The sequence below is a fragment of the Sphingomonas sp. Leaf339 genome (genome assembly GCF_001426195.1).
GTDB lineage: Bacteria > Pseudomonadota > Alphaproteobacteria > Sphingomonadales > Sphingomonadaceae > Sphingomonas.
The window spans coordinates 804,198-916,061 of sequence record NZ_LMRS01000001.1 but is presented as its reverse complement, the minus strand read 5'-3'; the positions used below and the strand labels follow the sequence as shown (position 1 = coordinate 916,061).

The window sequence follows — 111,864 nt, the reverse complement described above, 5'->3', positions numbered from 1 at the left end:
GGACATGTTATGGACGTTCATCGCTGAACGGATATCCGGGCTTTGGCGACCGAGAGATGCTTCGTGCTCCCGCCCTTACGCGGGAAATAATGATGAGTGCTCCTCCGAATCCTCTGCAGTCGCTGATTCGGAATCTTTCGCTGCGCGCCCCACTAGATGCCGATGATTGCCGGTTGATGGCCGCGTTACCGGTCACGGTACGGACCCTGGAGGCATCAACCTATGTGATCCGGGAAGCCGAGCGGCCGGGATCATGTTTCGTGCTGATGGCCGGTTTCGCCTTTCGCCAGAAGCTGACCGGCGACGGGACGCAGCAGATCGTCGCGCTGCATATTCCCGGTGATCCGATCGATCTGCACTATCTGGCGCTCGACGTCGCAGATCACAGCGTCCAGATGTTGACGCGCGGCGATATCGCAGTGATCGCGCGGGCCGACCTGCAACATCTGGTCAAGACCCGGCCGGCGGTGGGACATGCGCTGTTCGCCAACATGCTGGCGGAGACAGCGATTTCCCGCGAATGGATCGTCAATGTCGGACGCCGGAATGCGCTTACACGTACGGCACATCTGCTCTGCGAGCTTGGCGCGCGATTGGAAGCGGCCGACCTGATTGACGAGTATGGCTACGTTCTGCCGATGACGCAGGAGCGGCTGGGCGACGCGCTGGGCCTCACATCAGTTCATGTGAACCGGATGCTGAAGGAGTTGGAAATCGGCGGTCTGATCTCACGCACGAAGCGGAAGATCAATTTTCCCGGATGGGAGCAATTGCGCAGCATCGGAGATTTCAATCAGCGCTATCTGCATCTCCAAGCAGACCTATTCAGCCACTCCGGTTAATCGGTCGAGGCCAACTCATTCTACGAATAGCGGTTCGATTACCAATCGTTCCGGTGACCACTCAGGCACCGCCTCCGGCCGCATCGGCACCATGAAACGCTTCCCGGTCGGCCGTTCAATCTCGATGACATCCCCTGCCCCGAAATTGTCGACGGCGATGACGGTGCCGAGCAGTTCGCCTTCTGGCGTCACAGCCATGAGGCCAAGCAGATCGGCGTGATAATATTCGCCCTCACCCAACGGCGGCAAGGCACCACGCGGGACGGTGAGAGTGGTGCCGCGCAGCGCCTCGGCCGCAGTGCGATCCTTCACCTGCGTAAAGCGAGCGATCGCACCGTTGCCGCCATGGCGTAACGACGTGAGGGTCAGAGCGCCGTCGTTAAAGCTGTGGTGCGCACCGAAGTCCTCCGCGAAGACCTTCAGGCGCACCTCACCTGCGATACCGTGCGCGCCGATGACGGCGGCTAGCGTGACAGGCTGCGTTGGATCAGCGTTGGTGGGGGGAGCCATCATTCTCCGGAGGCGTACCATCGCCGCCCTCGGCGGGCTGCTCGGCCGATCGACCCTTGTTCGTTGCGTCCTCCATGTCGTCGGGCGCAGTGCGGGGGTCGGGGGTGGGGTTCGTATCCATCGTCATCATGCGTGCTCCTGCTGGATAGCGGGATAACGCATGATGACGCGGATCGGCTGCTTACTCGGCGGTCGCTTCGGCAGGTGCCTCAGTCGTCTCGGCTTCCGGCTCAGCGGCCGGCGCGGCCTTGGCGGCGGCGGCGGCTTCCTCGGCTGCCTTCACCTTTTCGGCCCGCTCGTCGGCGCGCTCGGTGGCCTTTTCGCCGGGCTTGCCCTTGTTCGGGTTCTGGCGAGCGGCACGCTCACGCAGGCCGGCGGCATCGAGGAAACGGGCAACGCGGTCGGTGGGCTGTGCGCCGACCGACAGCCAATGCTTCGCACGGTCGGCATCGAGCACGACGCGGTTCTCGGCATCCTTGGCAAGCAGCGGGTTGTAGTTGCCGATCTTCTCGATGAACTTGCCATCGCGCGGGGCGCGCGCGTCGGCGACGACGATGCGGTAGTACGGGCGCTTCTTGGAGCCGCCGCGCGACAGACGAATGCTGATGGCCATGATATTATTCCTTCTTGATATCGTGGTCCCGGCACGCGCCGGGACATGTTGGTTGGATAAGCCCTCTCGCCGCCGCAGCGGGATCGGGCAGGTCGTTATTTCTTCTTGAGAAGTCCTTCGAAGCCGGGTGGCAGCTTGGGCATGCCATCGGCACCACCGCCGAGGCCGGGAAGCCCGCCCCCCGCCTTGCTCATCAGATCGCCCATCCCAGCGCCGCCGATGGCATTGCCGAGCCCGGCCATGCCGCCGCCCATGCCGCCCTTGCCCAGCATCGCCATCATGCCCTTCAGCCCGCCCATCTTCTTGATCTTCTTCATGGCGGTGGACATTTCGAGGTGCATCTTCAGGAGCTTGTTCACCTCCTGAACCGTGGTGCCCGAACCCTTGGCGATGCGGATCTTGCGCTTCGCGTTGATGAGTTCGGGCTTCGAGCGCTCCTTGGCGGTCATCGACCCGATCATCGCATCCATATGGATCAGCATCTTGTCGCTGCCCGGCTGGGCGGCGAGCGCGCCTTGCGCCTTCTTCATGCCGGGCATCATGCCGGCCAGCGCGCCAAGCCCGCCCATCCGACGCATCTGCGCCAGCTGACCGCGCAGATCCTCCATGTCGAACTGGCCCTTGGCCATCTTCATGGCCATCCGCTCGGCGTCTTCGACCTGAATCGATTCGGCGGCGCGCTCGACCAGCGACACGACGTCGCCCATGCCGAGGATACGGCCGGCGACGCGTTCCGGATGGAACGCCTCCAGCGCATCCAACTTTTCGCCGGTGCCGGCAAACTTGATCGGCTTGCCCGTGACGGCGCGCATCGACAGCGCGGCACCGCCACGCGCATCGCCGTCCATCCGGGTCAGCACGATGCCGGTCAGCGGCACCTGATCCGAGAAGTTCTGCGCAACGTTGACCGCGTCCTGACCGGTCAGCGAGTCGACGACGAGCAGGATTTCCTGCGGGCGCGCGATGTCGGCGACCGCCTTCATCTCGTCCATCAGCGCCTGATCGACGTGCAGACGCCCGGCGGTGTCGAGCATCAGGACGTCATAGCCCTGCAACTTGGCCGCCTGCATCGCGCGACGGGCGATCTCGACCGGCTGCTGGCCGGCGATGATCGGCAGCGTCGCGACATCGACTTGGCCGCCGAGCGTCGCCAGCTGTTCCTGCGCATTGGGGCGATTGACGTCGAGCGACGCCATCAGCACCTTCTTGCGCTCGCGACCCGTCAGGGAACCCTGGGTCAGGCGTTTCGCGATCTTGGCGGTCGTGGTCGTCTTGCCCGACCCCTGCAGGCCGACCATCATCACGACCGCGGGCGGCGTGACATCGAGCAGCAACGACGATTCGTCGGCGCCCAGCATCGCGATCAGCGCATCGTGGACGATCTTGACGACTTGCTGACCCGGCGTGACCGACCGCAGGACGTTCTGGCCGATCGCCTGTTCGGTCACCTTGTCGACGAAGTCGCGCGCGACAGGCAGCGCGACGTCGGCTTCGAGCAGCGCCACGCGCACCTCGCGCATCGCCGCGCGGACATCCGCCTCGGTCAGCGCGCCCCGGCCACGCAGGCGGTCGAAGACGCCGCCAAGCCGGTCGCTCAAGCTCTCGAACATGGTGTCACCAACCTCTAAACACGCCAAACGCAAAAGCGCCGGCGGGCGAAAACTCGCCGGCCAGCGTGCACGCCGCGCAAAGGGCGGTCGTGCTGATCTTCAGCGTTCGACAACGAACGTGGGCCGTCCGATAGGCGAACGCGACGGGATTGGCAAGGACGGCGGCTACCAGCCGCCGCCCGTCTCCTCCAGATATCGCCGCTCCGCGTCGCTGCTGTCCCGCCCCAGCGCGTCGTTGCGGCCGGGGAAGCGACCGAACCGCTGGATCACCGTGCGATGATCGCGCGCGAAGGCCAGATTGTTCTCGCGACCCAATGCGGCATATTTCTCGACGCACAAATCCTGCGTCGTCGCATCCTCGGCATGCATCAATGGCAGATAGAGGAAGACGCGCTCGTCATCGGTATAGTCGCCGTCCCACCCCCGCGCGATCGCGTCATGCGTCAGCGACAAAGCGAGCGGATCGGCCGCGAACGCCTCCGCCGTGCCGCGATGGATGTTGCGTGAAAACTGGTCGAGCAGGATGATCGCGGCCAGCAAGGTTTGTGGATCGTCACGCCACCCCGCCGCGCCCGATGCCAGCGCCGCGTCGCGCCATGCACCGAACCGGGTGGCGATGGTCACATCGAGCGCCTCGCTCTTCGCGAAATGCTCCTCCGGGGTCAGCGCGAACCAGAAGTCCCGTATCGCGCCGGCCTGTTCGCGTGGCTGGTCGTGGACTTGCGCGTCGTGCGCCCCTAAATCGCCGATCATGTCGCCTCCTCCTGCGGCCGAGGTGGTCAGCCTCGGATGTCGCCTCAACATAGCCGAAAGCGAAACGATCCGCGCCCTGATCGCGGGGCGGGACATGGTCGTCGTCAACAGTTGCGCCGTGACGAACGAGGCCGTGAAGCAGACCCGCGCCGCGATCCGCCGCGCCGCGCGCGACCGGCCGGGCGCAGCGATCGTCGTCACCGGATGCGCCGCGACGATCGATCCGGCGAGCTTCGCGGCGATGCCGGAGGTCGAGCGCGTGGTCGCCAACGACGCCAAGCTGCTGCCCGCCAGCTGGGGCCGCACCGATGCCCTGCCCGCCACCCTGTTCGACGGCCATGCCCGCGCCTTCGTCGAGGTGCAGAACGGCTGCGACCACGCTTGCACCTTCTGCATCATCCCGCAGGGGCGTGGGTCCAGCCGGTCGATCCCGGCCGGCGCGGTCGTGGATCACATCGCGGCGCTGGTCGATGCCGGCCACCGCGAGGTCGTGCTGACCGGTGTCGATCTGACGAGCTATGGTCACGACCTGCCGGGCGCGCCGTCGCTCGGATTGCTGGTCGAGCGCATTTTGCGCGGCGTGCCCGGCCTGATGCGGTTGCGGTTATCGTCGCTCGATTCGGTCGAGATCGACGACCGGCTGTTCGATCTGGTGACGGGCGAGACGCGGGTGATGCCGCATCTCCACCTGTCGCTACAGGCCGGCAACGACATGGTCCTGAAGCGGATGAAGCGCCGCCATTCCCGCGCCCAGTCGGTGGCGCTGGTGGAGCGGATCAAGGCGCGCCGGCCCGATGTGGCGATCGGTGCGGACCTGATCGCCGGCTTCCCGACCGAGGATGACGCGATGTTCGCCGATACGCTGGCACTGATCGCCGATTGCGACATCGTCCACGCGCATATCTTTCCCTATTCGCCGCGCACCGGCACCCCCGCCGCACGGATGCCGCAGGTCGATCCGGTCGTGCGGCGCGAGCGCGCGGGCCTGTTGCGGCAGGCAGCGGCGACGCGCCGTGCCGCATGGCTGGCGGCGCAGGTCGGCACCGTCCGCACCGTGCTGGTCGAGCGACCCGGCACGCGCGGCCATGCCGACGACTTCGCCGACATCCACCTGACCGCCCATGCCGAACCCGGCACCATCATCCGCGCCGCGATCACCGGCGCCACCGACACCCATCTCATCGGAACCACGGTATGAGCACCACTCCCTCCTGGCATGACAAGCTGCTCGGTGGCTTCCGGCGGACATCCGACCGGCTGGTCGGCAACCTCGCCGGCCTCGGCACCGCGCGGCTGGACGATAACACGCTGGAGGAGATCGAGGAGGCGCTGATCGCCTCCGATCTCGGCCCCGAGACGGCGGGCCATATCCGCACCCGGCTGGCCGAGGGCAGTTTCGAGCGGAACATGGAGGAACTCGGCATCCGCCTCGTCGTCGCGGAGGAGGTGGAGAAGGCGCTGGTCAAGGTCGCACGACCGCTGGAGATCGATGCCTTTCCCCGGCCGCAAGTGATCCTCGTGATCGGCGTCAACGGGTCCGGCAAGACGACGACGATCGCCAAGCTGGCACATCTGTTCATGGAGCAGGATTACGGCGTGATGCTGGCCGCGGGCGACACGTTCCGCGCCGCCGCGATCGGCCAGTTGCGCACCTGGGCCGACCGGGTCGGCGTACCGATCGTCACCGGCAAGGAGGGCGGCGACGCGGCCGGCATCGTGTACGAGGCAGTGAAGCAGGCGACCGCGACGGGCATCGACGTGCTGATCGTCGACACCGCCGGGCGGTTGCAGAACAAGCGCGAGCTGATGGACGAGCTGTCCAAGATCCGCCGCGTCCTCGGCCGCCTGAACCCCGCGGCACCGCATGACGTGGTACTGGTGCTGGACGCCACCACGGGCCAGAACGCGCTGAACCAGATCGAGGTATTCAAGGACGTCGCCGGCGTCACCGGTCTGGTCATGACCAAGCTGGACGGCACCGCGCGCGGCGGCGTGCTGGTCGCCGCGGCCGAACGCTTCGGCCTGCCGATCCATGCGATCGGCATCGGCGAGGGGATGACTGATCTTAGGCCGTTCGACGCGAACGAGGTCAGCCGGATCATCGCCGGTGTCGAGGGGGTGAAGAAGTGACAATCAGGTCGAATATAGTCGACGACGCAAAAAGCCGGACCGTCGAACTGCGTGAGGGCTCAGCCGGCATCCGGATGGCGGTCGATTACGCGCCGCTGGTCGTGTTCTTCCTCGTCAACTTTCTCGCCCCCGCCGAACCGATGATGCGGCTGGTGGCGCAGTTCAGCGGCTGGCTGAACGACATGGACCGCGTCGGCGCGCTGGTGATCGCGCGCGTGATCTGCGCCACCACCGCCTTCATCATCGCCACGGTCATCGCTATCGTCGTGTCGCGCGTGAAGCTGGGCAGCGTATCACCGATGCTGTGGATTTCGGGTGTGCTGGTCGTGATATTCGGCGGCCTGACCGTCTATTTCCACGATCCCCGCTTTATCCAGATGAAGCCGACCATCGTGTATGCCACCTTCGCCAGTGTGTTGGGCTTCGGCCTCGTCACCGGGCGACCGTTGCTGGAGGGGTTGCTGGGTTCCGCCTATCCAGGCCTGTCGGCGCTCGGCTGGCGCAAGCTGACGCGCAACTGGATGATATTCTTCGTTGCCATGGCGATCCTGAACGAGATCGTCTGGCGCAACGCCGGCTGGGATTTCTGGGTGGGGTTCAAGCTGTGGGGCGCGATCCCGCTGACGCTGGGTTTCGCGATCGCGAACCTGCCGATGCTGATGCGGCACGGGTTGCAGGCGGGTGAAGGCGCGGTGGCCAAGGAATTGCCGCCGGAGTAAGGGGCAGTCGTAAGACCACCCCTCTCCCACATTCTCATGCCAGCGAAGGTTGGCATCTCCCGGAAATCGGTAAGTACCTGACTACCGGGAGACGTCAGCCTTCGCTGGGGCGACGACAGATGTTTGTCGGTTCGTTTATGCCGCTACTGCGTAGTACCGCTCGCCGACCTTGTCCCAGTCGACCACGTCCCACCATGCCTTCAGATAACCCGGCCGGTCGTTCATGTACGTCAGGTAATAGGCATGCTCCCACACGTCGTTGCCCAGCAGCGGCGTGCCCGGCTCCTTGGCGTCGTCCATCAGGGGGTTGTCCTGATTGGGGGTCGACGTGACCTTCAGCTTTCCGCTCGCATCGGCGATCAGCCATGCCCAGCCGGAACCGAACTGGCCCGCGCCCTTTGTGTTGAATTCTTCCTTCAGCTTGTCGAGCCCGCCAAAATCGCGGTCGATCGCCTCGGCCAGCTTGCCCGATGGCGCGCCGCCACCCTTCTTCATGGTGTTCCAGAAGAAGTCGTGGTTCCAGAAGCCGCCGCCGTTGTTGCGGATACCGGCCGGCAGCGTCGAGATCATGCCAAGGATGTTCTCGATCGTCTTGCCTTCCAGCTTCGAATCGGCGGCAACGAACTCGTTCAGCTTGTTGGTATAGGCGGCGTGGTGCTTGTCGTGGTGGAACGTCATCGTCTCCTTCGAGATCGTCGGCTCCAGCGCGTCATAGTCATAAGGAAGGGGCGGCAGTTCGAACGCCATGGGGCTTCTCCTGATTGAGCCTGAATGAGACGGTGCGAGAAACGCACGCCACGCTCAATTGGTCCCCCGGCGTGCGTTACGCAACCGTTCCGATCAGATCGTGACGGCGCAGCGCATGGCGAAGCTGGTCGTAGGACAGGCCCAGCGCATCGGCGGTCTGGCGCTGGTTGAAGCGGTTTTCCGCCAGACTTCGCGTCAGCAGGTCGCGCTCGAACAGGGCCACGCGGGATTTGAAATCGGATGGCCCGACCTCGCACGCCGTCACCTCGTCGTCCTGCACCGGCTGGTCCGTCCCCGCCCCTGCCATGACGCTTGCCTCGGCGCGTGGCATCGCAGGGCCTCGCGATTGCGGGCGGTAGGGAGACGCGAACGGATCGATCTCGATCGAATCGATTGGCCCGCCATGTTCCCAGCGATACACCGCCCGCTCCACCACGTTGCGCAATTCGCGGACGTTGCCGGGCCAGCGATGCTTCAGCAACTGATCCACCGCGACCGGGCCAAATCCTGGCCAACGCTCCCGCCCAAGTTCCGCCGCCATCCGCCGCCCGAAGTGATCCGCCAGCACATGAATGTCGCCCGCACGGCTGCGCAACGGCGGCAATGTTACGACCTCGAACGATAGCCGGTCGAGCAGGTCGGCGCGAAACTCGTGATGGTCCACCTTGTCGGGCAAGTGTTCGTTGGTCGCGGCAACGATGCGGACATCGACCCGCATCGGGCGCGACGATCCGATCCGCGTGATCTCGCCATATTCCACCGCGCGCAGCAGGCGTTCCTGCGCCGCCATCGACAGCGTGCCTAGCTCGTCGAGGAACAGGGTGCCGCCGTCCGCCTCTTCGAAACGTCCGACTCGTGCCTTGGTGGCACCGGTGAAGGCCCCCGCCTCGTGCCCAAACAACTCCGCCTCGATCAGCGTCTCGGGCAGCGCCGCGCAGTTCATGATGACCAGCGGATGGTCCCAGCGCTGGCTGAGGCGATGGAGTCGCTCGGCGACCAGTTCCTTGCCCGTCCCGCGTTCGCCAATGACCAGCACGGGGCGATCGAGCGCGGCCGCGCGGCTCGCACGTTCGAGGGCATCGAGGAACGCCCCCGACTGACCGATGACCTGGCTAGCCCGTTCCATCGCCAATGTTTGGCGCAAAATACCAAGTTTGCGCAACCCGCCACATCAACCAACGCGCCAGAAATCGCGTTAGCCGCTGTTTTTCCACGTTTTTCAAAACTGGCACGGCCCCTGCAAAGCATCAGATATCCCGCCGACAGCGCGGCCAACCAGATACGGAGGCAATGATGTTCAACGACCTGACCCACAAGTTCGCCGCCCTCGCCCTCACCGTCGTCATGAGCGCCACCTGCGTGCTCGCCGCCGTCGGTCCGGCGGCGGCGAATGACGGCTCGATGAAATCGGGTGCGGCAGTCGCCACGGCGACCCGGTTCGTGGCATAAGGGCGTGAACGCCATTTCCGCCCCTCAGGAGTTCATGATGGGAATATTCAGCCGCACCCGCGACATCGTCGCCGCCAACTTCGCCGACCTGCTCGATAAGGCCGAAGATCCGGCGAAGATGATCCGGATGATCATCCTTGAGATGGAAGAGACGCTGGTCGAGGTCCGCGCCTCGGCCGCCCGCACCATCGCCGACCAGAAGGAAATGCGTCGGCACATCGCCAAGCTGGATCAGTTGCAGGCCAACTGGACCGAAAAGGCGGAACTGGCCCTGTCGAAGGACCGCGAGGACCTGGCCAAGGCCGCGCTGATGGAACGCCAGAAGGCGGCCGACATGGCCGAGCAGCTGAAGGCGGAGGTGCAGGTGCTGGACGACGGCCTGCGCGCATCGGAAGAGGACATCGCCAAACTGCAGGGTCGCCTGCGCGAGGCGCGCAACAAGCAGTCGACGATCCAGACCCGGCTGGAAAGCGCCAACAATCGCTATCGCCTGCGCGATGCCTATGCCGGCCCCAAGACGCAGGAGGCATTCAGCCGCTTCGGCGAACTGGAACGCCGCGCCGACGAGGCGGAGGGCCGCGCCGAGGCGATGGGCCTGGGTGTCAGCAAGAGCCTGGAAGACGAGATCGCCGAGCTTCGCCAGAGCGACCGCGTCGACGCCGATCTGGCCGCGCTGAAGGCGCGCCTGAACAAGTCGGAGGGCTGACATGGATATCGAAGGCTTGGTAGCCATTCTCGCCGCCCTTGTCGGCCTACCCTGGATCATCCTCCATTACGTGACGAAATGGCGTGCTGCGCCGAAGATCACCGAGGAAGACGAGCGGATGCTGGACGAGATGTACAATCTCGCCCGCCGTCTGGAAGACCGCCTGAACACCGTCGAACGGATCGTGGCCGCCGACAATCCCGACTGGAAGCCGGGCCTGAACGCACCGCAGACGCCGACACAGTATCAGATCAACCGCAACCCCAATTTCGATCGGAGCAACTGAGATGGCTGCCCGTACCCAATTCTATCTGAACAAGCAGGAAGCCAAGTGGAAAGGCGTCTGCGCCGGGATCGCCGATTACACCGGGATCGATGTGCTCTGGGTCCGCCTGGGCGTGGCCGGCATGACGATCGTCGCGCAACAATGGTGGCTGGTGATCGCCTATATGGTGACGGCCTGGATCGTCGATCCGAAGCCGATCGGCCTTTACGACACAGCCGACGACGCCAGGTTCTGGCAGGGTGTCCGCTCGAACCCCAAGCGGTCGAGCGCCGAGGTCCGGTCGAAACTGCGCGATATCGATCGCCGGCTGGCCGACATGGAAACCCATTACACCAGCCGCAATACCGCGCTCGCCAACGAGATCGACGCGCTGCGCTGACCCTTCGCCCCACGGCGAACCACAACGAGATCAGGGAGAAAGACGATGGACTGGGGTGGACCGTTCTTCGTGCTGGCGATCATCGCCATGTCGACCGGCGGATGGGTCGTGAACAACTGGATACGCGCCAAGCACGGCTATGCGCCGAGCGACGACTGGGGCAACACCGATGACCCCGAGGCGCGCCGGCACATGAAGCTGCTCGTGAACGAGAATGAAAAGCTGGTGGGCAAAGTCAGCCGGCTGGAGGAGCGGATCGCGGTGCTGGAACGCATCGCCACCGACCCCGCCGAACGCACTGCCCGCGACATCGACGCATTGCGCTGAACGGAGACGCCATTATGCCATTCCCCTTTGATGCTTTCGTCCCCGTCGCGGTCATTCTGGGACTGTCCGGTATCGGTGGCTGGGTGCTGACCACCTGGATGCGGATCAAGAACGGCTATCCGCTGGACGGCGCCTGGGGTCAGGCGATCTATCCCCGCAAGGATCAGGAGACCGCCGAGCGGATCAAGCTGCTCAGTCAAGAGAATGCCCAGCTGCGGGCCGAAGTGGGATCGATGAAGGACCGGCTGGTCGTCGTCGAACGGATCGTGACCGACAGCGGCAATCTGCTGAGCCACGAGATCGATCGCCTTCGCAGCCATCCGAACTGAGGGTCAGACGATGTCACCCTTACTCATTCCCATCCTCGGCATATCCTGCGGCCTGCTCGCCATCATCGGCGGTGTCTTCGTCAAACCGTGGTTTGCGTACCAACATCGGCGGATGGAATTGGAAGCAAGCATGGTGGCCGAAAAGGCGGCGCAATATGCCGCCCAGACGGAACGGCTCGAACAGCGGGTCCGGGTGCTGGAACGCATCGTCACCGATCGGGGTATGGACCTGTCCGACGAAATCGAACGACTGCGCCGGGATCAGCCGAAAACGATCAAGCTGGGCTAACCGGCGTCAATTCAGGGAGTAACGAATATGAATCCCTTTTCCATGGTCGTCGCAATCGTCTTCATGGTGATGGCGACCAGGCTGTTATCACAACGATACAAGTGGACCGATCGGCGGGAAAACGATGCAACGCAGAATGCCGACGCATTACGCACGCAGGAAGAGATGCGGCAACTGAAGGAACGCGTTGCCGTGCTGGAACGCGTCATCACCGACAACCATGGCAGCCTGGGTCTCGATCGCGAGATCGAGCGGCTGCGCGACCGCTAGAAGGAGGCGGGTCATGATCGATCCATTCACCACCGTTACCCTGTCGCTGGCGGGCCTGACCGGCTTGGGCATGATCGTGGCGGGCGGCCTTGCAGGCTGGCGCGGCTGGTTGCAGTTGAAGCGCAACGAGATGGACCAGGGCGGCCACGCCCCCCTGCCCACCGCCGGCGCCCGCATCGAGATCGCCGACCTGCGCGAGCGGATCAAGAAGCTGGAAGCGATCGCGGCCGGTGTCGATCTCTAAGGGATCGACTCCGCCTGGCAGTTGTCGCGGATGACGCAAGCCGCTACCCGCCGGCCATGTCCAGCACCGCCCCCAGCCTTTCCGACATCCACGACGAATACGACTTTCTCGACGCCGACGACCGCTATCGGTTGCTGATCGATCTGGGCAAGGCGCTGGAACCGATGCCGGACGCGCTGAAGACCGATGCGACGCTGGTCCGCGGCTGCTCCGCCTCCGTCTGGGTCTATCCGACCCGCGCCGACGACGGCACGCTGCACTTTCTGGCCGACTCGAACGCCGCGATCACCAAGGGTATCATCGCTCTGGTTCTGATCGCGGTGCAGGACCGGCAACCCACGGCGATCCTGAAGACGGACGTGGCAGAGGAACTGGCGCCGTTCGAACTCAGCCGGCAGTTGAGCTCGAACCGAACGCAGGGCATTCCGAACATGATCGCGCTGATCCGTGAAACGGCCGCGCGCTACGCAAAGTAGCCGTTGCCCAACGTTCCCCAGCGGAGACCGGAGAACAGAGCAAATTAGCGGACGGCTAATCCACGCGGTCGGCAAACCCCAGTTGCGTCACCACGGCATCGACCGACTCACCCGGATCGACCACCAGCCACGCCGCTGGCCGCGCCGCACTGACCACCGCCACCGCGCGCTTGGGACACAGCTTCAGGCATTTCGTCTCGATAACCCCGAAATCAGCCTTCCGCCCCTTGCCTGCGCGCTGGCGCAGTACCTTGGCCAGCGATGTGCGGCCGTCATCGCCGAACCCGCCAGACACTTTCTTCGAACATTTTCCGCAGACCAGCACGACGCCGCGCCAGCGGCTCTTGGCGATGCGGATCACGCCGCGGTCCGACGCTCTTCGGCGGCGCGGAGCACTTCATACGCGGCCTGTACCGCCTGGAAGCGGACGGCGGCATCGGGGTCGCCCGGCCGCACGTCAGGATGGTTCTCCTTGGCGAGCTTGCGCCACGCGCCCCGGATTTCCTCGAAACCGGCCTCTTCCTCCAGCCCCAACGCGGTCAGCGCGCGGAGCTCGTCGCGAGACCGGCTACCGTCGCCCGGGCCACTCCAGGCGTAATGGCGTGACCGCTCGTATCCGGCTGCCGTCCCCGATTCGTCCGCCTCGCGCGCGGCCGCTTCTTCCGCTGACAGGCCCTCGAAATAGTCCCAGCCACGATTGTACTCGCCGGCGTGGGTCTGGCAGAACCACCAGCGATCGGGATTATTGGGCGATTTCGGCGCGGGGCAATTGCCCGGTTCCTTACAGCCATGGCGGTCGCACAGGCGCACGGTTTCCGCCTCGCGGCCAGCGCTGTAACCGCGCCATCGGGGAAAGCCCCAGTCGTTGGATCGTGTCGGGCGATACGCCATAGCCTGCCGACATAGGCGTCCAATGCCGCGACGCAACCTCGATACGGTCGTTTCGGCCCTTCGCCGTTGCACGGGCTGCAATCGTGATCTATGCGACGAGGCAGATGACAGATATGTCATGTTAAGTTCATGTCCGATACGGACATTGGCTTCGACACCTTAGCGACAGGAGCCCTGGTGCCGTCCTCGAAATCCTTGCTGGCCACCGCCCGTACTGACGTACCGGCTTCCATCGTGGTGGCGCTCGTCGCGCTGCCGCTATGCCTTGGGGTGGCGTTAGCCTCCGGCGCCCCGCTCTTTTCCGGCGTGATCGCCGGGATCGTCGGCGGCATCGTCGTCGGCGCCCTGTCGCGATCCTCTCTTTCGGTGTCGGGGCCGGCGGCGGGCCTGACGGTGATCGTCCTCACCGCGATCGAAAGCCTGCCCTCCTACCAGGTATTCACGCTGGCGGTGATGCTGGCCGGCGTGCTTCAGTTGGGGTTCTCGTTCACCAAGGCCGGTATCCTGGCCGAATTCGTCCCCTCGTCCGTCATCACCGGCATGCTGGCGGCGATCGGCCTGATCCTGATCCTGAAGCAGATTCCCCACGCCGTCGGTTTCGATGCCGAGGCTGAGGGCATTTTCGAATTCAGTACCGAGGCCGGCGTCAACACCTTCTCACGCATCGCGGAAAGCCTGACCGGCAGCATCACGCCGGGCGCCACGATCATCGCGCTGGTGTCGCTCGCGTTCCTGTTCTGGTGGGATGCCGCCCGGCCGAACAAGGGGCCGTTGCGGTTCGTGCCGGGGCCGTTGGTCGTCGTGTTGATCGGCGTGTTCGGCAACGCGCTGCTCGGTGCGGTGAAGCCCGAGTGGCAACTCACCGCGAAGCATCTTGTTCAGGTGCCCAGGGCCGCTAATCCGTCGGAATTCATCGCGCTGTTCAGCCTGCCCGACTTCACCGCCATCGGCACCGGCGCGGTATGGAGCACCGCCGCCACGCTCGCGATCGTCGCCAGCCTGGAATCACTGCTGAGCGTGAAGGCGGTGGACGAGATCGACCCGAAGCGCCGCACCACCGACAAGAACTGGGAATTGATGGCGCAGGGCGGCGGCAACATCGTGTCCGGCCTGATCGGTGGCCTGCCGGTTACCTCGGTCATCGTTCGATCCTCCGCCAACGTCGATGCGGGCGCCGACAGCAAGCTGTCGACGATCCTGCACGGCACCTGGCTGTTGCTGTCGGTCGCGCTGATCCCGGCGATCCTGAACCTGATTCCGCTGTCGGCGCTGGCCGCCGTGCTGATCGCGACGGGGTACAAGCTGACCAAGCCCAAGCTGTATATAGCCCGCTTCAAACAGGGCTGGACGCAGTTCGTGCCGCTGGTCGTTACCGTCGTCGCGATCCTGTTCACCGACCTGCTGGAGGGGATCATGATCGGCATGGTCGTCGGCTTCGTCTTCGTGATCGGACGCAATTTCCGCACCGCGATCACGGTGGCGCATGACGGTGACGACTGGCTGATCCGCGCTCGTCGCAACCTGTACTTCATCCACAAATATGAATTGCAGAAGCGGTTGGGGCTGGTGCCGGACGGCGCGAACGTGATGATCGACCTGACCTCGACCAGCTATGTCGATCTCGACAATATCGACATCATCAACGCCTTCATCAAGAACGCACACTATCGCGGCATCGGCGTCGTCGTGCGCGGCGACATCGCCGATCGCAGCGCGCCGTTGATCGACGCGCCTGTTTCCGGGGTCCGGTTGGTATGAAACAGTCCAAGCAACTCCTGCTCGCCAACCGCGCCTGGGCGGTCGAGCTGACCGACGAGAATGCTGATTTCTTCAGCCGCAGCGTGGCGGGCCAGAAGCCGGAATTCATGTGGATCGGCTGTTCCGGCAGCCGCGTCAGCCCGGAACAGAAGACGCAGTCGCTACCCGGCCGGATGGTCATCCACAGCAACATCGCCAATCTGGTCAATCCCGAAGACCTGAACCTGATGAGTACGTTGCAGCACGCCGTCGACGTGCTGGCGGTGCCAAACATCATCGTCTGCGGCCATCATGGCTGCGGCGGGATCAAGACGACGCTGAGCGGCAGCGCCACCGGTCCTGTCAAACGCTGGCTGGAACCCGCCCACGCCGCGTTGTGCGATCATGCCGACGAGGTGCACGCCCTGCCGGAGGGCGAGGCGCAGGTGAACCGGCTGGTTGAGGTCAACGTCCGCGATCAGCTCATCAATCTCGCCCGTACCGACACCGTGCAGGCGGCGTTCGCGCGCGGGCAGGACCTGACGCTGTACGGCTGGGTCTATGACATCCGCGACGGCCTGCTAAAACCGCTGATGGAGATCGACCGTCACACCGCGCTGGATCAGGTCGGCCGACCGGAGCCGGTGCTGACCGTGTGACCGCAGGCAGACCCGCCGCGTTCAGGCGGCGGGTCTGTTCGCTCAACCGGGCAGTCGGAACACGACGCGCCGTACGGTGCCACCACAACCCAGTCCGCCATCGGGTCGATAGGTCTTGGCGAATTTCGCCGTGTCGAAGAACTTCGAACCAGCCTCCGAAAAGATGAAGGGCGGATAGCTGAGCAACGCCCGCGTGTGCTCGCTGCGGCCATCGGCGCTGACGTCGAACTGTGTCACCGTCCACCCCTCGAAGCCCCAGCGCATCGCCTCCATCGGAAAGGCACGCGACCCGATATCCGACACCATCTTCGGTGGCGCATCCATGATCGCACACTGGCTGGCAGACAGGCCGGTATCAGCAAAGGTGTTGCGCGCCGCCTGCACCTGCCCGGTCCGCTGTTCGATCGATGCGATGCGGATCAGCGCCCCGACGCGCAGCGGATCGTTGGCCGCCAGCGCTTTGTCGGTCGCGACCGGGCGCAGCGTGGCGATCACCGCCTCGCCACCCTTGCCATTGTCGATCCCGTCGGCGATCAACAGACGGATGGCCGAGCGCGCCTGGGGATCGACGGCATAGGCTGGATCGCTCAGCAAGGGGGTGAGCAATCGCTGCACGACCGCCGGTTTCCACCAGTCCGTCATCGATCCAGACCGCGCCGCGACATCGAAGGTCAACCGCGCCAGCGGCGGCGCCGACTGTGCGGTGGCGATCGTCAGGCCGCGCCGGGCCAGCTCGGCGGTTTCCTCCCGCGACACGATGCCGTTGTTCATCAATCGGTACACCGCCGCCAGCGTCGCCAGCGAGGATGGTGACGCCTTCTCGGCCGCGGTCAGTGCCGCGCGCTGTTGCGGCAGCGCCGCTGCCTGCGTTCCCTCGGGCGGCGGGGGTACGGCGGCGCCCTTGCCGGCCAACCACTGCTCCAGCGCCGCATCAAGGGAACTGCCGATCGACGGCCGCTCGAATGCCGTCGAACACCGCATCTCGACCCGCGCATTGTATCGATAGAAGGGGGGGATCGATGCGACCTTGTCCGGCTGCCACGACCAGCCCCGCACCGCGCGGGCGAAGGCCAGTCCGACCTGCCCCTTGCCGGTGGCATAGACCGGCGCGGCGCGCGACACGCTGCCATCGGGATCGATGCTGAATTCAACCACGGCGACATCGTCCGGTTTCAGGCCGGCATCGCCACCGCAATCCGGCGCCCGCATCTCGGATGCCGGATCGAACTCGCCCTTGCTCAGGCGGCCGGCCCCCGTCATCGCCATGTAGCGGCGCGCTTCGTCCGGGTTCTTGTAGAGCAACAGCGCGATCGCCGCGTCCGACCGGGCGGACACGTCCTGCAGATTGGTCGACGTGGTCAGGCCACCCAACAACGTCACCGCCTTCACCGCGCTCGCCCGCGCGCCGGCGAAATCGCCCTGATTGAGCAGCAGCCGCGTATGCCGGCGCTGGATCATCGCCGTCACCGACTTGTCCAGCTTCATCGTGGCCGCCTGCGCATATAGACGCCCCAGCGTCGTGCTTGCGGCCGCCGGGTCGGTGAAGATCTGCGTCTCGACCAGCCACAATTGCGCGCTCAGCTTCTGCGTCGGTGCCGGTGCCGTGGCTTCGGCCTGTGCGAAGGCAGCGGCAGCGCCGGCATAATCCAGCGCGCTCATCGCCACGCCGCCGATGGTGAAGTACGCATCGTACCGGTCGCCCATGAGCGTCGCATCCGTCGCCGGCAGCTTCTCCAGCCCCGCCCGCGCCGCCGCCACCGCGTCGTCACGGCGACCGACTAACATGAGAGCGTTGCTCTTGCGTACCAGCACGATCGCATTGCTACGCGTGCCGGGCTTCGTCCGCTTCTCTAGTGCCTCCCACGCGGCCAGCGCGGCGGCGTGATCGGTGCCGGCGTCCAGCGCCGTCGCCGCCTCGAAATCCTGCTGCACGCTTCGTGCCGGCTGCTGTGCCGTGGCGGCCGACGCGAGCAACAGCCCGGCGCCGACGATCATTCCCCTGTTCACGCGAATCCCCATCCCGATTGATCGGCGGCATCGTGGCGCGCGGAACGATGAAACGCCAGAGGATCTGTAAGCCGGGTTCTGTCCTCCCACAAAGGGGATGGGCGACCATTCCTCTACGACGACGCTTGCGCGCCGCCTCCAGCAACCAACCCGGACGGCAGGCGGAAACACGCCCCGGACCTTGCGATCCATGCCATCCCTATTCGGTCTTGCTCCCGGTGGGGTTTACCATGCCGCTTCCGTTACCGGTCGCGCGGTGCGCTTTTACCGCACCCTTTCACATGGGCGTCGCCGAAGCGGTCGCCGTCTACTCTCTGTGGCACTGTCCCTGGGGTCGCCCCCGCCGGGCGTTACCCGGCACCGTCGTTTCGTGGAGCCCGGACTTTCCTCGCGCGGCCCGAAAGCCACCCGCGGTCGCCCGATCCTCTGGCGTCGGCAGGCCCTAGCGGGCGGGTAGTCGCCCGCCAAGCGCAATCGTCACAGGGTCAACCGTCACAGGGTCAATCGTCGCCCTGCGGCCTCGGCAGCAACAGCGCCAGCAGGATCATCCGGCATTCGGCATCGATCTCGCCATCGATCAGTTCGGGGCGAAAGCGCCGCTGGAACGCCATGATCGCCGCCATCCGGTCCGTCACGTCATAACCGAACCGCTCCAGCGCCAGGCAGAACCCCGCCTCCGACCAGTGCGGGTCCATCAAATTCTTGGTCGGCCGGGGCAGCGCCAGCCGCAGCCGCGCCAGATCGTGCCAAGGGAAAAGCTCGCCCGGATCGCGCTTACGCGCCGGGGCGATGTCCGAATGGCCGACCACGTTGCCGCGCGTGATGCGATGGCGCTCGACGATCTCGGCGATCAGCGGGATCAGCGCCGACATCTGTTCGGCCGGGAACGGGAGATACCCCCAGTCATGGCCGGGATTGACGATCTCGATGCCGATGCTGGCGGAGTTGACGTCGTCGATCTCGCGCCAGTGCGACCGGCCCGCGTGCCAGGCGCGCTTGTCCTCGTCCACCATGCGCAGGATCGTGCCGTCCTCGGCGACCAGATAATGGCACGACACCTTGGCCGCCGGATCGCGCAGCCGGGCGATCGCTCCCTCCGCATCGGGCATGCCGGTGTAGTGGAGCACCAGCATCGACACGGGCAACGCGCGCTCGTCCCAGTTGGGGGACGGTGTGTCGATGATCGTCATGTCCGGCCGTTCTCCCGCATCGGGGCGTGGTGGCCGAAGATGCGCTCGCTCGCAAGCGATCAGGCCGCGTCGCGCTCCCGCTCCACCTTCGTCCGCTCGTAAAACCCGCGAAAGCGGCGGCTCGGCTCGAACAGTCCGGTCTGCCCAATCACCGTCTCGCCCGCGCCCAGCACCAGCATCCCGCCCGGCTTCAGCGCGCCCGCGATCAGGGCGAAGACCTGCGCCTTGGCCGGCGGCGACAGGTAGAGCAGAACATTGCGGCACAGCACGACGTCGAACTTGCCCGCCGGCCCCCGATCACCGACCAGGTTGAGCCGCCGGAACTGGATCAACCGCGTCAGCTCGGGCTTAGCCACCCAATCAGCGCCGTCGCCGTCGAACCAGCGCATCATCCGCCGGATCGGCAGCCCGCGCTGGATCTCGAACTGTGTGTACCGTCCCGCCCGCGCGCGGTTGAGCGCGGTATCGGAGATATCGGTGGCGACGATCTCCGGCACCGGCGCGCCCGTTTCCGCCTGTCGTTCGGCATAGAGCATCGCCAGCGACAGCGGCTCCTGCCCCGTCGCGCAGCCTGCGCTCCAGATGCGGACACGGCGGCCATTCCCCTCATGGGCTACGACCGACTCTGCCAGCTGGTCGAAGATCGGCAGGTCGCGATAGAACGAGCTTTCGCCGTTCACCAGCGCATCCACGATCAGGTCGCCGACCGCCCGATCGGTGCCGTCGAGCAACTGCATCACTAACTGGTCGAGCGTGTCCAGACCACGGGCGCGCAGCAGCGGCTTCAAAGCGGTATCCAGCCGCCACGACCGGTAACTAGACAATTGCTGGCCGGTCCGCGCCTCCAGCAGCGCCGCCAGCACGGTCATCGCCGATGGTGAACCGGATATCGCACCCGCAACGGGTGGCGCCAGTGCTGCCGTCATGGCCGCCGCCGCGTGGCGATCAGGCGGCCGATCGCATCGGGGGGCAGCACCGCATCCGCCAGCCCCTGCATCGCGATCGCACCCGGCATTCCCCAGACCACCGAACTCGCCTGATCCTGTACCACCACGCATCCCCCCGCCGCGCGAACCCGTCGCGCGCCCTCGGCGCCGTCGCGCCCCATACCACTCAAGACCACCGCCATCAGCCGGCGCCCGAACACCTCGGCCAATGAGGACAGCATCGGGTCGACCGACGGCAGGCAACCACTCACCGCCGGGTCCGTGTTCAGCCGCACCGCCGCATTGCCGTCGCCCAGCGAGACGCAGCGCAGATGCGCGTCGCCCGGCGCCACGATCAGCCGGCCCGGCCTGATCCGCAGCCGATCGGTCGCGACATCGCACGGCCGGCCGGCCATCAGCGCCAACTGCGCCGCGAAATAAGGCATGAAGGACGCCGGCAGATGTTGAGTCACCAGAACCGGCAACCGGAACGTCGGCGGCAACGCACGCAGCATCTGGCCGAGCGCGTGGATGCCCCCCGTCGAAGCGCCGATCGCGACGATATCATACGCGTCCCCGGCAGTGCGGGGCGGCGGCGCGACCGGCGTCACAGCTATTGGCGGCGGCGTAGGCGTCCGCCCTAGCGTCGATCGATCCGACAATCGCGACAGCCGATCCACCAGCCGCCGACCGAAATCGGACGAAAGGCCACTCGCATCCGGTTTTTCCAACGTATCGGCCGCGCCCAGCGCCAGCGCCTGAATGGTGGTCGCCGCGCCATCGCCGGCGGAGGAGGACACGATCACTATCCGTGCGCCCCGCCCCGCCGCCAGCATGTCCGGCAGCGCGGTCAGGCCGTCGACACCGGGCAACGCCACGTCGAGCAGGATGATGTCGACCGTCTCTTCCGACAGGAATTGCAGTGCCGCCGCGATAGTGCCCACCGCCGCCGCCACCACGAACCGGCCATCCGCCTGCACCAGCCGGGTCAGCACGACCCGCGCGACGACCGAATCGTCCACGATCAGCACGCGCACCGCCAGTGCCGCCTCGATCAAGGGTGCGAGCGCCATGGCCGGATCAGCCCCGTGGGAGTTTCAGGCGACGCCGACGATCTGCAGCTTGCTTTCCAGCGTATCGCGATCGAACGGCTTCATCACATATTCGTCCGCACCGGCATCGATCGCGGCACGGATATACGCCATGCCGTTCTCGGTCGTGCAGAACACGACCTTGGGCCGCGTCGGGATCGACGAATCGCGTAGCGCACGCAGGAAATCCATGCCGCTCATCACCGGCATGTTCCAGTCTAGTAGGATCACGTCAGGCGCCGAGACCAGACACGCGTCCAGTGCCTCTCGCCCGTCGCACGCCTCGCTAACCTGGAAATCCAACGTCTCGAGGATGTGGCGCGCGACCTTTCGAATCACCTTTGAGTCGTCGACCACCAGACACGTCTTCATGCGAACAGCCTTCCATCACAACGAGCCGCACTGTGGCAGCAAAGGGTAAGCGGGCGCTTAACAGAGCCCCATCAATCGGTTGCCGGGTCGATCGTTGGCCGCAGATCAGGCGGCGACGGCCAGCGCGCCGGGCACCAGCGCCGCCAGGTCCAGCACCAGCATCGGTTCGTCGTCGCGCTCGACGATACCGATCGCGCTGGCGCCCCACCGGCCCTCCAGTGCCAAGCCGGATGACAACGGCATCGGATCAAACGGAAAGACATCATCGAACGCATCGACCAGAAAGGCATAGAAATGCCCGTCGAACTTCGCGATGATCGCGCGTCCCGCCAGCGGTGTAGGGGCAAGACCCAGCGCGACACGCGTGTCGATCACCGTCACCACCCGGCTGCGCAACGCGGCCAGCCCACGCACCGCCGCCGATGCGCGCGGCACCGCGACGATCGTGCCGATATCGACCGCCGAATCGACCTGATCGGCGGGCACCGCGATCCAGCGACCGGCGATCTGCGCGATCAGGAACAGGGCGCTCATGCCGCCACCTGCATGCCGGCGGCGACCGCGGCGATCAGCGCCGCACGATCGTATCGATACACGCCCGGTTCGCCCGACAAGCCCGGCTGACGACGCAGCAGCACCACCGGATGGCTGCGATCGACCCGGTCGGCGTCATCGTCCATCGCCAGCGTCACCGCGATCTGGTCACCCTCGGCCAGCCGCGTCGCGCAACGATAGCCGGATGCCTCCAGCATGGGTCGCAGGAACGTCTCCATCCATCCCGACTCGTCGCATTGCAGCAGGCAGAGCGGGCCGCTGCCCGGCGCCGCCAGTTCGCCTGCGAATAGCGCGTGGGCATCGACCAGTTCGACCTGCTCGCCCTCAACCATCACCACCCCGACGATACCCGGCCGCTCCCGTGCCGGCGCCACCGCCAGCGGCAACGTCACGATCTCATGCGCGTCGTCGATCGCGTATCCCAGTTCGCCAAAGCCGTCGGTCAGGCGCAGCAGTGTTACCTGTCCGGTCGCCGGCGGCACCGCCATCGCGACCAGCGGGATCACGCCGCCCTCCAGCGACAGGTGCAACCGCCCACCGGTGCGCCGGATCGCGGAGGCACACACCGTCTCGACGCGGTCGACCGCCGCCAGTGGCAGCGCACGGCGCTGGCCATCCAGATCGTCGAACAGCAAGGCCACGATGCCCTTCTCCTCGGCGATCTCCTCTTCCTCCGACGCGATCGCCAACGGTGCAAAGCGCAGGCCCGCCGCCGCCGCCAGCCCGGTGCCGTCCAGCAGCAGCAGTGGCAATCCGCTGTCGGGCAGGGTTTGCCCCGCATAGACGCCGGTCGCCATGATCGCCGGCGGCACCGGCTTCACCACCAGTTCCTCGGTATCCAGCACCGCATCGATCCCCAGCGCATAATCGCCTTCGCGCGTCGCGACGATCACCAGCGCGGTCGGCGCGGCGGCCTCGATCCCCAGTACCCGACCCAGCGTAATCATCGGCAAGCGACGACCGCGCACCGTCGCGACGCTGGCATCGCCCAGCGCATCGATCCGCACCGCCTGACCGCGAAGCGCCACGATCTCCTCGATCGACTGACGCGGCAGGGCGAAGCGCTGATCGCCGACACCGACGATGATCGTCGGGATGATCGACAGCGTCAGCGGTACCTGCAGCTCGATCGTCAAGCCAGCGCCCGGCCGGTTCTTCAGCGCGATGCGGCCACCGATCTGTTCGATATTGGCGCGCACCACATCCATGCCGACACCGCGCCCGGACAGTTCGGTCACGACATCGCGGCTCGACAGCCCGGCCTCGAATACCAGCGCTAGCCGTTCCGCCTCGGTCATCGCGGCGGCCTGTTGCTCGGTGCGGCGCCCGGCGGCGATCGCCTTGGCGACCAGTCGATTAACGTCAATGCCACAACCGTCGTCGGTCACTTCCAGCACGATCTGGTTGCCGGTCTGGCGCGCCAGCACCAGCAATCGCCCGTTCTCGCGCTTGCCGGCGATCCGGCGATCGGCGGGCAGTTCGATGCCATGATCGACCGCGTTGCGGATGATATGAACCAGCGGGTCGCGCAACAGCTCGATCATCTCGCGGTCCAGTTCGACGTCGGCACCCTCGATATCGAGCGTCACGGCCTTGCCGAGCGGCGCGGCGGCATCGCGGACCATGCGCGGGATCGCGGAGAACAACGTCTCGATCCGCTGCATCCGGGTGCGGGTGATCGTGTCGCGCATCTCGCCGACGGTCAGCGACAGGCGTTCGAGCGCGCCCTCCACCCGTGGATCGATCGGCTGGTCGCGCAGGCGGCGGGCGAGTTCGTTGCGCGCCAGCACCATGTCCGACATGCCGGCCATCATCTGATCGAGCAGATCGACCGCCAGCCGTACGCTGCGATTGGCAGTTCGCGTCTGCGGGCCGACGGCGGCCGGCGCCACCGGCGCGGCATCCTCGGCCAGCGCGGCGATCAGCAGGTCTTCGGTCGTGTCGTCGAGAGGAATCCCTGCCGCGATCGCCTCGGTCAACTCGCCGATCCGGTCGACGATCGCCAGCACGGCGTTGACGAGCGCGGTACCCGGCGACCGCGTGCCGTCGCGCACGGCGGACAGCACATCCTCGGCCGCGTGCGCCAGTCGTCCCAGCCGCGGCAGATCAAGGAAGCCGCAGCTTCCCTTCACGGTATGAACGAAGCGGAAGATCGCATCGAGGCGCGCGCGGTCCGTCGGATTCGACTCCCACAGCACGATCTCGCCCGCGATCGCATCAAGCGTCTCGCGGGTTTCCGCAATGAATTCCTGTAACAGGTCGTCCATGGGCCTCCGGGCTTTCGATGCCCGTCATGCCCGATGCCGGTTAATAGCTCCTTTACCCGACGACGCTTTTCGGTCGGCCGTCACCGGGGCTCAGCGCCGCGCCGAACACCATTACGCCCGGCGCCGGCTCCGACACCTGCATCGTGCCGGCCGCTTCGGCCACCAGCGTATGCACCATGAACGCAGCGGCGAGGCGCGACGTCACGCCATCCTCCGACGCACCGGTGGTCAGCATCTGCCGGATCTGAGCATCGAGGATGATCCGCAACCCCTCGATCTTCACGACAATCTCCAGATGGTCGCCCTGCTGCTCCGCACCGATATCCAGCGACCCGCCGCGCACCAGCGCCTCGTTGGCGATCAGCGCCAGGTTCAGCAGTGCCTTCACCGCCGCCTTCGGTAGCGAGTCCGCCTCGACATACCATCCCAGCGTCGTCCGCTTGGCATCGGACAGCAGCCCCTCGATCGCCGCCTTTGCCTCGCGCGGATCAACCATCTCGCCGAAACTGCCGCCCGCACCGAACGCCAGGCGAAAGAATTTCAGCTTGTTGGCGGATGTCCGCGCACTGTCGGCGAGCAGTTCCATACACCGCTGGCGCATCGCCGGATCGGTTTCGTCGGCCAGCAGTTCCAGCCCGTTGTTCAGCGCGCCAACCGGCGACAACAGGTCATGGCAAAGTCGCGAACAGAGCAGGCTGGCAAAATCGACCGGACTGATGGCCATCATAATCCCCTTGAACGTACAGCCATCTGAGGCCTTTCCGGCCTCCCCGCAAGCGGCTGTGACGTACCCTCACCCCCGGTCCGTCGCCACCACGAGCCGGACCGGCTCGAACCGGTCATGGACGGGGCCGTTCTCCACCGCACGCCATGCCGTCACCGCCCCGCCGCCGACGATCAGCCACAGCCCGCCATCGGCCGCCGCGTCCGCCGCATCACGCGCGGACGGCGCCGCGACGCCGGTGGGGTGCGAGTGATAACAGCCGACCACCGCCGGCCCACAGCCCCGCCCCCGCCGGTACGCCGCGATCAGCGCCGCCGGGTCGATCTCGAATCGCCGCGCGATATCGGTCGCGACGTTGCGGCAAGCCTCCACCGCGACGACCGCGTCGGCATTGCCGAACAGCAGACCGCACACCTCCACCGCCGGATCGGCGGCCGCCGCAGCGACGATCCGTTGCATCAGGTCGCTTGATATCGTCACGTCCATCACCATCTGGCTACCTCATGGACCGGGGGGTTTCCATCATCGAAGCGACGATCGCGCCGGCTGCGGACGGATGGCGGCTGGACCGTGCGTTGGCGGATGCGGTGCCTACAATGTCGCGCGAGCGGCTGAAGGCGCTGATCGCCGCCGGCGCGGTGTCGCTGGACGGCAACCCGGCGCGCGATCCATCCCGCCCCGCCGCCGCCGGCCTGACCTTCGCGATCGCCGTCCCCGCCGCCACGCCGCTCCACAACGAAGCGCAGGATATCCCGCTCGTCATCGCCTATGAGGACGAGCATCTGATCGTCGTCGACAAGCCGGCCGGGCTGGTCGTGCATCCAGCGGCGGGCAATTTCGACGGCACGCTGGTCAACGCCCTGCTCCATCATTGCGGTGGGTCGTTGTCGGGCATCGGCGGCGTCGCGCGGCCGGGGATCGTCCACCGGATCGACAAGGACACCTCCGGCCTTATGGTCGCCGCCAAGACCGATCAGGCGCACGAAGGGCTGGCCCGTCAATTCCACGATCACAGCATCGATCGCCGTTACCGCGCGATCGTCGGCGGCATCCCCCGTCCGGCGGAGGGAAAGGTCGACGCTCCGCTCGCGCGCAGCCCGCACAACCGCAAGAAGATCGCGATCGTCGCGAACGGCAAACGCGCCGTAACGCACTTCACCACGATCCAACGCCTGCGCGAGGCGGCATTGATCGAATGCCGGCTCGAAACCGGCCGCACGCATCAGGTACGCGTCCACATGGCGTCGATCGGCCACCCGCTCCTCGGCGACCCGGTGTACGGCAAGGCGAAGGGCCAGCCGCGCCGCGTCCTCGAAACGCTCGGTTTCACGCGGCAAGCCTTGCACGCCGCGTATCTGGGGTTCATTCATCCGGTAACATGTGTCGCTTTGGCGCTCGAAAGTCCGATGCCTGTGGATATGCAGGAACTGTTCACCAATCTTCACGTATAGATATCGGTATGCGCTCGCTGCGATGCGGCAGGCATGCTTCCAAGGAAAGGGATCGATCAATGGCAAAAGGCAGCAACGTCCCAGCGACGATCCCTGCGCTCGGCGGGGAGCAGAGCCTCAATCGCTATCTGTCGGAGATCCGCAAATTTCCGCTGCTCCAGCCGGAGCAGGAATTCATGCTGGCCAAGCGTTTTCAGGAACATGGCGATACCGATGCGGCGGCCCAGCTCGTCACCAGCCATCTGCGTCTCGTCGCCAAGATCGCGATGGGTTATCGTGGTTACGGCCTGCCAACGTCGGAACTGATCTCCGAGGGCAATATCGGCCTGATGCAGGGCGTGAAGAAGTTCGAGCCGGATCGCGGTTTCCGCCTTGCCACCTATGCGATGTGGTGGATTCGCGCCTCGATCCAGGAATATATCCTGCGGTCGTGGAGCCTGGTGAAGATGGGCACCACCGCCGCCCAGAAGAAGCTGTTCTTCAACCTGCGCCGGATGAAATCCAAGCTCGACGCATTTGAGGATGGCGACCTGAGGCCCGAGCACGTCACCAAGATCGCCACCGATCTCGGTGTCGCGGAACAGGACGTCGTCTCGATGAACCGCCGCATGGCGATGGGCGGCGACACCTCGCTGAACGTGCCAATGCGTGAGGACGGCGAGGGTCAGTGGCAGGATTGGCTGCAGGACGATGCGCCGCTGCAGGATTCGATCGTCGCCGACCAGCAGGAGGCTGACGTCCGTCACGGCATGCTCGTGTCGGCGATGGACGACCTGAACGATCGCGAGAAGCACATCCTGACCGAGCGCCGCCTGACCGACGACCCCAAGACGCTGGAGGAACTCAGCCAGGTCTATGGCGTCAGCCGTGAACGCGTCCGCCAGATCGAGGTGCGTGCGTTCGAGAAGCTGCAAAAGGGCATGATGCGCATCGCCGGTGAAAAGCGAATGCTCGCTGCAGCCTAACACCGTACCGCGTACCGTCGTGATCGGCGGCGGCGCGGCCGGTATCGCTGCCGCCCGGCATCTCCATGATGCGGGACAGGCGGTCTTGCTGGTCGAGGCGACCAATCGCCTCGGCGGTCGTGCCCGCAGCGCGACGCTCTCGCCAACGTCGGGCACCGTCGATCTTGGATGCGGCTGGCTTCACTCCGCCCTACGCAACGCATGGACTAGGATCGCCGAACAGCGGCGCATGGCGATCGACCGATCCACCGCAAACTGGGGCGTCCAGTGGCGCGACCTTGGCTACCCACCCGCCGACCAGCAAGCCTTCGCATTGGCCCGCCGCGAATGGGACTCCGCCGCCCACGCGGCCCTGGGCGGACCCGACTACCCTCTTTCCGACTTCATCGCCAGTGACAGCCCCGCCAATCCGATGATCGATGCGATCTCCGGCTTCGCAAATGGCGCCGCCCTTAGCGCGGTCTCGCTCCACGACTGGGCGGCGTATGAAGACGCCGCCACTGACGACAATTGGGCGTTGCCCAGCGGATATGGCACGCTGATTGTCGATCACGCCGCCGGCCTTCCCGTCCGCCTTTTGACCCCGGTGACGCGGATCGACCACCGCCACCGCACGCTCCGCCTCGACACGCCGGCCGGTACGATCGAGGCCGATCACGTCATCCTCTGCGTCCCGACGACCGCGCTGACGGGCGAGGCGATCACCTTCGAACCTCCCCTCCCCGCCAAGCACCATGCCGCCGCCTCGCTGCCGCTTGGGATCGCCGACAAGGTGTTTCTCGCGGTGGATCGGCCCATTTGGCCCGCCGACGCGCATCTGATCGGCAATCCCCGAAGCGCCTGCACCGCCAGCCACCGCCTGTCTCCCTTTGGTCGACCGATCGTGGAGAGCTTCTTCGGCGGTCCCTGTGCCGAGGCGTTGGAGGACGAGAACGCCGCCACCGCCTTCGCGATCGACGAACTGGTCGCACTACTCGGCAGCGACTGGAGAACGCGCTTCACCCCGCTCGCCGCAACGCGCTGGCGACAGGAACCGTGGATCGGCGGCAGCTACAGCCACGCGCGGGTCGGCGCCGCCGGCCAGCGGTCGATCCTGGCCGAGCCGGTGGACGACCGGCTGTTCTTTGCAGGCGAAGCCTGCTCGTCGCATGACTTCTCAACCGCGCACGGCGCGCACGACACCGGCGTCGCCGCCGCCGCACGGGTTCTAGCGCTTTGCGGCGCGTCTGCGTAGACGGGCAGGCATGATCGCTCTTCGCTGGCTGTTGAAGGCCGCCCTGATCTTCGTCGCGGTGACGATGCTGTGGGTTGGCCTATACCGGTTCGTCCCGCCCCCCTTCACCTTCACGATGATGGGCGATTTGCTCGGTGGGCGCAGTGTTACGAAGGACTGGATGCCACTATCCCAGATAGATCCCGACATGGCCCGCGCCGCCATTGCGGGTGAGGATTCACGCTTCTGCCAACATCACGGCTTCGATTTCCGCGCCATCGCCGGCGCGGCGGTGCGCAATGCGGAGGGTGGCCGCATTCGTGGAGGCTCCACGATCAGCCAGCAGACGGCGAAGAACGCCTTCCTGTTTCAGGGCGGCGGCTATGTCCGAAAGGCGTTCGAGGCGTATTTCACGACGCTGATCGAAATGCTCTGGGGCAAGAAGCGGATCATGGAAGTGTATCTGAACATCGCCGAGACCGGCATCGGCACCTACGGCGTCAACGCCGCTGCGCTCCGTTATTTCGGTCACGACGCCACCCGCTTGTCGCCGACCGAGGCCGCCCGGATCGCCGCCGTCCTGCCATTGCCCAAGAAACGCGCCGCGATCTCGCCCAGCGGCTTCGTGCGGCGGCATGGCAATGTCCTGGCCCGCTATGTCGGTGTGGTGCGCCGAGCGGGACTGGATACGTGCCTGCGCTGAAGCTGGCCGGTGCGTTGCTGCTGGCTACCCTCGCTCCGCCGGCGACACGGTGGCCCGACGACCGCGATGTGCTGGATGCCCTGAACTCGGTGCGCGCTGATCCTATTAGCTATGCCGACTGGCTCCTTCGCGCCGCCCAGAGCTATCAGGGTGTCTATTACCGGGAACGCGACGGCACCGAACACGCGACCTTTGAGGGCGCTGCCGCCGCCGAAGCTGCCGCCACCGCGATCGGCTCGATGCGACCGATGCCGCTGCTGACGCCGGACCCGATCCTCGCCGCCGCCGCCCGCGATCATGGCATCGCGCAAGGAGCAGCCGGCAGCATTGGCCATGCCAGCGCCGCCGGCCCCTCCCCCGGCGCCCGCGCCCGCCAGCACGGCGGCGATATCTACGTCGTCGAGGCGATCAGCTATGGCATGCACGGCGCCGACGATGTCGTCCGGCAACTGATGGTCGATGACGGCGTACCCGGCCGCGGCCACCGAAAGTTGCTGATGGCCAGTTTCTATCGCTACGCTGGCATCTGGTGTGGATCACACACAACGCGGGGATCAGTGTGCGTCATCAATCTCGCGGAGACGCCCGGCGGCAAGCCTGAGGTGCCGCCGGAAAGGTAAGGCCGCGTTATTTCTTCTCGCCACCCACGGCGTCGCCGACCTTGTCGGCCGCGCCGCCGACGCTCTTGGCCGCCGAGGTGATCGCTGCATCCTTGCGGTTTTCCGCGCCCTGCCGCCCGAACAGGTAGAAACCGCCAATCACGACCGCGATCAACAGGACGATCGCGATCAACATCCCGCCGCCGCCACTGCGACGCTCGATGATCGTGGTGTGTGGCTGCGTACCGGTATCGGTCACGATACGTTCGTCGGCCATGTTGGACATCCTCCTCTGTTATAGGGAGCGAAACGCTGTCCGATCGAAAGTTGTTCCTCTACCGTAACGGGATCGAAAATAGGGGATGTCCTACACGGGGACAAAGGCATATCCCGCCGAGCGTTCCTTCTCACCGTCTGCCACAACCGCGATTATCCTCGCGCACACGCATGCGGCCGCTCGCGCGGGCGCGTGACCGGGGGTGTGACTTTAGCGACTTTCCGATACTGAAAGCCCCTCCCGGCGGGGAGGGGTTGGGCAGAGATTGTCCATCCGCGAGCCGCTGATCGAGGCTCACAAACCCAAATTCAGAACGGCAGCTTGAACCCCGGCGGCAACGAAAGCCCGCTGGTCATCTTCGACATTTCGGTGCCCGACACCGCATCGGCCTTCGCCCGCGCGTCGTTATAGGCGGCGGCCAACAGGTCCTCCAGCATCTGCTTCTCGGACAATTGCATCAGCGAATCGTCGATTGCGATACCGATGATGCGGCCCTTGGCGGATGCCTTCACCTTGACCAGACCGCCGCCGGACACACCCTCGACCTCGATCGTGTCGAGATTGGCCTGCGCCTTTTCCAGTTCGTTCTGGACGTTCTGGGCCATCGCCAGGATTTCGTCGATATTCTTCATGCCAATCTCCGTTTACCCGGCCAGTCCTCCAGGACCGCATCGGGAAAAGCCTCTCGGGCGGCGCGTACCATGGGCGAGTCCCAGGCTGCCAGCCGCTTCGTCTCCTCGGCCGCCTCCTCCTGCTCTTTCAGCGTCGGCGTGCCGGGTACATCGTCAAAGGTAATGCGCCAGACCTGTTTCGTCATCGCCTTCAGCACCAGCGCCAGATCGGTGACGGTATCCGCCGCCATCGGTCGACTGCCGCTCAGCACCAGTTCGGGCGGCGCATAGCGGACGACGCGAGCGCCGTTATGCAGCCGCGCCGCCAACGCCAGCGATCCATTGTCCTCCAGCCGGCGGACCAGATCCTCGAACCGCTCGGGCAACAGCGCCTCGACCGGCGCCGACGGCGGCACGGGCGGCGCGGCGATCGCCGGGGCAGCGGCAACCGGGGCATGGCCGTCCGCCAGCCGCCGCGCGAGGTCTCCCGGATCGGGCAATTGCGAGGCATGGATGACGCGCAGCAATGCCATCTCCGCCGCCTCGATCGGCAGCGCTGCATGCGCCACCTCGTCATGCCCCTTCAGCACCAATTGCCACAGTCGGTGCAGCACGGGGAACGACAGCCCCGCTGCCCAGTCCGCCCGCGCCGTCCGCTCCTCGACAGGCTGCGACGGATCGGCGGCCGCGCCGACCTTGGCCAGGGTGATGCCGTGCACCGTTTCAAGCAACGACCGCAGTACCGACACCGGATCGACGCCATAATCATATTGCCGGCGCAAGCTGACCAGCGCCCCTGCCGCGTCGCCGGCCAGCAGCATCGCAAAAAGATCGCGCACCGCCCCCCGATCGGACAGGCCCAGCATCTGGCGCACCGCCTCCGCCGTGACGCCGCCGCCATCAAGGCCGGCATGGGCGATCCCCTGATCGAGGATCGACAGGCCATCTCGCGCCGACCCTTCGGCGGCGCGGGCGATCAGCGCCAGCGCCTCCGGCTCGGCGGTGACGCCTTCCTTGCGGCACACCTCGGCGAAATGGTCCGCCAGTTTTTCGGCCGGGATACGGCGCAAGTCGAACCGTTGGCATCGTGACAGGACGGTGATCGGAACCTTGTTCACCTCGGTCGTGGCGAACAGGAATTTCACATGCGCGGGCGGTTCCTCCAGCGTCTTTAACAGCGCGTTGAAGGCGTTTTTCGAGAGCATGTGGACCTCGTCCACGATGTAGATCTTGAATCGCGCGGAGACCGCCGAATAGCGCGAGGCGTCGATGATCTCACGGACATCGTCGACGCCGGTATGGCTGGCGGCGTCCATCTCGATCACGTCAATATGCCGCCCCTCAGCAATCGCCCGGCACGGCTCGCAAACACCGCAGGGGTCGATCGTCGGGCCGCCCAGACCGTCCGGACCGATGCAGTTGAGCGCCTTGGCGATCAGCCGGGCGGTCGACGTCTTCCCCACCCCGCGGACGCCGGTCATCAGAAACGCATGGGCCAGCCGGTCGCGTTTGATCGCGTTGCCCAGCGTCGTGACCATCGCATCCTGACCGATCAGTTCGGAAAAGGTCTGCGGGCGATATTTGCGGGCAAGGACACGATACGCCTCGGGTGGCGCGGCGGTGGCAGGCTGTGGCGGTTCGCCGAGATCGAAGGAGTCGGACATCGCCGTCGTCTTAGCGGCTCTGGTGAGCAGTGTCGAAGCTAGATGGTAAGATCGCGCCGCGGCGAAGCCGCGTCATTAGACGATGCTTTGTACCGCTGGCCCCGCGAACTTGATGCAAACAAGTTCGCGGTGGGAGCCGGGACGACCCGCGGCGAAATCGTTGCGGCTGCTTCCGTCAGGACCTGACCGGGTTGGCGACGACCACGTCCGCCCGACTCCCAAGCGCCCTATGGCGGAGCCGGGCGGATCGATCAAGTCGTCAGCGACGAACGCGGACAGTGCGGCAAACCTGCACGCGGCGACCATCGCGCCAGCGGTTGGTGCAGACCCGGCGCGTCCGGACGCGGTCACGGCCGCGATAATGGCGACCGCCATCGTGGCGTACGACGGTGCGGTCATGGACGACAGTGCGCTGCGCGGCCGCGGGTGCCATCGGGGCGAGACCGGACAACACGACCAGACCAGCGGCGAAAAGGGTGGTGAGTTTCATGCGATGTTTCCTTCGATATCTCGAATCCGGGCGAAATGCTTGGCTGGACCGGACCGTTCCAACCGGCACGGTCCGGTCAGATCAGCGATAGCCGCGAAAACAGGTGCGGACCGGGCCGTACCGTCCCCGTTCCATGTGACAGACCAGGCGACCGCGGCCACGACCGCGATAACCGCCGTTCCAGCGCCCGCGATCACGGTGATAGCCGCCATTCCACCGTGGGCCACGATCCCCACGCCAGCCGCGGTCATGCCCGTATCCACGATCATAGCCACCGCCATAGCCATGGCGAGGTTGAGCATCGGCAGAAGCGGCGACAAAGGTGCCGCTGGCGAGCAGGCCGGCACCGATCAGGGCGAGGATTTTCATGAGCTCTTACTCCGTTACGCACCCCCCGAACTACGGCGGGCATAACACGGATATGAACCGGGCAGGATGGATCGATACTGAACCCCGTGTTGTGGGAATGTCAGCTTCGGGGGATACGCACCGTCAGGCCATCAAGCGCGGGCGTGAGAATAATCTGGCATGCCAGCCGGCTGGTGCGCGTGGCGGCCGGGGCAAGATCGAGCAAATCTTCTTCGTTCTCGCTGGCGGGCGGCAGCCGCGGTGCATCGGCGGCGTCCACGATGACGTGACAGGTGGCACAGGCGAGATCGCCGTTACATGTGCCCTCCAGCGGCTGCCCCGCCGCCTGTGCGACGTCGAGCAGGCGGAGGCCGTCGGCACCCTGTGCAGCGGTGATGGTACCGTCGGTCGCGACGAAACGGACGCGTATCATAGGCGCTGAGCCTCCGCTGCCGCGATGATGGTATCGATCGCGCCGGTGAAACCAGTTTCGCTTGTGTAACGCCCCCAGCCCAGCCGGATCGACGATCGCGCCGGCCCCTCGCCCAAACCGATCGCCCTCAGGACATGGCTCGACCGACCGGGGCCGCTGGCACAGGCCGATCCGGCGGAAAAGGCAAGGTCGCGACAATCGGACATCAGCCGAGCAACATCCAGCCCGGCACGGCGTATGTTGAGATTGCCTCGATAGCGTGGCGCGACGGTGCCGTTCAGTTGCCAGTCGGACGACAAACGGGCGGACGCGATCCGCCATAGATTATCGATGTGCATCTGATCTTCTTCTGCCTGCGTCTCCATCAAGGACGTTGCAACGCCGAACCCCGCGCAGAGTGCCGGACTGAGCGTCCCCGATCGACCTGGAGCCTCCTGCCCGCCGCCATGCAGCAACGGCTCAAGGGCGATGCCGTCGCGTATCCACAAGGCGCCAATGCCCTTGGGTCCATAAACCTTGTGTGCGGAGATCGAGATGAAGTCGCACGCCGGTGGAATGGGTACACGACCATAGCCCTGCACGGCATCGCACAGCATCAGCGCACCGGCGGCATGGGCCATCGCCGCCAGTTCGGCCATCGGCTGGATCACGCCGATCTCGTTATTGACCAGCATCGCCACGACCAGTCCGACACCCGGTACGATCGCCGCACGGGCGGTGTCGAGATCGACCAGACCGTTCGGGCCGACCGGCAAGATCGTGACCGTCCGTCCGTTTTTCGCTTCCCCTGCAACGGTGTCGAGGACTGCGGCGTGTTCAGTCGCCAAGGTGACGATCGGGCCGGTCGTTCCCTTGATCGCCCAGTTGAGCGATTCGGTCGCGCCGCTGGTGAAGGCAATGTGGCCACCGGGGGGACAGAGTGCGGCCACTTGGTCTCGCGCTACCTCTACCGCCGCGCGCGCGGCACGGCCGGGACGGTGCGATGAGTGCGGATTGGCGTGCTGATCGCGAAGCCACGGCAGCATCGCCGCCAATGCCTCCGGCGCGAGGGGGGTAGTCGCCTGATAATCCAGGTAGATCATGCCGCGAACCGGCCGGTCGCACGCGCCATCGCGCGCCACGCGGCGATGAAGGCATCGACGTCGGTCGCCGTCGTCGCTCGGCCGAAGCTGACGCGAATCACTTCGCGTGTTGCCGTATCGGCCCATCCCATCGCGGTGAGCACGTGGCTCGGCTTCATGCTGCCACTGGCGCAGGCGCTGCCCGCCGATACGGCGAAGCCGGCAAGATCGAGGCGGATTAGCTGCGCGGTCGCGGCGGCGCCGGGCAGACGATACGACCCGATCGCCGGATGTCGCCGGGAGCAATTTGCCACCACCTCGCCCCCCGATCGCGAAATCGCATCGTCGAGCCGAGCACGCAGCATTACCAGGCGGTCGATGTCCTCTGGTTCGGCCAACGCCGCAGCGTAGCCGAGCACAGCGGGCACGTTCTCGGTACCGGGGCGATAGCCGCGCTCCTGACCGCCGGTGGGCATCAACGCGGCCAGATCCCGGACCAGCAGCCCGCCGATACCCGGCGGCCCGCCACGCTTGTGCGCCGACAGGGCGACGAAATCAGCCTGTTCGGCCAGTTCTGGATCGGCACCGGCGGGCATCTGCGCGGCGTCGACAAGCAATCGTCCATCCGCCGCGTGGACGATGGCCGCGATCTCGGCGAGCGGTTGCAGCACTCCGGTTTCACTGTTGCACCATTGGACGGCCACTAATGCCGGGGTGCGGTCGGCGTCCAGCCAGTCGCGCAGCGCCGACAGGTCCAGCATACCGTCCGCCGTCACCGGCAACACTGTCGCATTTGGGGCAGCACGCAGGACGGCATCATGTTCGGTCGCACCGATCGCTGTTCGTGTCGCGGTGCAGCGACCCAGCGCGATCGCCAGTGATTCGCTTGCCCCGCTGGTCAGCAGCGCCTCGCCCGACCAGCCATAGGCGGTGGCGATCGTGCGACGGGCGTTCTCCAATGCAGCACGCGCGGCGCGACCTTCGGCATGCGGCGAGGATGGATTGGCCCAATTCGTCAGTCCCGCCGCCATCGCCTCGCGGGCAAGCCGCGTGATCGGCGTAGTAGCGGCATGATCGAGGTAAAGGCGGGGTGAAATGGTCAGGGTCGCTCCATCGATAAAACAGGGCCGATTGCGAATGGGGGCTTTGCGCCTATATAGCGCCCCACATTCCGCGCTCCACCCGGCGCGCCCCAGATTGGCGAGTTTCCATGCCCGAAGTCATCTTTCCCGGCCCCGAAGGCCGTCTGGAGGGCCGTTTCGCGCCCGCTCCTCGTCCCCGCGCCCCCGTAGCGATGATCTTGCATCCACACCCGTCGGCGGGCGGCACAATGAATAATCGCATCGTGCAGGAACTCTACAAGACGTTCCAGCGACGCGGTTTCGCGACGTTGCGGTTCAATTTCCGGGGCGTCGGCAAGAGCCAAGGCGTGTTCGACAACGGCATCGGCGAATTGTCCGACGCGGCATCGGCACTCGACTGGGTGCAGAGCTTTCATCCGGAAGCGTCGACGACGTGGATCGCCGGATCGGGTTTCGGCGCGTGGATCGGCATGCAGTTGCTGATGCGTCGCCCGGAAATCCGCGGCTTCATCTCGATCGCACCGCCGGCGAACATGTTCGACTTCACCTTCCTCGCCCCATGTCCCTCGTCGGGCATTATCATTCAGGGTGAGAATGACGAGGTCGTGACCCCGGTGTCGGTGCAGAAGCTGGTCGACAAGCTGCGTACCCAAAAGCACATCACGATTCATCACGACATGATCCCGAAGGCGAACCATTTCTTCGAGCACGAGATGCCCGAATTGATGGGATCGGTGGACAAATATCTGGATATGCGACTCGATCCGAAGTCGCCGATCAAGTGAGGCAAGGAGTTACGGATCGAGATGACGATCCGTGACTCCAACCCGCTCGGCGCCTCGGCGTCGATCGACGGCATGCCGCCACCCTTGCATGTCCACGCTTGTTTTAGACTCACATCGTCCAGATCAGCACATTCCCTAATAAGACCCCCGCCATCACGAGCATCAGCACGCCTTTGCGTACGTCCCGACGCCCGCGGATCAATGCGATGCCACCGATAACGCACGCGAAGCATCCCAGCATCGCGATCGCCGGCGCAGCCGACGCGATCGATACCAGCGGGCCGCTCACCGGCGGATCGCCCGTGCATAAGCAGCCAGATCGACGTTGCCGCCCGACAGGATCGCCAACGTCCCCGGTTTGACGGGTACACGCCCCGTCAGAAGCGCCGCCAGAGCCACGGCACCGCCGGGTTCGATCACCAGTCGCAACCGCTCCGCCGCCCAGCCCTGCGCCGCGGCGATTTCGTCTTCGCTGACCGCCACACCGGTTGCATCACGGCGAGACAGGACATCGAACGTTAATGGTGAGACTCGCGTCGTCTGGAGCGAATCGCAGGCGGTGGGGGGCGGATTGGGGCCGACCGGCTCGATCCATGAAGCTTCAAGGCTGCGGCGCATGTCGTCCCATCCCGCCGGTTCCACGACCCAGATCGCCGCGTCCCTTAACGCGAGCGCACTGCCCGCCGCCAGACCGCCGCCACCGCACGGCACGACTACCTGAATTGGCGCCCCAAGCCCTGCGGCGACCATCTGCTGCCCCGCTTCCAGCGCGGCGGAGCCCTGCCCCTCGATGACCCATGGATCATCAAAACTCGGAACCAGCGTGCTACCGCGCGCTTCCGCCAGCCGACCGGCGATCAGTTCGCGGCTTTCGGTAGCGCGATCGTAATCGACCACCTCCGCGCCCAGTGCCAAGGTGGCCTCGCGCTTCACGCGCGGTGCGTCGGTGGGCATCACGATCGTCGCAGCGATACCCAGCCGTCGGGCTGCCCAGGCCACCCCTTGCGCGTGGTTGCCGGACGAAAAGGCAACGACGCCGCGGCGGCGGGCCACCTCGTCCAGCGCCGTCAAACGGTGCCAGGCACCGCGCAGTTTGAACGACCCGATCGGTTGCAGGCATTCGGCCTTGAAGGTGACAGGCACGCCGTTGATTTCCACCGTGAAAATCGGCGTTGGCGGCAGGATGGCCGCCAGCTTTGCCGCCGCGTCCCTGACCCCTGCGCCGGTGGGTTGTCGCAAAATCGTCACATGCCGTCCTTTGTTGACGCTAACCGCTTTACATGGGGGGATCGCGACCCTAGATCGCGCTTCCGCTGCCCCATGGGACTTCCAACCGCAAGGCAGCTTTTGTCACCGTATGCCGAAAGGCAATTGGAGGTCCCTTGAATTGCATAAGCACCATAGCGCGCTGGGGCTAGCGAAAGCCCAATCGACCGTCCTCCCCACCGTTTGTGGAGGCATCGACATCGCCAGGCGGAACCCGGTTGACCCGGTAACCCTGATTCGTCCCCACGCCGCGGCGCGGGCCGCCCGATTCTTCGCCGAGAAGTTTCCGGGTCGTTCGATGTACGCGGTGAAGGCGAACCCGTCCCCGGACCTGTTGCAGGTGTTGTGGGACAACGGCATCACGCATTACGACGTCGCCTCGATCGCCGAGGTGCGCCTCGTCGCGCGGGCGCTGCCCGACGCCACCCTTTGCTTCATGCATCCGGTAAAGGCTGAGGAAGCGGTCGCCGAAGCATATTTCACGCACGGCGTGCGGGTGTTCTCGCTCGACAGTATCGAAGAACTCGACAAGGTGATGCGCGCGACGCGCAACGCATCGGACCTGACGCTGTGCGTTCGGCTGCGCGTTTCGTCCGAATATTCGAAACTCAGCCTCGCATCCAAGTTCGGCGTGGCACCGGGCGAATCGAAGGAGCTGTTGTTTGCTGCTCGCCAAGCTGCAGACGCGCTGGGCATTTGCTTCCATGTCGGCAGCCAGGCGATGACGCCTGATGCCTATGCTCAGGCGATGGAGCGCGTTCGTGCGGCGATCGTAGAGGCGGCCGTTACCGTCGATGTGATCGACGTAGGTGGTGGTTTCCCCTCGTCCTATCCGGGCATGGAGCCGCCACCGCTGGAGCGTTTCTTCGAGACGATCCACCGGGCGTTCGAAAGCCTGCCGATCAGCTATTCGGCGGAACTGTGGGCGGAGCCGGGCCGCGCCTTGTGCGCGGAATACAGCTCGGTCGTGGTGCGCGTAGAGCGTCGTCGCGGCAACGAGCTGTATATCAACGACGGTGCCTATGGCGCGTTGTTCGATGCGGCGCATATCGGTTGGCGCTTCCCCGTCACGCTGTTGCGCGAGCCGGAGTCGACGGTCCGGGATCATCCGTTCTCGTTCTATGGTCCGACCTGCGACGACATGGACCATATGGCAGGACCGTTCCTGCTACCGGCCGATGTGCAGGTCGGTGATTACATCGAGATCGGGATGCTCGGCGCGTATGGCGCGGCGATGCGGACAGCTTTCAACGGCTTCGGTTCGGAAGAGACCGTCGTCGTGGACGACGAACCGATGGTGTCGCTCTATACCGATCTGACCGACAGCGCCGTAGTCGCATCAAACGTCGTCAAGCTGTAACTCACTGCCATCTTTACCCGTCACCCCGGCGAAAGCCGGGGTCTTTACAAGGCACGCATCGCGACCGCCGGTGAAGACCCCGTATTTTGTCGGGTGACGGCTGTTTGCTAGGAAATTGACATGACCGAAGACACCCGCATCGACGCGCAGCGCAAGGCGGAACTCCTTTCGACCACGGTCGAGCATATCGACATCACCAAGTTCGACGCGCGACCGATCGTCGACGCGATGAAGAAGATGTCGTTTACCAGCCGCGACCTCGGCCGCGCGACCGAAATCTACAATCAGATGCTGGCCGATAAGGACTGCACGATCTTTCTGGTCATCGCCGGTTCGACCTCGGCCGGTGGCTGCATGGATCTGTACGCCGAGCTGCTGCGCAACAACATGATCGACGGCATCGTCGCGACCGGCGCTTCGATCGTTGACATGGATTTCTTCGAGGGTCTTGGTCACAAGCATTATCAGGCGCTCGAAGTGCCCGATGACGATACGCTGCGCTCGCTGCTGATCGATCGCATCTACGACACCTATATCGATGAGGAGCAGTTGCAGGATTGCGACCACACGATCCTGGAAATTGCCAACTCGCTGGAGCCGCGGCCATATTCCAGCCGCGAATTCATCCGTGCGATGGGCAAGTATCTGGTCGAGAACGGCAAGAAGGAGAACAGCCTCGTCAAGCTCGCCTATGAGCATGACGTGCCGATCTTCTGCCCGGCGTTCGTTGATTCGTCGGCGGGCTTCGGTCTGGTCAAGCATCAGGTCGATCGCGCGAAGGAGGGCAAGCCGTACATGGTGCTCGACGCGATCGCCGATTTCCGCGAGCTGACCGATATCAAAATCAAGGCAGGTACGACGGGCCTGTTGATGATCGGCGGCGGCGTGCCGAAGAACTTCATCCAGGACACCGTCGTGTGCGCCGAGATCCTCGGCCATGATGACGTGCAGGTTCATAAGTATGCGGTGCAGATCACCGTCGCCGATGTGCGCGACGGTGCGTGTTCGTCATCGACGCTCCAGGAAGCGGCATCGTGGGGCAAGGTGAACACGGGCATCGAGCAGATGGTGTTCGCCGAGGCCGGGTCGGTAATGCCGCTGCTAGCGTCGGACGCCTATCATCGCGGTCTGTGGAAGGATCGTCCGGTCCGCAAGTGGGGCGCGACCTTCGACTAACGCACCGGTTTAGCTGGACTCACGGCGGCCCCCGCATCGGATTGTCCAACGCAGGGGCCGCTGCCGTTTGGGCGTTATGACGATCGAAAGCTGACGGGGCCGGACCTCTCCGGGCAGGAGTTGGGATGCCCGACAACGCCCGTACCGGCGCGATGGAGGGTGCATAGCCACAACCTCTAGATTGAGCAGCCGATGTTGTTCACGCGGCGGCGCGAATGCGTGGTTCGATTGGACCTATGTCGGCCTGTAAATCACGCACAGCGGAGCGTACGCGACCAGCGACCGGGTACGACCCACAGGTCGCGCTGCTGCGGCTATCTAGCCTCGCTCTCGTTTCACTAACTTTGCATACCGCGATGGCGGCGTTCCGCTAAACGGCCACCTGCTCAATCGCTGGCGGATGGCCGAGGAACGCCGCCGGGCTGGCCGTCGCGCCATAGGCACCGGCCAAGAAGACCGCGATCACATCGCCTGGCTCTACATGCGGGAGGGCGACCCGGTCTCCCAGTCGATCCAGTGGCGTGCAGAGTGGACCTACCACGTTGACCGTTTCCACCATCGTCTCGCCCATATGATCCGTGACAGCGAGGGGATAGTTGCGCCGTACGACCGTGCCGAAATTGCCGGACGCGGCAAGCTGGTGGTTCAGGCCGCCATCGAGGACGATGAAAATCTCACCGCCGCTTTCCTTGCGGTCCACCACGCGGGCCAGATAGACCCCGGCTTCCGCCACCAGCCAGCGGCCCAACTCGATCGCGAAGCGGCTGTTTGCCAAAACCGTTGGTCGCTTCGCGAGCGTGTCGGCGAGTCGGCTGCCGATCATTTCGATATCGAGCGGCCGGTCGCCTGCAAAATACGGCACGCCGAACCCGCCGCCGAGATTGACGAGCGGCGGTGGCGCTCCGGCTTCGTCCGCCAGTCGCGCCGCCAGCGTGACGGTAGCGGCCTGCGTCTCCGCGACAGCGCCAGCATCCAACGCCTGACTGCCTGCATAAATGTGGAACCCACGCCAATCGGCGCCGGCCGAGATCAACCGCCGGACGAGCGCCGGTACGCGGCCCGCATCGATACCAAAGGGCGACGGACGGCCGCCCATCTTCATCCCTGATCCGCGCAACTCGATATCCGGGTTCACTCGCACCGCCAGTCTGGGCGTGCGACCAATCCGATCGGCAATGACGAGTGCCCGCGACGCCTCGCCTTCGGATTCAACGTTCAGCGTCACACCCGCCGTGATGGCGGCTTCCAGTTCGCCGTCACGTTTGCCTGGCCCCGCAAAGCTGATCGAGGTCGCAGATTTCACTGTCAGTGCCAGACGCAGTTCGCCGGCCGAGGCGATATCGAGTCCATCGACCAACGGGGCGATGGCGGTCAGTAGATCAGGGTGGGGATTGGCTTTGATCGCGTAATGGAGATCGACGGCCGGTATTGCTGACCTGAATTGCGCAATGCGAGCCGCGACGATCGCCGGGTCGTACACAAAGAGAGGTGTCCCTGCTGCGGCCCAGTCGCTGGCGCGACGGCCGGCGATCTTCAAGACGCCCTGTTGGTCAGCATATTCCGGGGGCATCGGTCCCATCGGTTTGGTGTTCATTCCGGTGCCCCTTTTGCTTGATGATCCCGCCTGACGGTATCGCGGATCGAAGCGCGGTCGAGTTTCCCGTTGGCGGTTCGTGGTAAATCGGCTTGCCAGAAATAGTGCACCGGCTGCATCCAGTAGGGTAGTTCCGTTTTCAGCCTCGCCCGCAACATCGCTTCGTGCATGGTATCGCCGGCCAGCATGACCGCGACGATCTGGCCCTGTCGCTCGTCCGGAATTCCCAAGGCCACTACCTCACGAGCTTCTCCACCGGACAGGACCGCTTCCTCGATCTCCTGAGGGCTGATCCGGTGCCCAGCGCTCTTTATCATCTCGTCGTCGCGGCCGACGAAGCGGAACAGGCCGTCCCTGCCCTCGACCACCGTGTCGCCCGACCAGACCGCCTTGCCGGAAGATCGTGCAAAGGCGGGCGCGGGGCGAAAACGTTGAGCGGTTCGCTCGGTATCCTGCCAGTATCCTTGTGCGACGAGGGGGCCGGCGTGGACCAGTTCGCCCGGTTCGTCCGGTGCAGCGCGGGTGCCGTCGGGGCGCACGGCCATTACTTCTGCGAAGGGAATGGCGCGGCCGATCGAACCCGGCTGCGCGTCGACCAGTGAAGGGTCAAGATAGGTCGATCGGAACGCCTCGGTCAGACCATACATCGGATACAGGTCCGCCCGTGGAAAGCGCTCGCGCAGGCGCCGAACCAGTTGTGGGGTCAGCGCGCCACCCGAGTTGGTCAGGCGACGAAGCGTCGCGCCGGTCTCCAGCGGCCAGTCCGCTTCCAGCAATTGAACCCACAGAGGCGGGACACCCGCGAGCGTCGTCGCACCAATCCGCGCGACCGCCTTCACCACGTCGCGCGCCGTCAGATAGTCGAGCGGCGCGACGGCGGCACCGGCAGCCCAGGTAGAAAGCAGCTGGTTCTGGCCGTAATCAAACCCGAGCGGCAGGACGCCTAGCACCCGGTCGTCCGGTTCCAACTTCAGATAATGCGCGACCGAAATTGCGCCGAGCCACAGATTGGCATGGCTGAGCATCACGCCCTTGGGCCGTCCCGTCGAACCGGAGGTATAAAGGATGGCGACGAGATCGCCGGGGTCGGCATCGGAGGGCGCCAGCCCTGCCCCCGCCAATGGCACGGCGGTTTCTTCTGCGACTTTGCACCCCGACGGTACGTCATCGGCCGCCAACGTCGCGGCGCGCGGGGCCTGCGTGACCAGCAGGCGGGCGCCGCTGTCCGAGAGAATATGTGCCACCTGTGCGCGACGCAACGCAGGATTGACCGGAACATGCACCAACTGTGCGCGCGCGGCGGCGAGTGGCATCACGCAGGCGGGCCGGGTCTTGGGCAACCACGTCGCGATCCGATCGCCGGGCTCCAGCCCTTGCGAGCGCAACCAAGCGGCGGCGGCGCCGACAGCCTCTTCCAACTGGCCGAAGCTCAGTCCACCTGCCCGATCGATCAATGCTGGGCCGTCCACCCGGCCGCGGGCGGTCAGCCGGTCGATGGTGAGGGGTACGGGGTCGAGCGCGATCATATCGAATCGCATAGCAGAGCGATTGCCGTTTTCATGCCCGCGCGGTAACGCCCGCCGCGATAATGGCGGGAAAGATGATGGCGAGCGACGCAACCAGCGACGATGTGATCGAGACCAATGTGCGTGGCGTGCTGGCTGACGTGCTGGGGATCGCACCGGAACGCGCGGCGACGTTTACCGTCGATACGCCATTGTTCGGGGCGCTGCCCGAACTCGATTCAATGGCCGTCGCCGGCGTGCTGACCGAGCTGGAAGACCGGCTCGGGATCCTGATTGAGGATGACGAGGTTGATGGCGACATGCTGGAAACCTTCGGCGCGCTGACCGATTTCGTGCGGAGCAAGGCGCAGGGGCTTTAGGCCCCTACTCCGCCGCCTCGGCCATTTCCTCGAACTCAACCGCCGCCAGGAAGCGTTCGGCATCCAGCGCGGCCATGCAGCCGGTGCCGGCCGCCGTGACTGCCTGACGATAGATCTTGTCTGCCACATCGCCGCACGCGAACACGCCAGCGACGTTGGTGCGCGTCGATCCCGTCTCCACCGCGATATAGCCATCGTTGTCGAGATCGAGATGCCCCCGGAACAATTCAGTCGCCGGATGATGGCCGATCGCGACAAAGCCGCCCTCGACATCCAGTCGGCTATGCTCGCCAGTCACCGTGTCTTCCAGCTCGAGTGCGACGAGGCCGGCATTCCCGCCGCCATCGACGAATTCGCGGACTTCCTTATTCCACAGTACCGTGATGTTCGGATGGGCGTGGAGCCGCTCCTGAAGGATGCGCTCGGCACGTAACGAGTCGCGGCGGTGGATCAGCGTCACGTTATCGGAATGATTGGTCAGGTATAGCGCCTCCTCGACCGCGGTGTTGCCGCCGCCGATCACGGCGACCTTTTTGCCGCGATAGAAGAAGCCGTCGCAGGTGGCGCAGGCGGACACACCCTTGCCCTTCATGGCGTGTTCGCTGTCCAGCCCCAGCCATTTGGCCTGCGCCCCGGTGGCGATCACCAGCACCTCGCCCTCATACACGTCGCCGCCATCGCCGATCAGGCGGAAGGGACGGCGCGACAGATCGACCTCGACGATCGTGTCCCACATCAGGCGCGTGCCGACATGTTCGGCCTGCTTCTGCATCTGCTCCATCAGCCACGGGCCCTGGATGACGTCGGCGAAACCGGGGTAATTCTCAACGTCGGTCGTGGTCGTTAGCTGACCGCCGGGCTGGATGCCCTGCACCACAATCGGCGCCATTCCGGCGCGAGCGCCATAGATCGCGGCAGACAGGCCGGCCGGACCCGAACCGAGGATAAGCATGCGCGTGGTGTGGGTGGTCATTCAACGATCCTGTAGTGTGACGCTCATCTAGGTGTTCGCACGGGGAATTTGAACCGCCCCGCATCGAAAGCCGTGCCGCTTCGTTCCGCTATCAAGCGGAGGATCGCATGAGTGACGACAAGGACGTTGTAATCAAGGAATATACCGCTCCGGCCGGAGGCTGGGGTTCGATGAAGGGCATGTCGAAAATCCTGCCGAAGGAAGGCATCAGTCCCGACGTACTCGATGCGCTCCGTCGCCAGAACAAGCCCGAAGGCGTGATGTGCGTTTCGTGTGCGTGGGGCAAACCGGCCAAGCCGCACATAGCCGAATTCTGCGAGAACGGCGCAAAGGCCACCGCTTGGGAACTTACCAGCCACCGTGTCACGCCCGAATTCTTCCAGAAGCATACGGTGTCCGAACTTGCCGAATGGCCGGATTACGATCTGGAGCAAGCCGGGCGGCTGACGCATCCGATGAAGTATGATGCGGCGACCGATAAATATATGGCGGTCGGATGGCAGGAAGCGTTCGACGCGATCGGCGCCAAGCTGAAGACGTGCGATCCGACCAAGGTCGTTCTGTACGCCTCCGGCCGCGCCAGCCTCGAAACGTCGTTCATGTACAGCTTGATGGCGCGGATGTGGGGGCAGCAGAACCTGCCCGATTCGTCGAACATGTGCCACGAGACCACGTCGGTCGGGATGAAAAACGCGATCGGTTCACCGGTCGCGACGATCCAGCTGGAGGATTACGACAAGTGCGACGCGATCTTCGTGTTCGGACAGAATGTCGGCACCAACGCCCCGCGGATGCTCCATACCTTGCAGGAATGCAGCCAGCGCGGCGTGGAGATCGTGACCTTCAACCCGTTGCGTGAACGCGGATGGGAGCGGTTCGCCAGCCCGCAGAACCCGGTGCAGATGACAGTCGGTGCGCCGACGCAGATTTCCAGCCAATACCACCAGGTGCGCGCTGGCGGCGACATCTCCGCGATGCTCGGAATCTGTAAATATGTGATTGAGGCAGACGACCGCGCGCAGGTCGATGGCGGCGAGCGCATCCTCGACCACCATTTCATCGAGCAGCATACCGTCCGCTTCGACGAATTCGCGAACTTCTGTCGCGATGCGCGCTGGGACGAAATCGTCGATGAAAGCGGACTGAGCCGTAATGCAATCGAGGGTGCGGCACGCGTTTACATGAAGGCGGAGCGCGTCATCGCCGTGTACGGCATGGGCATCACTCAACACCGCTATGGCATCGACAGCCTGTACATGATCCTAAACATGCTGTTCCTGCGCGGCAATATTGGCCGCGAAGGCGCCGGCCCCGGCCCGGTGCGCGGGCACAGTAACGTACAGGGTCAGCGTACGGTCGGCATCACGGAGAAGACGGAGCTGGCACCGGTTGAGCGGCTGAAGGAATTGTTCGAGTTCGAGCCGCCGACCGAAAAGGGGTGGGACACGGTGGAGAGCTGCCGTGAGATCATTGCCGGAACCGCGCAGGGCTTCGTCCAGCTTGGCGGTAATTTCCTGCGCGCGACGCCGGAACATGCGGCGATGAAGGAAGGGTGGGCAAAGCTGCCGATCGCCGTCCACATCGCCACCAAGCTCAACAAGAGCCATCTGTATCCGGGTGAGGAGTCCTACATTCTTCCCTGCCTCGGCCGGATGGAGCAGGACATGCAGACGGGCGGTCGGCAGGCGGTGTCGATGGAGGACTCGTTCAGCCACATCTATGGATCGGTCGGCAAGGCAACGCCGGCTGCCGACACGTTATTGTCAGAACCAGCCATCATTGCCGCGATCGCCAAGGCGCTTTTGCCCGCCAATCCGAACGTGCCTTGGGATGAATGGGTCGGCGATTATGGTCTCGTCCGCACGGCTATCGAGAATGTCTATCCGGACAAGTTCGCCAACTTTAACGAACGTCTGTTCGTGCCGGGCGGGTTTTGGAAGGGCAATCCCGCTTCCCATCGCGAATGGCAGACCGACAGCGGCAAGGCGGAATTCAACGTTCCCCGGGCGCTGAACGCCAGTGGCTTTGCCGAGAAGGAGGGCCGGTTCCGCCTGGTGACACTGCGATCGAACGACCAGTTCAACACGACCATCTATGGCTATGACGACCGGTTCCGCGGCATCAAGGGCACCAGGATGGTCGTGATGATGAACCGCGCCGACATCGCCAATCTCGGTCTTGCGGCTGGCGATATGATCGCGTTGGAGAGCGACGCAGAAGACGGCGTCGAACGCGTGGTCGAAGGGCTGCGGGTTGTGGAGTATAATATTCCTCAGGGGTGCCTTGGTGGATATTATCCGGAGCTGAACTATCTGATCCCGCTCGAACATCACGCGTTGGAAAGCCATGTTCCCGCCGGCAAATCTGTGCCGGTCAGGGTGAGGTTATGATCCGACCGCTGGGCGCAGTGCTGGCTGGCGGTCAATCATCGCGCTTTGGCACCGACAAGGCTCAGGCCATACTGAACGGCCGGACACTGGTCGATCACGCTATCGCGACGCTGCGGCGTCACTGTGACGAGGTGGTGGTGATCGGCAGTCAGGCAGGTGGCCTGCCCGACCTCCCCCGCCCCGGCCTAGGGCCGCTGGGAGGGATCGCGGCGGCGCTCGATCACGCGGCGACACATGGCTTCCATTGCGTTTTAACGGTCGGCTGCGACATGCCGCACCTTCCCGATGGATTGATCGAGGCCTTGTTACATCGCGGTCCGGCCTATTGCGAGGATGCCCCGGTGCTCGGTTACTGGCCATCCGCACTGGGGGCACATCTCTTGGCCCATATCGAGACCGCACCGGACCGGTCGGTCAGAGGTTGGGCAAAGAATATCGGCGCCTTGCCGATCGGCGCTGCGACCGCACTCGCGAACGTAAATACCCGCGACGATCTTGCTGCGCTGGAAAGCGATATGCTGACCGCATGACTGCCCAAATAAAGCCAGTGAGCTTCATCCGACCGGGTGGCGTGACGGCCGGCGAGCGATGCGTGGCAGTCGAGGCGCCTGTGTCGATCGAAGTCGATGGCCTGGGCTATGCAGTAATGATGATGACGCCCTCCGATCTGGAAGCATTCGCCGTCGGTTTCATGCTGACTGAGCGACTTGCCGACACGGTTGCCGACATTATCGCCGTAGAACCGTTCGAAACGGACGCCGGCTGGATCGTCCGTATCGCACTTGCTGATCGTTGCCGGAACCGGATCCATGATCGGGTGCGGCATCGAACCAGCGATACGAGCTGTGGGTTATGTGGAATCGCCGGATTGGAGCAACTCCACCGCCCCGCACCGATTGCCCCGCGTCCCGATGTGCGACAGCACGCGCTATTTGCCGCTCTGGCGAACCTTCGCGCTTATCAACCGCTCAATGCGCTTACCGGTGCCGTTCATGCCGCGGCGGTCTGCAATCGGGAAGGTCGCATTGTTGCCGCCTATGAAGACGTCGGTCGACACAACGCTCTCGATAAATTGATAGGCGGACAGACCGGGCAAGCCATAGAAGGCTTTATCCTTGTTACATCCCGGCTAAGCTTCGAAATGGTAGACAAGTCCCTGATTGCCAATGCCCCTTTATTGGTCGGCATTTCCGCGCCCACGACGCTCGCTTTGTTGCATGCTCAGAAATATGGCCTTACGTTAATTGCGTTAGCCCGGTCAGACGCTATGATAATGGCTCACGATCCTCACAACATATTCCCGGCATTTTAAATGCCAAAGCGCGTACGTCCGTCTTCGACGCTCACCAGCGCCGGCGGGCCGGTCGTGCTACTCAACGGATCGCAGATCGCCGACTTCTTTTCCAATACGGGCAGCGGCCCGCTCAGCAGTGCGGCCAGTGTGATCCACGTGGATTCCACCGACAACAACGTGTCGGGTGATCTATATTCGCCAGAGCAGGGGATCATCGATGCCAATGCAATCGGCAGCAACGACTTCCTCGGCGCTGAAGGCGGCCTGTTCTCGCATTCGCAGGGCTATGGCTGGTTGAGCACGCTGGTATCGGGCCTGACCGATGCCGATCTGAGCGCCGGACCGTATCACAACACCTTTGCCGGTGTTGGCGGCATATCGATTCTGGGTGTCGGTGCCGCCGGCACCTCACTGTCGGGTAGCGCCGTTATTATGGGTGGGGCAGGTGGGACGATCACCCAACCGACCGTACCGGTCGTGTCGGAACCGGCCTCATAGGCAGTGATGCTAGCCGGGTTCGGAATGATCGGTGCATCAGCGCGCTATCGCCGGCGTCGCACTGTGCTTTATTTTGCGTAACCGCGTCGTAAGGCCTTCCCGTCGTATCAATACGGCCGCAAACATTTGGTTGGTGGGCATTTTTTACCAGCGACACGCCAGTCATGATCATGAGAAAAGGTTCGCGAGTGGTAGCGAAGGAGGGACTTGAACCCCCGACCCCAGGATTATGATTCCCGTGCTCTAACCAGCTGAGCTACTTCGCCCCAAGAGGCATGTTCACTCGCGAGCGGCGCCTATAGGAAGCGTCGTGGAGGCGGTCAAGCGAACATATGCCGCGACAGCGCTTCCCATGGCCCACCGCGATACCACCACGTCGCCAGCCCCGCGAGTTCGACCGGGCGCGGGCGGAATTCCTTCGCCAGTCGGTCGAGCAACAGCTTCGCAACATTCGGCGTCACCTTGTTCTGAATGGTGACATGAGGCCGCCATCCGCCGGCATCCTGTGGCGTCAACAGCCCGGCGAAAGCATCCACGAGGTCGTGCCGGATCGCCGCCAGCCCCGGCGCGTCTAGCCGGTATGCGACGCCCCGCCCCAGCGACATCAGCCCGGCGATTCGTACATCCGGCGCCCGCTCGCCGCGCGTCGCCTGATTCAAACGATGTTTCAATTCATCGGCCGCAGATGGCGGTAGATGGTGGAACAGCGTGCAGTGCGCCGACAGCACGTTGCGTTCGGGTGGAAAGAACTCCGCCCGCTGGGCATCGAACCAACCCTGATCCGACCGTCCGAACAATGCCGTGACGATGATCGGCGCAGGGGTCGGCGCCGATATGCAATCTCCGCTCAAATCTCGACCTGACTGCCCAATTCGACCACACGATTGGACGGCAGTCGGAAAAACTCCATCGCGCTCTCCGCGTTACGGAGCATCCACGCGAACAACTTTTCCCGCCAAAGCGCCATACCAGGCCGATCCGACGCAATCAGTGTCTGACGCGACAGGAAGAAGCTGGTGTCCATCATCTTCACCTCGGCACCCGGACCGTACGCGTTCTTCAACGCGAATGGTACGTTCGGCTCCTCCATGAACCCGAAGCGCAGCACTACACGGTGGAAGCCGTGACCCAATTCCTCATGCTTCACCCGCTCCGCGTCGGGCCAATAGGGTTGGTCGGCGATCGCGACGGTCAACAGGATGATGCGGTCGTGCAGCACTTTGTTGTGCTTCAGGTTGTGCAGTAACGCATGCGGCACGCCCTCGGCCGTCGATGTCATGAAAACAGCCGTTCCCGGTACCCGGCTTGCCGACGTCGCAGCCGAAGCGATGAATACCTTGATCGGCATCGCCGCATCACGCAGCCGGTCGATCATCAGCTTGCGGCCGGTCGACCATGTCGTGAGCGCGGTGAACACCACGGCGCCGACCAGCAACGGGAACCAGCCGCCATCGGGAACCTTGGTCAGGTTGGACGCAAAGTAAGCGCCGTCGATCAGCAGGAACAGGCCCACAAACGGCCACGTAACCCAGGCGGGCCATTGCCAGACGCGGCGGATCAACACGCCGACCATGAAGGTACTGATGAACATCGTGCCGGTCACCGCGATACCGTACGCCGCAGCGAGATTGGATGATTCGCGAAAGCCGAAGATCAGCAACAACACCATGATCATCAGCGCCCAATTGACCGCCGGGATGTAGATCTGGCCTGCCTCGGCCGCGCTGGTATGCTCGATGCGCAGGCGCGGCATGAGACCCAATTGAACTGCCTGTTGCACAACGGAAAACGCGCCGGTGATGACGGCCTGACTGGCGATCACGGTGGCCATGGTCGACAGGATGACCAAAGGTAGGCGCCAGTCCTCCGACGCCATCAGGAAGAACGGATTTTCCGCTGCGCCGGGTTGATCCAGGAGCAATGCGCCCTGCCCCAGATAATTGACCATCAGCGCCGGGAAAACCAGATACAGCCATGCCACCTCGATCGGGCGACGGCCAAAATGGCCCATGTCGGCGTAGAGCGCCTCCGCTCCTGTCACCGCCAGCACCACCGAGCCCAGCGCGAGAAACGCGAGTAAGCCGTCGGTCATCACGAACCGGACCGCCCAGCGGGGGTCGATCGCCAATAGGATATCCGGGCGACCGATGATGTTGATAACGCCCAGCACCGTCAGCGTACCGAAATATACGAGCATGATCGGTCCGAAGAACCGACCGACACGCGCCGTGCCGCTCGACTGGATGTAAAAAAGGCCCATCAGGATCACAACGGCGATCGGAATGACGAACGCATTGAACCCTTGCTCGACCGTCGCCAATCCTTCGACCGCCGATAGCACCGACACCGCCGGCGTTATCATGCAGTCGCCGAAGAACAGCGCCGTCGCCAGCACACCAAGGATCACGAGGCTCGGCCCCCATCGCCCGCCACCTGTCCGCCGCTGGATCAAGGCCAGCAGCGCGAGGCTGCCGCCCTCGCCGTTATTGTCGGCGCGCAGGATGATGAGCACGTATTTGAGCGTGACGATCATCGCCAGCGACCAGAAGATCAGGCTGACGACGCCAAATATGTGGAGTTGATCGACCGCCAACGGATGGTGGCCGACGAACACCTCCTTCATCGCATAGAGCGGGCTAGTGCCGATATCGCCATAGACGACCCCGATCGCGCCGAGCGCCAGCTTGGCCAGCCCCTGTTTGGGATGATGTTGATAGCCGTCGGCGGCCGTGCCGAGGGCCGCTGCAGTCTTGCTGGTGGAGTTGCTCACGGGCGGATCGATCGATCCGCGATGCGGGGTGCCATACCGCAGGCAAACGACGCACTATCAGGTGCTGACATGAACGCGCGATTAGCATGGTCGCCGAACACCCGCAACGGGACAACATGCTTGCCGCGCGTTATAGCGCCAGCATCAGAACAAAAGAGAGGTTACCATGAAGATCGGCGTTCCCAAGGAAATTAAGAATCACGAGTATCGCGTGGGACTGACGCCACCATCGGTCGCTGAACTGGTCGCGGCCGGGCATGAGGTGGTGGTCGAAACGATGGCCGGTGCCGGCATCGATTTCGAGGATGCCGATTATCAGGCGGCCGGCGCCACCATCCTGCCGGACGCCCGATCCGTCTTCGCAGCGGCCGAGATGATCGTGAAGGTAAAGGAACCGCAGGCGAGCGAGATCGCCCTGCTCGAGCCACGCCACCTGCTGTTCACCTATCTGCACCTCGCAGCCGACAAGCCGCAGGCAGAAGGGTTGATGGCATCGGGTGCGACCTGCATCGCCTATGAGACGGTGACGGCACAGGGCGGTGGTCTGCCGCTGTTGAAGCCGATGTCAGAGGTGGCTGGCCGCATGTCGGTGCAGGTCGGTGCGCATTATCTGGAGAAGGAACAGGGCGGACGCGGCGTATTGCTGGGGGGTGTGCCGGGCGTGGCGCCGGCCAAGGTCGCGATCCTGGGCGGCGGCGTCTCGGGCATCAACGCTGCACAGATGGCGGTCGGGATGCGAGCGGACGTGACGATCTATGACCTGAACATGGCGCGGCTTGCTGAATTGGACATGTTTTTCTCCAGCCAGATTAAGACCGCCTATGCCAGCAAGGCGGCGATCGCGGCGGCGGTGAAGAACGCGCATCTGGTGATCGGCGCGGTTCTGGTTCCGGGAGCCGCCGCGCCCAAGCTGGTGACGCGCGAGATGCTGAAGACCATGAAGCGCGGCAGTGTATTGGTCGATATCGCGATCGATCAGGGCGGCTGCTTCGAGACGTCGCACGCCACGACGCATGAAGACCCGGTGTTCGAGGTCGATGGCGTGATACACTATTGCGTCGCGAACATGCCCGGCGCGGTGGCACGGACATCTGCTTTCGCGCTTAACAATGCGACGCTTCCGTTTGCGTTGAAACTCGCCAATCTGGGTGCCGACGCGGCTATGGCGGCGGACCCTCATCTGGCGGCCGGCCTGAACGTATCTGGCGGCAAGATCCGTCACCCTGCTGTCGCCGAGGCGCTCGACCTGCCACTGAACTAATCCACAAAAAGCGGAACACACTGTGAACAGGGGTGTTGGTCAACCGGAAGGAATTTCGCGATGACCGACACCCCGAACCCGAAGACCGAAACGTTTTCCAATGCCGAGAAGGACCCCGACGACTGGACAACCGGCGATGAACCGATGACCGGTGCTCAGGCCAGCTATCTCAAGACGCTGAGTGAAGAAGCGCATGAGGAATTCAACGACAAGCTTAGCAAGGCGGATGCTTCGAAGCGGATCGACGAACTGCAGGCGAAGACCGGACGCGGCACTTCCTGAGAGGTCAGCGATCAAGCATCTGCCGGAGATTGTCGATCAGCATAAGGCGTTCGATGATCGCCGGCCTGTAAACCGCGTTGGGTGCAGTCAGCGACAGCGCCCGACGCCAGGACAATTCGGCTCCGTCGACATCCCCTGCACGTGCAAGCGCAAGACCCAGAAAAAAGGGCGGACCGGGATGCTTGGGATCGAGCTGGGACGCGTGACTGAAGGCTAGAACCGCAGCGGGCGACAATTGGCCGTGGTCGTGTCGCGCAATAGCGTCGCCAAGCGCTGTCCAGAGCTGAACACTCTTTGGCGACCCGCGAATACCACCCAGAATGGTCTGCACCTCATATCGCGATGATCCGTTTCGCGACAGTGCGTCGGCCGCCGTTAGGTATGTGCCCTCGGCGCCGAAGCGGCCGAACATCTGACCTCGTATGTCCGAGATCGCCGGATCGGTGGCCAAGATCTCGCCGGCAGGCATCGCCTTTTGCGCAGGCAGATCGGGGCGGCCTTGCAACGCATAGCCTGTCGCGCCTAGCATCAGCGCCGCACCGACCATCGACCACATCGGTCGTGGCAGGCGTAAAAGCATCAGCGCCGCAAACGCAGCAGCCATCATAATCGCGAGTACAATCCAGCCCATCATCGCCGCCGCCTGAAACTGGCCCTGGCGATCCATATGCCCAGCCCGAGCAGCAGGACTGGCGTCGCCCATAATAGTGAGGTTGCCGCGGACAGCGGGGGATCATAGGAAATATAGTCGCCATATCGCGCAATGAGCCAGTCACGGATCGCAACCGGCGACTCGCCCGCCTGGATACGCTGACGGACCAGCGCCCGCATGTCGCCTGCCATCGTCGCATCGCTATCCGCGATCGATTGGCCCTGACACACGACGCAGCGCAGCGTTTCCATCAGCGTCTTTGCAGCCGCTTCCTGAGCCGGATCAGGCAATTGAGTGTCGGCAAATACAGCGGGCGCGCTCGATTGAGCAAGCGCGATGGCTGGCGACAGGGCCAGCGCCATTGCCATTGCCAGCAATTTCTTCACTGCAATTTCCGGAAGTCGGCGATGATCTCATCGACCTGCTCGGGTCGAATGTCGCCGACATATTGCCGCGCGACGATCCCCCTGCCGTCTATCAAAAACGTTTCCGGCACGCCGGACGAACCGAGCGACAATTGCACGGCGCTGACCCGGTCGTCGCCGATCCGCGCATAGGGATCGCCAACACGCGTTAGAAACCGGCGGATTGCCGGCGTCGTATCGCGGATCGCGATCGCGTCGATCGGAACGCCCGCCGCCTTCAGGCGCATCAATTGCGGGGCCTCCGCCACGCACGGCACGCACCAACTGGCGAACACGTTCAGCAGGCGCGGTCCCTGTCCCGCCATCGCCGCACTCGACAGACCCGGCTTGCCGGGGACGAGCGGTGGCAGGGAAAAAGTCGGCAGCGGCTTGCCGATCAGCGCCGACCTCACCGTCCGGTCGGCCGGACGGATCAAACCCGATGCGACGACGGCAAATAAAAGTGCGAAGCCGATCAGGGGCAGCCAGAGCACACGCCGCGTCACCGCCACACCGGCTCCGGCCGAGGACGACGGCGCGGCCGCACCCGCCCAAGTAGTGACAGTGCGCCGCCCAGTGCCACCAGCACACCACCAAGCCAGATCAGCGTCACGAAGGGCTTCCACCACAATCGCAACTGCCAGCGCCCACGACCATCCGTCACACCCAACACCGTATATAGCTGGCCATCCAGCACGGTCGCGATCGCCGACTCGCTTGTGGTTGTCGGTGGATCGGTGAAGGTGCGCGATTGCGGGTAAAGGCGCCGGGATCCGCCATCGCGGGTCACGGTCAGTTGAGCCTGCAACGCCGACCAATTATCCGCCACCACCGGCGAAATTCCGTCCAAAGTCACTTGATACGGACCGATCCGGGTTGCCTCGCCCGGCCTGAGCGCGATCAGGCGCTCAGAGGTGAAGGCCGCGTCGCACGCCATCCCCGCCAGCGACACCGCGATACCCAGATGCGCGATGACCATTCCCCAGGTGAATAGCGGCGTCCGGCGAAGATCGCGCTTCCACAAAGGTGCGACGCTTGCCACCGCAAGTCCCGTCGCCACACTCAGGCCCAGCAACGGCAGCACGCCGATCGGCATGGCGAACACGATCAGCCCCGCAAAGGCAAAAGCGGTCGCGGCGATCGGCCAAGTCGCGCGGGCGATCACCGCCTGCGCCTCATCCCGCCGCCAGCGGAGCAGCGGCCCCACCGCCATAATTGCCACCAACAACAACGCGATCGGTCCCGCGGCCTTGTTGAAGAACGGTGGCCCCACGGACAATTGCACACCAAAACCGGCCGCGACGATCGGATAGAGGGTGCCAATCAAAACGATACCGAGAATGACCGACAGCAACAGGTTGTTGGCCACCAGCCCGCCTTCACGGCTGACCGGATCGAATGTCGTCCCCTGCCGAACCGTTCCGATACGTGCCGCGAACAGCGCCAGCGCCCCGCCGATGTAGATGACCAGAAGAGCGAGGATGAAAGCCCCCCGCCGTGGATCGACCGCAAAGGCATGGACGCTGGTCAGGATACCTGATCGAACGAGGAAGGTGCCTAACATCGACATTGAGAACGCGACTACCGCCAGCATTACCGTCCACGCACGCAAGCCGTCGCGTGTTGCCAGCACTGTCACCGAGTGGAGCAACGCCGTCGCCGCCAGCCACGGCATCAGCGACGCGTTCTCGACCGGGTCCCAGAACCACCAGCCACCCCAGCCGAGTTCATAATACGCCCAATAGCTGCCCGCCGTGATGCCCAGCGTCAGGAATATCCAAGCGCCCAGTACCCATGGCCGCATAGCCCGCGCGAATTCGCGCCCCACATCGCGAGTCACCAACGCACCGACCGCGAAGGAGAATGCCACCGACAGTCCGACATAGCCGGCGTAAAGCGTTGGCGGGTGGAACGCCAAGCCCGGGTCTTGCAATAACGGGTTCAGCCCCATGCCATCGGCCGGTGCCGGCTCCAGTCGCGCGAACGGGTTCGACGCAAACAACAGAAATGCATAAAAGCCCAGCGCGATAGCGGCCTGTGCGCCCAACGTTGCGATCAAGGTGCGTTCCGGCAGCCGTCGCTCCAGTAAAGCTACCGCCCCGCCAGCAAGGCCGAGAATCGTCACCCACAGCAGCATCGACCCTTCGTGGTTGCCCCACGCACCGGCCACCTTGTACAGCCACGGCTTGGCGGAATGGCTGTTCGCCGCGACCAAGGCTACCGACATATCCGATCGCCAGAACACCGCGATCAATAAGCCCATCGCGATGATCGCCAACGCACCCTGGACCACCGCCACCGGCCGGACCGCCGACATCAACTCGCCACTGCCCTTCAGACCCAGCGCCGCCATGACTAGCTGCAGGGCAGCCAGCGCCGCCGCCAGCCACAGTGCGACAAGACCGGTTTCAGCGAGCAAGCGTCGTCGTTTCGTGCATCTTGCCGGCCAATTCTGGCGGCATGTATTTCTCATCATGCTTCGCGAGCAGATTGGTCGCTATGAATGACCCGGTGGATTGGAACTGTCCCTCTGCCACGACACCAGATCGTTCACGGAAAAGATCAGGGACAATTCCGGCAAACGTAACGGGGGTGGTGGCCCGGCCATCCGTGACGACGAAGTGTACGGTCACGCCGTCCGCCGCCCGTTTGACCGATCCTGCCTCAACCATGCCGCCCAGCCGTACCGCCCGACCCAGCGGCAAGCCTTCACGCTGCACATCTGACGGAGCGTAAAAGAAGGCGGCCTGATCCTTCATCGCCGATAGTGCAAGGAGGGCCGCAACCCCGATGGCGGCCAGCGCCAGCAACACCAATGTCAGTCGCTGATTCTTCGCTCTCATCGCTCAGCCTGCTTCATCGCGAGATAACTGACGACGGCGAGTATGGCAGCCCCGCCCAGCGTGATCGCGTACGCCGCAGCGACGAATGGCCATGGGTTCATATGCGAGCCATCCGCCGCAACCGCGCTTCGGCCTTCGCCGTCGCCAGCATCGTCCTCATCCGCATCAACACGATCCCCGCGAACAGGAATGAAAAACCTGCCAGCATGATCGGCAGCGGCCAGAGGATCGATCCGGCAATAGTGGATTTCGTCAAACCGATGCTCGGCCCCTGATGCAGCGTATTCCACCATACAACCGAATATCGGATGATCGGCAACAGGATCGTTCCGGCCAGCCCGAACAGCGCCGGCACGCGACCATCGCCACCGCGGTCGTTATCAGCACGGGCCAGCGCGATATACGCGGCATAGACGAAGAAAAGCAGCAGCATCGACGTCAGCCGACCGTCCCATTGCCACCAAGTGCCCCAAGTCGGTCGCCCCCAAATCGATCCGGTGATGAGGCAGATGCCCGCGAACACCGCTCCAGGTACGGCGATCGCTCGCGCCGCAATCGTCGCCAAGGGATGCCGCCAGATCAAGAGCGCCACCGATGACAGCGCGATACCGCTCCACCCGCCCATACCCAGCCATGCGGCCGGCACATGGATATAAAGGATGCGTACCGTCTCACCCTGCAAATAATCCGGGGGTGTCTGGGTAAGACCAGCCCAGCAGCCGATCGCAATCAAGGCAATCCCGAGCCCGACCAGCACCGGCGTCAGCGGCCGGGCGATCGTTAGGAAGCGCGCAGGATTGGCAAAGGCATGAAGCGTGGGCACGATGCGCAAATGATTACGGCAGATTTTTGCCTTCGTCACGCGAGAGTTGCGTCATAGCCTCAACCAATCGCCACACCCGCGATAAACCATTTTTTTGTGGCGGCGCAGCAATGTCGAAGGGCCTAGGTGTTTGATCCCACGGTTTGATGGTGCGATCTTTTCGTTGGAATGGAAGGAAGCCATATTGGACAGGTAGGTCATGGGAGCGCCACGACCACGCACACCGTCCGAGCAGCAATACAGCGATCGCAAGCTTCGCTCGCGACGCTGAGCCGGGAGCTTGGGATCAACCCCAAGACGGTGGCGAAGTGGCGGAAGCGGGCGACGGTCGAGGATTTGAAGACCGGGCCGAAGGCCCCTCATTCAACCACCTTGTCCGAGGCTGAAGAGGCGATGGTTGTGGCGTTCCGGCGGCACACGCTGCTGCCGTTGGACGACTGCCTCTACGCATTGCAGCCGTCGATCCCGCACCTGACCCGGTCAGCGCTACACCGCTGCCTGCAGAGGCACGGCATCTCCCGCCTGCCGGATGTCGAAGGCGACAAGCCGAAGCGACAGCGCTTCAAGCGCTACCCGATCGGCTTCTTCCATATGGATATCGCCGAGGTTGACTGCCGAAGGCAAGCTCTACCTGTTCGTCGGCATCGACCGCACCAGCAAGTTCGCTGTCACCCAACTGGTTGAGAAGGCTGACAGGCGGACAGCGTGGGAGTTCCTTGAACATTAGCTGAAAGCGGTACCGTACCGCATTCACACGTTCCTCACCGACAACGGCATCCAGTTCGCCGAGCAGCCGCGTAATCGCAACACCGCCTGGTAGCGCCAGATGCGCTTCGACATGATCTGCGAAGCCAATGACATCGAGCACCGGCTTACCAAGCCGAACCACCCTTGGACCAATGGTCAGGTTGAGCGGATGAACCGCACCATCAAGGAGGCGACCGTCAAACGCTTCCACTACGAGAGCCACGAGCAGCTACGGACGCACCTTGCCGACTTCATGGCTGCGTATAATTGCCCGCCGGCTGAAGACGCTCAGCGGCCTCACGCCTTACGAATACATCGCCAAAATCTGGACGTCAGAGCCGGACAGGTTCATCGTCGATCCGATCCACCAAATGCCGGGACTAAACATCTAGCGCCCGATCAGTCGCCGCGCGATCTGGTCGGCCACATCGGACGCCGGTAGACTCGATCGGTCACTCTCGGCCCAGACTTCGTTAAGTCGGTCGGGTATGGTCGCGATGCGTGTCATTACCTCGGCCTCGTCACCATGGCCGAGATATTCGAGACCGACGTTGATGATGCCGCCCGCATTGATGACATAGTCGGGTGCATATAGAACGCCACGCTCATGCACGCGCAACCCATCGGCCCGCGTGGCAAGTTGGTTGTTGGCGCCGCCGGCAATCACCTTGGCCTTGAGTTCGCCGATCGACTGCTCCGTCAGGATCGCGCCCAATGCATTCGGACTGAATATGTCGACGTCCTGCACCAGGATCGCCTCCGGCGGCACAGACGTCGCTCCAAGTTCGCCAGCGAGCGCCTGCGCGCGGCCTTCGTTCACGTCCGCCAATGTCAGGATCGCACCGTCTTTTGCCAACAGCCGGGCCAAGCCGCCACCGACGGAGCCCAGGCCCTGAACGGCGACACGTACGCCCTTCATATTAGTCGCACCCAGACCACGCGCAGCAGCCGCCTTCACACCCAGATATACGCCATGCGCCGTGTAAGGTCCTGGATCGCCGCCCGCCGCACCGCTCGCCACCGGCAATCCAGAGACGTAGCGCGTCTGCCCGGCGATCACCTTCATCCGCGCTTCGGACATGCCGACATCTTCAGCGGTTACATATCTCCCGCCAAGCGACTCGACGACACGACCAAAGGCCTCCAGTTGATCGGTGGTGATCGTATCGCCGAGGTTCGCCGCCAGCACGACCCCCTTTCCGCCGCCAAGCTCCAAACCGGCCATCGCATTCTTGAAACTCATGCCGCGCGACAAGCGCAGTGCATCGGTGATGGCGCGGTCGCTGTCGGCGTAATGCCAAAAACGAACACCGCCCGCAGCAGGGCCAAGCTTGGTGGAATGGATCGCGACAACCGCCCTCAACCCGGAGGCGGGATCGGTGAACAGGTGGACGCCTTCATGGTCGTCGAAATCGGGGAAACCCCAGTCATGGGTCATCGCGAATGTCCGGGGGAAGAGAAATAGTGGGGCGACCGACGGGACTTGAACCCGCAACTTCCGGCATCACAAGCCGACGCTCTAACCAATTGAACTACGGTCGCCGCGAAGGTTGGAGCCTCTAGCGGCACGACCCGCCGACCGTCAAGCGGTCACAGACTTCCTTCAACCGAAAGAGCATAGCCGTCGCTGCCGCGAACGAAGCCCACCGCCTCCAGCCGAGTCGCGGCGACAGGGTCGCTTGGCCGGATCGACAGGTCGGCACGATAGCGTCCATCGCCACCGATACGCAGCGTGACCGACTCCGTTCCTGCCTGACTTGACAGCGGCAACACCAACGCGCCCGCATCACACCGCGCCACGCCAGCGACGGAGGGCGGGACGCCAATACCGGCAACATCGCCCGTCAGCGCCGCACGCACCCTTCCCTCAGCCGCAACGCAGCGATCATCCTCGAACCGTACTGTTACCTCATCCAAATCGAGACTGGTGACCGGCAACGGCTGAAACGCCCGTCCAGTGGCGATCCGAGCGGTCATGCTGCCGATGCCGTAGCCATGACGGCTGACAAAAGCATTTCCCGACAGCGGCGGCGCGCCTGTGCCGCCCGGCCCGGTCAACATCATCGTCGCTCGTCCGGCCAGCAAGGGAAGCGGCGACAAACGGGCGGACAGATCGCCCATCGCCAGATCGCCAAACCGCGCCTCACGCAAGGTCGATCCCCAGATCGTTCCTGTAACGGATCGTGCGAGCAATCCTTGTTCGCCCGCGCCCGCCCAACCCAGCACCAGTCGCATCGGCAGAAATACGATCACGCAGATGAGCAGCATCGCACCAAACAACACGGCCGGGGCGGTGGAAAGTCGAATACGCCTCATGCCGCCCGCCGCCGCAATACCAGCCGACCGGCCACGGTACGGTCGCCGTTATCAGTCAGGGCCGCGCTCTCCACGACGATCCCGGCTCGTTCCAGTCGAGCCAGCCATGCGGTCAGGGCCGAGCCCTTTGCAGACTGGATGGAGATCTGAACGCCGTCATTGCCGTCCGGATCGAGACTCGCGATCGGAAGCCCGGCCTGATCGGCGCGGGCACGCACCGCATCCGCCAGCGATCCCGTGAGAAGCGGTACCCGCGCCGCTCGTGCGTCACGCAGCGCATCCACCCGAGCCGCGGTTTCGCCGAAGCGCACGACCGCCGCCGCATGCCGCTCCCGCGCGCCGGCCATCATATCGCTCATCGGCCGGATCACGAGTCCCCAGACGATCGTGATCGCTGCCAGCGCCGTCATCACCAGCAGCAACCGCTGCTCGCGTTTTGATCGGCCATCGAACCAACTACGCAGTGTGGTCATCGGGCGCGCACCGTCATGTCGCCGGTCACCCGGCTGCCGGATGCCTGAAACACGCTGGCCTGTACGGCAAAGCCCGCCGCCTCCAGCGCGCGTTTCAGATCGGTCGCTAGCGCCTCACGCTCCGTCGCGACGGTCAGGCGCAGTTCGCCATTGGCGGCAAAATCGATCGCGGTCACTTCGGTCCCCGGAACGGCGCGGACCGCCGCGAAGGCGGCGGCGGTCGTGGTGGAGAAGCCCAACCCCGGCCCGATCACGCGGCCCGTCCGTTCACTCAGCTGGCGATCGGCGTCGGTGACCGTTTCGCCCCGCGGCAAGCCTGTCGCAGCCAGAGCATTCGCCCGCGCCTCCAGCGCATCGGCTGCAAAGCTGTATTTGGCCAGCCGGACAAGCGAAATCGCGAGCGTCACGCCGACGATCGCCACACCCAATACCGCCAATCGCCGGATCAATCGCCAATCGACAGCCAAGCGACGCCGCCGGGCGAACATCCCTTGCCGCAGATCGAGGGATGGCGATAGGGCAGCAGCGGCAATCGCCTGATCCAGCGGTTCATGCGTCAGAGCGGTCAGAGAATGACCCATTGTCACCAGCTCGGTCAGCCGCGTCTCATCGGCGAAACCGCTCGTCCTTCCCCTCACCAGCGCCTGTCCGGCAATCGTCGCCTGCCAATATCCTTCGTCCGGGCGGGGCAACAGCATCGGAGCCGGCACCATAGCAACTGGATCGACACCAACACGCGCCAACATCTCGAGCCAGTCTCGCATGGCCGCCGTTCCGACAACAGCGATCGGCCGGTCGGTGCCGTCCGATTTGTCCTCCTGTCCGATCGCGACGTGCAATTCTCCTGGCGGGGCGGCGCTGGCCTCGGCGGCGAGGATGCGCGCGGCGGCTGTCGCCTGCGCGATGGAACGCGTCGGAAGGTCCGCCCAATGCAATGTCACCGCATCGGCGGGCGCGACGGCGATCACCGGATCTTCGCCAGCGGGAATACCCTCGCCACGCGCCATTAGCCCAACATCGCCGAATCGCATCCAGCGAAAGCCGATGTCACCGGCAGGAAGGAACAGAAGCGTGGTCATGTATCTTCCCCCCATTGCCGCGCCACGAGCCGCACGGGAAGCCTTGTCGCATCAACCAATGCACGTTCTTCCAGCTGCGCCCCCGGAATTGCCACATCGATCGCCAGATTGAACCATTCGGAACGCGTCCCGAGCTGGTTCGCGCCATCCGTTGGGGAGCCGGTCCCTTCCCAAACCTGTGCGGGATTAGCCCAACCCTGCAAGGGACGGCGCAGCAGCATCTGCCGCGCGGCGTTTATCGACACGGTATCCTGCGCCAGCATCGCGAGTAGAGGAGCCTGTTCAGGCAACAGCGTGTTGACGTTCATCCGTGCCGGTAATGCCTGCGGCAAGGTGCATATCCAGGGCCGGACCTGCGCGTAGATTTCCGGCGTCACCCCGGCGATCGCGCGCAATTCGCTCGGGTCGCCCATCAATGTGCCCGCGGTGCGATATCCGACCTGCTGGCCGGTATAACGCGCATCTTCCGCCCCGTTAGCTTGCTGGTCAGTATCGGTGTCGATCCAGTCGGAGGCACCCGCCGCAATCTGATCCGCCACTTGCGTGGGAACACCGATCAACCGCATCAGTCGGGTGAACTGCGCTCGTTGCACTGGATTGCTGGAAAAAACGCTGCCGGTTCGCAGCACGAGCCCGTTTAGATTGAAGCAATTGGCGCCATCGGTAACACGCGCGGTGGCCATGCCTCCGCCAGGCAGTGGAAATCCGAACGGTTTCCCGCTCCATCCGCCAGCAAGCGTCACCCGCTGGCGATTAGCGTTCAGCAAGCCGCCGATCCGTACCCCCGCCATTGCCTCCGCCGCCACGGCATAGGCACGAATCTGCTCAGTGTTGGCAGCATTGCCGGCCAACCGCGTCGATAGCCGCAGCTTCTCCAGTGCCGCCCCCGCCATCACCGCGATCACCGCAACCAGCATGAGCACGGTAAGCAATGCCGCACCACGCTCATGGGGCGCCTCAGTTCGCACCGGGGTTTACCGGCGGCGGTGTGGACGTAGGGGTGGCGCCGGGAGGCGATCCCGGCAACGTGCCTGTATAGCCGGTGCCGACAAGGAACATGGCGCGGTAACCTGGCCGCTCGCCCCGATCGAGCGTCAGTTCGACCGCCTGCGGCAGTGGAACACCCGCTGCTCCATCCCACCGGTCGCTCCAGGCGCCGGCATACCGATATCGCCAGCGCAGGCTACGTACCTCCGCGAGCATCGTCGTCGGCGGCAACGCCACCGCGCCGTCGAGATGTGGATAGCCGATCCGTACCAGCGAGCCATCCGAGATCTGCCAGAAGACCTTCTGCTCGCCCGCCCGTGCGGCCGCGTCGATATTGGTCCAGCCGCCGCGCACCAGTTCGAGCGTCGCCGCTTCGCCGACAAAGGCCGGTCGCAAGGTGCCACCTTCATCACGCGCGGCACGGGTATTCGCCTGGGCAAGGTCCGCCGACAGGGCCGAGACGGTCCGTGCCAGCGCCGATGCATCGTCCAGCCGCGTAGCAGTCGCGGCCTGGGCCCGGATACTGAACGACAGGATAGCGACACCGGCAGCGGCAATCATGCCAAAGATCATCAGCGCAACCATCACCTCGACTAGGGTAAAGCCGCCCTCTGACCGGGTACGATTCATGATGGCGCGCCAACGACCGGCGCCGCTGCGCTGGGCGGTCGGATCATCATGATGCGGCCGACTATCTGTCCGGAGCGGCTGGCGACCGCGACGTCGATCCGCACAACGGTGGGATCGCCGGTTGGTGATACTTGCCGTGTCCAGCGCCACGCGCGGCCGCCGTTCACTTCGGCTCCGCTGGTGCGGCCCGGTGCGGGCGGCTGTGCCTCGGTCAGCGCATCTAGCGCGACGTTGCGAGCCACCATTTGCGCCACCATCGATTCGTCGATCAGGCCGGCGCCGCGCACGGTGGCGCTTTCCAGCCGGAGAAGCGCCAGCACCGCAAGGCTGAACACCGCCAGCGCGACCATGATCTCGATCAGCGTAAAGCCGCGCTCACTGCGCATCGGCACGCACCTCGCCATCCGCGCCGATCCGGATCAGTGCATCGACGCCACTCCGTGTCAGGCGAATGTCGATGCTGCGATCCGCGATACCGGTAGGGTCGAAGGTGACGCGCACCCGTCCGCTTGCGTCCGGCAAAATCGCGCGGGTATCTTCCGACCATCGCTCCACTCGCAGCGGCTTTTCCGCAACTGGCCGCCATGTGCCGCCCAGCCGCCGGTCAAAGCCATAACCGCCGCCGGTCACCCACAGGCTGACGGGCCGCGCCTCGACCACCGCGATGTCGCGAGCGGCGCGGACGCGGGCGGCAAAACGCAATCCTTCGTCGAGTACCCGTCCGCGCGGATCAGGCATCGCGAACGCCGCCACGGCGGACGCCAGACCGATAATGGTGATGACGACCATCAATTCGACCAGCGTGAAGCCGCCCTGCCGCGCGTCGGCGCGAGCGGGCGACATCAGGGGGCGGTTACTGCCAGCTACCGATATCGGCATTGATCCCCTCGCCGCCTTCCTTGCCATCTGCGCCATAGGTCCAGACGTCGGCTTCACCATGCTGGCCAGGCGAGGCATAGAGATACGGTCGACCCCATGGATCGTCGGGCAGGCGCTTCAGATAGCCGCCTTGCTGATAACGGGACGGATCGGCGAGGCCGGAAGGCGCCGTTACCAGCGCCTGCAACCCTTGCGTGGTCGTCGGGAAATTCACGTTTTGAAGTTTGAACAGCTCCAACCCACCCTCGATCTGCGCGATGTCGGCCTTCGCCTTCTGTATGCGCGCGGTATCGCCCGATGGCAGCACGTTCAGTGCGACGATCGTGGCGAGCAGGCCGATAATGACGATCACGACCATCAATTCGACCAACGTGAAGCCTTGTTCGGCGGACCGCTTTACGGGCTTGAGGCCGGTTTCGCGGCGGTGGTTCTTATTCGATTCGGTACGCATGAAACCTCTCATTGGCGCCTATCCCCCGGCCAACGTGTTGAGCTGGAGGATCGGCAACAGGATCGATAGCACGATCGTCGCGACTATACCGCCCATCACGACGATGATTGCCGGTTCCAGCAGCGACAGCGCTGTGGCGGTGAAACGATCGAACTCGCGTTCCAGATAATCGGCCGCGCGTTCCAGCATCTCGTCCAGCCGCCCTGCTGCCTCGCCCGACGCCGCCAGATAGGTGAGCAGCGGCGGGAACACCCCTGCCCGCCGCATCGCCGCCGACAGGCTGCCACCCCCACGGATCGCATCAACCAGATCATCGGACGCGACGCGCAACCGACGATTATGGATCGTTCCGGCCGTTAGCGTCAGCCCTTCGAGAAGCGGCAATCGACTGGCGACCATTGTGCCCAATGTTCGCGCCATCCGTGCGGCGTGGAGATCGCGGAGCAATCGTCCGAGCAGGGGGATGCGGAGCAGCCAGCTGTCGAACGACAGGCGGATCGCCGGCTCCTTCAGCAAACGCCACATCGCGACCCCGCCCAGCGCAAGAGCCATGAGCGCCACCCACCACCAGCCGACGAGGAAGTCCGACAAGGCGATGACCATCCGCGTCAGCAGCGGCAATTCCTGGCCCACCGTGTCGAACTGTTCGACCACCTGGGGCACGACGAACATCATCAGCGCGGTGACGACACCCAGCGCGACGACCGCCAAGATGGCGGGATAGGCAAGCGCGGTAATCAGCTTGCCGCGAATCTCCGCCTGCCGTTCCAGTAGCGCAGCCAGCCGGTCGAGGATCGTCGGCAGCGTGCCCGAGCTTTCGCCTGCCGCGACCATCGCACGGTATAGCGGCGGGAAACTTTTCGGCTCACGCGCCATAGAATCGGCCAGCCGCCGCCCCTCGACTACGCCGGCATGAACGATGCTGACGATGCCGCGGACATTGTCCTGCTCGGTCTGCTTCGTGATGGTGCGGAGCGACTCCTCCAGTGGTGACACGCGGTTGAGGGTCGCAAGCTGACGCGTGAACAGCGTCAGATGCTTTACGCTCATCTTGGCGCGGCCTAGCTGCAGACCAAAGAGCGGGCGGCCGCGCACTGTCGGCGGCGATCCGGACTCGATCTTGACGACGTACAGTTTCTGCCGGCCCAGCGACACGCGCGCGGCATCCAGATCGGGCGCAGCGACATGACCGCGCTTTTCCGCGCCGCGCGTGTCGATCGCGATGTAGTTGAAATCAGCCACCGGCTATGCTGCGCTATAATCGACGGCGGTCTTACGCATCGACCGGTTCCGGCACGTCAGTCATGTCACGCCGCGACACCCGCACGGCTTCTTCCGGCGTCGTCTGGCCGGCACGGACCAGATCGCGCGCAGCATGGGCAAGATCGGGCACGCGGCGGAATGCGTGATCGGCAATCGCCCGTTCGTCGCCACCTTCATTGATGAGACGGCGGATCGTGTCGTCGACGCGCACGGCCTCGTACACGCCAATCCGGCCCTTGTAGCCGCTATGCCCACACTGGTCGCAACCAACGGCCGTGAACACCGTATCGGTCGGTTCCAGCCCCAGCAACAGCGCCACCGTTCCTGCCGCGGGCACTGGCTTTCGGCAGGACGGGCAAAGCCGCCTCACCAGCCGTTGAGCCACGACGGCGCGCAACGTGGAGGCGAGCAGGAACGGTTCGACCTTCATGTCGCGCATCCGCGTGATTGCGCCGATCGCGTCGTTGGTATGGACCGTCGACAGCACTAGATGCCCAGTCAGCGATGCCTGCACCGCGATCTCCGCCGTCTCGCGATCACGAATTTCGCCGACCATCACGACGTCGGGGTCCTGCCGCAGGATGGCACGCAAGCCTGCCGCAAAAGTGAGCCCGACCTTGGCATTTACCTGTGTCTGGCCGATGCCATCGACGGCATATTCCACCGGGTCTTCGACCGTCAGGATATTGCGGCTGCCGTCGTTCAACAGACGCAAGCTTGCATAAAGGCTTGTCGTCTTGCCCGATCCCGTCGGCCCGGTGACGAGGACAATGCCGTTCGGCTCGGCCAGAACCTCCTGCCAGATTTTCAGCATCGCTGGCGGCATGCCCAGCGCATCGAGATTGATGCCGGCGTTGTCCTTGTCCAGGATACGCAGCACGACGCGCTCGCCCGCCCGACTGGGCAAGGTCGAAACGCGGACGTCGAGCAGCTTGCCACCCAGCGTGAGGCCCATGCGCCCGTCCTGCGGCACTCGCCGCTCGGCGATGTCGAGGCGTGCCATCACCTTGATGCGGCTGACGACCACTGGCGCGACGTGCGGCGGCATCCGCATCGTCTCACGCAGCACGCCGTCGATCCGCATACGAACGACAAGCCCGGTTTCATATGGCTCGATATGGATATCCGACACGCCGTTACGCGTCGCATCGGCAATGACGCCATTGATGAGGCGGATGGCCGGTGCATCGTCGGCGGTATCAAGCAGATCTTCGGCCGTCGGCAGGTCGCCGGCAAGCAAGTCGAGCTCGTCTCCCATGCCGACCGCGGCCAGCGCGGTCGCCTGACCGTCCATGGCATAGGCATCCGACAACAACCGGTCGAACGCCGGTGCGTCGACGATCGTGACGTCGAACGGCTGTGCCAGATATCGCCGTGCCTCCAGCAGCGCCTTTGGATCGGCGCCATCGCGTAATGCCACGGTGAACAGCGAGTCGGGACCGGTCGGCTGCACCACAACGCCGAACTTGCGCGCAAAACCATAAGGCAACACCAGTTGCGGCACGACCACGTCGCTAACACCCGGTTCGGGCGCCAAAAAGTCGCTACCGGCGATTACCGCCTCATCCGCGACCCCACCGGCGATCGGCGGCAGCGATGGCGGCGGCGCTATCTCGTTGCCCTGACGAATAATCATTGCCGCTCGGGCCGGATCGACATTGACGATCGGGTCTGCACCGGCACTGCGATCTTCGGATCCTCGATATTGCCCGCCATCGGTGCGGAGGGGATCGGTGGCGCGGCGTTCATATAATCACGCACCAGCTGGTCGATCGACGGCTCCACGCCCGGCTGTGCATAGCCCTGCACCGCGCGAAGATAGCCATATCGCTGCTCGGTCACGCGCCGGCTATCTTCGGGCGTGCGCAGAATGGTCGGCCGGATGAACACCATCAAGTTGGTCTTGGTCCGGCTGCGCGCCTTCGATCGGAACAACACGCCCAGACCGGGAATGTCACCCAGCACCGGGATCTTCTCGATCGTGCGCCGCTCATTGTCGTCGAGCAGCCCGCCGATCACCGTGATCTGGCCGTCGTCAGGCGTGAAGACGTTCTCGAACGCGCGTTTGTTTAGGATTAGTTCGGAATTGTCGCTCGACACCGGCCCGGCGATCGAGCTCACCTCCAGTCGGACATACAGCTTGAGTGACCCGCCGGCATTAACCTGCGGCTTCACGTCCAGCTGGATGCCGACATTCTGGCGCTGCACCGTACGAAAAGCGTTGTCAAAATTGTTCGATAGCGCCTGCCCGGTCGTGACCGGGATTTCCTGACCGACCAGGCTGTGCGCCTGCTGATTGTCGATTGTGATGATATGCGGCACCTGCAAGAGATTCGACGTGTTGTCCGATTTTACCGCGTTGATGATCGCGCCGAAGATCGTGTCACCCACCTTACCGCCCCAGCCGGCAAAGCCGCCAGCGGTGCCTAGGATCGAGCTGATCGCAGACTGCGCTAGCGTGTCCGCCGCCGTGTTGCCGGTGTTTGTCGTCGTTCGCGTGCCATCCGCAGCGACGACGGTGGTGGTGGTGCCACCGACCTCGCGCGCGCCGATCGCGCCAGCAATCGACAAGATATTGGGCGCGGTGTTGGTATAGGTTGACGCACCGAACGCGCCGCCGGACAGGCTGCCCACCAGGAACTGCGCACCCAGTCGTTTTACCGTCGCATCCGATACCTCGGCGATGATCGCCTCGATCAGCACCTGTTCGCGACGGGTATCTAGCTGGCGCACCACCTCCGACAACTGACGCTGGATTTCGGCGGGTGCGGCGATGACGATCGCGTTGGCGCCGGTGAAGCGCGTAACGACGGCCTGAACGCGGCTGCCCGGCTGCGATATCGGTGCCTGCTGCCCATTGGCGGTCGTATTGCTGCCACCACCGCCGCCGGAAACCTGAGGAGCCTGCTGGATCGCTTGCGGCTGCACATTGCTGCCGTTCGATCCGCTGGTCGCGTTGCTTTGCTGGAACGTACCACGGGACAGCGTCGTCGTCTGGATAGGATCGGGGGTCTGACCGACAAGCTGCTGGAGCACGGGCAACAACTGTTCCGCGTCCGCGTTTTCCAAAAACACGACCTTGATTTCGGTGCCGCTTCTCGCTTTGCGATCGAGATCAGCCGCTACTGCCGCCAATCTTGCGACGCTCGACGCATCACCGCGTAGCGCGATGGAATTTGAGCTTTCGATCGCGACGACCGATACGCCGCTGCCACCAGCAGCTGACTGGCCACCCCCGCCGCCCGACGTCGCGCCACCGGCGCCGCCCGCCAGCGATTGTAGCGCCGTCGCGATCTCGCGCGCGCTGGAATTGCGCAAGGCGACAACGCGGGTCGTACTGCTGTCGGTATCGATGCGCCGTATCACTTCGCGGATCCGGCGGATGTTGTCGGCGAAATCGACGATCACGAGGCTGTTACCCCCGCGGTTGGCGGTGACCGCGCCCTGCGCGCTAACCAGCGGTCGTACGGTTTCGACCGCGCTTGGCGCATCGATCGATCGCAGGCGGACGATCTCGGTCACGAAGCTATTGCGCGCCGCTCCGCCCGATCCGATCCGGCTCGGCTGTGCGGCGGCATTGTCGATCGGCTGGATGCGCAGCGCGCCATTGCCAGTCGGCACCGCGACCAGGCCATTGGCGCGCAATGTCGACAGGAAAACTTCGAAATACTCGGAGCGCGACAGCGGCCGGTCGGTCACCACCGTCACCTTGCCCGCCACCCGCGCGTCGATGATGAAAGTCCGGCCCGTGACGCGCGCGGCATCGGCGATGAAGGCGCGGATATCGGCATCGCGGACGTTCAACGTCGTCTGCGCCGCCACCGGCGATGCCGCCGCCACGATGATGGCCGCCGGAACGAAAGAAGAAAGTTTCATCGGGTGGGAGCCGCTATCGTAATGGCGAGCGGCAGCGTTTCCTGCCCACGCTCGACGGTGATGGGAATATTGCCGCCGCCCGAGAAATCGGTGGCGACACGGTCTAGATCGGCGGGGCTGGATACCGGTCGGCCACCGATCGCGGTGATGACGTCGCCATCGCGCAAGCCCGCCATGCGAAACGCCTGCCCCGTACCCTGCGATCGAACGGCGAGACCACTGACCCGACCACCATCCAGCCGCGGGATGAAGCCGATTTCCTGGCGCAACTGACCGATGCCGATCGCGGGCGCGCCGCCGCCCGGACGCGGTGTCGATCCGCCCGGTACCATCGGCACGGTCGCCGGCGGTCCGCTGCCGGGCACGCCGCCCGGTGGCGGCGGGGTTTGGCCGGACTGATCGAGAAACAGATCCTCGTCCACACCTCCACGGTCAAGCGTGATATGGTCGAACGACACCGCCTTCAGCCGGACGCCGGGTTGAATTTCATCACCCACCGCTACGCTTTGCTGCACGCCGTCAGGTCCTGCGACGATCGCCGAGCCACGCCCCGTCGCCTCATCGAGCCGAGTGCCGAACAACGTCAACTGCAACGCGGTGACCGTAGATGGCCCTATCTGCGCACCCTGCAACCGGAAGAACGGATCGAAGCTGGTCAACAAGCCGAACGGCGAGCCCGGTACCGTGACCCCCACCGGACGCCAGTCACCCAGCGGCCCAACTGGCGTCACCAGCACCCACAACAGCCGCGCGCATTGAACCGACAGTCCCGCCATCAGCGCGAGTTCCGCCACTGAATAGACGTTCACTACGGGCAATCGCCGCAGCAGGCGCCGGGCGCGCGCGTCTAGCTTCAATCGCATTCCATACTCATCCCGCCCCGCACGCTGGCGCTTAACCATGGCATGTTACCGCTTTACGTCAAAGGTCTGAAACGAAAAGAAGCTGGCACACGGACACGATGCTGGCAAAAGCGTGGCCATGGCTACGCTTCCCCCGATCGGCTCTGGCCTTGACGCTGCCCCGATCGTCGATCGCATCCTGTTAAATCGCAGCGTCCAACGCCTGCCAAGCGCCAAGTTGACGCTGTTCGTGCGCCGCGAGTTCCTGACATCCACCCTCTGCGCCACGTTGGTCGACCGGATCGACGCGGTTCGCCGCCCCTCGACGATCGCCGACAGCAACGGCGACGCCGGCTATCGCACCAGCGAAACCGGCGATCTGGACCCCGCCGATCCGGCCGTGATCGAAACGGAGGCGCTTTTCGCCGCGCTAACCGGCCTCGACCCCGCGCACGGCGAACCGTTGCAGGGCCAACGCTATGCGGTCGGGCAGGAATTCAAAGGACATACGGATTATTTCGAACCGCAGGGCGCGGATTACGACCGATATTGCTCGGTCGCGGGCAACCGGACATGGACGCTCATGGTTTACCTGAACGAACCCGAGGCCGGCGGCGCGACGCGGTTCAAGGCGATCGACAAGATCATCCAGCCGGAAACCGGCAAGCTGGTCTGCTGGAACAATCGCCGCGCAGACGGATCGCCAAACCCCGCCACGCTGCATCAGGGGATGAAGGTACGCAGCGGCGTAAAGTACGTCATCACCAAATGGTATCGCGAACGTCCCTGGAGGTGACGATCGTCCGCCACCCCCAGGGACGTTCGCCTCAAAAGGTCGTGCTTAGCCCCAGCGAGAAGATGCGGCCCTGCTTGTAGCGGTTGATGTAGACAACGTTGCCGCTGTCGAACGTTTGACGCTCCTGATACTGCGTACCCGTCAGGTTGCGTGCCTCCGCCTTCAGTTCGAATCGGCCGCCGATCAGGTCGAAACCCTGCCGCACTACCAGATCGAGGCGGATGCCCGGCTTCTCGATGATGTCCGGCTGGAACCCCGACCCGCTCAGGTTAGATGGGCCACGATTCGTCACGCGCTCGCTGGCATAGTTGAATAGCAGCGTGGCCGCCGAAAGCGACTTGGTATCCTCGATGCCTAACTGCAGGTTGACCAGATGATCCGACTGGCCGGTCAGCGGCGCATCCGACCGGAACAGTGAACTGGCAAAGCCGAAGCCAGCCGCACACCCGTTCAGGCGCAGCGTGCCGTTCACATCACCCGGATTGGGAACGCAAGTGTCAGACGCGTTAATCTTTGATTTCGTGTAGGTGTAGTTCGCGATCGCCAGCAGACGCCGGGTCGCGAAGAAATCGCTATTCAGAAAACCGAGGGGGAAGAACTTCTGCACCTCGAATTCGCCGCCGTACAACGTGGCGCTGGGCAGGTTGGTGAAACCGGTCTGGAGCCGGTCGTCCGAACCCGGATAGAAGCCGACCTGCTCTATCGGGTTGTCGATCCGCTTGTAGAAGCCGCCCAACGTCACACGCTGGTCGCGGGCGTAGAACCACTCGTACCGGCCTTCCAGATTGTACAGTTTGGTATCGACCAGGTTCGGGTTGCCGAAGAACAGGCGATCCGAATCCGGGTCGCGAAACTGCTGCGGCGCCAACTCGCGGAACTGCGGCCGCGAGATCGTCTTCGACGCACTGGCGCGCAGCTGCATGTCGGCGGCGAAGTTCCAGGTCAGCGTTGCCGCGGGCAGGAAATAGTCGTTCTTCAACCGGCGCGTCGGCGACATGATCGGTGTAACCCGCTCGTCAGCGGTTTCATAGCGCACGCCAATCGTGGCGCGCACGCCGTCGGTGGCTTCGGCCTCGGCCTGGACGTAACCGGCATGAGTACGGAGAAGCGCGTCGTACTCGTACGCACCCTGCGGCGTCACGAACTGCAACTGTACCGTGCACGCGCCCGTCCCGACGAGCGGGCAGGCGTTGTTCAGCACGTCCGGCGACAGCAGATAGTCGGGGCGATACAGATTGTACGGAAAACCGATCGCGGTGCCGCCGCCGGTATTCAGCTGATAATTGAACTGAAGCCGGGTCGAGGTCCGCTGCGTATCAGAATAATAATAACCGGCAGAGACAGTGAACGGACGATCGGTGGGCAGCTTATAAGCCACATCCGCCTGACCGCTCCAGAGATTCTCTTCCAACTCACTGAAGATGATCGAGGCGAAGGGCGAGAAGCGCTGGTTGACCTGATAGACACCGTCGCACTGCTTGCCACCAGCGTCATTCGCCGATGTCTGTGAGACGGTCAGACCTTGCGGACGAGCGACGCAGAGATAATCGAACTGCCGCTCATATGGCGCGTTCCGCTTCGAATTGGCATAAGCACCGCGCACGTCGACGCTGAAATCGTCTATCGGCTTGAACTCACCGACCAGCTGAGTCTCAATCAGCTGACGCTCGAACCAGCTAGTGTTCTGCTGAAAGCGAAGTCCGCTGAAATTGTTGTAGTTATCCGATACCGAGGCGCGACCCTGTTTCAGCGTGTCGTGGATATACACGTTAGTCCAACGGATCTTGTTTTCGTCCCACTCGTACCCGACGCCGACCAGCGCATTGGCGACGATGCGGTTGTCGGTGATTAGCGTCTGGTAGTCGTTCCGGATCGCACCATTCGCGCTGACCGAGTCCTGTTGCGTCGTCGAACGCGTGCGGAATGTGTTGCTGACGCTGACTGATCCGATCACACCCAGCCGCCCGGTGCCCAGATCATAGACCGATCCGCCACTGATCTCGCCCGACCAGTTAGCCGGCAACTGGTTGTTCCGCTGAAGCAGAGTAGTGCGAGCGTTGCTCAGCTGTGCGACCTGCTCGACCGGGATGATGCCCGATCCCTGCGGTGCGTTACGGATGAAGCCCGGCACGCTGCGGGTTTTGTCGTCATATCCGATCCAGTCGGCGCCGCCGCCATAATAGGTATAGCCCAGTTCGCTGGTCGTCGCGGTATCGGCAGAGATCGTCGCGCCAGCCGACACGAAATTCTTGTCCGGGATCGCCTTGGTCGTCAGATTGATGATGCCGCCGCCGAATTCGCCCGGGTAGTTCGCCGAATAGGTCTTCTGCACTACGGCCGAGCCGACAATCGCGGTTGGAAAGATGTCGAGCGGCACCGACCGGCGTAATGGCTCCGGGCTCGGCAGTGGCGATCCATTCAGCAGCGACGAAGAATAGCGATCGCCGAGACCGCGGACGAACACGAAGCCACCGCCGACCACCGACAGACCAGTGACGCGGGTCAAGGCGCCGGCGATATCGCCCTCACCCGTGCGCGCGATATCGGCGCTCGATAGGACCGAGACGATTTGCGGCGTCGCGCGGACGAAATTGGGGATGTTGCGCCCCACCACCACGATATCCTCGGCATCCGTGCCGCCGCCGGGGGCGGAGATTTCCGCTTCCTGCGTCTGTTCCGCCGGCGCCGCTGCGGTGTCGGGTTGGGTCGCCGTCGTGCTGGTTGGGGCGGGCGGCGGTGCGGCCGGGGCGGGTGCGTTCTGCGCCAGCACGGCCGGTGCGGCCAGTTGCGAGGTCAGAAGAAGGAGCGTGGCGTAGCGCAGGCGCTGGGGCATGACCGGGGTTCCAGATCAGAAATTCTATGGCGAATGCCGGGGCAGCTTGTCAGCCGCCCCGGCACCGATGCTCATCGGGTCGCGAACGGGCTCAGCGGCCCTGACAGGCGAAGTAGACCGAGCTGAACACTGGCGGTCCGACATCCTGCAGGGCGGAGTTAGCCGCTCGGACAGTCGAGCGGTCGGATACGCTGACCTCACCGGCGACCAAGTTGATGCACGCCACGCCCGATGGCGTCCGGACGATGCCATTGGTGAAGCGCATGTCAGCACCGCCACGAAGACGGATCGCGGCAGGCGCCGCTGCCGTCTGGAGGAAGGTGAAATTGGCATACTGGCCAAACGTGCGTGGCAGCAGATCTTCGGCATTGTTCGAGTCGATCTCGGTCGAGAAGCTGTCGGCCGTGGCACCCGATACCTTCTGCGCGGCGATCATGAACTGGATGAAGCCGCGATAGCCATTGTCGATATCGAAGCCGTCATCGTCCGCGCCGGTCACCGCAAAATACTTCATGTTCGTGGTGCCGCCGAAGATTTCGACGCCATCATCCGCCGAGTTGTGGCTCTGAATGTGGTCGATCACCGTACCCGAACCGGTGCCGCCCAGCGTCAGACCCTGCAGTTCGTTACCGTCGGAGATGGCGATGCCGCTGTAGCGAATTTGCACGTACGACATCTGGCCGCTGCTGTCCGCCGCGGTCGGCCCACCATAGAAGCGCCCGGTGACGCCTTCGATCGCCTGCTGGCAGGTCGTGCTCGTGCCACCGGCATTGTTCGGACCGGTGCCCGTCGCGCAGACCGCAACGGGTGCGCGGCCGAGCAGGATGATACCGCCCCACTGGCCCTGGGTCGCATCGCTGACGCCGTTGCTGGCGAGGTTCTGCTGAGACGTGAAGATGATTGGCGCGCTTCGGGTGCCGATTGCGCTGATCTTCGACCCGCGATTAACCAGCAACAAGTCGGCCGTCGCCTCGGTCGAATCGGCGGCAATCACGACGCCCGCGGCGATCGTCAGCGTCACGCCGGTATCTGCACCGGTCGTACCGACATCGGCGCCGACTTCGGTCTGGCCACGCAGACGATAGAACACGCCGGCAATCTTCGGCAGCGTCAGGCTGCTGGTGATAAGGGTCGGCAGGCGGCAGGCGCGGAACGTCTGTACCAGACCGTCGTCGATCGTGCCAGTTGGGCAAGCAGCCGTCGAACCACCTGTACCTACCGCCGGCACCGCGGTGCAGGCTGCACCGGTGCCACCGAACTGGGCAGAGGTTGAGTTGCAAGTCCAATCCTGGAATGCCGTATCGGTTGGTCCGTTCAGCGCGCCGACAAAATTGGTGCTGGTGAAGAACGCATTGATGCTCGACGGGTCGGTCGCCGTCGCTGCGGACGTCGCACTGACGGGATAGACCCCACTCAGCACATTCACGCCATTGACGTTGTTGTTCGTACCTGCATTGACCAGTGCCAGCTGCTCGTCGGCGGTGATGGAGATATTGTTGACCGTCGTCACTGCGGCGAACTGCGCGGCGGTGATCGCCGACGGCGTGGGCGTACCGGTGGGTGCCGGGGTCGGCGTAGGTGCCGGGTTGACGATGGTGACGCTGCCCGCGCCGGGAGATGCCACGCTGTCGGCGCCACCGCACGAAGCTAGCAAGACGCAGGCGGTGCCCGCCATCAGAACGCGCGTAACCGCCGTGAAGCTGGCCATGTCGAAAACTCCCTGTCGATCTTCTTGTGGTGTGGCAGGCGCCCAGGATCGACATCGGAAAACCCCGTCGATCTCGAAGGGGCAATTAGGACGATCGCATGACGGGAAGATGTGAATCGAGCGACAGATTGGTGACGGGTACGTGACGAAACCGTGACAATGCCCCAGCGCGGGACGATCAGCAGATAGGCAATTGCCGAGCAGTTACTTTCATTTTGGACATTCTTTTGCCCGGTTAGTTAGATGACCGGCGGTGCCACGGTGCCGATCCGCTCATATCCATCGCGCGCGACAATCAGATGATCGTGCAACTGGATGCCGAGGCATTCGCCCGCCAGCGCCAGCCGCCGAGTAAAACGGCGGTCGGCAAAACTGGGTGATGGATCGCCGCTGGGATGATTATGGATCAGGACGATACCAGTCGCCGCCAATTCCAGCGCACGAACGATCACCCGCCGGGGCTCGATCGCCACTGCATCGGAACCGCCATGCGCCAGCACTTCTTCGGCGAGCAACTCGCGCCGACCATTGAGGAACAACACGCGCAGGGACTCTTCGCCATCATAAGCCATGCGATGATGCAAATAACGAAGTAGATCATGCCGCGTCGCGACGATTGGTCGTCGTACCGCCCGCTCGCGCAAGACCCATAACATCGTTTGCCGTTGCGCGACCAACAGCGCGACCACACGTTCCTCACCGCCCAGTACCGCTTTCAGCCGCTGCGCGTTCGCGGCCAATACCGCACCCACGTTGCCGAATGCCGCGATCAACCTGTCCGCCCAAACCACTGCCAGCGTGGCGTCGATGGATGCCAAGAGATTGACCAAAATCGGTCGAGCCGCGTCTCGCCGCGCCGTCTGACAGGCCAGCGCATCGGGAGGATCAGTAAAATCGTCGCCAGATGAACAGGAAACAGATGCGCCGCCTGATAGAAGCTCGCCATGGTCGCGCGTACCGTCGCCTTCGCCCCGTGACCGACGACGCCAGCGCCATGCAGCGCCATCATTCATAAGGGCGTGAACCGATCCACCAGCGAAGCGACGGCCACAGGCGAGACGAGAATGGCAACGTGAGTAAAGAGCACGCCAGATTCGAGCCCAACGAATTGCGCGGCATCACTTCAGCAACGCCGATCGCGATCGCCCAGACAACAACGGTGCCAGCCAGTTGGATCGCCGCAATGCAGTGCTCCGGCGCACCGACCATATACACGACATAGCCACGGGCGGCAGCAAGCCGGGCATGGAGGAGGAGGATGTGGATCGTAACCGGAACACGGCGCGATCTGCTCGCACGCCGGCCATCCGCATCAGCCGGGCAGACGGATCGCATCTGGGTTCACCTACTCGCCCAGTCCGGTCGTGAACGCGTGGTCTTCGATTTGATCGCCCAAGGTTTTGGTCGGCCTTCCGTCCTTGGCATAGGCCAGCAACAGGCTGCGCATCCGGGTGATCTTGCAGCGTGCTGAGGCCAGCGCCGTGAGCGTGGCGGCTGCATCCAGCACCCCTCGTGCCGCGATCGGCGAGACCCATGGGCGCACGATCTTCTCCAGCAGGTCGGCTGGCATGCGCGCGCTTGGCCGGGCAGCCAGATCGATCTCTTGGTCCAGCCCGGTCAGATGCTCGGCGATCTTTCAGGCAATGTTGGAGCGGATGGTGGTCAGGTCCGCGATGCTCCGATCCGGCCGGTAAGGGCGTGGCCGATGGCGGATGTCTGGCCATCCAACTTTTAATCAGCGACTGGCCTCGACGAACAATCCCAAGGCCACGATCAGCCCGCTCATGACGGCCAACCGGATTGCGATCCCCACATCGTTCCGCCCCCCCCTCCCGTGTCGGAAACGGCCGCGGCTGCGCCGGTTCTGGAGGATAGGGGGGCGCTACGCCGTTCCGCAGGCCACCAATGTCGTCCAAATTATACGACTGGCCCATTGGGGGGACATCGGGATTGGCCAAATCCCGTAGCCTCGGCGGAATACTCCTACCCAAAGCACCAATGGCATTCGGAGTCTGGCCTAGGGTGTAATCATACGCGTCGATCCACAGCGCGATATCAATCGATTTCACCAAGCCCAGCACGGTTGGCACGGTGCGCAAGCGGTTCTTGCCGGTCAGGTCGAAACTGCCGACCAAACACCCGATCTCGCTCGCTTCCAGTCCGCTCGCGACGGGCCGGGTGCATTGCAGCTGTCGGGAGCTAAAGCCGGCTGACCGGTCGTCCATCGGGTTTGACTATCGGTAAGTAAAGGAAATTGCTACTTAGCTGTCGATCGGGGATGTTCGTCGGCGGTTTGATCCATTCTTGCCGTAACGGTTGGGTGCCACCTGGGCTTGTCACTGGCAGCGCTTACGCACAAACGGGCCGCCACAGATCATTTCGGAGAATAGCATGGCATCGGGATTGGCCGCTTTGCTCGACGATATTGCCGGCATCACCCGGCTGGCGGCCGCTTCGCTCGACGATATCGGCGCCGCCGCCGGCCGCGCTGGTACTAAGGCGGTGGGCGTGGTGATTGACGATACCGCGGTAACACCGCGCTATGTGATGGGCCTATCCCCGGCGCGGGAATTGCCAATCATCGGCAAGATCGCCGTGGGTTCGCTGCGCAACAAGTTGTTGATCCTGTTACCAGTTGCGCTGTTGCTCAGTGCATTCGCCCCATGGGCACTGACTCCCTTGCTGATGATCGGCGGTGCCTATCTCTGCTTCGAAGGATCAGAGAAGTTGTGGGAAGCGATGTCTGGCCACACCGTCGTCGCCGAAGATGCCGATACGGCGATCACGCCCGAGGCGCTCGAACAGCAGAAGGTGTCGGGCGCAGTAAAGACCGACTTCATCCTGTCTGCAGAGATTATGGCGATCGCGCTGGCCGAGGTGTCGGAGGGCAACATTGTCAGCCAGGCAGTTGCCCTGGCACTGGTCGCGATCGCGATCACCGTTGGTGTATACGGTGCGGTCGCCATCATCGTAAAACTTGATGATATCGGCCTGAACCTGGCCCGCCGCCGCTCGGCGATGACGCAATCGATCGGTCGAGGAATGGTGAAGGCAATGCCCGTCATCATGACCGCGCTTGCCGCGATCGGCACTGCCGCGATGATCTGGGTAGGCGGCGGGATTATCGTCCATGGTCTGGAAGGGCTTGGTTGGGGCAAACCCGCTCATCTGATTCATGACGCTGCAGAGGCGGTAGCCGGCACGGTGGCTGGCCTGCACGGGGTGATCGCGTGGACCGTGACCGCAATCGGATCAGGCATTGTCGGCCTGATCGTCGGTGGCGTCATCGCGGTTGTGATGCACAAGTGGAAGCACCGTAACGCACATTGATCTTCACATCGCGGACCAACACGAAAAGGCCCGCCACTCACATCTGAGTGGCGGGCCTTTTCGTGTCCGAAGATGGTGGGCGCGACAGGGATTGAACCTGTGACCCCACCCGTGTGAAGGGTGTGCTCTACCGCTGAGCTACGCGCCCATCCTCGGCGGGAGGCAGCGCACTAATCGGCCGCACCCTTCCTGTCCAGTCTATTAGTTGACCGAATCCTTCAGGATCTTGCCTGCCTTGAACTTAGGCTGAGTCGAAGCCTTGATCGTCATCGGTTCGCCGGTGCGCGGGTTGCGACCCGTCGATGCCTTACGCTTGGATACCGAGAACGTCCCGAATCCTACCAGACGTACTTCGTCACCCTTTTTCAGACTGGTCGAAATGGTGTCGAACACCGCCTCCACCGCCTTCACCGCGTCGCTGCGCGCCAGTCCCGATGTGTCGGCGACCGTCGCGATCAGCTCCTGCTTGTTCATTGCAAACCCCCATTTACGAATCGTGATGCGCACAGGTGAGGTGCGCAAGCCAAGCGCCCAATAACAGCGGGCAATCCCTGCAAGTCAACCTGCCGCGAGACGATATGGTCCCGCGGCAGGACATGATCGCTGACCAATGATCAGTGATGCAGTTCGGCACCCGCCGGCGCCACGCCCGGCGGTGGCAGAGCGGCGAGCTCGTCCGCATCTGTCCAGTCGATCGCCTCCAGTGGCTCGGTCAGCGCCAGCCGTAACACCTCATCCACATGAGCGACCGGGATGATCGTCAACCCGTCCTTCACGTTCTGGGGAATGTCCGCGAGGTCCTTTTCATTCTCCGCTGGGATCAGCACCGTGGTGATACCGCCACGCAGCGCCGCCAACAGCTTCTCTTTCAGGCCACCAATTGGCAGCACCCGACCGCGTAGCGTCACCTCACCCGTCATCGCGATTTCGCGCCGAACAGGTACACCCGTCAGCGTCGAGACCAGCGAAGTTACAAGGCCGATACCCGCCGATGGTCCATCCTTTGGCACCGCGCCTTCGGGCAGATGGACGTGGACATCCTTGCGATGGAACAACGACGGCTTGATTCCGTAACTTGGCGCACGCGCCTTCACAAAACTCCAGGCCGCCTCGACAGACTCCTTCATGACGTCGCCAAGTTTGCCAGTGGTCTTCACCGCCCCGCGCCCGCCAACTGTCACGCTCTCGATCGTCAGTAGTTCGCCACCGACCTCGGTCCATGCCAAACCGGTGACAGCGCCGATCTGGTGCTCGGTTTCCGACAATCCATGCCGATACTTCTGGATGCCGGCATATTCGTGGAGATTGTGGGGAGTGATGATCACACTCTCCATCTTGCCTTCGAGAATGCGACGCAGCGCCTTGCGGCATAACTTGGCGATCTCGCGCTCCAACGTTCGCACACCCGCTTCCCGCGTGTACTTCTGGATCAGCGCGCGCAAACCGTCCTGCGTTAGTTCGAACTCCCCAGCCTTTAGACCATGCGCTTCGATCTGCTTCTCGACCAGATGCCGCTCGGCGATCTCGACCTTTTCGTCCTCGGTATAACCCTCCAGACGGATGATCTCCATCCGGTCGAGCAGCGGCTGTGGCAAGTTCAGCGTGTTGGCCGTGCAGACGAACATAATATCCGACAGGTCGAGGTCGATCTCCAGATAATGATCCTGGAACTTACCGTTCTGTTCGGGATCGAGCACTTCCAGCAGTGCCGATGCGGGATCACCCCGGAAATCCTGACCCAGCTTGTCGATCTCGTCGAGCAGGAAGAGCGGATTCGACGTGCCGGTCTTCTTTAGATTTGTAACGATCTTGCCCGGCAGCGAGCCGATATAGGTCCGTCGATGACCGCGGATTTCCGCTTCATCACGGACGCCGCCAAGCGACTGGCGAATGAACTCGCGTCCCGTTGCCTTGGCGATCGATTTGCCCAGTGACGTCTTGCCGACACCCGGCGGCCCAACGAGGCACAGGATTGGCCCCTTCAGCTTGTTGGTGCGAGCCTGCACGCCGAGATACTCGACGATCCGGTCCTTCACCTTTTCCAGCGCGTAATGATCCTCGTCGAGGACGATCTGCGCAGCAGCGATATCCTTCTTGATCTTCGACTTCTTGCCCCAGGGAAGGCCCAGAAGCACGTCGAGGTAATTGCGCACGACGGTCGCCTCGGCACTCATCGGCGCCATTGTCTTCAGCTTCTTCAGCTCCGACGTGGCCTTCTGACGCGCTTCCTTCGACAGCTTGAGGGTTGCGATCTTTTGGGTCAGCTCGGCCAGCTCGTCGCCGTCGCCTTCCTCATCGCCGTTGCCCAGTTCACGCTGGATCGCTTTCAACTGCTCGTTCAAATAATACTCGCGCTGCGATTTCTCCATTTGCCGCTTCACGCGGCTTTTAATCTTTTTCTCAACCTGCAGAACGCCAAGCTCGCCCTCCATCAGGGCGAACGCCATCTCCAGCCGCTTGGCTGGATCGGCCTCGACCAGCAAAGCCTGCTTGTCCGCCACCTTAACTGCGATATTAGCGGCGACGGCGTCGGCCAGCTTGGCCGGCTCGTCGATCTCACCCAGCTGTACGGCGGTTTCGGCAGGCAGCTTCTTATTGAGCTTGGCGTAATTTTCGAACTGCCCGACGACCGAGCGCATCAGAGCCTCAACCTCCGTACCCTCGGCCGCCAGATCGGCGACGGCGACGATGGTGGCCGTCAGATGCGTTTCGATGGGGATCAATTCGTCCATCCGCGCCCGCTCCTTGCCCTCGACCAGGACGCGAACGGTGCCATCGGGCAGCTTCAGCAGTTGCAGCACGGTGGCAGTGACGCCGACTTCGTAGAGGTCTTCACGCGCGGGATCGTCCTCTGCAGGATCGAGCTGCGCGACGAGGAATATCTCCTTGTCGGCATTCATCGCCGATTCGAGCGCGGCGACGGATTTGTCACGGCCAACGAAAAGGGGCACGATCATGTTAGGGAAAACGACGATATCGCGCAGTGGCAGGACGGGATAGGTCTGGTTCATGCAAACTCCGGTGAGTGCCGATCCGGGCACTCATTCTTCTGATATATGGGGAGTATTGGGAAACCATCAATCGGCTTGCGCCGGATCGCGTGAGCGGAGACATATTCGGCCATGATCGTGACCGCCCTCGCCCTACTCGCCACTGCTTCTGAACCGCCCAAAAAAGGCACGCCGGCGATCACGGAGCAGACCCAGCGATCGGGTGGTGAGCGCGCTGCGGACCAACTGGCATTGCGGTTCGACAGCGCCGATCTGGCATTCGAAGTGCTGCCGAATACCTATCAGGTGACCGGCATCGCCACCCTGGGCTTCACCGCGAAATCACCGCTGACCCGATTGGTCATCGATCTCGACCGCAACCTGCCTGTCAGCGCCATCGCGATCGACGGCACCACCCTGCTAACATCGGCATGGTCGAATCCCGAGGGGCAGCTTGTCATCCGCTTGCCTCGCCCGCTCGCCGCCGGACAATCGGTATCGGCCCGCATAACCTATGGCGGTACGCCGCATGTCGCACTCAACGCCCCATGGGACGACGGTGTCGTCTGGTCGAAGACGCCGGATGGCCGTTTATGGTTCGCCACCACGACGGAAGGGTACGGGTGCGATCTGCTTTGGCCCTGCCTCGACTTCCCAGAAGGAGAGCCGGCGGCCGTTACCCTACACGTCACCGTGCCGAAGGGATTGAAAGCACCCTCGAATGGCAAGCTGATCGGTGTCGACACGCTGTCGGACGGCCGCACGACATGGCACTGGCGAACGACCCATCCCAACACCTACGCCATCGCACTCAACGTCGGTCCGTACGAAGAGATCAGCGGCACCTACAAGAGCCGCTTCGGCAACAGCATACCGATGTTTTATTGGTATCTGCCGGGTGAGAAAGCGCAGGCGGAGCGACTGTTCGCCGAATTTGCACCGACACTCGACTTCTTCGAGACTATGGTCGGCCCCTATCCGTTCGGCGCCGAAAAGGTCGGCGTGGTCGAAACCCCGCACAAGGGCATGGAGCACCAGACGATCAATGCCTATGGCAACGGCTATGCTAAGGCGATCGAGGGATTCGACTGGCTGTTCCAGCATGAATTCACCCATGAATGGTTCGCCAACCAACTGACCGCCGCAAATTGGGACGACTACTGGTTACATGAAGGCTACGGAAGCTATATGCAGCCCGCCTATGGCCAATGGCGCGAAGGCTATGCCCGATACATCACGATGATGATGGGGCAGCGCGGTCAGATCGTCAACAAGGCACCGATCGTTCGCGGCAAGATTTTGACCGAAGAGGAGGTTTACGAGCCATCCAAAGGCGGCGCCGGTCTCGACATCTATATGAAGGGATCGTGGATGCTCCACACCCTTCGCGGTTTGATCGGGGATAAGGCATTTTGGGATGTCACCCGCCTTGCCGTCTATGGCCGTCCCGACCCCCGTCCCGGCAATTTCACCCCACGCTTTGGCTCGACGAAGGAATATGAGGCGCTGGTCGCGAAGGTGACGGGCAAGGATTACCGCTGGTTCTTCGACGTCTATCTACGCCAGGCGGCGCTGCCCGATCTGGTGGAGACACGAACCGGCGACACGCTGACGCTGGCGTGGCGGGTACCTAGTAACGGCCCCTTCCCTCTGCCGATCGATATTGCCGTTGATGGCATCCGCCGAACGCTGCCGATGACGGACGGTCGCGAAACGCTGACGATATCAGGTGGCGCTCACGTCGTCATCGATCCCGAAGCCCGCGTCTTGAGACGATCGACAGCGGTGGAGGAGATGCAGGCGTGGCAAGCGAGATCACGCTGAGGCCTGATCGGCGAAGCATTCTTCAATCTCGTTGTCGCAGTTTACGCAGTCGATCAGACGAAGCGTCCGAAAATCGCCGCGATCGCACGATGTTAGCATCGTCGTTCCTGTTCATCGCCGGAGCGTTGACTCGATAGCGCTTGTTAACCGATAATTGCGGACCGGATCTCGTGATCCCTCCACATAACCGCCAGCCCCGGAATGCAACACGGTCGCCCTTCGATATGACCGATCTGCACCTCCCTTATGTCGAGGTTCGATGCCCCGTATCCTTTTTCTAACCCATTGCCCAATAGGTGATTTTTCGTTCGGCGGCAGTCAGCGGGCGAACCATCTGCGCAATGCTTTGCTGGCAGCGGCCGAGGTCGACACCCTCATCATCAATGGTGGTCCGAATTTTGCCATGGGCCAGGAGTGGTCGGCGGATCGAACGCGAGAGGGCAAGGTCAGCGTGTACGGCATGTCGCCGGAGGCGTTGCGCCAACGTCGTGAGCTTACCCGCTGGATCACGACGATTCTCGCCGGCGAGCATTACGACTTCATTGTCGCGCAGTATCTCGATCTGGCGTTGCTGGTGCCGCGCAAGGATCGGGCGCGCATGATCTTCGATCCGGACGACTTCCTCAAAACTGCACCGCCAGGCGCCGCCGTTTCTATGCTGGTGCGGATCAAGATACAGGTGCGCAATATGCTCGCGAGACGGGTCGCTCGTCAGGCTTTGCATGTGTGGTACGCCAGTCCCAAACCCGGGGATCTGCCCAACAATGCCCGACGCAGTTTCATGCCCAACGTCGTTTCCGTGCCTGATCCGACGCGCGATCGAGAAGCGCCAGTGGCGGGCCGGTTGCTGATGGTTGGCCTTTTTGCGCATGAGCCCAACATAGAGGGCCTGCGCTGGTTCGCCGATCACGTCTGGCCGGCGCTGTCGGCGCGTTTTCCCTTTGCCGAACTGCACGTGATCGGTCGTCACGGTCCAGACCTGCCTGAACAAATTCGCGCCGCCCATTTCCACGGCTTCGTCAAAGATTTGGCCGCCGAATACGATCGGGCGGCTGTCGTGGTCGCCCCGATTCGATCCGGTGGTGGTACGCAGATCAAAGTCATTGATGCGCTCGTTCATGCCCGGCCGCTTGTTTCGTCCACGTTTGCCTATTCCGGCTTTGCGGCAGATCTGAAATTGAACGATCATATGTTGGCCGCCGACAGCGCCGCCCAGTGGATTGACGCCTGCACCTCTCTGCTGAATGATTCCGACGCGACAGAAGGGATGGCACGGCGGGGCGCTGAAAAAGCGGCCGCAACATACGGCCCAGAGCGAATGGTGACGGAAGTTCGGTCGACGCTGGCGTCGGTCGGGCACTGACTCACTCAGCCACCCGAGAGCGCAAAGACATTTCCTGTCGTTGAAGCGAAGCCAGCGGCTCGGTGGCACAGGACAACGGCGGGGGGCTCCCCCTCTTCCACTCTGCTGCCCATGCCGCCAGCGCGAGCGGCAAACCGCGCAGTGCCACATTGCCGAGAGCCATGGCGTTCAACACCCGTGCCAACCGACTTCGCCGCTGCAGCCAAGTCGGATTACCCAAGGCCGCGGCATAGGGTTGCGCCGCCGCATGGAACGGGGACAATTCGAAGCAGACGAAGTGTAGATAATCGGCCTTCGAACGAAGGGGATCCGGGGGAACATCAAAAGACCAGGGCTTGTATCGACCAAGCATATGGACGAACGCCGGTCGTCTGAAAATCATACGCAGTCGATCGATCACGTGATAGCCGTTGGCTCCGCAATGTTGCACCATCTCCGGTCCGTTGCGAATGTAATGAACAGGCAGATCGGCAAATTCCGTGGAGACAAGTAGCGCCGCCAGGACGTCCTGATCGCCCAGCAAGTGGGTTGGGCGCGTCGCGATCGGCATCTGCTGGGCCGCAACGAAACGAGGATCGGCGAGCAGTGCCTGCCATCGCTCCAGTAGCGGTCGATGGGCCTTGGTGACCCGGACCGAACCGGAATTGGTCATGCAGTCCAGCTCGCGTGAGACCGTCAGCCCCCATGCCCGCGCGCGGGCCGAACAGCCACCGAGCTGACGGTAGCGATATTCTTCGCCAACGACGACCGCGCCCGCGGGCAGCGCATCCAGCAATTTTCCAAGACCACCCGAAACCACGACATCCGTATCGAGCCACAAGGCGCTATCCGACTCCTCCAAGGCATGCAGCAGTACCGTCGGCTTCACGCTCCAGCCGCTGACACCCAAATCTTCGACCGGGCGCAATTCCATTCCCGGAAGTTCATCGGATAACGCCTTGGCCCCGGCCAGCGACGAGAAACACAGAAGCCGCAGATGCGGCGCATGGTTCGCGATCGATCGGGCCAAAAGCGCCAAGCCCGGCAACGCCGACTCGCGATCCTCGTAGGTGCAGACAACCACGGGCGGAACGCCCTCGCGTTCCGCCGACAGAGCGGAAAATGCCATCATCAATTGTCGATGCCTGAAGTTCAGACGATGCGGGTGGGGCGCAACGTCCATCTGCGGGGTAAAGAGCAAAATCCCGACGATGGGTCCGCCATCGCAGGATGCATCGATACAACACAGTGCCCTGCCAGACCGCAATGGGCGATGTATCCAGAACGCTTTGCATTCTAGATATTTGAATATTCAGGTTTTTAAGAGATCTGGCCCACGTTTCCGCGGCCTATACATCATTTTTAAGCAACGGTTATTTATCGCAGGGCAACATAGTCAATCAAGACCGACCAACTGCGCCAATCAAATACGACCAGAGCATGACCGATCTGATATCGCGAACAAAACGCTTTCGGTTTTTTGCGTCAATATGGATACATTATTTACCCCCCGACCAGTCTCAATGGAAGGCCGCCAGGAATTTAATGGCGTCACCAGCCGACCCCTGGGCTGGTGACGCTGGTTCAACCCTAGCCGCTACGCGGCGTCGCCAGTCTTCTTCTTCTCGGCGTAGACGCGAATGGGCTCCTTACGGCCCTCAACGACGTCCTTATCGATCATCACTTCGTCGACGCCGTCCATGCCCGGCAAATCGAACATTGTATCTAGTAGGATCGCCTCTAGAATCGACCGCAGACCGCGGGCGCCGGTCTTGCGCTCGATGCCCTTCTTGGCGATCGTCACCAGCGCATCGTCGGTAAAGCCCAGTTCCACCTGTTCCATGTCGAACAGCTTCTGGTATTGCTTGACCAACGCATTCTTTGGCTCTGAGAGAATCTTGACCAACGCCGAGATATCCAAATCTTCCAGCGTCGCGATAACGGGCAAGCGGCCCACGAATTCCGGAATGAGCCCGAACTTCAACAAATCTTCCGGTTCAGTCGACCGCAATACTTCTCCCGTCCGGCGCTCTTCCGGGCTAGCGACATACGCGCCAAAGCCAATCGACTTGCCCTGCAAGCGGTCGCCGATGATCTTTTCAAGGCCGGAAAAAGCACCGCCACAGATGAAAAGAATGTTCGTCGTGTCGACCTGCAGGAATTCCTGCTGCGGATGCTTGCGCCCACCCTGTGGCGGTACGGACGCGGTGGTGCCCTCCATCAGCTTCAACAGCGCTTGCTGGACGCCTTCGCCCGACACGTCGCGCGTGATCGACGGGTTTTCCGCCTTGCGGCTGATCTTGTCGATCTCGTCGATATAGACGATGCCGCGCTGCGCTCGCTCGACATTGTAATCCGATGCCTGGAGCAGTTTCAGGATGATGTTCTCGACATCCTCACCGACATAACCGGCCTCAGTCAGCGTTGTCGCGTCCGCCATGGTGAATGGCACGTCAAGAATACGCGCAAGCGTCTGCGCCAGCAGCGTCTTGCCGCAGCCGGTCGGTCCCACCAGCAGAATATTCGACTTCGCGAGTTCGACATCGGCACCCTTGGCACCATGATTCAGCCGCTTGTAATGATTGTGTACTGCCACCGACAGCACACGCTTGGCCTGCTTCTGACCGATGACGTAGTCATCGAGCACATTGCAGATTTCCTGCGGGGTCGGCACGCCACCGTCCTTCTTGGACACCAGCGCCGACTTCGTCTCCTCACGGATAATGTCGTTGCAAAGCTCGACGCACTCGTCGCAGATGAACACCGTTGGTCCGGCGATCAGCTTGCGAACTTCGTGCTGCGACTTGCCGCAGAACGAACAGTAGAGGGTGCTCTTCGAGTCGCCACCGCTCAGCTTCGTCATTCAGATAACCCTCTTGGCAACCGCACCACACGGTCGCTCGCTATGCAGCGTGCGCCATCGGAAAATGGCACGCGGACACAGATATGGCCTCACGCCATCGGCTCTACAAGCCGTAACCGATCACCTCCGGGCGCAAACCGATAGTAATCCAGCCATGTGGATGCATTGATGCCTATCGACAAAGAACGAGTCCGGTCAGGTGGGTGGTGGCGGGAATCGCTGGTTTTACCGAAGCCTGAAGTGGGACAGGCTAACCTGCCACGGTTGTTGACACGTCCCATCGTCACCGACCACGATCATCCGTCGGATAGGTGACGCCGGCGCGCACCGAAGGGGGAACGGGTGCAAAATACGAAATTATATCCGGCTGACCGGCTTCGCTGGCTGGCGGCGATCGCAATCGTCCTGGCGATGGCGGTGCCGTTACTCGCTACGCCGTTTCCACTGCTGATCGATCTTCCCGCTCACGTCGCCCGTTATCATGTCGAGCGCAACCTGCCGTTCACTCCCGAACTAAGCCGATTTTTTACTTACTCCTGGCGCTATCTTCCCAATCTGGGCGTGGATCTCAGCGTCGCTTTCCTCAGTCAGTGGACGAACGTCGAAACTGCGGCGCGCCTCGTCGCGGCGACGATCCCGCCGATCGGTGCTGCCGGCATGCTATGGCTTGGTTATCGGCTGCATGGTCGCATCACCGCGACCGCGCTGCTCAGCCTGCCGCTAAACTATGCCTATCCGCTGATCTTCGGCTTTGTGAACTCCTGCCTCGCGGTTTCGCTGTCGTTCGTCGTCTGCGCAGGCTGGCTGACACTGGAGCAACGCGGCCAGACGCGCTGGAGCGCCCTTCTTCTGGCAATCGCCGCACCCGTCATCATCACAGCGCATATGATCGGTTATGGCGTCATGGGGCTGATGATAGCCGGCGTCGCGGCGGGGCAAGCCATGCGCCAAGGCCACCGTCCAACAGAGCTATTGAAAACCGTCTTTCTGAAGGCGTTGCCGATCTCCTGGCCGTTGATCCTTCTTGTGTTCTGGCGAAATGATCAGACCGGTACCGCCGGCAGGTGGTTCGATTTTGCGCTTGACGCCCGATGGCTGCTGATGATCCTGCGAGAGCGCCATAACATTTTTGACATTGCATCGGCCGGGATGTTGTATGGCGCGGCGTTGTTGCCCCTCCTAGCCCGTCGCCGGTTCAGCAGCGATCCGCGCGCGTTAGTGCCCGCGATCCTGCTATGGGCTTGCGTGTTCCTGATGCCCAGCCAGATCGTCGGGTCGGAGTTTGCCGCCGTCCGATTAATCGCACCCGCCCTGGCGCTCGGCCTGCTGGCCGTAAGCGAGGTGAAACCCCTGCCCCGATGGATCTGGGGATCTGCATTCACTTTCGTGCTGCTGCGGCTGGTCGTCAGCACCGTGACGTTCGTCGACGTATCCCAGAGGGCGGATCGGGAACTAGCACTGCTCGATCAGGTCCGATCTGGCAGCCGTATGGTGGCAATCTGGCTGACCGATTGTCGGCGCGACTGGGAACCGCCCCGCTACTCGCACCTCGGCGCATTTGCCACCGTCCGGCGTAACGCTCTGGTCAACGGGCACTTTATGAGTTCGGGACAACAGTTGATGTCGCTCGTCCCGAACGCCGACGACGCTCTAACAGAAGCGCCATCGATGATCTCCGCGGAGCCGTGCGAACGACTGGGACAAAAAGACAGCGCCGCCGATATCGTTCGCAGGTTGCCATGGCGGCACATCGATTATCTGTGGCTGATCGACATTGGCGATCTTGCCATACCCCTGCCGGTCACCGCGCATCAGATTGCGGCAACCGGCCAGTCACGCCTGTTGCGTGTCGATCCGGGCGTATTTGCTAAGCCTCAGTAGTAACGACGACCCCTATCGCTTACGCCACGTGAAGATCGAAGACATCGCGTAATTCCACACTACACTAACAAGCACACCAGCAATAGCGGAGAAGACCCAAAAGGTCTGATGATCGAAGAGCCAGTCAGCAATGCCAATATTGGCGACCGCTCCCGTCGCACAGACCAGATAGAAGCTGACCCAGCCGCGAAGCAACGCCGGACCACGAAGCCGTTGATCGCGATAAGTCAGCAAATTGTTGAGAAAAAAGTTGTTCGAGATCGCCACGATCGTCGCCACGGTCTGCGCGGCATTGAACGAAGTGCCGATGCCTACGAACAGGATCGACAGTACGAAGAAATGGACCAAGAGGCCCAGCCCGCCGACCATCGCAAAACTCATGAACCGAACCGGGATCACCCGACCAAATGCCTTGTCGAGGATCAGTTGAAAATATTCCCATAGCACCAGTGAGTCGAGCTTGCTTTCGCCATGCTGGCGCGTGCGGAATGTATAGGGAACTTCCGCCACTCGTAACGGTGCCGGCGCGCTAGCAGCGATGTCGAGTAGAATTTTGAACCCGACCGACGACAAGCGCGGCAACGACCGTTCGAACGCGGTCCGGGTCATCATGAAGAAGCCGCTCATGGGGTCGCTGATCGGCGTACGCGTCAACGTCGTGGCCATCCGCGTCGCCAGCTTGCTCGCTGCGGTCCGGCCGCGGGTCCAATCGCCAAAACTACCGCCTTCTACATAGCGGCTACCAACGACCAGATCGATATCGCCACCCTGCAACCGATCAAACATTTGACTTAGCAACCGCTCGTCATGCTGCAGGTCGGCATCCATCACCGCCACAAAAGGTGCTGCAGTCGCCATCACGCCCTCAATGCAGGCCGATGCCAAACCCCGTCGGCCATATCGCTGGACGACCCGGACCCGCGGGTTCTCCATCGCCAGGTCTCGCACTCGGGCTGCGGTCCCATCCGGCGAATTATCATCGACGAACACGATTTCCCACGCGACATTCGGAAGCGCCGCTGTAACCGCCGCGATCAGCAACGGTACATTGTCGATTTCGTTGAATGCGGGCACCACGATGGCCAGCTGAGCAGGCAGCGAATGCCCCGTCACGGCGCTAGCCTGTGGCAACAAGTTCAGTTGACCCATAGTCGTCCCCCTTCGCCCATCCGTGGTGCCGATGGCACTACCCTAAGTGGGGTAGCGCCGTTGGCAACCGCCGCCCGTCAGCGGCGGATGCCCCGGTATGGGACTTGGGAAACGGAGTGACGCGGCTCAGGCAGCGGCGGCTAGTTCATCGGTAGGCATCGGACGCTTGTCGAATACTTCGTCGATCAGCCCGAAATCCCTCGCCTCGTCCGCCTGAAGGAACGTGTCGCGATCCATCCTGCGCTCGATCTCCTCGATCGGCTGACCGGTATACTTCGAATAAAGCTCATTCATCCGCGCACGGATACGCAGGATTTCCTTCGCCTGAATCTCGATGTCCGATGCCATGCCCTGCGCGCCGCCCGATGGCTGGTGGATCATGATCCGCGCATTGGTCAGCGCGACGCGCATGCCCTTCTCGCCAGACGCCAACAGGAAACTGCCCATCGAGGCAGCCTGCCCGATACATACCGTCCCGACCCGCGGCCGAATATATTGCATCGTGTCATGGATCGCCATTCCCGCCGTAACGACACCGCCCGGCGAGTTGATGTACATGAAAATATCCTTTTTAGGATTCTCTGACTCCAGGAACAGCAACTGTGCAGTGATCAGGCTGGCCATGCCATCCTCGACCCCGCCCGTCACAAACACGATGCGCTCGCGCAATAATCGGCTGAAGATGTCGAACGAACGCTCGCCACGATTCGACTGCTCGATGACGATCGGGACCAGACCACTGCGGGTCTGCTGGAGGCCGACGCCAGCCTGCGTTAGCGGGCTCGCGAAATCGCCGGTCTCGAACGGATTGTGCATTATTGATATCCCTTATGCCGATGGCTTGTAGATCGACGGTCAAGCGAGCGACTTCAAGTCCTGATCGCTCACACAGATCGACCGTGTGCCGCATTCACACTGTCAGCCTATGTAGCGCGATCTCGGATCAATCTGCGATTGCCACCAGCATCCGGCGCCAGCCAATAGGCAAGATCAATCGGGCTCGGGGGAAAAATCGTGGAAAAACCAACAGCGTGGTTCCGCGAACGAATCCTCCTGTTTGCTTGCGTCGGCATCGGCGCCGCAGAGCGCATAGCCTGGGCGATCGTGCGTCCCGGTGTCGCTCATTCAGAGGCTGCATCTGTCGCAATTTCGCTGGCAGAGGGACGCGGCTTTGCTGATGCCTATGCTGCGGGGCAAGGCGCGACTGCACACCTCCTACCGATCACGCCGCTGCTGGCCAGCGGTGTGTATCGCGCATTTGGTATTCGCTCCTTGATGTCTGAAACAGTCCTGGCGTGCTGGTCCATCAGTTTGGCGCTAGGGTCATATCTGTTGTTTTATAGGGCGTTCGCCCGATTGGGTGTCTCGCAGTGGGCGCGGTTGGGCGCTTTGGCATTTTTGTGCCTTGCGCCAACTTATATCGGACAGGAAGTCATCGATTTTCGAATTTGGGAGGGCGGATTGACCGCCTTTCTCTCGGCTGTTTTTCTCGATCGCGTCATTCAGCAGGTTGACACGCCTCGCAGCGACTGGCGAACGATCGGCCTGTTTGCCGCATTAAATGCAGTGATATTCTTCGTGAATCCGGTGATCGGTATCGGCTGTTACTGCTGCGGTGCCATTCTCATTATTCAGACGATACCATGGCGGCGCATCATACCCGCTGCCGCCGTCGCGACGCTATGCCTCGCCCTTTTTGTGGTGCCTTGGGCACTACGAAACCAAGCCGCACTTGGCGCGCCGGTCTTACTGCGTAGCAACGGGGGATTGGAACTAGCACTGGCTATGTATCCCGGCGCGGTACGCCCGGCGGATCCGGCCCACGCCATGGAAACCTGACTGAAAGCTATCCATCCGTTTGGCAACCCCGCCGTGTTGCGACGAATGCAAGCTGTTGGTGGAGAGGTCGCCTATGCACGCGCATTAGGGGCTCAGGCGACGGCGTGGATCCGATCCGCACCGATCGACGCCGCTACTATCGCCATTCGCCATGTCACTGAGGTCTACGCTCCGCGCCCGTGGCAATTCAGTGTCTCAGCCAATGGCACCGGAACCGGTATCAAAGCACTATTCGCAACGCTGGTTGGGATACTCGGCCTGGCAGGCGTTCTACTCGCCATCGCGCAGCGACGCCGTCATTGGATCTTTCCTGCGCTGATGGCGACAGTATCGGTTATGTTGCTCGCGCCGTTTCAGCCGGTACCCCGCTACACCTACTTGTTCTACGCGATGCTAGCCTATTGCGCCGCCTTCCTGATATCGTCGCTGATCGACATGCTGATCAGGGCGCGGGATGGGACAGATATGCCAATCGCCTGACCTCGCGTCGGCCGCGCACCACCGTATCCAAGATTAGCCCGGTGAAAAAACTGAGCGCCGCGAGGATGATCAAGCCGGTAACGAGGATCGCAGTCGGCATCCGTGGGACCAGTCCGGTATCGGCATATGTAACGATCAGCGGCACCGACAACACGATGCCGAGGAGGCCGAGCACCAGCGCACCCGCACCGAAGAACCACAATGGCCGTTCGAAGCGGTACAATGTCAGAATTGTATTCAAGATGCGCCAGCCGTCGCCATAAGTATCAAGCTTCGAAATGGAGCCTTCCGGTCTCGCGTAATAAGGCGTCTCGATCTCTGCACAGGGCATTTTCAGCTCGAGCGCGTGTACACTGATTTCGGTCTCGATCTCGAACCCTGCGGAAAGAGATGGAAAGCTCTTGACGAAGCGCCGTGAAAAAACGCGATAGCCGGTGAGAATATCGGTGAAGCTACGCCCAAACAGCCTTCCGAGCATTCCGGTCAGCAGCGCATTGCCAAATCGGTGACCGCGTCGATAGGCAAGTTCAGCCTCACTTATCCGACTACCGACGACCATGTCGAGCTTCTCCGTGATCAGCTCGTCAACCAGCTTGCCGGCAGATGCCGCATCATATGTCGCATCGCCATCGGCCATCACGTACACATCCGCGTCGATATCGGCAAACATACGCCGCACGACATTACCCTTGCCCTGAATACGTTCACGACGAACAATCGCACCCGCCGCGGTCGCGATCTCGACAGTTCGATCCCGGCTGTTGTTGTCATATACGTAGATATCGGCATCCGGCAGCGCGACGCGAAAATCGCTCACAGTCTGACCAATTGCCGCCTCTTCGTTGTAGCATGGCAGCAGTACCGCAATCCGCGGCTGAATTCCGGTCATTAACACCCCCTGTGACAGCGTGATGCGCACGCTATGTCAAGCGCATAGCAGGGCGATTTTGACCGGGCGAGAAAAAGCGGGGCAGAAGCCGATGCTTCCACCCCGCCACAAACGCTCGCGGAAATTTCTTATTTTCCTCAGATCAGCTACATCAAGCAGGGCACCGCTCTGATAGCAGCCAGCAGAATCGAGCTCATATCAAGCCAAGATCTGATCAAATATAGATAAGGTGGGTCCCGGCCAGCAGAAAGAGCCTACGCAGAGCCATCCGCTTCCCCCGCCTTCGATTAGCTACTCAACAGATCTTATCGGTCGTGTAAGGAGATGCGTAATCTGGAGCGGTATTACGCCAAAGGTAGCTTCAACTTAGAGGAAGCCCCCAAAACGGATCAGTCTGGCGCTGCTACCATCAGATACCACTGCCGGACCACCTGAGTTTTGCCGGCAGTGGTTATCGAATGGATTATTCGCCGGCGACCTCTGCCTTTGCCTTCTTGGCACGCGGCTTCTTTACTGGCGCATCAGCGGCTTCCGTGCCTTCGGCGTTTTCGGCAGCCCCGGGCGATGCTTCTGTCACCTGAGTTTCGGCTGCGATCGGAGCGGCCTTCTTGGCGCGCGGCTTCTTGGCGGGCGAAGCTTCCGTGCTCGCGTCGGCAACAGTTTCCTCTGTCTTGGCAGCCGCCTTTTTCACCTTCGCCTTTGGTGCAGGTGCTTCGGTAGCGGCTGCCTCCGCGGCATGATCATGGCCATGATGGTCGTGGTCATGCCCGTGATGATCGTCATCGTGGTCATGGATATGCGTACCGGTCGCAAAGCCATCCTCGCTTTCGATCGCCGCTTCCAGTTCCTCACGCGTCGTCTCACGGTCGGTGATCTCGGCCTTGCCGAACAGGAAATCGACGACCTTGTCTTCATACAGCGGCGCCCGCAGCTGGGCAGCCGCCATTGGCTCCTGCTGGACATACTGCATGAAGCGCTGGCGATCCTCGGCATTATACTGCTGTGCAGCCTGCGCGACTAGGCGATTCATCTCCTGCGCGTTGACCTCGATACCATTGGCCTGACCGATGTCGGACAGCAACAGACCCAGGCGCACGCGACGCTCGGCGATCTTCTGATAATCCTCGCGCTCGGCCTCCATCTCGGCCTTCGCCTTTTCCGGATCAGCCTCGTGGGTCGCCTCATGCTCCAGCTGCGACCAGATCTGGGCGAACTCGGCTTCGACCATCGACGGCGGCACTTCGAAGTCGTGCCCGTCGGCCAGCTGGTCGAGCAGCTTGCGCTTCATATGCGTGCGCGTCAGGCCATTGTGATCTTGCTCGATCTGCCCCTTGATGAGACCGCGCAGCTGATCCAGGCTTTCGAGGCCCAAATTCTTTGCCATGTCGTCATCGATCTTGGACTCGCCTGCGGTCTTCACCGACTTGATGACGAGGTCGAAAGTTGCCGGCTGACCTGCCAGTTCCTTGGCCTGATAATCTTCCGGGAAGGTAACCGAAATCTGCTTCTCCTCGCCGGCTTTCACGCCGACGATCTGATCCTCGAATCCGGGGATCAAACGACCCGACCCAATCTCGACGCCCATGTCGGTGCCAGTGCCACCTTCAAACGCCACGCCATCGGCGGTCTTGCCAATGAAGTCGACCGTGACGAGATCACCCTGCTCGGCCGCCTTGTCGCCGGCGTCGTCCCAGCTCTTCTGACCTTCGGAGAACTTCTTTAGCTGCTCGTCGATTGCCGCGTCTGAGACGGGCACCGTGAGGCGCTCCAGCGTCAGCGCATCGATCGCCGGGGCCGGCACCTGCGGCAGCACTTCGAGCGAAATCTTGACCTCGGCATCCTTGCCGCGCTCATAGCCTTCGCCCAACTCGACCGATGGTTGCATGGCAGGACGAAGCTGCTTTTCGGCCATTAATTCCTGGATGCCCTGCTGAATCGCCGAGTTCAAAGCGTCCTGTGCCAGCGACTCGCCGTGCATCTTGCGAACCAAGTTCACGGGAACCTTGCCGGGACGGAAACCGGGCATCCGCACCTGCGGTGCGACGCGCTTCACTTCGGCATCGACCTTGGCGTCGATATCCTTCGCGGTGATGGTGAGCGTGTAGGCGCGCTTCAGCCCCTCGTTCAGCGTCTCGACAGTCTGCATTGCTGGCCTTCGATCTGGAGAAATCTTTTGTCGGTGGTCAACCCGCCTGCGCTAGCGGCGGGACTGGTGCGGGCGAAGGGACTCGAACCCCCACATCTTGCGATGGCAGGACCTAAACCTGCTGCGTCTACCAGTTCCGCCACGCCCGCATCCGAGACCCGCCGTTGGGCGGGCGTCTATACCAGCCCAGTGCGCTTGAGCAAGCGCCGAGGCAACCCCTAGAGCGAACGATCGTTGAAAGGGGGTAAGGAGAGCAGATTATGGCTACCCAGCCACCCCCTGAAATGCCCGTTCCGTCGACGCAGCCCGTGCAGCCCGACGCGCCGCCACCGGAAATTTCACCTCCGGCGCCCGATTTCGACCAGCCGTCGCCTGGTATTCCCGCTGGTGATCCCGGAACGTCGCAGCCTGCCGAAATCTAGAATCTGACGAAGGTTAGATTGAAATAAATTTCTAGGATCTAATTAGCTGTACAGTCGGCCGTCCGTCGAATGACGTTCGGCCGGTATTTTATTTTACCCAATCCGAACAGTAACTTTTATTAGCTTACCTCCTTGGCAGAGGATCAGCCAGATGCGACGTATCGAACGCGTGGTCATTCTGGGCGGGGGCACCGCCGGGTGGATGACTGCGGCCGCACTCAACGCGACCTTCGGCCACACGCTTTCGATCAACTTGCTCGAGTCCGATGCGATCGGCACGGTTGGCGTCGGTGAAGCGACCATCCCCACGATCCGCTGGTTCAATGAATTGATTGGGGTGGATGAGGCGGATTTCGTCCGCGCCACAACGGCCAGTTTCAAACTGGGCATCGAGTTCGTTGACTGGGCGCAGCCGGCGCATCGCTATTTTCATCCATTCGGACGATATGGCGTTGATCTGGATCGGGTGCCTTTTCATCAACACTGGCTGCGCGCGCAGCAGGACGGATCGGATCGACCACTCTCCACCTATTCGCTGGCGACCCAATTGGCCGCCGCCGGGCGCTTTGCCAAGCCCGCCAGCGAGCACCGATCGATCCTGTCGACGCTGGGTTATGCCTATCACTTTGACGCCGGTCTCTATGCGCGGCATTTGCGTGGGATCGCCGAAGGTCGGGGCGTCACGCGGCAGGAGGGCGTGCTGGGGCAGATCGAGCGCGATCCCGACACTGGATTCATCACTGCGCTGAAGACCGAACGCGGCGATCGGCTGGCGGGCGACTTGTTTATCGACTGTTCAGGTTTTCGCTCGCTGCTGATCGGCGAAACGATGGGTGCGAATTTTGAGGACTGGTCACATTGGCTGCCTTGCGATCGCGCTGTCGCCGTGCCTTGCGCGCGCGTCGCCGAGACGACGCCCTATACTCGTTCGACCCTGCGCCCGGCGGGCTGGCAATGGCGTATCCCTCTGCAGCATCGCACCGGCAACGGATATGTCTATGCAAGCGATCACGTCTCGGACGACGAGGCGGCGGCAACACTGCTCACCCATCTGGATGGTAAGGCGCTCGCCGACCCGCGCTTCCTGCGGTTCAAGACGGGGTTCCGGCGCGAGGCGTGGCGCGGCAACGTGGTTGCCATCGGATTGGCATCGGGGTTCCTCGAGCCACTGGAATCCACCAGCATCCACCTGATCCAAAGCGGCATCGCCAAGCTCATCACGCTGTTCCCCGACGCCGATTGCGACCCCGGATTGGCGCGCCAGTTCAACACTTTATTCAGTCGAGATATGGACGGTATCCGCGATTTCCTGATCCTCCACTATCACGCCACCGAGGGTCACGATGCGCCGCTGTGGCGGCATACGCGGACGATGGCGCTGCCCGACACGCTGGTCGACAAGATGGAACAATATACCCGCACCGGGCGACTGATGCTCGGCCCCGACGAATTGTTTCGTGAGGCGAGTTGGCTGGCGGTCCTGAACGGACAGGGCATCTATGCGGCAGGCACTGCCCCGATTGCCGATACGCTGGACGGAGCAATGAACCAGCGGCAGCTCGACCAGATCGAAGCGGCCATCGCCCGTGCGGTGCCGACGCTACCGCGCCACGACGAGGCAATCGCCGCGTTGATCGGCGGCCCGCGTTGACCGGCCCGCGCGTTCTGGTCCGCGAGATGGGCAATGAGCGCGAACCCGTCGCGATTATCGATGATTTCGCCGCCGATCCAGATGCCCTACTCGCCTTTGCAGCCATGCAGCAATACGCGCCGGCCGGACGTCATTATCCGGGCATCAAGGCGTCCCTGCCCGACGATTATCTCCGACGACAAAGCCCATTGATCGCAACGATCCTGCGCGACGTGTTCGGCGTAACTGCAGTGGCATCGGTACTGGAAGCGCGATTTTCGATCGTTACCACCCCACCGATCTCGCTATCGATCGCGCAGCGGCTGCCACATGTCGATGCACTGGAACCGGGCAGGTTGGCGTTGATCCATTATCTAGTGCCGGGCGGCACCGATGGAACCGCCTTCTACCGTCACCGGGCGACCGGGTTCGAAACAGTCAATGCGATCCGTGGACCGGCCTATTTTGCTGCGCTCCGTCATGAAATCGAGAGTGCTCCGCTACCTGACGCCTATATCGCGGCGGACACGCCGTTGTTCGAACGTACCGGCCATGTCGACGGGGCCTATAACCGCGCATTGCTGTATCGCAGCCGTGTACTGCATTCGGGAGCCATCGCACCCGATGCGATCCGCTCGAGCGATCCGACGAAGGGGCGATTGACTGTAACAGGCTTTTTCGCCGCCTAGTTACTTTTTGGTGGACGCACCGCCAGATAGACGGTGCTCCACAATTGCGCGGCGTTGGATTCGTCGACATCCGCTTTGCCTGCGCCGAACGCCACGATCTGATAGTGACCGCCGCGGAACGCCCACGACCATAATTCGGAGCTTTGCACCGAGCGCGATGCCGCGATCACGCGCCACAATGCCGCCTGCGCCGCCCTTAGCCGCCCCCGTGTCGCGGTCGGCAAGTCAGTGCGGGTCAACTGACGCTCCAGCCCCGCCGCCATCATCGCCTGCTGCCACGACCACACTACCGCGCCGTGATAGGCCGCAGGCGTGAACCGTTCCTGCGTTTCGCGATCGGCGAACGCAGGATTGGCAACAAGCAAACCGATATCAGTCATCAACCCGGCGGGAAAAGGCCGCATGATCGCGGTCACATACTGGTCGAGATTAGCCGGGGACGGTCGGCCGAATAAAAGGTCGAAACACTCGTCCGAACTGACGATCGGCACCGTCCGACCAGTGGAGTCAAGTGACAACGCATGGAACACCAGCGGCTGCCGATCCAGCGTGGCGATGGCGCGATCCGCCGGTACGCCGACTGTCGCAGCATATTGACGTATCTGCGCGCCCGCTTCGGGTGCTGAAATCTCGACGCGAAACAGCGCCCCCGCTTGGTCGCGCCAGACCCTTGCCATCGCGCCTGCCCGACCGAACGTCGTGCGATCATCCGCGGATAGATACGCATCGAGCAGGCCTGCCTTCAGCAGCCGATCGGCGGCCTCGATAGCGGCAGGGATCAGCGCGGCGTTGACATCATACGCATACACACCACGCCCCAGTCCCTCCTCACTGTCGCGCCATTCGCCAGTCAGGCGCCCGGGTTTCAGTGCGATCATCGTTCGCACCGATGGTGCGTCCGCGAAGGCGCGGGATTGGCTCAACACGAACCGCAGATTGCGGACAAGCGATGCGCCGACCAGCTCGCGCTGGCCCGGCTGGCTTTCGCTGGCGAGCGGTTGCGCCAAATAGGCTCGGGCACGAGCTTTGCCGGGACCGAGGAGATAATCGGCGGCGACCGGTCCCAGCATATAATCGTCGTCGATCATGCCATAATCGAGTTCGGCAGCATCGCCGGCACGGCCTGCCTTGCGGTTCTGGACGACGGCGAACTCGCCGATGCCCTCTTCATGCGCGACCTCTCCGGTCGGCGACAGCCGCGCGATCACAGCGTTCAATCCGGACTCGATCGCGACGGGTTGCAGCGCCGGCATCAACAGCCTCACCGACATCAGCGTATCGCGGCCGAAATACGTGTTGAATCGCCATGAGCCCGCAAGAAATTTCTCACGGTAGCTGAGAAAGGCGAGCGCGCTTCGGGCCGCAGCGTCGGCGGCAGCGTTGCGATTGAGCAATTGCGCGACGGGAATCGGCGTCAGCGGCACGTCGCCGGTCAGGGCGCTGATCTCGATCCGGATACGCCCACCGTTACCGGCAAGGATCGCTCCTTGCACAATGTGCCCCTCGACGACGCGGATGATCAGTTCATAGCCCGCCGCGCCATCCAGCCGCGACCGTCGCCACGTCATGGTGTTGCCGGCAATTATCGGCATCGCCGCGACCTCCGCCGGAAAACGACCGACCGCCTGATAATCGCGGAGGAAACGGACGCTCGACAGCACCGCTTGCCTGGGCACCAGGCGCTTCGCATCGATCTTGGCGACGGCGATTGCGCCGTGCAGGGCGCCGCGATCGAGCGGCCGAGGCGGTGTTTCCAGCCGCCACGTTGCCGCCTTTTCAATCCGCTCGAACCACAAGCCGACACCACTGTTACCAGCCGGAAATGCGATAAGAATGCGCGGATCCCTACCGTTACGCAGTAAGAGATGGGCGGCTACCGAGCCATCACGAACAAAGGCGTTGAGGTTCTGCCCCTCAGTCAGTTGATAGGCGAGTTCGGGGCGAGACGGCGTTTGCGCCATGCCGACGGTGGCCAGCGCCAGCGTCGCGACGCCCGTCCAAATCGCGAATCTCGCCATGCCGTCACTCCATCATGAATGGAGCGGCCGAACGACTCCACGCCCGCCGCCCCCGTCTGTCACATGGTCGTCGATCAGAACCGGAACGTCACCGATCCGCCATATGTCGCGCCTACGATACCACGGGCGTAGAAATACCCATCGGTGATTGCCTGTGTCTGGCCCTGTCGCGGGTTACCCTCGGTCAGCCCGATGACGTTGAAGATGTTGTCGGCATTCAGGTTCAACTGGATATTGTCACTGAGGTTATACGTCACGCCGACGCTGGTGACGCCATAACTCGGTAGCGCGACACCATTGCCGGCATCGGCATAGATCTTGCCGATATGCTTGTAGCGCCCATAAACCTCACCCAGCCCACCCGGTAATTGTATCGCGGGCGAGATCGTAAATAACGTCGCGGGCGTCCGTTCCGGCCGGTTGCCCTCGAAACCGTCCTGGTTTGCACCGTTGATCTGCAGGTTCTGTAGCTTCGGATCTTGAAAAACACCCTGCAGATTGACCGAGAACCAGTCGATCGGCCGGACGTTCACGTCGATTTCGACGCCGATCGTGCGCAGATCGGCGTTGATATTGCTCTGGACGGTCGGGTTCACCGGATCGGCGAAGTTATAGTTCTGGTTACGGAAATTGGTGCGAAACACCGTCGCCGACCCGTTAAACAGGCGGCCATATTGATAACGAACACCCGCTTCGTACAATTCGATAGTAGTGATCGGGTCGATATTATTGGTCTGGAACCCGTTGGCATAGCGCGCGTAGATCGCGAAGTTCGCCGTGAACTGATAATTGGCGCCCACCGTGTATGAGGCCTTCGACTGAGTCAGCTTTCCATCCGCTCCCGTGCGGTCAAGGTTGGTCGGCGCATAAACGCCGTTGAAGGTCGATCCCACGTTGCGAACCACGCCGACCACGCCCGGCTGCACATCTTGGTTCACCGCCGCCGTCTGGCCATCGAATGCGGTAGCCGTGTCGCGCTCCCAGCGAATGCCACCGTCGATCCGCAGATCACCGATCGCCAGTTCGTCGTTGGCATAGAGCGATACGGTCGAATCCTTCCGCTCCCGAATGCCCGCACCCCAGTCGCCATAGGAGACGAGGCCATTGTCGCTAAGCGTGCCGACGATGTTGTTCGACGCGTCCAACCCGACGATGTCGTAGATATCGCTGTTGGTGCGCACGTCGTTTACGACACTGGCGGTCGCCGACTGATCTTGCGAACGCTTGACGTTGTAGTACATAACGCCGGCCGTAAGCGAATTCTTGAAGTCGTCGGCGTCATATTCCCACGTACCGCCAGCATTCAACCCGAAGTCCTTGCCATCGACATAATCGTGGTTGAGCGTCGTCCGCTGAAGAAAGCCGTTGCCGTTCAGGGCGTTTAACTCGGTCGTCTGGTTTGATCCCAGCACCACGCCGGTACGCAGGTTCTTGATGCCGAAACGCTGTGTCGTTGGAAAAGCGGCGAACCCGGCACGCAACAAATCAATGATCGGCGATGTCGCTGGATTGGGCGTCAGATAGTTGACGGCGCTGGTAAGGCCGGCGTTGCCCGTCCCCGACCCCGGAAACAGACCGTTGAAATCGTACGAATATTTCAGATAACGAGAATGCGCGAACAGATTGATTGAATCGCCGAGTGGCTTTTCGATATCGAGCCGCACCTGGGCAGTCTTCGTTTTGACCCCATCGCGATAACGAAAATCGCGAAAACCGCTGGGATGCGCAAAGGTCGATACAGGCACCGCGATGTTGTTGAAAGCATCGCCACCGACATTACCGAACTGCGTGTTCAGGCTGGGAATACCGCCCGGCTTGCCGCTCGTGAAACGATAGGGCTGATCCGCGTAATAGGCATTCTCGACATTGCCACCCTTGCCAGACAATCGGATGAAACCGCCACCGTCGAACCGATATTCCAACGCACCCTTCAACCGCCAGCCGGCATAATCGAAGGGGTTGTCGCGAACGCCGGGACTCGACTGAATATAACCGCCCACATTAAAGGCCAGATTCTCGGCGATGGGCTGCGAGTAATAGAAGTCGCCTCGCTTCAGGCCATAATTGTATGCCGTGACTCGGGCGATGGCTTCGGTCCGGTTGAAGTTTGGCAACTTCGAGACGAAATTGATCGTCGCCCCGGCCCCGTTGACGGTCAGCACACCTGACGAGCCGCCTTTGACCGCTTCCAGCCGATCGATGGTCAGGTCTTGATCAAAGAAGAAGTCTGCACCGCCGCCGCCATAAAGGATCGGCATGCCATCCTCCTGCAGCTGAACAAAGCGCTGTCCGCCGCCTTGCAGGCCGCGAACCGAATAGTTGTTGGAGATCGCACCGGCCGTCCCCTCTACGAAGATGCCAGGAACCAACTCGAGCATATCGGCGGTGGACCGCGGCGCCTTGCGATCGATATCCGCGCGATTGGCGAGCGTGATGTCGGCGGAAGCGGAGATCAGAGGACGGTTCCGCGTCGTCTGTCCGGTGATGACGATATCCGGACCATCCTCTGATGCGGTAGTCGGATCCTGAGTCGGCGGCGTCTGTGCCGTCGCGGGTGGTTCAGTGGTCTGAGCAAAAGCCGGAAGCGTGATGCTCGCGCAGCTGGCGAGAAGCAACGTGCGAAAGGCGCAGCGGTTGGTCATCAGTAATCCTCTCCAACGTACCGGTTTTTCTCCGAAAACCGTTGCAACGATGTCTACAGATCGTTCGGATCAGCGACAACGTCGCGCATCCTTCGTTCGCAGCTTTGTTGAATACTGTGGCAGATTCATCGCAGTATCCTGCCTCGGAGACACCGTTGGAGTTTTGCCTGATTCCTGCGACCGTGATGCGTCGACTACTGTTTCCGGTACGAGTTATGGAAAGGCGGGATCGATCGTGGTTTGCAGGCTAGGTTCGACCACAGGCGATATTCGTCCGTCACCATCCGGAAATCGGCGTTAGGCAAACGCAACAGCACCAAGGGGTCAGCCGTTGTAGCCACTTCCACAATTGAATCATGACTGCGCGCACCGATTGCGCTTGGCCAGCATTTGGCAGAGATACTATCCCTACTTTCAGATTCGATACACGCTACGCCACCGTGCAAGGAACACATGCCCGCAACTGGGCCTACGTCTTCCACCTGGTTACCCGCATTTCGTCACCGTCGGCTGGCCTTGATCGTCGCGCCTCGAATTTTAGCAGCGAATGACAATATCCCAACGGCGACCCAAGTCACAGTAAGCGAATACGGCACTTACGCGGATTGCGTGTCAGACGCGAAGTCGCGGTATCGATCCCCTCGCGCCTTGAGCGGGTACCGCCGTGCTGGCACGGATGATGATTTCATGCCTCAGCGTGACATGCCGGGTCGGGCTGTCGATATTGTGCAGGATATCGACCAGCAATTCGACCGCACGACGGCCGATCATGCCCTTGGGCTGCGCAATCGTGGTAAGCGCTGGCTGAAAGAAGCGAGCAAGCGGCAGATCGTCAAAGCCAATGACGGAAATGTCGCGGGGACACTCCAAACCAGCCTCGGCAATCGCACAAATCGCGCCCAGCGCCATCTCGTCGCTGAAACAAAAGATCGCGGTCACAGCACCGTGGTCTCGCCGAGCTATCAGATTCGTAACCTGGGTAAAGGCTGATGCCGCCGAATAGTCACCAATGCAAAGACAGAGCTGATCGACCAATCCGTGCCGTTCGGCCGCCACCATCGCCCCGGCCAGGCGATCACGACTGATCGGACTGATCGTGGGTCCGGTGATGATGCCGATATTGCGATGACCCAAAGCGATCAGATGCTCGACGGCATCGCTGCTGGCGGCCGCGTTATCGATGTGCACGCTGGGGACGCCAATATCCGGGCTGTACTCGCACCCGTTGACGATCGGAGCTGCGGTGCCATCGCATGACACAAGCGGCTTCAGGCTAGCCGGCAGACGATGGCCGAGGAAGATCAGGCCATCGACCTCACGCCGGGACAGCATTTCTGCATATTGGTCCTCGACTTCCGGATCATGCCGGGTGTCACCGACCACCACGGCGTAGCCCGCATCGCGCGCTGCTTCTTCTGCCCCGCGAATCACGCTGGCGAAAAACGGATTGGAGATGTCGGGCACCGTCAGCAGAATTTTAGCGGCCCTGAGCGTGCGCAGGCTCCGCGCCGCGATATTGGGCGAATAGTTCAGCGTCTGGACGACCGCCAACACTCGTTCCCGCGTATGCCGGGCGACGCGTTCGGGCTTCGATAACACCCGTGATACCGTCGCCGTGGACACGCCAGCCAACGCAGCGACGTCGATGATCGTCGTCATCGCCCTGTCATGGATCGAGATGCCTCTCTTGTCGATAGCGTGGAATGTAATCCTTTACATCGCCACCCACCATGCCTAGCCTGCGCATCAAGAAGCAGGAAAACTGCGTGAGGAGAGGTTGACGCATGGCCACTGCCGAAGGTGCAATAAACGCCGCCGAACGTCCGGCGGACGGGCTGCTCACCGGGCGCCTCAGTGCGCTGATGTTCATGCAGTTCTTCGTTTGGGGTGCTTGGACCGTCACACTGGGCCTGGTGATGCAGACGGTCGGGATAGGCAATCTGATCGGCAACGCTTTTTCGGTCGGGCCGATCGCCTCGATCGTCGGATCCTTCCTGCTCGGCATGGCCGCCGCGCGATATGTCAGCCCGCGCATGCTGATGGTGATCCTTCATCTGATCGGCGGTGCAATCTTATTTATGCTGCCATCACTGGTGAACCCGGAACGCGGCGACACGCTCGTCTGGGTGCTGCTCGGCTACATGATCCTGTATATGCCGACGGTCGGGCTCGCCAACACGATCGCGCTGAAGAGCCTGGGTGATCGGACCGACCGGTTTCCCTTCGTACGCGCGTTCGGCACGCTGGGCTGGATTGCCGCCGGCCTGATCGTCGGCTGGGCCGGCCTGTCCGCCAGCCCGCAGATTTTCACGATCTCGGCGGTCGTTTCGATCGCCTTGGGATTGTATAGCTTCACGCTGCCTAACGTCGAACCAGACGCACCTCGCGATGAAAGCGTGGTCCGGCAAGTCTTCTGCGTCGAGGCGTTCAGCCTGCTGAAGCAGCGCTCGTTCATGATCTTCATCACCTGCGCGACGCTGATCTCGATCCCGCTGGCGATGTATTACGCTTATGCTTCGCCGTATGTCGGCGCGACCGGCATCGTGAATGTCGGCGGAACGCTGGCGATCGGGCAGATGTCCGAACTGGTATTCATGTTCTCGATGCCGTGGCTGTACCGGCGGTTCGGGGTGAAGCCACTACTGCTGGTTGGCATGGCCGCTTGGGCGTTGCGCTATGCGCTGTTCGCGATCGGCGATGGCGGCGCGTCGATCTGGGCGGTCTATCTTGGTGTAGCGCTCCACGGCGTTTGCTATGATTTCTTTTTCGTGGCCGGCGCGATCTACACCGGCACGATCGCGACGCCGAAGGGTGTGAACGCGCAAGCCCAAGGAATGCTGACGCTGTTCACCTATGGCGTCGGGATGTTGCTCGGATCACAGATCGGCGCGATGCTTTATGCGCAGTTGCCCGCCACACCCAGCATCGCCGATTGGCAGCAGATGTGGTGGTATCCAGCGGTCGCCGCCGCGCTGATCGCAATCCTGTTCCAGTTCACCTTTCGCGATACCAAGACGGAGGCCGCCGCATGAAGGCGATGAAAGGACCGGGCATTTTCCTCGCTCAATTCATGGGTGATACGGCGCCGTTCAACACGCTGGAGAGTCTCGCCGAATGGGCAGCGGGGCTGGGTTATGCCGGCGTGCAGATACCCTGCAACACGCAGTTGATCGATCTGTCGCTTGCCGCTGAGAGCAAGACCTTTTGCGACGACCTGAAAGGAACGCTCGCTAAACACAACATCGAAGTCACAGAGTTATCGACGCATCTTCAAGGCCAGTTGGTCGCCGTCCATCCCGCCTACGATACGCTGTTCGACGGCTTCGCGCCGCCTGAGGTCCATGGCAAACCCGCGGAGCGTCAGGTCTGGGCGGTTGAGCAGGTCAAATTGGCGGCAAAGGCCAGCGCCAATCTGGGGCTCTCAGCGCATGCAACCTTCTCCGGCGCATTGGCATGGCCCTATGTCTATCCTTGGCCGCAGCGGCCGGCCGGACTGGTCGAGGAGGCGTTTGCCGAACTCGCCCGCCGCTGGATACCGATCCTCGATGTCTTTGAAGCAGAGGGCGTCGATTGCGCGTTCGAGATTCACGCGGGCGAAGACCTGCATGACGGCGCGTCATGGGAGCGCTTCCTCGCCGCGGTCGATCACCATCCCCGCGCGCGCCTGTTGTTCGATCCGTCGCACTTCGTGCTGCAACAGCTTGACTATCTCGACTTCATCGATCGCTATCACAACCGGATTTCGTGCTTTCACGTCAAGGATGCGGAGTTCAATCCGACCGGGCGTTCGGGCGTCTATGGCGGGTACGAGAACTGGGTAGATCGCGCCGGTCGTTTCCGCTCGCTGGGCGACGGGCAGGTCGATTTCTCATCGATCTTCAGCAAGATGGCGCAGTATGGCTATGACGGCTGGGCGGTGCTCGAATGGGAATGCGCACTGAAGCGGTCCGAGGATGGTGCGCGTGAGGGCGCGCCCTTCATCCGCGATCACATGATCCGTCTGACCGAACGTCCGTTTGACGACTTCGCGGCCAGTGGCGTCGATCGTGCGGCGATCCGTTCGCTGCTCGGCCTGTCGAGGGAGTCGTCGTGAAACGCCTTCAACTTGGTATGGTCGGTGGCGGCGAAGGCGCCTTTATCGGCGCAGTCCACCGTATGGCCGCGGCACTGGATGGTGACTGGCAGTTGGCGGCCGGCGCCTTCAGCACCGATGCCGGCCGCAATCAGCGGACCGGTGAGTTGTTAGGACTGGACGCCCGGCGCATCTATCCGTCGCTCGATGCGATGATCGCGCAAGAGCGGGCCATGCCCGCCGATCAGCGCATCGATGCAGTCGCGATCGTGACGCCCAATTATCTGCATGCCCCTATGGCGATCGCAGCGCTGAACGCAGGCTTCGACGTCTTTTGCGAAAAGCCGATGGCGATGAGCGTAGCGGAGGCCAAGGCAATCGCCGACGCTGCCGAGGTCAGCGGCCGGCGCTTCGCCCTCGCCTTCACCTATAGCGGCTATCCGTTGATCGAGGAGGCGCGGGTCAGGATCGCGCGCGGCGATTTAGGCAAAATCCGCCTCGTTCAGGTCGAATATCTGCAAGGCTGGCTCAGCTTACCGATCGACACCGACGGTAACAAACAGGCCGAATGGCGGACGGACCCCGCCCGCGCCGGCATCGGCGGCTGCCTCGGCGATATCGGGACGCACGCCTTCCAGCTCGCCGAACATGTATCCGGTTTGCGCGTGCAATCGGTCTCAGCAGACGTTGCCACACACGTGTCGGGCCGGCGGCTAGACGACGATGTCAGCGCCTTGCTGCGCTTCGATGGTGGCGCTCGTGGAACGTTGAAAGCGACTCAGGTCGCGGCAGGCGAGGAAAACGGCCTCAGGCTTCGCATCCATGGCGAGCGCGGCGGTCTCGAATGGGCACAAATGGAGCCGAACACGCTCACGCTCCGCTGGCTCGATCGCCCGACCGAAGTCGTGCGGGCCGGCGGACCGGGGCTGCACGACGGTGCCACCGCGCTGCTGCGAACGCCGGCGGGTCATCCCGAGGGGTATATCGAGGCATTCGCAAACCTCTACCGCGCCTTTGCGGCGGCGATCCGGGGCAACGGCGACCGCTGGTTTCCCGGCGTCACCGATGGCTTGCGTACGATGCGGTTCATCGAGGCCGTGATAGAAAATGCCGGGTCCGACAAAAAATGGACCCCGATCGATTCTGGAGAGACTGCATGAAACTCGTTCTATGCTTGGCCATCGGCAGCGTCGGCGCAGCGACGCTGGTCGTTGTAGCCGCGCCAACCGTCGCACAGACCGCGCCTGCCGCCGCGCCACCCGCGTTCGCCGCCTGCCGCGCTTGTCACACCGTGCCGAAGGGCGGGAAGAATGGCATCGGTCCCAATCTGTACGGCGTGGTCGGCCGTGCAGCCGCCGCCGCTCCGGGCTTCAATTACTCGCCCGCACTGAAAGCGTCGAAGCTGCGCTGGGACGAAAAAACGCTCAACGAATACCTCGCTGCGCCATCGAAGAAGGTGCCCGGCACCCGCATGCCGATCTCGACCCCCGATCCGGCCAAGCGGGCGGCCATTATCGCTTATCTGAAGGCGGAAGGCGCAAAGTGATGCGCTGGTCCTTCCGTCACAGCCCAGCAAGAATGCGCACGTGACGGTTTCACGCCGCACCGTCATCGCCGCCGGCGCCGCCTCCTCGCTGGCCTCCGGGCTGGTAGCTGCCCAGCGGACCGGCTCCAACGCAGCGCGCTTCTCGCTCAAATTTGCGCCGCACGAGGGCAGCTTCGCCAGCCGTGGCGGACGGATCGAGCAGATCGCCTTCGCGGCCGATCAGGGTTTTACCGCCTGGGAAGACAACGAGGCCGGACTGCGTACGGTCGCCGAGCAGGAACAGATGGCGAGGGCGCTATCACAGCGTGGCATGGCGATGGGTGTCTTCGTCGCCAGCATGCCGAAATGGGCGGAGTCGCGACCGTTGCTAGGCGCCAATGACGGGGCCGAACGCGAGGCTTTCCTGGCCGACATCCGCGCATCGATCGACGTCGCCCGGCGTCTGAACGCCAATCGCATGACCGTCGTCACCGGTTTCATGGACGCGAAACTGCCGGTCGATATCCAGACCGCGCGGATTATCGATGTAATGCGCCGCGCCGGCGATATCGTGGCCCCTCACAACATCGCCATGGTGATGGAGCCGCTAAACACGCGCACCAATCATCCCGGTGTTTACATGCAGACCATCGCGCAGGGCTTTGCGGTCGCGCGGGGCGTGAATAGTCCGGCGGTCAAGATATTGGCCGATCTTTATCACGAACAGATCCAGTCCGGTAACCTGATCCCCACGCTCGATACGTGCTGGAGCGAGATCGGCTATATTCAGTTCGGCGACAACCCAGGGCGCAAGGAGCCGACGACAGGTGAAATAAACTTCACCAACGTCGTCAAATGGTTGCGATCCAGAAAATATTCGGGTGTGATCGGCATGGAGCACGGCAACTCGATAGCGGGGCGAGCAGGCGAAGATCGCCTGATCGCCGCCTATCGCGAGATTGATCGAGCAGGAGGGGAACAAGGATGACGACCACATACAAG

114 protein-coding genes, 4 tRNA genes, 2 other RNA genes and 1 pseudogene (2 of these 121 running past the window's edge) are annotated in these 111,864 nt (G+C 63.1%); 47 read left to right on the top strand and 74 right to left on the bottom strand.

Features of this window, described 5'->3' with window-relative positions:
* A protein-coding gene (locus tag ASG67_RS04315) for a Crp/Fnr family transcriptional regulator (RefSeq protein ID WP_235535038.1) crosses the window boundary here: on the top strand, positions 1–842 show its 3' portion. The gene continues 67 nt to the left of window position 1, outside the view; 842 of the gene's 909 nt are visible here — the last part of the coding sequence; its start codon lies off the left edge, out of view; it ends in the stop codon at positions 840–842.
* A gap of 15 nt (positions 843–857) precedes the next feature.
* Here ASG67_RS04315 and rimM read toward each other — a convergent pair whose 3' ends face one another.
* The 5 genes from rimM to ASG67_RS04295 all read right to left on the bottom strand — a co-directional run bounded on the left by rimM (position 858) and on the right by ASG67_RS04295 (position 4,328).
* On the bottom strand, positions 858–1,352 hold the full coding sequence (gene rimM, locus ASG67_RS04310; RefSeq protein ID WP_056526531.1) for a ribosome maturation factor RimM: 495 nt from the start codon (positions 1,350–1,352) through the stop codon (positions 858–860).
* A complete protein-coding gene (locus tag ASG67_RS18715) occupies positions 1,330–1,482 on the bottom strand; it encodes a hypothetical protein (protein ID WP_156460624.1) in 153 nt (50 codons plus the stop codon). Before ASG67_RS18715 ends, rimM begins: the two co-directional genes overlap by 23 nt.
* A gap of 51 nt (positions 1,483–1,533) precedes the next feature.
* Entirely contained in the window at positions 1,534–1,965 is a 432-nt protein-coding gene (rpsP, locus tag ASG67_RS04305) for a 30S ribosomal protein S16 (RefSeq protein ID WP_056525622.1), read from the bottom strand.
* 95 nt (positions 1,966–2,060) lie between these two features.
* Positions 2,061–3,575 carry a signal recognition particle protein gene (gene ffh, locus ASG67_RS04300; protein ID WP_056525619.1) on the bottom strand — a complete coding sequence of 505 codons (1,515 nt, stop codon included), beginning with the start codon at positions 3,573–3,575 and terminating at the stop codon, positions 2,061–2,063.
* Positions 3,576–3,740: 165 nt separating this feature from the next.
* Positions 3,741–4,328 (bottom strand): DUF924 family protein, encoded by a 588-nt coding sequence (locus ASG67_RS04295; protein ID WP_056525617.1) that lies wholly within the window; start codon positions 4,326–4,328, stop codon positions 3,741–3,743.
* Between ASG67_RS04295 and mtaB the strand changes: the two genes are divergently transcribed.
* The 3 genes from mtaB (at position 4,327) to ASG67_RS04280 (ending at position 7,177) form a co-directional block, all read left to right on the top strand.
* Positions 4,327–5,526, top strand: coding sequence for a tRNA (N(6)-L-threonylcarbamoyladenosine(37)-C(2))-methylthiotransferase MtaB (gene mtaB / locus ASG67_RS04290; RefSeq protein ID WP_056525614.1), 1,200 nt, complete (start codon positions 4,327–4,329; stop codon positions 5,524–5,526). The genes ASG67_RS04295 and mtaB overlap by 2 nt on opposite strands.
* Positions 5,523–6,458 (top strand): signal recognition particle-docking protein FtsY, encoded by a 936-nt coding sequence (gene ftsY / locus ASG67_RS04285; protein ID WP_056525611.1) that lies wholly within the window; start codon positions 5,523–5,525, stop codon positions 6,456–6,458. The genes mtaB and ftsY overlap by 4 nt, the downstream gene beginning before the upstream one ends.
* A gap of 74 nt (positions 6,459–6,532) precedes the next feature.
* Positions 6,533–7,177, top strand: a complete 645-nt coding sequence (locus ASG67_RS04280) for an inner membrane-spanning protein YciB (RefSeq protein WP_056526528.1) — start codon at positions 6,533–6,535, stop codon at positions 7,175–7,177.
* Positions 7,178–7,312: 135 nt separating this feature from the next.
* Here ASG67_RS04280 and ASG67_RS04275 read toward each other — a convergent pair whose 3' ends face one another.
* Entirely contained in the window at positions 7,313–7,924 is a 612-nt protein-coding gene (locus tag ASG67_RS04275) for a superoxide dismutase (RefSeq protein ID WP_056525607.1), read from the bottom strand.
* A 76-nt stretch (positions 7,925–8,000) separates the two neighbouring features.
* Positions 8,001–9,050, bottom strand: a complete 1,050-nt coding sequence (pspF, locus tag ASG67_RS04270) for a phage shock protein operon transcriptional activator (RefSeq protein WP_056525605.1) — start codon at positions 9,048–9,050, stop codon at positions 8,001–8,003.
* Between the two features lie 167 nt (positions 9,051–9,217).
* On the opposite strand from pspF, the gene ASG67_RS19155 reads away from it, so the two are divergent.
* The 10 genes from ASG67_RS19155 to ASG67_RS04225 are packed head-to-tail and all read left to right on the top strand — an operon-like array spanning position 9,218 to position 12,679.
* The gene (locus tag ASG67_RS19155; protein ID WP_200940709.1) at positions 9,218–9,373 is read left to right on the top strand and encodes a hypothetical protein; all 156 of its coding nucleotides are present in this window, start codon (positions 9,218–9,220) and stop codon (positions 9,371–9,373) included.
* 37 nt (positions 9,374–9,410) lie between these two features.
* Positions 9,411–10,079 carry a phage shock protein PspA gene (gene pspA, locus ASG67_RS04265; protein ID WP_056526525.1) on the top strand — a complete coding sequence of 223 codons (669 nt, stop codon included), beginning with the start codon at positions 9,411–9,413 and terminating at the stop codon, positions 10,077–10,079.
* A 1-nt stretch (position 10,080) separates the two neighbouring features.
* Positions 10,081–10,365, top strand: a complete 285-nt coding sequence (pspB, locus tag ASG67_RS04260; RefSeq protein ID WP_056525602.1) for an envelope stress response membrane protein PspB — start codon at positions 10,081–10,083, stop codon at positions 10,363–10,365.
* A 1-nt stretch (position 10,366) separates the two neighbouring features.
* On the top strand, positions 10,367–10,744 hold the full coding sequence (gene pspC, locus ASG67_RS04255) for an envelope stress response membrane protein PspC (RefSeq protein WP_056525599.1): 378 nt from the start codon (positions 10,367–10,369) through the stop codon (positions 10,742–10,744).
* A gap of 45 nt (positions 10,745–10,789) precedes the next feature.
* Positions 10,790–11,071, top strand: a complete 282-nt coding sequence (locus tag ASG67_RS04250; protein WP_056525596.1) for a hypothetical protein — start codon at positions 10,790–10,792, stop codon at positions 11,069–11,071.
* A 14-nt stretch (positions 11,072–11,085) separates the two neighbouring features.
* Positions 11,086–11,400, top strand: coding sequence for a hypothetical protein (locus ASG67_RS04245; RefSeq protein ID WP_056525593.1), 315 nt, complete (start codon positions 11,086–11,088; stop codon positions 11,398–11,400).
* Positions 11,401–11,410: 10 nt separating this feature from the next.
* The gene (locus tag ASG67_RS04240; RefSeq protein ID WP_056525591.1) at positions 11,411–11,689 is read left to right on the top strand and encodes a hypothetical protein; all 279 of its coding nucleotides are present in this window, start codon (positions 11,411–11,413) and stop codon (positions 11,687–11,689) included.
* Between the two features lie 27 nt (positions 11,690–11,716).
* Entirely contained in the window at positions 11,717–11,959 is a 243-nt protein-coding gene (locus ASG67_RS04235; protein ID WP_056525588.1) for a hypothetical protein, read from the top strand.
* Between the two features lie 13 nt (positions 11,960–11,972).
* Positions 11,973–12,203, top strand: a complete 231-nt coding sequence (locus ASG67_RS04230) for a hypothetical protein (RefSeq protein ID WP_056525585.1) — start codon at positions 11,973–11,975, stop codon at positions 12,201–12,203.
* A 56-nt stretch (positions 12,204–12,259) separates the two neighbouring features.
* The gene (locus ASG67_RS04225) at positions 12,260–12,679 is read left to right on the top strand and encodes a SufE family protein (RefSeq protein ID WP_056525581.1); all 420 of its coding nucleotides are present in this window, start codon (positions 12,260–12,262) and stop codon (positions 12,677–12,679) included.
* 55 nt (positions 12,680–12,734) lie between these two features.
* Here the strand turns inward: ASG67_RS04225 and ASG67_RS04220 are convergent, their stop codons facing one another.
* Together ASG67_RS04220 and ASG67_RS04215 are read right to left on the bottom strand one after the other, a co-directional pair.
* Positions 12,735–13,040 (bottom strand): hypothetical protein, encoded by a 306-nt coding sequence (locus ASG67_RS04220; RefSeq protein ID WP_056525578.1) that lies wholly within the window; start codon positions 13,038–13,040, stop codon positions 12,735–12,737.
* Positions 13,037–13,570: a J domain-containing protein gene (locus tag ASG67_RS04215; RefSeq protein ID WP_056525575.1), complete on the bottom strand. Its 534-nt coding sequence runs from the start codon at positions 13,568–13,570 to the stop codon at positions 13,037–13,039. Before ASG67_RS04215 ends, ASG67_RS04220 begins: the two co-directional genes overlap by 4 nt.
* Before the next feature lie 177 nt (positions 13,571–13,747).
* On the opposite strand from ASG67_RS04215, the gene ASG67_RS04210 reads away from it, so the two are divergent.
* Both ASG67_RS04210 and ASG67_RS04205 read left to right on the top strand, forming a co-directional pair.
* Positions 13,748–15,328 (top strand): SulP family inorganic anion transporter, encoded by a 1,581-nt coding sequence (locus ASG67_RS04210; RefSeq protein WP_056526522.1) that lies wholly within the window; start codon positions 13,748–13,750, stop codon positions 15,326–15,328.
* A complete protein-coding gene (locus tag ASG67_RS04205) occupies positions 15,325–15,966 on the top strand; it encodes a carbonic anhydrase (protein WP_056525572.1) in 642 nt (213 codons plus the stop codon). The genes ASG67_RS04210 and ASG67_RS04205 overlap by 4 nt, the downstream gene beginning before the upstream one ends.
* Positions 15,967–16,008: 42 nt before the next feature.
* On the opposite strand, the gene ASG67_RS04200 is transcribed toward ASG67_RS04205, so the two are convergent.
* From ASG67_RS04200 to ASG67_RS04160, 10 genes are all read right to left on the bottom strand, one after another.
* Positions 16,009–17,973, bottom strand: coding sequence for an energy transducer TonB (locus ASG67_RS04200; protein WP_156460623.1), 1,965 nt, complete (start codon positions 17,971–17,973; stop codon positions 16,009–16,011).
* A gap of 51 nt (positions 17,974–18,024) precedes the next feature.
* Positions 18,025–18,403: RNase P RNA component class A (gene rnpB / locus ASG67_RS05235), an RNA gene on the bottom strand.
* Positions 18,404–18,473: 70 nt separating this feature from the next.
* On the bottom strand, positions 18,474–19,163 hold the full coding sequence (locus tag ASG67_RS04195) for an N-acetylmuramoyl-L-alanine amidase (protein ID WP_056525567.1): 690 nt from the start codon (positions 19,161–19,163) through the stop codon (positions 18,474–18,476).
* Positions 19,164–19,222: 59 nt separating this feature from the next.
* Positions 19,223–20,089 carry a CheR family methyltransferase gene (locus tag ASG67_RS04190; RefSeq protein ID WP_235535037.1) on the bottom strand — a complete coding sequence of 289 codons (867 nt, stop codon included), beginning with the start codon at positions 20,087–20,089 and terminating at the stop codon, positions 19,223–19,225.
* On the bottom strand, positions 20,086–21,162 hold the full coding sequence (locus ASG67_RS04185) for a chemotaxis protein CheB (RefSeq protein ID WP_056525563.1): 1,077 nt from the start codon (positions 21,160–21,162) through the stop codon (positions 20,086–20,088). The genes ASG67_RS04190 and ASG67_RS04185 overlap by 4 nt, the downstream gene beginning before the upstream one ends.
* A gap of 24 nt (positions 21,163–21,186) precedes the next feature.
* Complete coding sequence (locus tag ASG67_RS04180) at positions 21,187–21,552, bottom strand: response regulator (RefSeq protein ID WP_056525560.1); 366 nt, start codon at positions 21,550–21,552, stop codon at positions 21,187–21,189.
* Positions 21,553–21,657: 105 nt separating this feature from the next.
* The gene (locus ASG67_RS04175; protein ID WP_056525557.1) at positions 21,658–22,086 is read right to left on the bottom strand and encodes a chemotaxis protein CheW; all 429 of its coding nucleotides are present in this window, start codon (positions 22,084–22,086) and stop codon (positions 21,658–21,660) included.
* Positions 22,083–24,374: a chemotaxis protein CheA gene (locus ASG67_RS04170; RefSeq protein WP_056525554.1), complete on the bottom strand. Its 2,292-nt coding sequence runs from the start codon at positions 24,372–24,374 to the stop codon at positions 22,083–22,085. Before ASG67_RS04170 ends, ASG67_RS04175 begins: the two co-directional genes overlap by 4 nt.
* 52 nt (positions 24,375–24,426) lie before the next feature.
* Positions 24,427–25,098 (bottom strand): histidine phosphotransferase family protein, encoded by a 672-nt coding sequence (locus ASG67_RS04165; RefSeq protein WP_056526516.1) that lies wholly within the window; start codon positions 25,096–25,098, stop codon positions 24,427–24,429.
* A 69-nt stretch (positions 25,099–25,167) separates the two neighbouring features.
* Positions 25,168–25,584 (bottom strand): Mov34/MPN/PAD-1 family protein, encoded by a 417-nt coding sequence (locus ASG67_RS04160; RefSeq protein WP_056526511.1) that lies wholly within the window; start codon positions 25,582–25,584, stop codon positions 25,168–25,170.
* 17 nt (positions 25,585–25,601) lie between these two features.
* Here ASG67_RS04160 and ASG67_RS04155 point away from each other — a divergent pair, with 17 nt between their 5' ends.
* The 5 genes from ASG67_RS04155 to ASG67_RS04135 are packed head-to-tail and all read left to right on the top strand — an operon-like array spanning position 25,602 to position 30,050.
* Entirely contained in the window at positions 25,602–26,549 is a 948-nt protein-coding gene (locus ASG67_RS04155) for an RluA family pseudouridine synthase (protein WP_056525549.1), read from the top strand.
* 59 nt (positions 26,550–26,608) lie between these two features.
* Positions 26,609–27,514 (top strand): RNA polymerase sigma factor RpoH, encoded by a 906-nt coding sequence (rpoH, locus tag ASG67_RS04150; protein ID WP_056525546.1) that lies wholly within the window; start codon positions 26,609–26,611, stop codon positions 27,512–27,514.
* Entirely contained in the window at positions 27,486–28,748 is a 1,263-nt protein-coding gene (locus tag ASG67_RS04145) for a flavin monoamine oxidase family protein (RefSeq protein ID WP_235535036.1), read from the top strand. The genes rpoH and ASG67_RS04145 overlap by 29 nt, the downstream gene beginning before the upstream one ends.
* A 10-nt stretch (positions 28,749–28,758) precedes the next feature.
* Entirely contained in the window at positions 28,759–29,430 is a 672-nt protein-coding gene (mtgA, locus tag ASG67_RS04140) for a monofunctional biosynthetic peptidoglycan transglycosylase (protein WP_056525543.1), read from the top strand.
* On the top strand, positions 29,418–30,050 hold the full coding sequence (locus tag ASG67_RS04135; RefSeq protein ID WP_056525540.1) for a CAP domain-containing protein: 633 nt from the start codon (positions 29,418–29,420) through the stop codon (positions 30,048–30,050). Before mtgA ends, ASG67_RS04135 begins: the two co-directional genes overlap by 13 nt.
* Positions 30,051–30,057: 7 nt before the next feature.
* Here the strand turns inward: ASG67_RS04135 and ASG67_RS04130 are convergent, their stop codons facing one another.
* From ASG67_RS04130 to ASG67_RS04095, 9 genes are all read right to left on the bottom strand, one after another.
* On the bottom strand, positions 30,058–30,306 hold the full coding sequence (locus ASG67_RS04130; RefSeq protein ID WP_056525538.1) for a hypothetical protein: 249 nt from the start codon (positions 30,304–30,306) through the stop codon (positions 30,058–30,060).
* A 308-nt stretch (positions 30,307–30,614) separates the two neighbouring features.
* Entirely contained in the window at positions 30,615–30,938 is a 324-nt protein-coding gene (locus ASG67_RS04125; protein WP_056525535.1) for a YbaB/EbfC family nucleoid-associated protein, read from the bottom strand.
* Complete coding sequence (locus ASG67_RS04120) at positions 30,935–32,581, bottom strand: DNA polymerase III subunit gamma/tau (RefSeq protein WP_056525532.1); 1,647 nt, start codon at positions 32,579–32,581, stop codon at positions 30,935–30,937. The genes ASG67_RS04125 and ASG67_RS04120 overlap by 4 nt, the downstream gene beginning before the upstream one ends.
* Positions 32,582–32,706: 125 nt before the next feature.
* Positions 32,707–32,804: signal recognition particle sRNA small type (gene ffs, locus ASG67_RS18200), an RNA gene on the bottom strand.
* A gap of 36 nt (positions 32,805–32,840) precedes the next feature.
* A complete protein-coding gene (locus ASG67_RS04115; RefSeq protein ID WP_056525530.1) occupies positions 32,841–33,071 on the bottom strand; it encodes a hypothetical protein in 231 nt (76 codons plus the stop codon).
* A gap of 81 nt (positions 33,072–33,152) precedes the next feature.
* On the bottom strand, positions 33,153–33,440 hold the full coding sequence (locus ASG67_RS04110; RefSeq protein ID WP_156460622.1) for a hypothetical protein: 288 nt from the start codon (positions 33,438–33,440) through the stop codon (positions 33,153–33,155).
* Between the two features lie 100 nt (positions 33,441–33,540).
* The gene (locus ASG67_RS04105; protein WP_056525527.1) at positions 33,541–33,852 is read right to left on the bottom strand and encodes a 2Fe-2S iron-sulfur cluster-binding protein; all 312 of its coding nucleotides are present in this window, start codon (positions 33,850–33,852) and stop codon (positions 33,541–33,543) included.
* The gene (locus ASG67_RS04100) at positions 33,849–34,934 is read right to left on the bottom strand and encodes a cysteine desulfurase family protein (RefSeq protein ID WP_056526506.1); all 1,086 of its coding nucleotides are present in this window, start codon (positions 34,932–34,934) and stop codon (positions 33,849–33,851) included. The genes ASG67_RS04105 and ASG67_RS04100 overlap by 4 nt, the downstream gene beginning before the upstream one ends.
* Positions 34,931–36,010, bottom strand: a complete 1,080-nt coding sequence (locus tag ASG67_RS04095) for a cysteine desulfurase family protein (protein ID WP_056525524.1) — start codon at positions 36,008–36,010, stop codon at positions 34,931–34,933. The genes ASG67_RS04100 and ASG67_RS04095 overlap by 4 nt, the downstream gene beginning before the upstream one ends.
* Before the next feature lie 113 nt (positions 36,011–36,123).
* Between ASG67_RS04095 and ASG67_RS04090 the strand changes: the two genes are divergently transcribed.
* Positions 36,124–36,780 carry an alpha/beta hydrolase gene (locus tag ASG67_RS04090; protein ID WP_056525521.1) on the top strand — a complete coding sequence of 219 codons (657 nt, stop codon included), beginning with the start codon at positions 36,124–36,126 and terminating at the stop codon, positions 36,778–36,780.
* A 109-nt stretch (positions 36,781–36,889) separates the two neighbouring features.
* Here ASG67_RS04090 and ASG67_RS04085 read toward each other — a convergent pair whose 3' ends face one another.
* Positions 36,890–37,069: a hypothetical protein gene (locus tag ASG67_RS04085; RefSeq protein ID WP_056525518.1), complete on the bottom strand. Its 180-nt coding sequence runs from the start codon at positions 37,067–37,069 to the stop codon at positions 36,890–36,892.
* A complete protein-coding gene (locus tag ASG67_RS04080; RefSeq protein WP_056525515.1) occupies positions 37,066–38,028 on the bottom strand; it encodes a threonine/serine dehydratase in 963 nt (320 codons plus the stop codon). The genes ASG67_RS04085 and ASG67_RS04080 overlap by 4 nt, the downstream gene beginning before the upstream one ends.
* 139 nt (positions 38,029–38,167) lie before the next feature.
* Between ASG67_RS04080 and ASG67_RS04075 the strand changes: the two genes are divergently transcribed.
* Both ASG67_RS04075 and ASG67_RS04070 read left to right on the top strand, forming a co-directional pair.
* Positions 38,168–39,406: a type III PLP-dependent enzyme gene (locus tag ASG67_RS04075; RefSeq protein WP_082543278.1), complete on the top strand. Its 1,239-nt coding sequence runs from the start codon at positions 38,168–38,170 to the stop codon at positions 39,404–39,406.
* A 120-nt stretch (positions 39,407–39,526) separates the two neighbouring features.
* The gene (locus tag ASG67_RS04070) at positions 39,527–40,582 is read left to right on the top strand and encodes a 1,9-bis(guanidino)-5-aza-nonane synthase (protein WP_056525510.1); all 1,056 of its coding nucleotides are present in this window, start codon (positions 39,527–39,529) and stop codon (positions 40,580–40,582) included.
* Positions 40,583–40,952: 370 nt separating this feature from the next.
* Here the strand turns inward: ASG67_RS04070 and ASG67_RS04065 are convergent, their stop codons facing one another.
* A complete protein-coding gene (locus ASG67_RS04065; RefSeq protein WP_056525507.1) occupies positions 40,953–42,176 on the bottom strand; it encodes a pyridoxal-dependent decarboxylase, exosortase A system-associated in 1,224 nt (407 codons plus the stop codon).
* On the bottom strand, positions 42,173–43,702 hold the full coding sequence (locus ASG67_RS04060; RefSeq protein WP_200940708.1) for an AMP-binding protein: 1,530 nt from the start codon (positions 43,700–43,702) through the stop codon (positions 42,173–42,175). Before ASG67_RS04060 ends, ASG67_RS04065 begins: the two co-directional genes overlap by 4 nt.
* A 77-nt stretch (positions 43,703–43,779) precedes the next feature.
* On the opposite strand from ASG67_RS04060, the gene ASG67_RS04055 reads away from it, so the two are divergent.
* Positions 43,780–44,061 carry an acyl carrier protein gene (locus ASG67_RS04055; protein WP_156460621.1) on the top strand — a complete coding sequence of 94 codons (282 nt, stop codon included), beginning with the start codon at positions 43,780–43,782 and terminating at the stop codon, positions 44,059–44,061.
* A gap of 4 nt (positions 44,062–44,065) precedes the next feature.
* On the opposite strand, the gene trxB is transcribed toward ASG67_RS04055, so the two are convergent.
* A complete protein-coding gene (gene trxB / locus ASG67_RS04050) occupies positions 44,066–45,034 on the bottom strand; it encodes a thioredoxin-disulfide reductase (protein ID WP_056525504.1) in 969 nt (322 codons plus the stop codon).
* A 107-nt stretch (positions 45,035–45,141) separates the two neighbouring features.
* Between trxB and ASG67_RS04045 the strand changes: the two genes are divergently transcribed.
* The 4 genes from ASG67_RS04045 to ASG67_RS04030 are packed head-to-tail and all read left to right on the top strand — an operon-like array spanning position 45,142 to position 49,216.
* Positions 45,142–47,424 carry an FdhF/YdeP family oxidoreductase gene (locus tag ASG67_RS04045; RefSeq protein WP_056525501.1) on the top strand — a complete coding sequence of 761 codons (2,283 nt, stop codon included), beginning with the start codon at positions 45,142–45,144 and terminating at the stop codon, positions 47,422–47,424.
* Positions 47,421–47,954, top strand: coding sequence for a molybdenum cofactor guanylyltransferase (locus tag ASG67_RS04040; protein WP_056525498.1), 534 nt, complete (start codon positions 47,421–47,423; stop codon positions 47,952–47,954). Before ASG67_RS04045 ends, ASG67_RS04040 begins: the two co-directional genes overlap by 4 nt.
* Entirely contained in the window at positions 47,951–48,736 is a 786-nt protein-coding gene (gene fdhD / locus ASG67_RS04035; RefSeq protein ID WP_056525494.1) for a formate dehydrogenase accessory sulfurtransferase FdhD, read from the top strand. Before ASG67_RS04040 ends, fdhD begins: the two co-directional genes overlap by 4 nt.
* On the top strand, positions 48,737–49,216 hold the full coding sequence (locus ASG67_RS04030) for a hypothetical protein (RefSeq protein ID WP_056525491.1): 480 nt from the start codon (positions 48,737–48,739) through the stop codon (positions 49,214–49,216).
* 189 nt (positions 49,217–49,405) lie between these two features.
* Here the strand turns inward: ASG67_RS04030 and ASG67_RS04025 are convergent.
* The 3 genes from ASG67_RS04025 to ASG67_RS04015 all read right to left on the bottom strand — a co-directional run bounded on the left by ASG67_RS04025 (position 49,406) and on the right by ASG67_RS04015 (position 51,908).
* Positions 49,406–49,482: transfer RNA gene (locus ASG67_RS04025), tRNA-Met, on the bottom strand.
* Positions 49,483–49,536: 54 nt separating this feature from the next.
* A complete protein-coding gene (locus ASG67_RS04020) occupies positions 49,537–50,067 on the bottom strand; it encodes a 2'-5' RNA ligase family protein (protein WP_235535034.1) in 531 nt (176 codons plus the stop codon).
* Positions 50,064–51,908, bottom strand: a complete 1,845-nt coding sequence (locus ASG67_RS04015; protein WP_235535055.1) for a potassium transporter Kup — start codon at positions 51,906–51,908, stop codon at positions 50,064–50,066. The genes ASG67_RS04020 and ASG67_RS04015 overlap by 4 nt, the downstream gene beginning before the upstream one ends.
* 244 nt (positions 51,909–52,152) lie before the next feature.
* Here ASG67_RS04015 and ald point away from each other — a divergent pair, with 244 nt between their 5' ends.
* Together ald and ASG67_RS04005 are read left to right on the top strand one after the other, a co-directional pair.
* Positions 52,153–53,247 carry an alanine dehydrogenase gene (ald, locus tag ASG67_RS04010; protein WP_056525486.1) on the top strand — a complete coding sequence of 365 codons (1,095 nt, stop codon included), beginning with the start codon at positions 52,153–52,155 and terminating at the stop codon, positions 53,245–53,247.
* 60 nt (positions 53,248–53,307) lie between these two features.
* Positions 53,308–53,529 carry a DUF3072 domain-containing protein gene (locus ASG67_RS04005; RefSeq protein WP_056525484.1) on the top strand — a complete coding sequence of 74 codons (222 nt, stop codon included), beginning with the start codon at positions 53,308–53,310 and terminating at the stop codon, positions 53,527–53,529.
* A gap of 4 nt (positions 53,530–53,533) precedes the next feature.
* Here the strand turns inward: ASG67_RS04005 and ASG67_RS04000 are convergent, their stop codons facing one another.
* The 6 genes from ASG67_RS04000 to ccmC all read right to left on the bottom strand — a co-directional run bounded on the left by ASG67_RS04000 (position 53,534) and on the right by ccmC (position 58,251).
* Complete coding sequence (locus ASG67_RS04000; protein ID WP_235535033.1) at positions 53,534–54,076, bottom strand: tetratricopeptide repeat protein; 543 nt, start codon at positions 54,074–54,076, stop codon at positions 53,534–53,536.
* Positions 54,077–54,159: 83 nt separating this feature from the next.
* Entirely contained in the window at positions 54,160–54,549 is a 390-nt protein-coding gene (locus ASG67_RS03995; protein WP_056526491.1) for a cytochrome c-type biogenesis protein, read from the bottom strand.
* A 14-nt stretch (positions 54,550–54,563) separates the two neighbouring features.
* Positions 54,564–55,091: a redoxin family protein gene (locus ASG67_RS03990; RefSeq protein WP_056526488.1), complete on the bottom strand. Its 528-nt coding sequence runs from the start codon at positions 55,089–55,091 to the stop codon at positions 54,564–54,566.
* Positions 55,088–57,004: a heme lyase CcmF/NrfE family subunit gene (locus ASG67_RS03985; RefSeq protein WP_056525481.1), complete on the bottom strand. Its 1,917-nt coding sequence runs from the start codon at positions 57,002–57,004 to the stop codon at positions 55,088–55,090. The genes ASG67_RS03990 and ASG67_RS03985 overlap by 4 nt, the downstream gene beginning before the upstream one ends.
* Complete coding sequence (gene ccmE, locus ASG67_RS03980) at positions 56,994–57,428, bottom strand: cytochrome c maturation protein CcmE (RefSeq protein ID WP_056525477.1); 435 nt, start codon at positions 57,426–57,428, stop codon at positions 56,994–56,996. Before ccmE ends, ASG67_RS03985 begins: the two co-directional genes overlap by 11 nt.
* A gap of 97 nt (positions 57,429–57,525) precedes the next feature.
* On the bottom strand, positions 57,526–58,251 hold the full coding sequence (gene ccmC / locus ASG67_RS03975) for a heme ABC transporter permease CcmC (protein WP_056526483.1): 726 nt from the start codon (positions 58,249–58,251) through the stop codon (positions 57,526–57,528).
* A gap of 183 nt (positions 58,252–58,434) precedes the next feature.
* Here ccmC and ASG67_RS03970 point away from each other — a divergent pair.
* Positions 58,435–59,390: pseudogene (locus ASG67_RS03970) on the top strand (IS481 family transposase).
* Here the strand turns inward: ASG67_RS03970 and ASG67_RS03965 are convergent.
* The 14 genes from ASG67_RS03965 to ASG67_RS03900 all read right to left on the bottom strand — a co-directional run bounded on the left by ASG67_RS03965 (position 59,387) and on the right by ASG67_RS03900 (position 71,815).
* A complete protein-coding gene (locus ASG67_RS03965) occupies positions 59,387–60,436 on the bottom strand; it encodes a Leu/Phe/Val dehydrogenase (protein WP_056525472.1) in 1,050 nt (349 codons plus the stop codon). The pseudogene ASG67_RS03970 and the gene ASG67_RS03965 overlap by 4 nt on opposite strands.
* A 27-nt stretch (positions 60,437–60,463) precedes the next feature.
* Positions 60,464–60,540: transfer RNA gene (locus ASG67_RS03960), tRNA-His, on the bottom strand.
* Between the two features lie 48 nt (positions 60,541–60,588).
* Positions 60,589–61,314, bottom strand: coding sequence for a type II secretion system protein N (gene gspN / locus ASG67_RS03955; RefSeq protein WP_056525471.1), 726 nt, complete (start codon positions 61,312–61,314; stop codon positions 60,589–60,591).
* Complete coding sequence (locus ASG67_RS03950; protein ID WP_056525470.1) at positions 61,311–61,787, bottom strand: type II secretion system protein M; 477 nt, start codon at positions 61,785–61,787, stop codon at positions 61,311–61,313. The genes gspN and ASG67_RS03950 overlap by 4 nt, the downstream gene beginning before the upstream one ends.
* Positions 61,784–62,866, bottom strand: a complete 1,083-nt coding sequence (gspL, locus tag ASG67_RS03945; protein WP_056525464.1) for a type II secretion system protein GspL — start codon at positions 62,864–62,866, stop codon at positions 61,784–61,786. The genes ASG67_RS03950 and gspL overlap by 4 nt, the downstream gene beginning before the upstream one ends.
* Positions 62,863–63,834: a type II secretion system minor pseudopilin GspK gene (gspK, locus tag ASG67_RS03940; protein ID WP_156460620.1), complete on the bottom strand. Its 972-nt coding sequence runs from the start codon at positions 63,832–63,834 to the stop codon at positions 62,863–62,865. Before gspK ends, gspL begins: the two co-directional genes overlap by 4 nt.
* The gene (gspJ, locus tag ASG67_RS03935) at positions 63,824–64,483 is read right to left on the bottom strand and encodes a type II secretion system minor pseudopilin GspJ (RefSeq protein ID WP_082543277.1); all 660 of its coding nucleotides are present in this window, start codon (positions 64,481–64,483) and stop codon (positions 63,824–63,826) included. Before gspJ ends, gspK begins: the two co-directional genes overlap by 11 nt.
* Positions 64,480–64,869, bottom strand: coding sequence for a type II secretion system minor pseudopilin GspI (gspI, locus tag ASG67_RS03930; protein WP_156460619.1), 390 nt, complete (start codon positions 64,867–64,869; stop codon positions 64,480–64,482). Before gspI ends, gspJ begins: the two co-directional genes overlap by 4 nt.
* Positions 64,859–65,326, bottom strand: coding sequence for a GspH/FimT family pseudopilin (locus tag ASG67_RS03925; protein ID WP_235535031.1), 468 nt, complete (start codon positions 65,324–65,326; stop codon positions 64,859–64,861). Before ASG67_RS03925 ends, gspI begins: the two co-directional genes overlap by 11 nt.
* 10 nt (positions 65,327–65,336) lie before the next feature.
* On the bottom strand, positions 65,337–65,813 hold the full coding sequence (gene gspG / locus ASG67_RS03920; protein WP_082543276.1) for a type II secretion system major pseudopilin GspG: 477 nt from the start codon (positions 65,811–65,813) through the stop codon (positions 65,337–65,339).
* 18 nt (positions 65,814–65,831) lie between these two features.
* Entirely contained in the window at positions 65,832–67,055 is a 1,224-nt protein-coding gene (gene gspF / locus ASG67_RS03915; protein WP_056525453.1) for a type II secretion system inner membrane protein GspF, read from the bottom strand.
* 31 nt (positions 67,056–67,086) lie between these two features.
* Positions 67,087–68,712, bottom strand: coding sequence for a GspE/PulE family protein (locus tag ASG67_RS03910; RefSeq protein ID WP_082543275.1), 1,626 nt, complete (start codon positions 68,710–68,712; stop codon positions 67,087–67,089).
* On the bottom strand, positions 68,709–70,952 hold the full coding sequence (gene gspD / locus ASG67_RS03905; RefSeq protein WP_056525450.1) for a type II secretion system secretin GspD: 2,244 nt from the start codon (positions 70,950–70,952) through the stop codon (positions 68,709–68,711). The genes ASG67_RS03910 and gspD overlap by 4 nt, the downstream gene beginning before the upstream one ends.
* Positions 70,949–71,815, bottom strand: coding sequence for a type II secretion system protein N (locus ASG67_RS03900; RefSeq protein ID WP_056525448.1), 867 nt, complete (start codon positions 71,813–71,815; stop codon positions 70,949–70,951). Before ASG67_RS03900 ends, gspD begins: the two co-directional genes overlap by 4 nt.
* Before the next feature lie 118 nt (positions 71,816–71,933).
* Here ASG67_RS03900 and ASG67_RS03895 point away from each other — a divergent pair, with 118 nt between their 5' ends.
* A complete protein-coding gene (locus tag ASG67_RS03895; protein WP_056525446.1) occupies positions 71,934–72,590 on the top strand; it encodes a prolyl hydroxylase family protein in 657 nt (218 codons plus the stop codon).
* A 31-nt stretch (positions 72,591–72,621) separates the two neighbouring features.
* On the opposite strand, the gene ASG67_RS03890 is transcribed toward ASG67_RS03895, so the two are convergent.
* The 5 genes from ASG67_RS03890 to ASG67_RS03865 all read right to left on the bottom strand — a co-directional run bounded on the left by ASG67_RS03890 (position 72,622) and on the right by ASG67_RS03865 (position 78,701).
* Positions 72,622–75,423, bottom strand: coding sequence for a TonB-dependent receptor domain-containing protein (locus tag ASG67_RS03890; RefSeq protein ID WP_056525443.1), 2,802 nt, complete (start codon positions 75,421–75,423; stop codon positions 72,622–72,624).
* Positions 75,424–75,514: 91 nt separating this feature from the next.
* Positions 75,515–77,131 (bottom strand): hypothetical protein, encoded by a 1,617-nt coding sequence (locus ASG67_RS03885; RefSeq protein ID WP_056525437.1) that lies wholly within the window; start codon positions 77,129–77,131, stop codon positions 75,515–75,517.
* A 239-nt stretch (positions 77,132–77,370) separates the two neighbouring features.
* The gene (locus ASG67_RS03880; RefSeq protein ID WP_162244329.1) at positions 77,371–77,949 is read right to left on the bottom strand and encodes a JAB domain-containing protein; all 579 of its coding nucleotides are present in this window, start codon (positions 77,947–77,949) and stop codon (positions 77,371–77,373) included.
* Positions 77,950–78,136: 187 nt separating this feature from the next.
* On the bottom strand, positions 78,137–78,466 hold the full coding sequence (locus ASG67_RS18710) for a hypothetical protein (protein ID WP_056525432.1): 330 nt from the start codon (positions 78,464–78,466) through the stop codon (positions 78,137–78,139).
* 10 nt (positions 78,467–78,476) lie between these two features.
* Positions 78,477–78,701, bottom strand: coding sequence for a hypothetical protein (locus ASG67_RS03865; protein ID WP_056525430.1), 225 nt, complete (start codon positions 78,699–78,701; stop codon positions 78,477–78,479).
* Between the two features lie 821 nt (positions 78,702–79,522).
* Between ASG67_RS03865 and ASG67_RS03860 the strand changes: the two genes are divergently transcribed.
* Positions 79,523–80,461: a DUF808 domain-containing protein gene (locus tag ASG67_RS03860; protein ID WP_056525427.1), complete on the top strand. Its 939-nt coding sequence runs from the start codon at positions 79,523–79,525 to the stop codon at positions 80,459–80,461.
* A gap of 73 nt (positions 80,462–80,534) precedes the next feature.
* Here the strand turns inward: ASG67_RS03860 and ASG67_RS03855 are convergent.
* The 3 genes from ASG67_RS03855 to lon all read right to left on the bottom strand — a co-directional run bounded on the left by ASG67_RS03855 (position 80,535) and on the right by lon (position 83,472).
* Positions 80,535–80,609 (bottom strand) — tRNA-Val (locus ASG67_RS03855).
* Between the two features lie 53 nt (positions 80,610–80,662).
* Complete coding sequence (locus ASG67_RS03850) at positions 80,663–80,935, bottom strand: HU family DNA-binding protein (protein WP_056525425.1); 273 nt, start codon at positions 80,933–80,935, stop codon at positions 80,663–80,665.
* 140 nt (positions 80,936–81,075) lie between these two features.
* Complete coding sequence (gene lon / locus ASG67_RS03845) at positions 81,076–83,472, bottom strand: endopeptidase La (RefSeq protein WP_056525423.1); 2,397 nt, start codon at positions 83,470–83,472, stop codon at positions 81,076–81,078.
* Between the two features lie 111 nt (positions 83,473–83,583).
* Between lon and ASG67_RS03840 the strand changes: the two genes are divergently transcribed.
* Positions 83,584–85,275, top strand: a complete 1,692-nt coding sequence (locus ASG67_RS03840; protein ID WP_056525420.1) for a M1 family metallopeptidase — start codon at positions 83,584–83,586, stop codon at positions 85,273–85,275.
* Positions 85,276–85,534: 259 nt separating this feature from the next.
* Positions 85,535–86,638, top strand: a complete 1,104-nt coding sequence (locus ASG67_RS03835; RefSeq protein ID WP_082543273.1) for a glycosyltransferase — start codon at positions 85,535–85,537, stop codon at positions 86,636–86,638.
* A 1-nt stretch (position 86,639) separates the two neighbouring features.
* On the opposite strand, the gene ASG67_RS03830 is transcribed toward ASG67_RS03835, so the two are convergent.
* Together ASG67_RS03830 and clpX are read right to left on the bottom strand one after the other, a co-directional pair.
* Positions 86,640–87,749, bottom strand: coding sequence for a hypothetical protein (locus ASG67_RS03830; protein WP_156460618.1), 1,110 nt, complete (start codon positions 87,747–87,749; stop codon positions 86,640–86,642).
* Positions 87,750–88,214: 465 nt separating this feature from the next.
* Entirely contained in the window at positions 88,215–89,480 is a 1,266-nt protein-coding gene (gene clpX / locus ASG67_RS03825; protein ID WP_056525407.1) for an ATP-dependent Clp protease ATP-binding subunit ClpX, read from the bottom strand.
* A 342-nt stretch (positions 89,481–89,822) separates the two neighbouring features.
* Here clpX and ASG67_RS03820 point away from each other — a divergent pair, with 342 nt between their 5' ends.
* The gene (locus tag ASG67_RS03820) at positions 89,823–91,361 is read left to right on the top strand and encodes a hypothetical protein (protein WP_056525404.1); all 1,539 of its coding nucleotides are present in this window, start codon (positions 89,823–89,825) and stop codon (positions 91,359–91,361) included.
* Positions 91,362–91,373: 12 nt separating this feature from the next.
* On the opposite strand, the gene ASG67_RS03815 is transcribed toward ASG67_RS03820, so the two are convergent.
* Positions 91,374–92,510: a glycosyltransferase gene (locus ASG67_RS03815; RefSeq protein ID WP_056525401.1), complete on the bottom strand. Its 1,137-nt coding sequence runs from the start codon at positions 92,508–92,510 to the stop codon at positions 91,374–91,376.
* Positions 92,511–92,636: 126 nt separating this feature from the next.
* The gene (locus tag ASG67_RS03810; protein WP_056525398.1) at positions 92,637–93,326 is read right to left on the bottom strand and encodes an ATP-dependent Clp protease proteolytic subunit; all 690 of its coding nucleotides are present in this window, start codon (positions 93,324–93,326) and stop codon (positions 92,637–92,639) included.
* A gap of 198 nt (positions 93,327–93,524) precedes the next feature.
* Here ASG67_RS03810 and ASG67_RS03805 point away from each other — a divergent pair, with 198 nt between their 5' ends.
* Together ASG67_RS03805 and ASG67_RS03800 are read left to right on the top strand one after the other, a co-directional pair.
* Positions 93,525–94,349, top strand: a complete 825-nt coding sequence (locus ASG67_RS03805; RefSeq protein ID WP_156460617.1) for a hypothetical protein — start codon at positions 93,525–93,527, stop codon at positions 94,347–94,349.
* A 45-nt stretch (positions 94,350–94,394) separates the two neighbouring features.
* Positions 94,395–94,829: a hypothetical protein gene (locus tag ASG67_RS03800; RefSeq protein ID WP_056525391.1), complete on the top strand. Its 435-nt coding sequence runs from the start codon at positions 94,395–94,397 to the stop codon at positions 94,827–94,829.
* On the opposite strand, the gene ASG67_RS03795 is transcribed toward ASG67_RS03800, so the two are convergent.
* The 3 genes from ASG67_RS03795 to ASG67_RS03785 all read right to left on the bottom strand — a co-directional run bounded on the left by ASG67_RS03795 (position 94,792) and on the right by ASG67_RS03785 (position 98,013).
* Positions 94,792–95,718 carry a glycosyltransferase family 2 protein gene (locus ASG67_RS03795; RefSeq protein WP_056525390.1) on the bottom strand — a complete coding sequence of 309 codons (927 nt, stop codon included), beginning with the start codon at positions 95,716–95,718 and terminating at the stop codon, positions 94,792–94,794. The two genes, ASG67_RS03800 and ASG67_RS03795, sit on opposite strands and share 38 nt — an antisense overlap.
* 463 nt (positions 95,719–96,181) lie before the next feature.
* On the bottom strand, positions 96,182–97,864 hold the full coding sequence (gene tig / locus ASG67_RS03790) for a trigger factor (protein WP_056525388.1): 1,683 nt from the start codon (positions 97,862–97,864) through the stop codon (positions 96,182–96,184).
* Positions 97,865–97,928: 64 nt separating this feature from the next.
* A tRNA-Leu gene (locus tag ASG67_RS03785) sits at positions 97,929–98,013 on the bottom strand.
* A gap of 424 nt (positions 98,014–98,437) precedes the next feature.
* On the opposite strand from ASG67_RS03785, the gene ASG67_RS03780 reads away from it, so the two are divergent.
* Positions 98,438–99,937, top strand: coding sequence for a tryptophan halogenase family protein (locus ASG67_RS03780; RefSeq protein WP_056525385.1), 1,500 nt, complete (start codon positions 98,438–98,440; stop codon positions 99,935–99,937).
* Positions 99,934–100,605: a DUF6445 family protein gene (locus ASG67_RS03775; RefSeq protein ID WP_200940707.1), complete on the top strand. Its 672-nt coding sequence runs from the start codon at positions 99,934–99,936 to the stop codon at positions 100,603–100,605. Before ASG67_RS03780 ends, ASG67_RS03775 begins: the two co-directional genes overlap by 4 nt.
* On the opposite strand, the gene ASG67_RS03770 is transcribed toward ASG67_RS03775, so the two are convergent.
* From ASG67_RS03770 to ASG67_RS03760, 3 genes are all read right to left on the bottom strand, one after another.
* A complete protein-coding gene (locus tag ASG67_RS03770; RefSeq protein ID WP_056525382.1) occupies positions 100,602–102,623 on the bottom strand; it encodes a hypothetical protein in 2,022 nt (673 codons plus the stop codon). The two genes, ASG67_RS03775 and ASG67_RS03770, sit on opposite strands and share 4 nt — an antisense overlap.
* A 74-nt stretch (positions 102,624–102,697) precedes the next feature.
* Entirely contained in the window at positions 102,698–105,265 is a 2,568-nt protein-coding gene (locus ASG67_RS03765) for a TonB-dependent receptor domain-containing protein (RefSeq protein ID WP_235535030.1), read from the bottom strand.
* A 612-nt stretch (positions 105,266–105,877) separates the two neighbouring features.
* On the bottom strand, positions 105,878–106,924 hold the full coding sequence (locus tag ASG67_RS03760) for a LacI family DNA-binding transcriptional regulator (RefSeq protein ID WP_056525380.1): 1,047 nt from the start codon (positions 106,922–106,924) through the stop codon (positions 105,878–105,880).
* A 125-nt stretch (positions 106,925–107,049) separates the two neighbouring features.
* Between ASG67_RS03760 and ASG67_RS03755 the strand changes: the two genes are divergently transcribed.
* The 6 genes in view from ASG67_RS03755 to ASG67_RS03730 are tightly spaced (at most 40 nt apart) and all read left to right on the top strand, a layout consistent with a single transcriptional unit that may run on beyond the window.
* Entirely contained in the window at positions 107,050–108,297 is a 1,248-nt protein-coding gene (locus tag ASG67_RS03755) for an MFS transporter (RefSeq protein WP_056525377.1), read from the top strand.
* Positions 108,294–109,358: a sugar phosphate isomerase/epimerase family protein gene (locus tag ASG67_RS03750; protein WP_056525376.1), complete on the top strand. Its 1,065-nt coding sequence runs from the start codon at positions 108,294–108,296 to the stop codon at positions 109,356–109,358. Before ASG67_RS03755 ends, ASG67_RS03750 begins: the two co-directional genes overlap by 4 nt.
* Before the next feature lie 17 nt (positions 109,359–109,375).
* Positions 109,376–110,497, top strand: coding sequence for a Gfo/Idh/MocA family protein (locus ASG67_RS03745; protein WP_056525374.1), 1,122 nt, complete (start codon positions 109,376–109,378; stop codon positions 110,495–110,497).
* Positions 110,494–110,883 (top strand): c-type cytochrome, encoded by a 390-nt coding sequence (locus ASG67_RS03740; protein ID WP_056525362.1) that lies wholly within the window; start codon positions 110,494–110,496, stop codon positions 110,881–110,883. The genes ASG67_RS03745 and ASG67_RS03740 overlap by 4 nt, the downstream gene beginning before the upstream one ends.
* A gap of 40 nt (positions 110,884–110,923) precedes the next feature.
* Complete coding sequence (locus tag ASG67_RS03735) at positions 110,924–111,850, top strand: hydroxypyruvate isomerase family protein (protein WP_056525359.1); 927 nt, start codon at positions 110,924–110,926, stop codon at positions 111,848–111,850.
* Positions 111,847–111,864: the 5' end (the start) of a DUF1080 domain-containing protein gene (locus ASG67_RS03730; protein WP_156460616.1), read on the top strand. 816 nt of this gene lie beyond the right edge of the window; only the first 18 of its 834 coding nucleotides appear in the window; its start codon is at positions 111,847–111,849; its stop codon lies beyond the right edge, outside the window. Before ASG67_RS03735 ends, ASG67_RS03730 begins: the two co-directional genes overlap by 4 nt.

What these genes read in the sequence shown, in the direction of transcription:
- rimM (WP_056526531.1), bottom strand. Translation starts at nt 1,352, where the DNA reads ATGGCTCCCCCCACCAACGCTGATCCAACGCAGCCTGTCACGCTAGCC.
- ASG67_RS18715 (WP_156460624.1), bottom strand. Translation starts at nt 1,482, where the DNA reads ATGATGACGATGGATACGAACCCCACCCCCGACCCCCGCACTGCGCCC.
- rpsP (WP_056525622.1), bottom strand. Translation starts at nt 1,965, where the DNA reads ATGGCCATCAGCATTCGTCTGTCGCGCGGCGGCTCCAAGAAGCGCCCG.
- ffh (WP_056525619.1), bottom strand. Translation starts at nt 3,575, where the DNA reads ATGTTCGAGAGCTTGAGCGACCGGCTTGGCGGCGTCTTCGACCGCCTG.
- mtaB (WP_056525614.1), top strand. Translation starts at nt 4,327, where the DNA reads ATGTCGCCTCCTCCTGCGGCCGAGGTGGTCAGCCTCGGATGTCGCCTC.
- ASG67_RS04295 (WP_056525617.1), bottom strand. Translation starts at nt 4,328, where the DNA reads ATGATCGGCGATTTAGGGGCGCACGACGCGCAAGTCCACGACCAGCCA.
- ftsY (WP_056525611.1), top strand. Translation starts at nt 5,523, where the DNA reads ATGAGCACCACTCCCTCCTGGCATGACAAGCTGCTCGGTGGCTTCCGG.
- ASG67_RS04280 (WP_056526528.1), top strand. Translation starts at nt 6,533, where the DNA reads ATGGCGGTCGATTACGCGCCGCTGGTCGTGTTCTTCCTCGTCAACTTT.
- ASG67_RS04275 (WP_056525607.1), bottom strand. Translation starts at nt 7,924, where the DNA reads ATGGCGTTCGAACTGCCGCCCCTTCCTTATGACTATGACGCGCTGGAG.
- pspF (WP_056525605.1), bottom strand. Translation starts at nt 9,050, where the DNA reads ATGGAACGGGCTAGCCAGGTCATCGGTCAGTCGGGGGCGTTCCTCGAT.
- ASG67_RS19155 (WP_200940709.1), top strand. Translation starts at nt 9,218, where the DNA reads ATGTTCAACGACCTGACCCACAAGTTCGCCGCCCTCGCCCTCACCGTC.
- pspA (WP_056526525.1), top strand. Translation starts at nt 9,411, where the DNA reads ATGGGAATATTCAGCCGCACCCGCGACATCGTCGCCGCCAACTTCGCC.
- pspB (WP_056525602.1), top strand. Translation starts at nt 10,081, where the DNA reads ATGGATATCGAAGGCTTGGTAGCCATTCTCGCCGCCCTTGTCGGCCTA.
- pspC (WP_056525599.1), top strand. Translation starts at nt 10,367, where the DNA reads ATGGCTGCCCGTACCCAATTCTATCTGAACAAGCAGGAAGCCAAGTGG.
- ASG67_RS04250 (WP_056525596.1), top strand. Translation starts at nt 10,790, where the DNA reads ATGGACTGGGGTGGACCGTTCTTCGTGCTGGCGATCATCGCCATGTCG.
- ASG67_RS04245 (WP_056525593.1), top strand. Translation starts at nt 11,086, where the DNA reads ATGCCATTCCCCTTTGATGCTTTCGTCCCCGTCGCGGTCATTCTGGGA.
- ASG67_RS04240 (WP_056525591.1), top strand. Translation starts at nt 11,411, where the DNA reads ATGTCACCCTTACTCATTCCCATCCTCGGCATATCCTGCGGCCTGCTC.
- ASG67_RS04235 (WP_056525588.1), top strand. Translation starts at nt 11,717, where the DNA reads ATGAATCCCTTTTCCATGGTCGTCGCAATCGTCTTCATGGTGATGGCG.
- ASG67_RS04230 (WP_056525585.1), top strand. Translation starts at nt 11,973, where the DNA reads ATGATCGATCCATTCACCACCGTTACCCTGTCGCTGGCGGGCCTGACC.
- ASG67_RS04225 (WP_056525581.1), top strand. Translation starts at nt 12,260, where the DNA reads ATGTCCAGCACCGCCCCCAGCCTTTCCGACATCCACGACGAATACGAC.
- ASG67_RS04215 (WP_056525575.1), bottom strand. Translation starts at nt 13,570, where the DNA reads ATGGCGTATCGCCCGACACGATCCAACGACTGGGGCTTTCCCCGATGG.
- ASG67_RS04205 (WP_056525572.1), top strand. Translation starts at nt 15,325, where the DNA reads ATGAAACAGTCCAAGCAACTCCTGCTCGCCAACCGCGCCTGGGCGGTC.
- ASG67_RS04195 (WP_056525567.1), bottom strand. Translation starts at nt 19,163, where the DNA reads ATGACGATCATCGACACACCGTCCCCCAACTGGGACGAGCGCGCGTTG.
- ASG67_RS04190 (WP_235535037.1), bottom strand. Translation starts at nt 20,089, where the DNA reads ATGACGGCAGCACTGGCGCCACCCGTTGCGGGTGCGATATCCGGTTCA.
- ASG67_RS04185 (WP_056525563.1), bottom strand. Translation starts at nt 21,162, where the DNA reads ATGGCGCTCGCACCCTTGATCGAGGCGGCACTGGCGGTGCGCGTGCTG.
- ASG67_RS04180 (WP_056525560.1), bottom strand. Translation starts at nt 21,552, where the DNA reads ATGAAGACGTGTCTGGTGGTCGACGACTCAAAGGTGATTCGAAAGGTC.
- ASG67_RS04175 (WP_056525557.1), bottom strand. Translation starts at nt 22,086, where the DNA reads ATGAGCGCCCTGTTCCTGATCGCGCAGATCGCCGGTCGCTGGATCGCG.
- ASG67_RS04170 (WP_056525554.1), bottom strand. Translation starts at nt 24,374, where the DNA reads ATGGACGACCTGTTACAGGAATTCATTGCGGAAACCCGCGAGACGCTT.
- ASG67_RS04165 (WP_056526516.1), bottom strand. Translation starts at nt 25,098, where the DNA reads ATGGCCATCAGTCCGGTCGATTTTGCCAGCCTGCTCTGTTCGCGACTT.
- ASG67_RS04160 (WP_056526511.1), bottom strand. Translation starts at nt 25,584, where the DNA reads ATGGACGTGACGATATCAAGCGACCTGATGCAACGGATCGTCGCTGCG.
- ASG67_RS04155 (WP_056525549.1), top strand. Translation starts at nt 25,602, where the DNA reads ATGGACCGGGGGGTTTCCATCATCGAAGCGACGATCGCGCCGGCTGCG.
- rpoH (WP_056525546.1), top strand. Translation starts at nt 26,609, where the DNA reads ATGGCAAAAGGCAGCAACGTCCCAGCGACGATCCCTGCGCTCGGCGGG.
- mtgA (WP_056525543.1), top strand. Translation starts at nt 28,759, where the DNA reads ATGATCGCTCTTCGCTGGCTGTTGAAGGCCGCCCTGATCTTCGTCGCG.
- ASG67_RS04130 (WP_056525538.1), bottom strand. Translation starts at nt 30,306, where the DNA reads ATGGCCGACGAACGTATCGTGACCGATACCGGTACGCAGCCACACACC.
- ASG67_RS04125 (WP_056525535.1), bottom strand. Translation starts at nt 30,938, where the DNA reads ATGAAGAATATCGACGAAATCCTGGCGATGGCCCAGAACGTCCAGAAC.
- ASG67_RS04120 (WP_056525532.1), bottom strand. Translation starts at nt 32,581, where the DNA reads ATGTCCGACTCCTTCGATCTCGGCGAACCGCCACAGCCTGCCACCGCC.
- ASG67_RS04115 (WP_056525530.1), bottom strand. Translation starts at nt 33,071, where the DNA reads ATGAAACTCACCACCCTTTTCGCCGCTGGTCTGGTCGTGTTGTCCGGT.
- ASG67_RS04110 (WP_156460622.1), bottom strand. Translation starts at nt 33,440, where the DNA reads ATGAAAATCCTCGCCCTGATCGGTGCCGGCCTGCTCGCCAGCGGCACC.
- ASG67_RS04105 (WP_056525527.1), bottom strand. Translation starts at nt 33,852, where the DNA reads ATGATACGCGTCCGTTTCGTCGCGACCGACGGTACCATCACCGCTGCA.
- ASG67_RS04100 (WP_056526506.1), bottom strand. Translation starts at nt 34,934, where the DNA reads ATGATCTACCTGGATTATCAGGCGACTACCCCCCTCGCGCCGGAGGCA.
- ASG67_RS04090 (WP_056525521.1), top strand. Translation starts at nt 36,124, where the DNA reads ATGCCCGAAGTCATCTTTCCCGGCCCCGAAGGCCGTCTGGAGGGCCGT.
- ASG67_RS04070 (WP_056525510.1), top strand. Translation starts at nt 39,527, where the DNA reads ATGACCGAAGACACCCGCATCGACGCGCAGCGCAAGGCGGAACTCCTT.
- ASG67_RS04065 (WP_056525507.1), bottom strand. Translation starts at nt 42,176, where the DNA reads ATGAACACCAAACCGATGGGACCGATGCCCCCGGAATATGCTGACCAA.
- ASG67_RS04060 (WP_200940708.1), bottom strand. Translation starts at nt 43,702, where the DNA reads ATGATCGCGCTCGACCCCGTACCCCTCACCATCGACCGGCTGACCGCC.
- ASG67_RS04055 (WP_156460621.1), top strand. Translation starts at nt 43,780, where the DNA reads ATGGCGAGCGACGCAACCAGCGACGATGTGATCGAGACCAATGTGCGT.
- trxB (WP_056525504.1), bottom strand. Translation starts at nt 45,034, where the DNA reads ATGACCACCCACACCACGCGCATGCTTATCCTCGGTTCGGGTCCGGCC.
- ASG67_RS04045 (WP_056525501.1), top strand. Translation starts at nt 45,142, where the DNA reads ATGAGTGACGACAAGGACGTTGTAATCAAGGAATATACCGCTCCGGCC.
- ASG67_RS04040 (WP_056525498.1), top strand. Translation starts at nt 47,421, where the DNA reads ATGATCCGACCGCTGGGCGCAGTGCTGGCTGGCGGTCAATCATCGCGC.
- fdhD (WP_056525494.1), top strand. Translation starts at nt 47,951, where the DNA reads ATGACTGCCCAAATAAAGCCAGTGAGCTTCATCCGACCGGGTGGCGTG.
- ASG67_RS04030 (WP_056525491.1), top strand. Translation starts at nt 48,737, where the DNA reads ATGCCAAAGCGCGTACGTCCGTCTTCGACGCTCACCAGCGCCGGCGGG.
- ald (WP_056525486.1), top strand. Translation starts at nt 52,153, where the DNA reads ATGAAGATCGGCGTTCCCAAGGAAATTAAGAATCACGAGTATCGCGTG.
- ASG67_RS04005 (WP_056525484.1), top strand. Translation starts at nt 53,308, where the DNA reads ATGACCGACACCCCGAACCCGAAGACCGAAACGTTTTCCAATGCCGAG.
- ASG67_RS04000 (WP_235535033.1), bottom strand. Translation starts at nt 54,076, where the DNA reads ATGGTCGGTGCGGCGCTGATGCTAGGCGCGACAGGCTATGCGTTGCAA.
- ASG67_RS03995 (WP_056526491.1), bottom strand. Translation starts at nt 54,549, where the DNA reads ATGGCAATGGCGCTGGCCCTGTCGCCAGCCATCGCGCTTGCTCAATCG.
- ccmE (WP_056525477.1), bottom strand. Translation starts at nt 57,428, where the DNA reads ATGAGAGCGAAGAATCAGCGACTGACATTGGTGTTGCTGGCGCTGGCC.
- ASG67_RS03965 (WP_056525472.1), bottom strand. Translation starts at nt 60,436, where the DNA reads ATGACCCATGACTGGGGTTTCCCCGATTTCGACGACCATGAAGGCGTC.
- gspN (WP_056525471.1), bottom strand. Translation starts at nt 61,314, where the DNA reads ATGAGGCGTATTCGACTTTCCACCGCCCCGGCCGTGTTGTTTGGTGCG.
- ASG67_RS03950 (WP_056525470.1), bottom strand. Translation starts at nt 61,787, where the DNA reads ATGACCACACTGCGTAGTTGGTTCGATGGCCGATCAAAACGCGAGCAG.
- gspL (WP_056525464.1), bottom strand. Translation starts at nt 62,866, where the DNA reads ATGACCACGCTTCTGTTCCTTCCTGCCGGTGACATCGGCTTTCGCTGG.
- gspJ (WP_082543277.1), bottom strand. Translation starts at nt 64,483, where the DNA reads ATGAATCGTACCCGGTCAGAGGGCGGCTTTACCCTAGTCGAGGTGATG.
- gspI (WP_156460619.1), bottom strand. Translation starts at nt 64,869, where the DNA reads ATGCGCAGTGAGCGCGGCTTTACGCTGATCGAGATCATGGTCGCGCTG.
- ASG67_RS03925 (WP_235535031.1), bottom strand. Translation starts at nt 65,326, where the DNA reads ATGTCGCCCGCTCGCGCCGACGCGCGGCAGGGCGGCTTCACGCTGGTC.
- gspG (WP_082543276.1), bottom strand. Translation starts at nt 65,813, where the DNA reads ATGCGTACCGAATCGAATAAGAACCACCGCCGCGAAACCGGCCTCAAG.
- ASG67_RS03910 (WP_082543275.1), bottom strand. Translation starts at nt 68,712, where the DNA reads ATGATTATTCGTCAGGGCAACGAGATAGCGCCGCCGCCATCGCTGCCG.
- gspD (WP_056525450.1), bottom strand. Translation starts at nt 70,952, where the DNA reads ATGAAACTTTCTTCTTTCGTTCCGGCGGCCATCATCGTGGCGGCGGCA.
- ASG67_RS03900 (WP_056525448.1), bottom strand. Translation starts at nt 71,815, where the DNA reads ATGCGATTGAAGCTAGACGCGCGCGCCCGGCGCCTGCTGCGGCGATTG.
- ASG67_RS03895 (WP_056525446.1), top strand. Translation starts at nt 71,934, where the DNA reads ATGGCTACGCTTCCCCCGATCGGCTCTGGCCTTGACGCTGCCCCGATC.
- ASG67_RS03890 (WP_056525443.1), bottom strand. Translation starts at nt 75,423, where the DNA reads ATGCCCCAGCGCCTGCGCTACGCCACGCTCCTTCTTCTGACCTCGCAA.
- ASG67_RS03885 (WP_056525437.1), bottom strand. Translation starts at nt 77,131, where the DNA reads ATGGCCAGCTTCACGGCGGTTACGCGCGTTCTGATGGCGGGCACCGCC.
- ASG67_RS18710 (WP_056525432.1), bottom strand. Translation starts at nt 78,466, where the DNA reads ATGCGATCCGTCTGCCCGGCTGATGCGGATGGCCGGCGTGCGAGCAGA.
- ASG67_RS03865 (WP_056525430.1), bottom strand. Translation starts at nt 78,701, where the DNA reads ATGCCAGCCGACCTGCTGGAGAAGATCGTGCGCCCATGGGTCTCGCCG.
- ASG67_RS03860 (WP_056525427.1), top strand. Translation starts at nt 79,523, where the DNA reads ATGGCATCGGGATTGGCCGCTTTGCTCGACGATATTGCCGGCATCACC.
- ASG67_RS03850 (WP_056525425.1), bottom strand. Translation starts at nt 80,935, where the DNA reads ATGAACAAGCAGGAGCTGATCGCGACGGTCGCCGACACATCGGGACTG.
- lon (WP_056525423.1), bottom strand. Translation starts at nt 83,472, where the DNA reads ATGAACCAGACCTATCCCGTCCTGCCACTGCGCGATATCGTCGTTTTC.
- ASG67_RS03840 (WP_056525420.1), top strand. Translation starts at nt 83,584, where the DNA reads ATGATCGTGACCGCCCTCGCCCTACTCGCCACTGCTTCTGAACCGCCC.
- ASG67_RS03835 (WP_082543273.1), top strand. Translation starts at nt 85,535, where the DNA reads ATGCCCCGTATCCTTTTTCTAACCCATTGCCCAATAGGTGATTTTTCG.
- ASG67_RS03830 (WP_156460618.1), bottom strand. Translation starts at nt 87,749, where the DNA reads ATGATGGCATTTTCCGCTCTGTCGGCGGAACGCGAGGGCGTTCCGCCC.
- clpX (WP_056525407.1), bottom strand. Translation starts at nt 89,480, where the DNA reads ATGACGAAGCTGAGCGGTGGCGACTCGAAGAGCACCCTCTACTGTTCG.
- ASG67_RS03815 (WP_056525401.1), bottom strand. Translation starts at nt 92,510, where the DNA reads ATGGGTCAACTGAACTTGTTGCCACAGGCTAGCGCCGTGACGGGGCAT.
- ASG67_RS03810 (WP_056525398.1), bottom strand. Translation starts at nt 93,326, where the DNA reads ATGCACAATCCGTTCGAGACCGGCGATTTCGCGAGCCCGCTAACGCAG.
- ASG67_RS03800 (WP_056525391.1), top strand. Translation starts at nt 94,395, where the DNA reads ATGCAAGCTGTTGGTGGAGAGGTCGCCTATGCACGCGCATTAGGGGCT.
- ASG67_RS03795 (WP_056525390.1), bottom strand. Translation starts at nt 95,718, where the DNA reads ATGACCGGAATTCAGCCGCGGATTGCGGTACTGCTGCCATGCTACAAC.
- tig (WP_056525388.1), bottom strand. Translation starts at nt 97,864, where the DNA reads ATGCAGACTGTCGAGACGCTGAACGAGGGGCTGAAGCGCGCCTACACG.
- ASG67_RS03780 (WP_056525385.1), top strand. Translation starts at nt 98,438, where the DNA reads ATGCGACGTATCGAACGCGTGGTCATTCTGGGCGGGGGCACCGCCGGG.
- ASG67_RS03770 (WP_056525382.1), bottom strand. Translation starts at nt 102,623, where the DNA reads ATGGCGAGATTCGCGATTTGGACGGGCGTCGCGACGCTGGCGCTGGCC.
- ASG67_RS03765 (WP_235535030.1), bottom strand. Translation starts at nt 105,265, where the DNA reads ATGACCAACCGCTGCGCCTTTCGCACGTTGCTTCTCGCCAGCTGCGCG.
- ASG67_RS03760 (WP_056525380.1), bottom strand. Translation starts at nt 106,924, where the DNA reads ATGACGACGATCATCGACGTCGCTGCGTTGGCTGGCGTGTCCACGGCG.
- ASG67_RS03755 (WP_056525377.1), top strand. Translation starts at nt 107,050, where the DNA reads ATGGCCACTGCCGAAGGTGCAATAAACGCCGCCGAACGTCCGGCGGAC.
- ASG67_RS03750 (WP_056525376.1), top strand. Translation starts at nt 108,294, where the DNA reads ATGAAGGCGATGAAAGGACCGGGCATTTTCCTCGCTCAATTCATGGGT.
- ASG67_RS03745 (WP_056525374.1), top strand. Translation starts at nt 109,376, where the DNA reads ATGGTCGGTGGCGGCGAAGGCGCCTTTATCGGCGCAGTCCACCGTATG.
- ASG67_RS03740 (WP_056525362.1), top strand. Translation starts at nt 110,494, where the DNA reads ATGAAACTCGTTCTATGCTTGGCCATCGGCAGCGTCGGCGCAGCGACG.